This is a genomic window from Massilia sp. Root351 (assembly GCF_001425045.1).
GTDB lineage: Bacteria > Pseudomonadota > Gammaproteobacteria > Burkholderiales > Burkholderiaceae_D > Rugamonas.
In genome coordinates, this window is the sequence record NZ_LMDJ01000001.1 from 1,078,941 (window position 1) to 1,161,386 (window position 82,446).

At 65.9% G+C, this 82,446-nt stretch carries 74 protein-coding genes, 1 tRNA gene and 2 pseudogenes; 37 read left to right on the plus strand and 40 right to left on the minus strand.

Annotated features, from left to right (window positions below):
* Positions 1-88: 88 nt before the first annotated feature.
* Genes murI through ASD15_RS04750 form a run of 3 tightly spaced genes read right to left on the minus strand, consistent with a single transcriptional unit; the run spans position 89 to position 3,121 of the window.
* Positions 89-931, minus strand: coding sequence for a glutamate racemase (gene murI, locus ASD15_RS04740; protein WP_229418069.1), 843 nt, complete (start codon positions 929-931; stop codon positions 89-91).
* Positions 932-949: 18 nt separating this feature from the next.
* Positions 950-2,479 (minus strand): fumarate hydratase, encoded by a 1,530-nt coding sequence (locus ASD15_RS04745; protein ID WP_057153538.1) that lies wholly within the window; start codon positions 2,477-2,479, stop codon positions 950-952.
* Positions 2,480-2,515: 36 nt separating this feature from the next.
* Positions 2,516-3,121, minus strand: coding sequence for a TIGR00645 family protein (locus ASD15_RS04750; RefSeq protein ID WP_057153733.1), 606 nt, complete (start codon positions 3,119-3,121; stop codon positions 2,516-2,518).
* Between the two features lie 226 nt (positions 3,122-3,347).
* Between ASD15_RS04750 and acs the strand changes: the two genes are divergently transcribed.
* Complete coding sequence (acs, locus tag ASD15_RS04755; RefSeq protein ID WP_057153539.1) at positions 3,348-5,339, plus strand: acetate--CoA ligase; 1,992 nt, start codon at positions 3,348-3,350, stop codon at positions 5,337-5,339.
* Between the two features lie 98 nt (positions 5,340-5,437).
* A tRNA-Ser gene (locus tag ASD15_RS04760) sits at positions 5,438-5,528 on the plus strand.
* Positions 5,529-5,898: 370 nt separating this feature from the next.
* Here the strand turns inward: ASD15_RS04760 and udk are convergent.
* Positions 5,899-6,540 (minus strand): uridine kinase, encoded by a 642-nt coding sequence (gene udk / locus ASD15_RS04765; RefSeq protein WP_057153734.1) that lies wholly within the window; start codon positions 6,538-6,540, stop codon positions 5,899-5,901.
* Positions 6,541-6,686: 146 nt separating this feature from the next.
* A complete protein-coding gene (locus ASD15_RS32750) occupies positions 6,687-6,923 on the minus strand; it encodes a hypothetical protein (protein ID WP_162249869.1) in 237 nt (78 codons plus the stop codon).
* A 62-nt stretch (positions 6,924-6,985) separates the two neighbouring features.
* Here ASD15_RS32750 and ASD15_RS04770 point away from each other — a divergent pair, with 62 nt between their 5' ends.
* From ASD15_RS04770 to ASD15_RS04780, 3 genes are all read left to right on the plus strand, one after another.
* Positions 6,986-7,450 carry a YdeI family protein gene (locus tag ASD15_RS04770; protein ID WP_229418056.1) on the plus strand — a complete coding sequence of 155 codons (465 nt, stop codon included), beginning with the start codon at positions 6,986-6,988 and terminating at the stop codon, positions 7,448-7,450.
* Positions 7,451-7,460: 10 nt separating this feature from the next.
* A complete protein-coding gene (locus ASD15_RS04775) occupies positions 7,461-7,922 on the plus strand; it encodes a cupin domain-containing protein (RefSeq protein WP_057153540.1) in 462 nt (153 codons plus the stop codon).
* An 84-nt stretch (positions 7,923-8,006) separates the two neighbouring features.
* On the plus strand, positions 8,007-8,852 hold the full coding sequence (locus ASD15_RS04780) for a ThuA domain-containing protein (protein WP_162249875.1): 846 nt from the start codon (positions 8,007-8,009) through the stop codon (positions 8,850-8,852).
* Between the two features lie 6 nt (positions 8,853-8,858).
* Here the strand turns inward: ASD15_RS04780 and glpK are convergent, their stop codons facing one another.
* The 5 genes from glpK to ASD15_RS04805 are packed head-to-tail and all read right to left on the minus strand — an operon-like array spanning position 8,859 to position 16,657.
* A complete protein-coding gene (gene glpK, locus ASD15_RS04785) occupies positions 8,859-10,346 on the minus strand; it encodes a glycerol kinase GlpK (protein WP_057153542.1) in 1,488 nt (495 codons plus the stop codon).
* Between the two features lie 2 nt (positions 10,347-10,348).
* Positions 10,349-11,944: a glycerol-3-phosphate dehydrogenase gene (gene glpD / locus ASD15_RS04790; protein ID WP_229418057.1), complete on the minus strand. Its 1,596-nt coding sequence runs from the start codon at positions 11,942-11,944 to the stop codon at positions 10,349-10,351.
* A complete protein-coding gene (locus tag ASD15_RS04795) occupies positions 11,941-12,804 on the minus strand; it encodes an alpha/beta fold hydrolase (RefSeq protein WP_057153544.1) in 864 nt (287 codons plus the stop codon). Before ASD15_RS04795 ends, glpD begins: the two co-directional genes overlap by 4 nt.
* A gap of 13 nt (positions 12,805-12,817) precedes the next feature.
* Positions 12,818-14,986: a TonB-dependent receptor gene (locus tag ASD15_RS04800; protein WP_057153545.1), complete on the minus strand. Its 2,169-nt coding sequence runs from the start codon at positions 14,984-14,986 to the stop codon at positions 12,818-12,820.
* A gap of 15 nt (positions 14,987-15,001) precedes the next feature.
* Complete coding sequence (locus ASD15_RS04805; protein WP_057153546.1) at positions 15,002-16,657, minus strand: 3-(methylthio)propionyl-CoA ligase; 1,656 nt, start codon at positions 16,655-16,657, stop codon at positions 15,002-15,004.
* 179 nt (positions 16,658-16,836) lie between these two features.
* Between ASD15_RS04805 and ASD15_RS04810 the strand changes: the two genes are divergently transcribed.
* Together ASD15_RS04810 and ASD15_RS32140 are read left to right on the plus strand one after the other, a co-directional pair.
* Positions 16,837-17,907: an AraC family transcriptional regulator gene (locus tag ASD15_RS04810; RefSeq protein ID WP_082551536.1), complete on the plus strand. Its 1,071-nt coding sequence runs from the start codon at positions 16,837-16,839 to the stop codon at positions 17,905-17,907.
* 105 nt (positions 17,908-18,012) lie between these two features.
* Positions 18,013-18,300, plus strand: coding sequence for a hypothetical protein (locus tag ASD15_RS32140; RefSeq protein ID WP_157200803.1), 288 nt, complete (start codon positions 18,013-18,015; stop codon positions 18,298-18,300).
* 5 nt (positions 18,301-18,305) lie between these two features.
* Here the strand turns inward: ASD15_RS32140 and ASD15_RS04815 are convergent, their stop codons facing one another.
* Positions 18,306-18,668: a hypothetical protein gene (locus ASD15_RS04815; protein ID WP_057153548.1), complete on the minus strand. Its 363-nt coding sequence runs from the start codon at positions 18,666-18,668 to the stop codon at positions 18,306-18,308.
* 61 nt (positions 18,669-18,729) lie between these two features.
* Here ASD15_RS04815 and ASD15_RS04820 point away from each other — a divergent pair, with 61 nt between their 5' ends.
* The gene (locus ASD15_RS04820; protein WP_057153549.1) at positions 18,730-19,419 is read left to right on the plus strand and encodes a YjjG family noncanonical pyrimidine nucleotidase; all 690 of its coding nucleotides are present in this window, start codon (positions 18,730-18,732) and stop codon (positions 19,417-19,419) included.
* Here ASD15_RS04820 and ASD15_RS04825 read toward each other — a convergent pair.
* On the minus strand, positions 19,371-20,006 hold the full coding sequence (locus tag ASD15_RS04825) for an ACP phosphodiesterase (protein ID WP_057153550.1): 636 nt from the start codon (positions 20,004-20,006) through the stop codon (positions 19,371-19,373). The genes ASD15_RS04820 and ASD15_RS04825 overlap by 49 nt on opposite strands.
* Positions 20,007-20,070: 64 nt before the next feature.
* On the opposite strand from ASD15_RS04825, the gene ASD15_RS04830 reads away from it, so the two are divergent.
* Positions 20,071-20,811, plus strand: coding sequence for a metallophosphoesterase (locus tag ASD15_RS04830; RefSeq protein WP_057153551.1), 741 nt, complete (start codon positions 20,071-20,073; stop codon positions 20,809-20,811).
* Positions 20,812-20,851: 40 nt separating this feature from the next.
* On the opposite strand, the gene ASD15_RS04835 is transcribed toward ASD15_RS04830, so the two are convergent.
* The 5 genes from ASD15_RS04835 to ASD15_RS04855 all read right to left on the minus strand — a co-directional run bounded on the left by ASD15_RS04835 (position 20,852) and on the right by ASD15_RS04855 (position 28,853).
* Positions 20,852-21,646, minus strand: a complete 795-nt coding sequence (locus tag ASD15_RS04835; protein WP_082551537.1) for an alpha/beta fold hydrolase — start codon at positions 21,644-21,646, stop codon at positions 20,852-20,854.
* A gap of 101 nt (positions 21,647-21,747) precedes the next feature.
* Complete coding sequence (locus ASD15_RS04840) at positions 21,748-22,719, minus strand: GyrI-like domain-containing protein (protein ID WP_157200804.1); 972 nt, start codon at positions 22,717-22,719, stop codon at positions 21,748-21,750.
* A gap of 71 nt (positions 22,720-22,790) precedes the next feature.
* Positions 22,791-25,754 (minus strand): TonB-dependent receptor, encoded by a 2,964-nt coding sequence (locus tag ASD15_RS04845; protein WP_057153553.1) that lies wholly within the window; start codon positions 25,752-25,754, stop codon positions 22,791-22,793.
* Between the two features lie 137 nt (positions 25,755-25,891).
* Positions 25,892-28,069: an ATP-dependent helicase gene (locus ASD15_RS04850; RefSeq protein ID WP_057153554.1), complete on the minus strand. Its 2,178-nt coding sequence runs from the start codon at positions 28,067-28,069 to the stop codon at positions 25,892-25,894.
* Positions 28,070-28,103: 34 nt separating this feature from the next.
* The gene (locus ASD15_RS04855) at positions 28,104-28,853 is read right to left on the minus strand and encodes a response regulator (RefSeq protein WP_082551538.1); all 750 of its coding nucleotides are present in this window, start codon (positions 28,851-28,853) and stop codon (positions 28,104-28,106) included.
* 131 nt (positions 28,854-28,984) lie between these two features.
* Between ASD15_RS04855 and ASD15_RS04860 the strand changes: the two genes are divergently transcribed.
* On the plus strand, positions 28,985-31,528 hold the full coding sequence (locus ASD15_RS04860) for an ATP-binding protein (RefSeq protein WP_162249876.1): 2,544 nt from the start codon (positions 28,985-28,987) through the stop codon (positions 31,526-31,528).
* Between the two features lie 87 nt (positions 31,529-31,615).
* On the plus strand, positions 31,616-33,142 hold the full coding sequence (locus ASD15_RS04865; protein ID WP_057153556.1) for a winged helix-turn-helix domain-containing protein: 1,527 nt from the start codon (positions 31,616-31,618) through the stop codon (positions 33,140-33,142).
* Between the two features lie 55 nt (positions 33,143-33,197).
* Here ASD15_RS04865 and gluQRS read toward each other — a convergent pair whose 3' ends face one another.
* Positions 33,198-34,109, minus strand: a complete 912-nt coding sequence (gluQRS, locus tag ASD15_RS04870) for a tRNA glutamyl-Q(34) synthetase GluQRS (RefSeq protein ID WP_057153738.1) — start codon at positions 34,107-34,109, stop codon at positions 33,198-33,200.
* Between the two features lie 144 nt (positions 34,110-34,253).
* Between gluQRS and ASD15_RS04875 the strand changes: the two genes are divergently transcribed.
* The gene (locus ASD15_RS04875) at positions 34,254-35,903 is read left to right on the plus strand and encodes a M28 family peptidase (protein WP_057153557.1); all 1,650 of its coding nucleotides are present in this window, start codon (positions 34,254-34,256) and stop codon (positions 35,901-35,903) included.
* Between the two features lie 56 nt (positions 35,904-35,959).
* On the plus strand, positions 35,960-37,108 hold the full coding sequence (locus ASD15_RS04880) for an acyltransferase family protein (RefSeq protein WP_057153558.1): 1,149 nt from the start codon (positions 35,960-35,962) through the stop codon (positions 37,106-37,108).
* A 178-nt stretch (positions 37,109-37,286) separates the two neighbouring features.
* Here the strand turns inward: ASD15_RS04880 and ASD15_RS04885 are convergent, their stop codons facing one another.
* From ASD15_RS04885 to ASD15_RS04905, 5 genes are all read right to left on the minus strand, one after another.
* Positions 37,287-38,270 (minus strand): AraC family transcriptional regulator, encoded by a 984-nt coding sequence (locus ASD15_RS04885; RefSeq protein ID WP_057153559.1) that lies wholly within the window; start codon positions 38,268-38,270, stop codon positions 37,287-37,289.
* 206 nt (positions 38,271-38,476) lie between these two features.
* Positions 38,477-39,118, minus strand: coding sequence for a hydrolase (locus tag ASD15_RS04890; protein WP_057153560.1), 642 nt, complete (start codon positions 39,116-39,118; stop codon positions 38,477-38,479).
* Positions 39,119-39,229: 111 nt separating this feature from the next.
* A complete protein-coding gene (locus tag ASD15_RS04895) occupies positions 39,230-40,384 on the minus strand; it encodes an MFS transporter (RefSeq protein WP_057153739.1) in 1,155 nt (384 codons plus the stop codon).
* A 192-nt stretch (positions 40,385-40,576) separates the two neighbouring features.
* Entirely contained in the window at positions 40,577-42,019 is a 1,443-nt protein-coding gene (locus ASD15_RS04900) for a hypothetical protein (RefSeq protein ID WP_200953908.1), read from the minus strand.
* A gap of 72 nt (positions 42,020-42,091) precedes the next feature.
* Entirely contained in the window at positions 42,092-43,102 is a 1,011-nt protein-coding gene (locus ASD15_RS04905; RefSeq protein WP_057153561.1) for an LLM class flavin-dependent oxidoreductase, read from the minus strand.
* Between the two features lie 129 nt (positions 43,103-43,231).
* Between ASD15_RS04905 and ASD15_RS04910 the strand changes: the two genes are divergently transcribed.
* Together ASD15_RS04910 and ASD15_RS04915 are read left to right on the plus strand one after the other, a co-directional pair.
* Complete coding sequence (locus ASD15_RS04910) at positions 43,232-44,749, plus strand: dipeptidase (RefSeq protein WP_229418058.1); 1,518 nt, start codon at positions 43,232-43,234, stop codon at positions 44,747-44,749.
* 297 nt (positions 44,750-45,046) lie between these two features.
* Positions 45,047-45,925 carry a TraB/GumN family protein gene (locus ASD15_RS04915; RefSeq protein WP_229418059.1) on the plus strand — a complete coding sequence of 293 codons (879 nt, stop codon included), beginning with the start codon at positions 45,047-45,049 and terminating at the stop codon, positions 45,923-45,925.
* Between the two features lie 5 nt (positions 45,926-45,930).
* Here the strand turns inward: ASD15_RS04915 and ASD15_RS04920 are convergent, their stop codons facing one another.
* Entirely contained in the window at positions 45,931-46,404 is a 474-nt protein-coding gene (locus ASD15_RS04920; protein ID WP_057153563.1) for a hypothetical protein, read from the minus strand.
* 151 nt (positions 46,405-46,555) lie between these two features.
* On the opposite strand from ASD15_RS04920, the gene ASD15_RS04925 reads away from it, so the two are divergent.
* On the plus strand, positions 46,556-46,861 hold the full coding sequence (locus tag ASD15_RS04925) for a hypothetical protein (protein WP_057153564.1): 306 nt from the start codon (positions 46,556-46,558) through the stop codon (positions 46,859-46,861).
* Here ASD15_RS04925 and ASD15_RS04930 read toward each other — a convergent pair.
* Entirely contained in the window at positions 46,858-47,253 is a 396-nt protein-coding gene (locus ASD15_RS04930; protein ID WP_057153565.1) for a VanZ family protein, read from the minus strand. The two genes, ASD15_RS04925 and ASD15_RS04930, sit on opposite strands and share 4 nt — an antisense overlap.
* A 367-nt stretch (positions 47,254-47,620) precedes the next feature.
* Positions 47,621-48,385 carry an SDR family NAD(P)-dependent oxidoreductase gene (locus ASD15_RS04935; protein ID WP_057153566.1) on the minus strand — a complete coding sequence of 255 codons (765 nt, stop codon included), beginning with the start codon at positions 48,383-48,385 and terminating at the stop codon, positions 47,621-47,623.
* Between the two features lie 84 nt (positions 48,386-48,469).
* Between ASD15_RS04935 and pyrF the strand changes: the two genes are divergently transcribed.
* On the plus strand, positions 48,470-49,294 hold the full coding sequence (gene pyrF, locus ASD15_RS04940; RefSeq protein WP_057153742.1) for an orotidine-5'-phosphate decarboxylase: 825 nt from the start codon (positions 48,470-48,472) through the stop codon (positions 49,292-49,294).
* A gap of 53 nt (positions 49,295-49,347) precedes the next feature.
* Here pyrF and sbcB read toward each other — a convergent pair whose 3' ends face one another.
* On the minus strand, positions 49,348-50,796 hold the full coding sequence (gene sbcB / locus ASD15_RS04945) for an exodeoxyribonuclease I (RefSeq protein ID WP_057153567.1): 1,449 nt from the start codon (positions 50,794-50,796) through the stop codon (positions 49,348-49,350).
* Positions 50,797-50,897: 101 nt separating this feature from the next.
* Between sbcB and ASD15_RS04950 the strand changes: the two genes are divergently transcribed.
* A complete protein-coding gene (locus tag ASD15_RS04950; RefSeq protein WP_057153568.1) occupies positions 50,898-51,464 on the plus strand; it encodes a DUF5610 domain-containing protein in 567 nt (188 codons plus the stop codon).
* On the opposite strand, the gene ASD15_RS04955 is transcribed toward ASD15_RS04950, so the two are convergent.
* Positions 51,461-52,444 carry a GGDEF domain-containing protein gene (locus ASD15_RS04955; RefSeq protein WP_057153569.1) on the minus strand — a complete coding sequence of 328 codons (984 nt, stop codon included), beginning with the start codon at positions 52,442-52,444 and terminating at the stop codon, positions 51,461-51,463. The two genes, ASD15_RS04950 and ASD15_RS04955, sit on opposite strands and share 4 nt — an antisense overlap.
* A 121-nt stretch (positions 52,445-52,565) precedes the next feature.
* Here ASD15_RS04955 and ASD15_RS04960 point away from each other — a divergent pair, with 121 nt between their 5' ends.
* Complete coding sequence (locus ASD15_RS04960) at positions 52,566-53,354, plus strand: helical backbone metal receptor (RefSeq protein WP_057153570.1); 789 nt, start codon at positions 52,566-52,568, stop codon at positions 53,352-53,354.
* A 50-nt stretch (positions 53,355-53,404) separates the two neighbouring features.
* Here the strand turns inward: ASD15_RS04960 and ASD15_RS04965 are convergent, their stop codons facing one another.
* The 3 genes from ASD15_RS04965 to ASD15_RS04975 form a co-directional block, all read right to left on the minus strand.
* The gene (locus tag ASD15_RS04965) at positions 53,405-53,776 is read right to left on the minus strand and encodes an HPF/RaiA family ribosome-associated protein (protein WP_057153571.1); all 372 of its coding nucleotides are present in this window, start codon (positions 53,774-53,776) and stop codon (positions 53,405-53,407) included.
* A 105-nt stretch (positions 53,777-53,881) separates the two neighbouring features.
* On the minus strand, positions 53,882-55,132 hold the full coding sequence (locus ASD15_RS04970) for an MFS transporter (RefSeq protein ID WP_057153572.1): 1,251 nt from the start codon (positions 55,130-55,132) through the stop codon (positions 53,882-53,884).
* A gap of 75 nt (positions 55,133-55,207) precedes the next feature.
* Positions 55,208-56,230: a CDP-6-deoxy-delta-3,4-glucoseen reductase gene (locus tag ASD15_RS04975; RefSeq protein ID WP_057153573.1), complete on the minus strand. Its 1,023-nt coding sequence runs from the start codon at positions 56,228-56,230 to the stop codon at positions 55,208-55,210.
* 12 nt (positions 56,231-56,242) lie between these two features.
* Between ASD15_RS04975 and ASD15_RS04980 the strand changes: the two genes are divergently transcribed.
* From ASD15_RS04980 to ASD15_RS04990, 3 genes are all read left to right on the plus strand, one after another.
* Positions 56,243-57,169, plus strand: a complete 927-nt coding sequence (locus ASD15_RS04980) for an SDR family oxidoreductase (protein ID WP_057153574.1) — start codon at positions 56,243-56,245, stop codon at positions 57,167-57,169.
* Positions 57,170-57,215: 46 nt separating this feature from the next.
* Positions 57,216-57,476, plus strand: coding sequence for a hypothetical protein (locus ASD15_RS04985; RefSeq protein ID WP_057153575.1), 261 nt, complete (start codon positions 57,216-57,218; stop codon positions 57,474-57,476).
* A 250-nt stretch (positions 57,477-57,726) separates the two neighbouring features.
* Positions 57,727-57,969: a hypothetical protein gene (locus tag ASD15_RS04990; RefSeq protein ID WP_056403290.1), complete on the plus strand. Its 243-nt coding sequence runs from the start codon at positions 57,727-57,729 to the stop codon at positions 57,967-57,969.
* 73 nt (positions 57,970-58,042) lie between these two features.
* Here the strand turns inward: ASD15_RS04990 and ASD15_RS04995 are convergent, their stop codons facing one another.
* The 4 genes from ASD15_RS04995 to ASD15_RS05010 form a co-directional block, all read right to left on the minus strand.
* A complete protein-coding gene (locus ASD15_RS04995; RefSeq protein WP_057153576.1) occupies positions 58,043-58,867 on the minus strand; it encodes a glycine-rich domain-containing protein-like in 825 nt (274 codons plus the stop codon).
* 232 nt (positions 58,868-59,099) lie between these two features.
* On the minus strand, positions 59,100-59,738 hold the full coding sequence (locus tag ASD15_RS05000) for a hypothetical protein (protein WP_057153577.1): 639 nt from the start codon (positions 59,736-59,738) through the stop codon (positions 59,100-59,102).
* A 133-nt stretch (positions 59,739-59,871) separates the two neighbouring features.
* Positions 59,872-61,686, minus strand: coding sequence for a CHASE domain-containing protein (locus tag ASD15_RS05005; RefSeq protein WP_082551541.1), 1,815 nt, complete (start codon positions 61,684-61,686; stop codon positions 59,872-59,874).
* Between the two features lie 155 nt (positions 61,687-61,841).
* Positions 61,842-63,614 carry a glutamine--tRNA ligase/YqeY domain fusion protein gene (locus ASD15_RS05010; protein WP_057153579.1) on the minus strand — a complete coding sequence of 591 codons (1,773 nt, stop codon included), beginning with the start codon at positions 63,612-63,614 and terminating at the stop codon, positions 61,842-61,844.
* A gap of 132 nt (positions 63,615-63,746) precedes the next feature.
* Between ASD15_RS05010 and ASD15_RS05015 the strand changes: the two genes are divergently transcribed.
* Genes ASD15_RS05015 through ASD15_RS05035 form a run of 5 tightly spaced genes read left to right on the plus strand, consistent with a single transcriptional unit; the run spans position 63,747 to position 67,254 of the window.
* The gene (locus ASD15_RS05015; protein ID WP_057153580.1) at positions 63,747-64,040 is read left to right on the plus strand and encodes a DnaJ domain-containing protein; all 294 of its coding nucleotides are present in this window, start codon (positions 63,747-63,749) and stop codon (positions 64,038-64,040) included.
* Positions 64,041-64,058: 18 nt separating this feature from the next.
* Entirely contained in the window at positions 64,059-64,574 is a 516-nt protein-coding gene (locus ASD15_RS05020; RefSeq protein ID WP_057153581.1) for a hypothetical protein, read from the plus strand.
* Positions 64,574-65,362 carry a hypothetical protein gene (locus tag ASD15_RS05025; protein ID WP_057153582.1) on the plus strand — a complete coding sequence of 263 codons (789 nt, stop codon included), beginning with the start codon at positions 64,574-64,576 and terminating at the stop codon, positions 65,360-65,362. The genes ASD15_RS05020 and ASD15_RS05025 overlap by 1 nt, the downstream gene beginning before the upstream one ends.
* Positions 65,362-66,234, plus strand: a complete 873-nt coding sequence (locus tag ASD15_RS05030) for a hypothetical protein (protein WP_057153583.1) — start codon at positions 65,362-65,364, stop codon at positions 66,232-66,234. Before ASD15_RS05025 ends, ASD15_RS05030 begins: the two co-directional genes overlap by 1 nt.
* Positions 66,235-66,237: 3 nt before the next feature.
* Positions 66,238-67,254: a hypothetical protein gene (locus tag ASD15_RS05035; protein WP_157200806.1), complete on the plus strand. Its 1,017-nt coding sequence runs from the start codon at positions 66,238-66,240 to the stop codon at positions 67,252-67,254.
* Here ASD15_RS05035 and ASD15_RS05040 read toward each other — a convergent pair.
* Complete coding sequence (locus ASD15_RS05040; protein ID WP_057153585.1) at positions 67,208-68,113, minus strand: LysR substrate-binding domain-containing protein; 906 nt, start codon at positions 68,111-68,113, stop codon at positions 67,208-67,210. The two genes, ASD15_RS05035 and ASD15_RS05040, sit on opposite strands and share 47 nt — an antisense overlap.
* 71 nt (positions 68,114-68,184) lie before the next feature.
* Between ASD15_RS05040 and ASD15_RS05045 the strand changes: the two genes are divergently transcribed.
* A complete protein-coding gene (locus tag ASD15_RS05045; protein ID WP_082551542.1) occupies positions 68,185-69,432 on the plus strand; it encodes an MFS transporter in 1,248 nt (415 codons plus the stop codon).
* A gap of 59 nt (positions 69,433-69,491) precedes the next feature.
* Here ASD15_RS05045 and ASD15_RS05050 read toward each other — a convergent pair whose 3' ends face one another.
* Entirely contained in the window at positions 69,492-70,202 is a 711-nt protein-coding gene (locus ASD15_RS05050) for a hypothetical protein (protein WP_057153586.1), read from the minus strand.
* Between the two features lie 18 nt (positions 70,203-70,220).
* On the minus strand, positions 70,221-70,892 hold the full coding sequence (locus ASD15_RS05055; protein ID WP_057153587.1) for a hypothetical protein: 672 nt from the start codon (positions 70,890-70,892) through the stop codon (positions 70,221-70,223).
* A 169-nt stretch (positions 70,893-71,061) separates the two neighbouring features.
* On the opposite strand from ASD15_RS05055, the gene ASD15_RS05060 reads away from it, so the two are divergent.
* Entirely contained in the window at positions 71,062-71,388 is a 327-nt protein-coding gene (locus ASD15_RS05060; RefSeq protein WP_057153588.1) for a hypothetical protein, read from the plus strand.
* Between the two features lie 97 nt (positions 71,389-71,485).
* Here ASD15_RS05060 and ASD15_RS05065 read toward each other — a convergent pair whose 3' ends face one another.
* Positions 71,486-72,715, minus strand: coding sequence for a CaiB/BaiF CoA-transferase family protein (locus ASD15_RS05065; RefSeq protein ID WP_057153744.1), 1,230 nt, complete (start codon positions 72,713-72,715; stop codon positions 71,486-71,488).
* Positions 72,716-72,832: 117 nt separating this feature from the next.
* Here ASD15_RS05065 and ugpQ point away from each other — a divergent pair, with 117 nt between their 5' ends.
* The 3 genes from ugpQ to ASD15_RS05080 all read left to right on the plus strand — a co-directional run bounded on the left by ugpQ (position 72,833) and on the right by ASD15_RS05080 (position 75,358).
* On the plus strand, positions 72,833-73,585 hold the full coding sequence (gene ugpQ / locus ASD15_RS05070; RefSeq protein ID WP_057153589.1) for a glycerophosphodiester phosphodiesterase: 753 nt from the start codon (positions 72,833-72,835) through the stop codon (positions 73,583-73,585).
* 99 nt (positions 73,586-73,684) lie between these two features.
* Positions 73,685-74,839 carry a helix-turn-helix transcriptional regulator gene (locus ASD15_RS05075; protein WP_057153590.1) on the plus strand — a complete coding sequence of 385 codons (1,155 nt, stop codon included), beginning with the start codon at positions 73,685-73,687 and terminating at the stop codon, positions 74,837-74,839.
* Between the two features lie 66 nt (positions 74,840-74,905).
* A complete protein-coding gene (locus ASD15_RS05080) occupies positions 74,906-75,358 on the plus strand; it encodes a hypothetical protein (RefSeq protein ID WP_057153591.1) in 453 nt (150 codons plus the stop codon).
* A gap of 5 nt (positions 75,359-75,363) precedes the next feature.
* Here the strand turns inward: ASD15_RS05080 and ASD15_RS05085 are convergent, their stop codons facing one another.
* Positions 75,364-77,058, minus strand: a complete 1,695-nt coding sequence (locus tag ASD15_RS05085; protein WP_057153592.1) for a methyl-accepting chemotaxis protein — start codon at positions 77,056-77,058, stop codon at positions 75,364-75,366.
* Positions 77,059-77,258: 200 nt separating this feature from the next.
* Here ASD15_RS05085 and alaS point away from each other — a divergent pair, with 200 nt between their 5' ends.
* From alaS to ASD15_RS05110, 5 genes and pseudogenes are all read left to right on the plus strand, one after another.
* Positions 77,259-79,868 (plus strand): alanine--tRNA ligase, encoded by a 2,610-nt coding sequence (gene alaS, locus ASD15_RS05090; RefSeq protein ID WP_057153593.1) that lies wholly within the window; start codon positions 77,259-77,261, stop codon positions 79,866-79,868.
* A 201-nt stretch (positions 79,869-80,069) separates the two neighbouring features.
* Complete coding sequence (locus ASD15_RS05095) at positions 80,070-80,297, plus strand: sulfurtransferase TusA family protein (protein ID WP_056403241.1); 228 nt, start codon at positions 80,070-80,072, stop codon at positions 80,295-80,297.
* Between the two features lie 214 nt (positions 80,298-80,511).
* Positions 80,512-80,842, plus strand: a pseudogene (locus ASD15_RS32145) (electron transfer flavoprotein subunit beta/FixA family protein); the annotation flags it as partial.
* 1 nt (position 80,843) lies between these two features.
* A pseudogene (locus ASD15_RS05105) lies at positions 80,844-81,528 on the plus strand (electron transfer flavoprotein subunit beta/FixA family protein); the annotation flags it as partial.
* A gap of 10 nt (positions 81,529-81,538) precedes the next feature.
* Positions 81,539-82,446 (plus strand): electron transfer flavoprotein subunit alpha/FixB family protein (locus tag ASD15_RS05110; RefSeq protein WP_057153594.1); only part of this gene is annotated, 908 nt, incomplete at its 3' end.

Consider the following 82,446-nt stretch of genomic DNA (forward strand, 5'->3'; position numbering starts at 1 on the left):
TGTTTGCGCGTCAGGTGCCGAATTATACTAGGGTATCCGGCATCTTGCAAAGGCTTGCGGCGCCTTTTTTCGAAAAACGCCGAATTGCCTAGATTTTAAGCGATTCCACGTCCACTGTCATTTTCAGCAGCGTGGCGAAGGCCGGCGCCAGCGCTTCCTTCGCGCCCGTGGTATAGCCATGCAACAGCGGAGGATGGCCGGCGCTGCCTGGGCGCTGCAAGCCGCCATTTTCCAGCAGGCGCGCCAGCTGGCGCGCCACGGCTTCGCCGGTGTCGATCAGTGTGACGTCCACGCCGCCCGCCTGCGCCACCGCGCGCGCAATCGCTTCCTGCACGAACGGGTAGTGCGTGCAGCCCAGCACCAGCGTGTCCGCCCCTTGCGCCACCAGCGGCGCGATATAGCGCTCCAGCATGGCGCGCGTGGCGGGCGTATCCAGCTCGCCCTGCTCGATCAGGTCCACCAGGCCCACGCAAGGCTGCAGCAGGAACTGGGCTTGCGTGGCGCCGGCGATCTGTTCGCGCAGCAGCAGGAACTTCTCGCCCGACAGCGTGCGCTGCGTGGCCAGCACGCCGACCTTGCCGTTGCGCGTGGCTGCGGCGCCGGGTTTCAGGCCCGGTTCCACGCCTACCACCGGCAGCTCTGGATAATGCGCGCGGATAGCCTTGATGGCAGCCACGGTGGCCGTATTGCAGGCCACCACCAGCGCCTTCACGCCGCGCCCCACCAGGAAGGCCGCCACCGCCAGCGAACGCTCCACCACCACCGCTTCCGTCTTGTCGCCATAGGGCGCAAAGCCGGAATCGGCGAAGTAGATCAAGTGCTCCTGCGGCAGCAGCGCGCGCACATGGCGCAGCACCGACAATCCGCCCACGCCGGAATCGAAGACGCCGATAGGCGCGTCGGCCGGCGTGGGGAAGGGCAGCGTTGGAATCACGTGCTCAGCGTCCGCTTACTTGGACACGACAGGCACATTCAGCGCCTCGATCTTGGCAGCCCATTCCTTGGGACCTGTGTTATGCACCGAAGTGCCGCCCGCGTCCACGGCCACGGTGACCGGCATGTCCTGCACTTCGAACTCGTAGATGGCTTCCATGCCCATGTCTTCAAAGCCCAGCACCTTGGCCGACTTGATGGCCTTCGACACCAGGTAGGCCGAGCCGCCCACCGCCATCAGGTAAGCCGACTTGTGCTTCTTGATCGACTCGATGGCGGCCGGGCCGCGTTCAGCCTTGCCGATCATGGCGATCAGGCCGGTCTGCTCCAGCATCATGTCGGTGAACTTGTCCATGCGGGTGGCGGTGGTTGGGCCGGCCGGGCCCACCACTTCGTCGCGCACCGGATCGACCGGGCCCACGTAGTAGATGACGCGGTTCTTGAAGTCCACCGGCAACTGCTCGCCCTTGGCCAGCATGTCCTGGATGCGCTTGTGCGCGGCGTCGCGGCCGGTCAGCATCTTGCCGTTCAGGAGCAAGGTCTGGCCTGGGGTCCACGAAGCCACTTCTTCCTTGGTCAGCGTGTCCAGGTTGACGCGCTTGGACTTCTCGGTGTCCGGGGTCCAGCTCACGTCCGGCCAGTCCGACAGCTTCGGTGGCTCGATGTAGGAAGGGCCCGAGCCATCCAGCACGAAATGCGCGTGGCGGGTGGCGGCGCAGTTGGGGATCATCGCCACCGGCTTGGAGGCCGCGTGGGTCGGGTACATATTGATCTTCACGTCCAGCACCGTGGTCAGGCCGCCCAGGCCCTGCGCGCCGATACCCAGCGCGTTGATGCGGTCGCACAGTTCGATGCGCAGTTCTTCGGTCTTGTTGCGAGGGCCGCGCTGCTTCAGCTCATACATGTCGATGTCTTCCATCAGCGACTCTTTCGCCATCAGCATCGCCTTCTCGGCCGAGCCGCCGATGCCGATGCCCAGCATGCCCGGCGGGCACCAGCCGGCGCCCATCAGCGGCACGGTCTTCAGCACCCAGTCGATCAGCGAATCGGACGGGTTGAGCATCACGAACTTGGTCTTGTTCTCGGAGCCGCCGCCCTTGGCAGCCACGCTCACGTCGACGGTATTGCCCTCGACCAGTTCCATGTGCACCACGGCCGGCGTGTTGTCCTTGGTGTTCTTGCGCTCGAAGTGCGGGTCGGCCACGATGGAGGCGCGCAGCTTGTTGTCGGCGAAGTTGTACGCGCGGCGCACGCCTTCATTGACCGCGTCGGTGACGGTGCCGGAGAAGCCCTCGAAGCGCACGCCCATGCCGATCTTCAGGAACACGTTGACGATGCCGGTGTCCTGGCAGATCGGACGCTTGCCTTCGGCGCACATGCGCGAGTTGGTCAGGATCTGCGCGATCGCATCTTTCGCTGCCGGGCTTTGCTCGGCTTCATACGCGCGCGCCAGGTGCTGGATATAGTCGGCCGGGTGGTAGTAGCTGATGTACTGCAGCGCCGCTGCGACGGATTCGATCAGGTCTTCTTGCTTTATGACGGTCATGATGTTCTCGCTGGAGGATGGAAAGCTAGGTGCAAATTAGTGAGGCTTGGCCAGTTGCTGGGTACGGGTCATCAGATTATCGGTGTAGGCGATAGCGATGGTCGACAGCAGGAATACGATATGGATAGCGGTCTGCGCGATCAGCACTTTCTCGGTGTACTTGTCGGCATTGATGAAGGTCTTCAGCAGGTGGATCGACGAAATGCCGACGATGGCCATGGCCAGCTTGGTCTTGAGCACCGAAGCGTTCACGTGCGACAGCCACTCCGGCTGATCGGGATGGCCTTCCAGGTGCATGCGCGAGACGAAGGTTTCATAGCCGCCCACGATCACCATGATCAGCAGGTTGGAGATCATCACCACGTCGATCAGTCCCAGCACCACCAGCATGATGGTGGTTTCATTCAGCTTGGTGGGCACAGCGCCGCCCACGGCCACGGCGTGGAAGATATGCTCCAGCGCCGCCTCGTTGCCAAGTGCCGCGCCGATCAGGTCTTTCAGTTCAACCCAGAAGTGGAATACGTAGACGCACTGTGCCAGGATCAGGCCCAGGTACAGCGGCAGCTGCAGCCAGCGCGACATGAAGATAAAGCCCGCCAGCGGCGGCAGTTTGTTCGGATTCGAGTTGCGCGGTTGTTCCATCATTAATGCGTGCTCCGGTAGGCTGCGATTGAATTGCCGACATTTTACACTTGCTCAACGCTGTCGGCACCGGCACAGGCCGATCTGCCGTAGAATTGCTGAAAAGACCAGATTGCCCATACGCCCAGTTTGGCTATGCATCGGCTATATATGTATCGGCTATGTAAGGCATCCGTAAGCGGCAACGCTTAAGGTGTTTGCAAACAATTACTAATGGAGACCTAGCATGAGCACACAGACCACGGAACAACAAGGCCCACAGGAATCGCGCGTGTTCGCGCCATCGGCGGAATTCGCAGCGCAGGCCAACGTGTCCGGCATGGACGCCTACCAAGCCCTGGTGACTGAGGCGTCGCAAGACTACGAAGGCTTTTGGGCCCGCTTGGCGCGTGAAAACATCGACTGGAAAGTGCCGTTCACCCGCACCCTGAACGAAGACGACGCCCCGTTCTACAAATGGTTCGAAGACGGCAAGCTGAACGTGTCCTACAACTGCCTGGACCGCAACCTTGAAAACGGCAACGCCGGCAAGACCGCCATCATCTTCGAGGCCGACGACGGCGCCGTCACCAACGTCACCTACAAAGAGCTGCACGAAAAAGTGTGCAAGTTCGCCAACGGCCTGAAATCGCGCGGCATCAAAAAGGGCGACCGCGTCATCATCTACATGAGCATGTCGGTTGAAGGCGTGGCCGCCATGCAGGCCTGCGCGCGCATCGGCGCCACCCACTCGGTGGTGTTCGGCGGCTTCTCCGCCAAGTCCCTGCAGGAGCGCATCATCGACGCCGGCGCGGTGGCCGTGATCACCGCCGACGAACAGCAGCGCGGCGGCAAGCGCCTGCCGCTCAAATCCATCGTCGATGAAGCGCTGGCCATGGGCGGCTGCGACACCATCAAGGACGTCATCGTCTACAAGCGCACTGGCGGCGATGTCACGCACGTGGCCGGCCGCGACATCTGGCTGCACGACCTGGTCGACGGCCAGTCTGGCGCATGCGAACCCGAATGGGTGGAAGCGGAGCACCCGCTGTTCATCCTCTACACCTCCGGCTCCACCGGCACGCCGAAAGGCGTGCAGCACTCCAGCGGCGGCTATCTGCTGTGGGCCGCGCTGACGATGAAGTGGACCTTCGACATCAAGCCGACCGACGTCTACTGGTGCACCGCCGACATCGGCTGGGTCACGGGCCACAGCTACATTGCCTACGGCCCGACGGCGGTAGGCGCCACGCAGATCATCTTCGAAGGCATCCCGACGTTCCCGAACGCCGGCCGTTTCTGGGAGACCGTGGCCAAGCACAAGGTCAACATCTTCTACACCGCGCCGACCGCGATCCGTTCGCTGATCAAGGCCGCCGACGTCGACCCCAAAGTGCACCCGAAGAACTACGACCTGAGTTCGCTGCGCCTGCTGGGCACGGTGGGCGAGCCGATCAACCCTGAAGCCTGGGTGTGGTACTACAAAAACGTCGGCAACGAAAAGTGCCCGATCGTCGACACCTTCTGGCAGACCGAAACCGGCGGCCACATGATCACCCCGCTGCCGGGCGCCACGCCGATGGTGCCGGGTTCCTGCACGCTGCCGCTGCCGGGCATCATGACCGCCATTGTGGATGAGGCCGGCCAGGACGTGCCGAACGGACAGGGCGGCATCCTGGTGGTCAAGCGTCCATGGCCATCGATGATCCGCACCATCTGGAACAACCCCGAGCGCTTCAAGAGCAGCTACTTCCCCGAAGAGCTGGGCGGCAAATACTACCTGGCAGGCGACGGCGCCATCCGCAACAAAGACACCGGCTACTTCACCATCACCGGCCGTATCGACGACGTGCTCAACGTATCGGGCCACCGCATGGGCACGATGGAAATCGAATCGGCGCTGGTGGCCAACCCGCTGGTGGCCGAAGCGGCGGTGGTCGGCAAGCCGGACGAAACCACCGGCGAATCGATCTGCGCCTTCGTGGTTCTGAAGCAAGCCCGTCCGACCGGCGAAGAAGCCAAGCGCCTGGCGCTCGAGCTGCGCAACTGGGTCGCCAAAGAGATCGGCCCGATCGCCAAGCCGAAAGAGATCCGCTTCGGCGACAACCTGCCCAAGACGCGCAGCGGCAAGATCATGCGCCGACTGTTGCGGGTACTGGCCAAAGGCGAGGCCATCACGCAAGACGTATCCACGCTGGAAAATCCGGCCATTCTGGAGCAGCTCAAAGAAGCCTCGTAAGAGGGCAGAGCGAGGCTGGGAGAGGCGGCGCAAAAAACATTGGTACTTTCGAGAATCTTTGCTACAATGTGCGCCTCTTGCAGCGATGCGAGAGAACTGGAGAGGTGGATGAGTGGTTGAAGTCGCACGCCTGGAAAGCGTGTATAGGTTCATAGCCTATCGGGGGTTCGAATCCCCCTCTCTCCGCCAGGATAAAAACAAAAAGGCCACCTTTGGGTGGCCTTTTTGTTTTTAGCGTGGCGGAGAGAAGTAAGCCGCCTGCGCGGCTTACGCGGGGGATTCGAAGGGCTTCCCCTGCAGGGGAAGCCCTCTCCGAATCGCCCAACTGCTTCCCGCAGCGCGGGAAGCGCCGCGCGCCGAGGGCGCGCGCTCATATCCCCATACCAATCCAGTGCCCACCCAAAGGCAGCAACCCAACACCCCGCCGCATCCGAAGTCCGCGCCCCGCTAAAGTCCAGCCCGTGTCGCGACACCGGCGCTGCTAACCGTTGCCCCGGAAATACGCATCACTACAGACTTTCAACAAATCCTCTCCTGGCCCCGTGGCGGGGCCGTCCGCTCAGGACCGCTTCGCCTGCCCAATAACGCTCGCCACCTTGGTGGTAATCATATCGACCGCCGGGCCATTAGCGCCGTGCGGAATAATGACATCGGCATGGCGCTTGGTTGGCTCGATAAACTGCTTATGCATCGGGCGTACCGTTTCCAGATACTGGGTGACGACGCTCTCCACCGAGCGGCCGCGTTCGGTAATATCCCTTTGCATACGGCGGATGAAGCGGATATCGGAGGCTGTATCCACATAAATCTTGAGCGACATCATGTCGCACAAGTCCGGGTCATACAGCGCAAACAGGCCCTCGATCACGATGACGGGAGCCGGCTTGACCGGAATGGTCCGGCTGGAGCGGTTATGCAGCGTGAAGTCGTACTCCGGCATCTCGATCGCCTCGCCATTGCGCAACGCCTGTACATGTTGTACCAGCAGTGGCCATTCGAAAGCCTGCGGATGATCGTAATTCTTCTGGCTGCGGACTTCAGGGCTGAGGTGGGTCTGGTCGCAATAGTAATCATCCTGCATGACGACCGAGACCATATCAGCGCCAAACTCAGCTAACACCTTCTGGGACACAGTGGACTTGCCACTGCCGCTACCGCCTGCGACCCCAATGATAAACGGTTGGAAAGAAATCTTGTTCATGCCGAATGATACCGGAACCTTGGCCAGCAACACCAGCGCCCCCAAGCCCCGCCGGGCCCGCGCTGAGCCGGCAAGCGACAATCTGCGCGTTTTGCTTCATGGCAAATAAATGAAGAAGCCGCCTGGTGGGCTACTTCTTCAATCCATCAATGTTTTTCGAACTGCATTTCGCGGCCCTGCCGCTCCAGTATCAAACTGCCGTCCTGCACATCCAGCGTGAAGTTGAAATCCGCCGGCTCAGCCGCAGGCAGCTGGAAGTCGATTGGCGGCGGCGCGGCTGCTGTGTTATTTTTGCGTTTCAGCCAATCCTGAACTTGACGCCATGCCGACCGCTCCTTTGTTCTTTTCCAACGCAAGCACATTTCGCGCATGGCTGGAGACAAACGCCGCCACCGCGCCCGAGCTGCTGGTCGGATTCCACAAGGTGGGCAGCGGGAAGCCGAGCATGTCCTGGTCCGAGTCGGTGGACGAGGCGCTGTGCTTCGGCTGGATAGACGGCGTGCGCAGGCGCATCGACGGCGACACCTATTCAATCCGCTTTACCCCGCGCCGCGCCACCTCGATCTGGAGCGCCGTCAACATCGAGAAAATGAACAAGCTGCGGGCGGAGGGGCGCATGACGCCGGCCGGCGAGCAGGCGTTTGCGCAGCGCTCGGAAGCCAAGTCCGTCATCTATTCGCACGAGCAGGCCGAAACAGCGCAGCTGACTGCCGTCGAGCTGAAGCTGTTCAAGGCCAACAAGGCCGCGCAGGCTTATTTCGACACCACCCCGCCCAGCTACAAGAAGCGCCTGCTACACTGGGTCACCAGCGCCAAGAAGGCCGAGACACGCGCGTCCCGCCTTGGCAAACTGGTCGACGCGTGCCAAGCCGGCGTGCGGCTGGACTGGTCCAGCAAACCCATTCAGTAAAGGACACGTTATGCCAGCATTCACGCCAGCGGAGTTCGTCAAGGAGGAAGATACCGCCGAGGGAGCAGGCGCTCCCAACCAGACGCTGTGGATTTCCGAGGCCGGTGGACTGACGCAGTTCGGGGCCTTCGTGGAAGTGCTGCAGCCCGGAACGCGTTCGTCCATCAAGCACTGGCACAGTGCGGAGGATGAAATGGTGTATGTGCTGGAAGGCCAGGTCACGCTGGTGGAAGGCGACACCGAGAAGCTCCTGAATCCCGGCGACGCGGCCACCTTCCGGGCCGGCGTTGCGGTGGGCCACTGCCTGTGGAACCGCAGCGCTTCGCCGACACGCTGCCTGGTGGCCGGAACCCGCGCCGCGGTAGACAACATCACCTACCCGGACCACGACCGCGTCTGCCACCGCGACCGCTCGCTGCCGGACGACATCTGGCTAGACACGGCAGGCGCACCCGCGTCCAGCCCTTACTAGTCCGAACGCTATTGCTTCCTCATCCAGCGCCTATCGTTGCGCCGGTATGCTGTGGAAGCCCCGACTTGGCCGACAAGGATGAATATGCTGAAACGAATTTCTTGCGCTCTCGCTCTGGCTGCAGCCTTTTCAGCGCAGGCGCAGGCGCAGGCGGTCAAACCCATCAAGGTGCTGATCGTCACTGGCGGCTGCTGCCACAACTATCCGGCGCAACGCGCCATTCTCGAAGCTGGCCTGAAGGCGCGCATCCCGGCCGAGGTCACGCACGCGTTCTACGATCCTAGGCAGGGTGAAAAGGCGACGCGGCCCGCGCTCCCGATTTACGGCAATCCCCGCTACGCCGACGGCTACGATGTCGTGGTCCACAACGAATGCGCCGCGGACGAAGACAGCGCCGCCGTTGTCGATACCGTGCTGGCGCCGCATCGCCTGGGCACACCCGGCGTGAACCTGCATTGCGCCATGCACTCCTTCCGCTCCGGGGAATGGAAGCAGGCCGTGAAGGCGGGCGATGCCAACGCCAAGTGGTTTGAATACACCGGCATCCAGTCCACCGGCCACGGCCCGCAGTCGCCCATCCACCTGGCCGCAAGCGCTGCCGGCCATCCCGTCGCGAAGGGCTTCCAGCCCTTCGTGACGGCTAACGAAGAGCTGTACAACAACCTGACCCAGTTCAACGTTAGGCCCGTCCTCACCGGTACCCAGCCGGAAGCGAAGGCCGAGGCTGAAAGGGCGCTGCAGTTCAACGTGGCCTGGACTCACCGCTACGGACCCAGGCAGGCCAGGGTCTTCAGCACCACGCTGGCGCACAACGAAGCGGGCATGGCGGACCCGCGCTACCTGGACCTGGTGGCGCGCGGCCTGCTGTGGGCCACTGGCCACCTGCGCGAAGACGGCCAGGCCGAAGCGGGCTACCTGCTGACGCAATAGCCGCTGTCAGTCGTAGCTCCAGCCGGCCGCCCGCTGCACGGCCTTTTCCCACATTTCCATCCGCGCGGCGCGCTCGCCGTGGCAAAGGGCAGGCTCGAAACTGCGGCTGGCGCGCCACAAACCTGCCAGATCGCTGACGCTGTCCCACATTCCCACACCGAGCCCCGCGAGCTGCGCCGCGCCCAGCGCCGTGGTTTCGGTGTTCACTGGCCGCACTACCGGCACGCCCAGCGCGTCGGCCATCAATTGCAGCAGCAGGTCGCTGGCCGCGCCGCCGCCGTCAACGCGCAGTTCGCACAATGCGACGCCCGCATCGGCCTCGATGGCGCGCAGCACTTCGGCAGTCTGGCAGGCGATGCCGTCAAGCGCGGCGCGCGCGATATGGGCCTTGGTGGTGCCCCTGTGCAGGCCCACGATAGCGCCCCTGGCGTAAGCGTCCCAGTGCGGCGCGCCCAGCCCCGCGAAGGCTGGCACCAGGCATACGCCGCCGGTGTCGCCCACGGTGGCGGCCAGCCGCTCCACCTCGGCGATATCGTCCACCATGCCCAAGCCGTCGCGCAGCCACTGCAAGGTGGCGCCGGCCATGAATACGCTGCCCTCCATCAAATGCGTCACGCCGCCCGCGCCGGTCCAGCCTATGGTCGAGAGCAGGCGATGGCGCGACGCGGCGGGACGCGTGCCGGTGTTCATCAGCATGAAGCTGCCGGTGCCGATGGTGTTCTTGGCCATGCCGGGCGTGTGGCAGGCCTGCCCAAAGGTGGCGGCCTGCTGGTCGCCTGCGATGCCGGCGATGGGGACGGCGCTGCCGAACACCCCGGGCAGCGTGTGCGCGGCCACGCCGCTGCTGGCCACGACATCCGGCAGCACGCCGGCCGGAATATCGAACAGCGCCAGCAACTGCGGGTCCCACTGCAAGGTGCCGATGTTGAACAGCATGGTGCGCGAAGCGTTGCCGGCGTCGGTGACGTGCGCGCCGCTGAGCTTGAACACCAGCCAGGAATCGATGGTGCCGAACGCCAGTTCGCCGCGCCGCGCGCGCTGGCGGGCGCCGGGGATATGGTCGAGCATCCATTTCAGCTTGGTGGCGGAGAAGTAGGCGTCGAGCACCAGGCCGGTCTTGTCGTGCACCATGTCCTGCAGGCCGGCTTCGCGCAGGCGCGTGCAATCGCCAGCAGTGCGCCGGTCCTGCCAGACGATGGCGTTCATCAGCGGCTCGCCGGTAGCGCGGTCCCACAGTATCGTGGTCTCGCGCTGGTTGGCAATGCCGATGGCGGCCAGCTGGGCGGCGCGGACGCCATGCGCGGCCAGCACCTCGCGGGCGGCCGATAATTGGGAATCCCAGATGGCGCGCGGATCGTGTTCCACCCAGCCGGGCTGGGGAAATAGCTGGGGGAAGGCGTTTTGCGCCATGCCCACCACGCCGCATGCGCCGTCGAATAGCACCGCGCGCGAGCTGGAGGTGCCCTGGTCCAGGGCGAGGATATAGCGCCGCATGGTCAGGCACTTCCCGCGCCGGCGATGTTGCCGCTGCCGCTGTCGTTACCGCTGTTTCGCCGTAGCCATTCGCCCACTGCGGCCGCTGCGAACGGTGGCACATCGAGGCCGAGCTTGGTACGGCGCCAAAGCACGTCGTCGGCTGTGCGCGCCCATTCGGCTTTCACCAGATACGCCAGTTCGCGTTCATACAGCTGCGGCGCAATTTCAGCGCCCATGCCGGCGGAATCGCCGCAACCGTCCAGCATGCGGTGCACGCGCGTGCCATAGGCGCGGGCATAGCGCTGCAGCAGCGCCGGCGGCAGCCACGGATAGCGTACCGCAAGGCCGGCCGCGAAGGCAGGGAAGTGCGCCACGGACTCATTGCTGGCGGCCGCGCCGAGCAAGTCGCCACCCGGCAAGCAGGCCGTGGCGGTCCAGGCCTTGCCGGGTATGGCGATCATTTCACCCAGCTGGTCCAGCGCCTGTTCCGCCAGCGTGCGGTAGGTGGTCACCTTGCCGCCGAATACGGACAGCAGCGGCGCGTTACGCTGGTCCGCAACGATTTCGTAGTCGCGCGTGAGCGCCTGGGCGCTGCCCGCGCCGTTGTCGATCAGTGGCCGCACGCCGGCGTAGCTCCAAACCACGTCGCCGGCCGTAATCCTGCTGCGGAAGTAGGTGTTGCTCAACTCGCACAGATAGTCCACTTCGCTCGTGCTGATCCCTACCCGCGCCGGGTCGCCGTCGTATTCCATGTCGGTCGTGCCGACCAGCGTATAGCCGGACTGGTAGGGGATGGCGAACACGATGCGCCCGTCCGGGTGCTGGAAGATGTAGGCATGGTCATGGTCGAACAGCTTGCGCACCACGATGTGGCTGCCCTTGACCAGCCGCAGCGGGCGCTGCCGCGCGCCGTCCGCCAGCGCGTGCAGCTTCATGGCCCAAGCCCCGCCCGCGTTGACCAGGCTGGCGGCGCGCACGGCGACGCGGCTGCCGTCCTCGCGGCGCAGCTCCGCGTGCCAGCGTCCGCCGTGCGCCGCCACGGACACGCAGCGCGTGCGGGTCAGCACGCGCGCGCCATGCTCCGCCGCCGCGACGGCGTTCAGCACCACCAGGCGCGCGTCGTCCACCGACGCGTCCGAATACACGAAGCCGCGCTCCATGCCGGCGGCGAGCGGCACGCCGGCCTGGTGCTGCCGCAACGCCACCTGGCGCGAAGCGGCGAGCAGCTCGCGACGTGCCAACCTGTCGTACAGGAACAGGCCGCAGCGCAGCATCCACGCCGGGCGCAGTCCTTTCACATGCGGCATCACGAAGCGCAGTTCGCGGATCAGGTGCGGCGCGCTGCGCATCAGCACTTCGCGTTCGCGCAGCGCCTTGCGCACCAGGCCGAACTCGTAATACTGCAGGTAGCGCAGACCGCCGTGTATCAGCTTGGAGGAGGCGGAGGAGGTGTGGGCGCCCAGGTCGTCCTGCTCGCACAGTACGACGGACAGGCCGCGTCCCGCCGCGTCGCGCGCAATGCCGGCGCCGTTGATGCCTCCACCCACCACCAGCACATCGCACTCCATTGCTCCGGTTGGCGATTCGGCTGGCGTTTCGTTTTTCCCCATCGTCATGCCGTCACGCGGCCCAGCCATGCCAGCAGGTTGGCGATCACCTCGGCGCGGTTGGTTTCGTTCAGTACCTCGTGCCGCGCGCCGCCGTACACATGGGTCGACACATCGCGCATGCCGGCCTGGCGCAGGCGCCACACCAGCACGTCGAACCATGCCAGCATGCCGTTCACCGGGTCGCGGTCGCCGGTGAACAGCAGCAGCGGCAGGTCTTTCGGCAGCTGTTCCAGTTGCGCCGCGTCGGCGGTGCGCGCGCCCGTGTCGAAAATCGAGAACAGCGACGCTTCGGTCAGCGGAAAGCCGCACAGCGGGTCCGACATATAGGCGGCCGGAACGTTGGGGTCGCGGCTGAGCCAGTCCACCGGCGTGGCGGCGTTGGGCACCGTGGCGTTGGCCGTTTCCACGGTCCACCCTGAAACGCGCGGATCGAGCAGTTCCAGCGCCGTGGTGCCGGACAATGCGCACGCGTGCAGCAGGTGCGCGTGGTCGAGCAGATAGATCTGCGCGGCCATCGAGCCCATGCTGTGCGCCAGCATCACCAATGGCACGCCGGGATGCGCGGCGCGGATGTGGCGCGACACTGCCGCCATGTCGTCCACCAGGCCCTGGAAGCCGCGCGCGCCGAAGTCGCCCAGTTCGCGCCGCCGCCGTGCCAGCGCGCCATGCCCGCGATGTTCGCTGGCGTAGACCGCGTAGCCGGCCTGCAGCAGCGCTTCGGCCACGTGCTGGTAGCGTGCCGAGTGTTCGGCCATGCCGTGCACGATCTGCACCACGGCCCGGGGTGCCGCGCGCGGCCAGCACAGTACTTCGATGGCCTGGCCGTCATTGGCTTCCAGGGCGATGCGTTCCGCAGGGTGTTTCATTGCATCCTCCATCTCAGTAGCGCACCGTCAAGTCGACGCCGTAGCGGCGCGGGTAGGGCACGGTGGTGAAGCGGGTCTGCGACGTGGCGTCCAGCACGATGCCGGCCGGGTTGCGGTTGTCGCTCAGGTTCTTGCCGTACAGCGCTACTTCCACCTTTTTCGAAGGGCTGAGCAGGGCGATGCGCGCCGACACGTCGCGCGTGACGCCGACCCGCGAGGCGGGCGCGTTGGTGGCGAGGAAGTACTGCTCGCCGATCACGCTGGCGTCGCCATGGAAGTTCAGCTTGTAGCCGCCCAGCGGCAGGCTGTAGTCGATGCCGGCGTTGGCGGTGTAGCGCGGCGCTTCTATCATGCGCTTGCCGGACAGGTCCACGCCGTTCAGCAGCAGCTCGCGGTACTTCCCGTTCAGCAGGCCCACGCTGGCGTTCACACGCAGTTCCCGCGTGGCTTGCAGCGCCGCCTCGAACTCGGCGCCGGTGATGCGCGACCGGCCCGCGTTGACCAGTTGCTGCGTACCGATGCCCACCACGTTGAGGAACTGCTGCTGCTTGAAGTCGTAGCGGAAGGCGGATGCGTTCAGCGTCAGCCTGCGGTCCCACATCTGCGATTTCACGCCGGCCTCGTAGGAGTTCAGGTATTCCGGCTTGGCGGTGTTCAGGTCTGCCGCGTTGGTCAGCGCGCCGCCGTTGAAGGCGCTGCTGCGGTAGCCGCGCGCATAGTGGCCATACGCCATCACGTCGCGCGAGAGCTTGTAGCTGGCGCCCAGGCGCCCGGTCGGCTTGGCGTCGCTGTAGCTGAGCGTGGGCTGCACCGGCACCACGGGCGTGACGTGGAAGCCGCGCATTTCGCCTTCGTCGCGCGTGTAGCGCAAGCCGCCGTAGATGGTGGCGCGTTCGTCCAGCTCGTACGTGCCGTCCACGTAGGCCGCGTTGGAGCGGCGTGCCTGGTTGTATTTCTGGCGCAGGATGGGCAGCACCGGCGGGCCGCCGAAGATGGTGTAGGTGGTGCCGATGTCCACCTTGTCGCGCTGGTGGTACAAGCCCGCGATGACCTGGAACGGGCCGTCGAAGGAGCTGGAGAACCGCAAGTCCTGGCTGAACTCGTGGGTCTTCGAGGTGAAGTCGATGTGCAGCAGCGGGTCCATGGTGCCGTCGGCGTCCACCAGGTTGAGGAAGCGTCCGTTCAGGAAGGATGTGATGGACGTGACGGTGCCGTGTTCCAGCCGCTTGTTGAGCGTCAGGTAGCCGCCGCTGCCGCGCACTTCGATATTGCCCGAGCGGTCGGTAGCCACTTCGCGGTCACCCAGGCGCGCGCCGGTGAAGGGATTGATGCGCGGGTTCTTGCCCAGTGCATTCAAACCGTTGGCCGCCAGTCCCTCGTTGGTGGCGCCCACCGCCTCCGGGTTGTTGCGGACAGCGAACAGGCGCAGCGTGCCGTTCAGGCCACTCTCGTCCTTGTAGCCCAGGCTCAGGCGCACCGCCTTGCGGTCGATGTTGGACAGGTCGTGGCCGGCGGGGTTGACGTTATGGACGTAGCCGTCCGAATGCGCGCCGGTGAAGGCCAGGCGCGCGCTCAGGCGGTTCTCTATCAGCGGCGCTTCCAGCATGCCCTTGGCTTCGCGGTAGCCGTTGCTGCCCACGCCCACCGTCATTTCCGCCTGCTGGCGGAAGGTGGGCTTCTTCGAAATGAAGTTGACCGCGCCGGCGGTGGTGTTCTTGCCGAACAGCGTGCCCTGCGGCCCGCGCAGCACTTCCACGCGCTCGACGTCGAAGATCTGCGCGCCACCCAGGTATTGGGCGCCGACGTAGACTTCGTCGAAGAAGGCGCCGGTGGGCGAGATGGCGTTCAGGTTGAATTCCGAGCTGGAGATGCCGCGCAGCGAGAACTTCGGCTGCGACTCGTCGCCCAGCACCGATACGCGCAGGTTGGCCACCAGGCGCGCGATTTCGGTGCCGGTATCGAGCTTGGCGTTGGCCAGCGCCTGCGCGCTCATGGCGTTTACCGACAGCGGCACCTCTTGCAGCAGCTGCTCGCGCTTCTGCGCGGTGACCACCACCTTGTTGGCGTCGGCGATTTCTTCGGCCGGCGGGGCGGGCGGCGGGGCGGCAGGCTCCTGCTGCGCGTGGACGGTAGCGGCCAGGCCCAGCATGGCGGCCGCGCCGAGTACATTGGTATAGTTCATTGCTTGTCTCCTTCTTTATAGTTGTGGCACTGCTGGCATCAAGTGATTGCGGTACTGCTCCCTGATACGGTTCTTTTGAATTTTTCCCGTCGGCCCCATGGGCAGGCTGTCGACGAAGACCACGTCGTCCGGTATCCACCAGCGCGCCACCTTGCCGTTGAAGTGCGCCAGCAGCGCATAGGGTTCCAGCTCGCAGCCGGCTTTTCGCACCACCACCAGCAAGGGGCGCTCCTCCCACTTCGGATGCGGCACCGCGATGCAGGCGGCCTGCTGCACCGCCGGATGCGCCATGGCGATGTTCTCCAGGTCGATCGAACCTATCCACTCGCCGCCGGACTTGATCAGGTCTTTGCTGCGGTCGGTGATGCGCATATAGCCGTCGGCGCTGATGGTGGACACGTCGCCGGTGGGGAACCAGCCGCCTTCCAGCGCGGAGCCGGGCGGCTGGCCGAAATAGGCGTCCGCCACCCACGGGCCGCGCACCATCAGGTGGCCGGCGGCCTTGCCGTCCCACGGCAGTTCGGCGCCGTCGTCGTCCACGATCTTCATGTCCACGCCGAATGGCACGCGGCCTTGCGCTTGCAGCAGCTGGCGCTGCTCATCGGCCGGCAGGTCCAGGTGGTGAGCCTGCAGCGTGCAGACGGTGGCGATGGGGGACAGCTCGGTCATGCCGAAGGCGTGGATCACCTGTACGCCATACTCTTCGCGCAGGCCGTCCATCAGCGCCGGCGGGCAGGCCGAGCCGCCGATCACGGTGCGCGCAAACGTGGAGAAGCGCAGGCCCTCGGTGCGCACGTGGTTGAGCAGGCCCAGCCAGATGGTGGGTACGCCGGCCGAGAACGTTACGCCTTCCTGCTCGAACAGCTGGTACAGCGAGGCGCCGTCCAGCGCGGGCCCGGGCAGCACCAGTTTGGCCCCCACCAGCACGGCCGAATAGGGCAGGCCCCAGGCATTCACATGGAACATCGGCACCACCGGCATCACGCAGTCGCGCGCCGACAGGTTGAGCATGTCCGGCGCCACCGAGGCGTAGGAGTGCAGCATGGTGGAGCGGTGCGAATAGAGCACGCCCTTCGGATTGCCGGTAGTGCCGGAGGTGTAGCACAGGCCGCAGGCGGCGTCCTCGTCGAACACCGGCCAGGTGTAGCTGCAGTCCTGCTCAGCCAGCAGCTCTTCATAGCAGGCCAGGCGGGGAATGCCCTTGATGCCGATGGCGTCCTTGTCCATCACGATGAAGGCCTTCACCCGCGTGCAGTGCGGCGCAATGGCCTGCACCAGCGGCGCCAGCGAGCGCTCGAAGAACAGGTAGTCGTCGCCGGCGTCGTTGATGATGAAGGCCAGTTGCTCGGGATGCAGGCGCGGATTGATGGTGTGGATGACGGCGCCGGAGCCGGATACGGCGTAGTACAGCTCCAGGTGGCGGTAGCCGTTCCAGGCCAGGGTGCCGACGCGGTCGCCCATGCGCACGTCCAGCGCGGCCAGCGCGCCGGCCAGGCGCTGCGCGCGGGCGTGGCAGTCGCGGTAGGTGTAGCGGTGCAGGCTGCCGTCGTCGCAGCGGGAAACGATTTCGCGCGTGCCGAAGTGGCGCTCGGCGTGGCGCAGGATGGCGGAAATGAGCAGGGGGCGGCGCATCATCTGGCCGGGCAGCGGACTGTGGACGTGCTGGTACATAAAGGTCTCCTGGCGCGTGCGGCGGAAAAAGAGCTGTCCGCGCCGCGCTGTTTCGGTGATAGTATTTTGTAGACACTGTAGGCGAGGGGGCGGCGGACGTATTGCCCCCGGAGGCCAAGTTATTGTTCGGCGAAGACAGCGGCGAAGATCACACGACGAGACCGCGTACACGGAGACAAATGGGAACTGCAATGGAACACGCGCGCACGCGCAGCCAGCCGACCACGGCTGGATCATGGCTGCAAGGCATCCGGGACATGCTGCTCAGCGCGGGCCTGGACCCGGCCGCCATCTTCGCCGACGCAGGCATCCCCGCCGCGCACGTGGGCGATCCGCACCAGCGCATCCAGAGCGACCAGCTCAGCCGCCTGTGGAACGTCATCACGGCGGTGTCGGGCGATGAGGCGATCTCGCTGGCGTCGTCCGATTGCCCGCGCCCGGCCACGCTGGATCTGCTGACCTACACCATGATGACCGCGCCCAACCTGGAGGCGGCGCTGCAGCGTTTCATCCGCTACCTGCGCATCATCAGTGACGCCACCACCTTCACGCTGGAGCCGGACGGCGCGCGCGGCCAATGGCTGCGGCTGGCCATCGAAGGCGGCGAGTTGGCGGTGCCGCGCCAGCGCTGCGAATTCATCCTGATTACCATACTCAATATCTGCCGCTGGATCAGCAGCAAGGCGATCAATCCTGCCGCGATTGAATTCGTGCACGTGGAGCCGGGCAGCACGCAGGCGCACGCGCGCGCGTTCGCCGGGCCGCTCACATTCAACGCCGCCCGCAACGGACTGCTGATTTGCGCCGCGGATCTGGCCGCGCCGCTGCCGGCCGCCAATGCCAGGCTGTCGGAGCTGCACGAGAAGTTCGCCTGCGATTTCCTGGACCGCATGGACAGCGCGCGCCTGACGCCGCGCGTGCGCGACATCATTGTGCGCAACCTGCCGGACGGCGATCCGCCGCGCAGCCTGGCGGCGGCCGCGCTGTGCATCAGCGAGCGCACGCTGCAGCGGCGTTTGCAGGAAGAGGGGATGAGCTACCAGGAGCTGGTGGACGACACGCGGCGCGAACTGGCGCGCGACTATCTGGCGAAAGAGCAGCTGGCACTGGGGCAGGTGGCGTTCATGCTGGGCTTCGCCGACCAGAGCGCATTCTGCCGCGCTTGCCAGCGCTGGTTTGGCTATACGCCGCGGCAATTGCGCAAGCGCCTGTCCGAGTCCGTCCAAACTGCTGAGATAACTCAGCCATAACGCGTTTCCTGACGCAAACGTACAGAAGTTCTCCCCTGTGAATCGATATAGTAGGCAGCAAACGATAACGCTGCTGTATAACGATTACTGGGAGTTGAACAAGCTGTGCGACCGCATATTTACCGTGGTTTTGAAATCAACTGTGTTGTAGCAAAAGCAGAGACCGGCAAGCCCAGCGCCCGATGGCATTGCGCACTGACTATCCGTGCGCTTGATGAGCCGGAACCGCTGCACTATGAAATAGACCTGAATGCCTGGACGCCCGCCGGCGCGCGCAACCTGTGCATCCAGTATGCCAAGCAGCACGTGGACGAGTCCAAGGGGCCGGAGCAATACGCCGGCCAGGCGCCGCCGTGCCCGTCCAGTTCCCCGCTACGCAAGAAGAGCGGCTAGCTTGCTTAGAAACCGAGTCCCCGGCATGCGCCTGGAAGGCAGATCATGCCGTGGCCGATGAGGTTGAGCAGGGCAACCGTAAGCAGCGCCGCCAGCAACGCCCATGCCGAGGTCCTGGCAGCGTGCAGAAGCATCGGGCGCTTGACCTGTTTTACCACCAGCACCGCCAGCATGATGCTGCCAGCCAGCAGGGCCAGCGACATGACCAGCATGCGCAACATGGCGCCGCCGACGGACAGTTCGTAACCGTACGCGGGAACGATCTGGCCCACGAAGAACAGGTCCATCAGCGGGAAGGCGAAGGTGTAGATCAGCGCGCCGAGCAGGCGGTCGCGCGGGGAGAGGGGGAGTTTGGCGGCGCCGGGCATGCGGGGATTCTATCGCATGCCGCGACCAAGCAACGCACGGGAACGTGCTACCATGCAATATATGAAGCATAGACTTTTCCTTTTCGATTTGGACGATACGCTGCTCGACTTCAAGGCCTCCGAGAAGCTTTCCTTCACCCGCACCATGCAGCAGCTTGGGCTGCCCGACGGCATGGACGGCCTGTTCGCGCAATACCAGGCGATCAACGTGGCGCTGTGGCGCAGTTTTGAAGCGGGCGCCGTGACCAAGGATTTCCTGAAGGTGGAGCGTTTCCGCAAGACTTTCGCCGCCAACGGCTTGGAATGCGATCCCGAACTGGCCAGCCGGCTGTATCTGGATTCGTTGCCCGATACGGTGGTGCTGATCGACGGCGCCAGGCAGCTGTGCGAGACGCTGGCCGGCATCGGCGAAGTGGGCATCATCACCAATGGCGTCGAACATATCCAGACGCGGCGCATCGCCAGCTCGGGGCTGCAAGCGCACATCTCTTTCGTATCGACTTCGGAGGCCAGCGGCTATGCCAAGCCGGACGTGCGCTTCTTCGAGTACGCTTCGAAGATGGCGCGTGCCTTCCGCAAGGAGGATGCGGTCATAGTCGGCGACAGGCTGGACGCGGACATACTCGGCGCGAACCGCTATGGCATCGAAAGCTGCTGGTTCAATCCGGAGCGCGCGGCCAACGAGTCGGAAGCGGTACCGACCTACGAAGTCTCCAGCCTGCACGACGTGGTGCCTGCACTGGCGGCCTGAATCAATTCGGCGCGGCGCTGCGCTGCAAAGCGCATCAGTTCGGGAAAGAATTGCTCGAAGCCGCCGGCGATGGCGGCGTAGTGCAGGCGCAGGTCGTCCAGGCCCTCGCGCATCAAATGGCCATTGCGGCTCAGGCGCGTGGAAATGCGCGTGACGGCCATCTCCACGCCCGCCAGCTCCTCGTAGCCCGCCAGCCACTGCTGCTCGATGATGCGCGGCGCGATGGCCTGCAGCTTCTCAGGCAGGATATCCATGTGGGCGCGCAGCGCGCGGTGAAAGCGTTCTATCAGAACGTGGCGCGGCATGTCGCTGTACTGGTCCCAGCGCTGCGTGAGCAGGTGGTCGTAGAACACGTCGAGCACGATGCCGCCGTAGCGCCGGCGCGGGCCGCCGAACAGCCGCACTGCATCCTTCACGACCGGGTGGCCGTCGGTGTAGCTGTCGATGTAGCGGTGCAGCATGATCTCGCGCTCGATCTCGGGCGTGTACACGCCGCTCACATTGGCCTTGGCAAAATCGCCCAGCATGGCGCCTATCATGGCGGCGTCGCTCTGGCGGGCGAGGAAGATGTGCGCGAGGTAGTTCATGCGCCCATTGTAGCCCGGGGCTATACTTTGACGCGTGGACCGACGCGAACCTGGACGAGGCGATATGCGAATAGCGGCAATTTCTGACATACATGGCAATCTATGGGCACTGGAGGCGGTGCTGGAAGACATTGCGCGCCGTGGTGTGGACATGACGGTTAACCTGGGCGATATCGTGTCCGGCCCGCTGCTGCCGCGCGAGACGGCGCAACGGCTGATGGCGTTGCAGTTGCCCACCATCGCCGGCAACCACGAGCGCCAGGTGCTGACGCACGATCCGGCGCGCATGGGCGCGTCCGACCTGTACGCGCACCAGCAGCTGGACGAGGACCAGCGCGCGTGGATAGGCGCGCTGCCGGCAGAGCTGCGGCTGGCGCACGAGGTGCTGCTGGTGCACGGCATACCCGGCAATGACCTGGTGTATTTCATGGAGACGGTGACCGAGCAGGGCCAGCGTCCCGCCACGCATGGCGAGGTGCTGGAGCGCGCGGGCGATGCGCGCGCCTCGCTGATCCTGTGCGGACACACGCATGTGCCGCGCAGCGTGCAGCTGGACGACGGGCGCTTGATCGTGAATCCTGGCAGCGTGGGCTTGCAGGCGTATGACGATGCGCATCCGTATCCGCACAAGGCGGAGAACTACACGCCACATGCGCGCTATGCGCTGGTGGAGAGCACGGCGCAGGGCTGGCGCGTGGAGCAGGTGGCGGTGCCGTATGACTGGCAAGCGGCCAGCGCGCTGGCTGCGCGCAATGGACGGCCGGAGTGGGCTTATGCGCTCAGGACCGGGCGCATGCCGGAGTGATGGCGGCGGCGGATTAGGCGGGCACGCCGTAATCCGCCGTTCAGGCGCTGGCGATTTCCGCGCCGGCCAGGAAGCCGGCCAGCACCGTGTTGACGTCGGCGGCGTGCGTGATGGGCGCCATGTGGCCGCCACGGGTCTGCACGGCGGCGCCGTTGGGCAGTGCGGCGGCCAGGCAGGCTGCCACGCGGCGCGTCGATTGCGGGCTGCGTTCGCCCGACAGCACCAGCGCCGGCATGTCCAGCTCGGCCATGTCGGCCAGCGTGGCCGCTTCGCCCAGCAGGGCCTGGAAGTCCAGCTTGACCTTGGCGATCTGCGCGGCAAAGCGCTGCTGCTGCGCCGCAGGCAACCGGTCGAAGGCGCCTGCGCGGTTCCAGTAGTCGATGAAGGTGCGCGCGGCGTCCTGCGCGCCGGCGGCGCTGTGGATGTCTGCCACCACGTTCTCAATTTCAATGCGCGCCGCGTCGTCTTCGGACAGCAGGTGGAAGGCCACCGGCTCGAACAGCGCCAGCGACAGCACGCGCGCGCGCATCTGGCGCGCCATGCGCAGCGCGGTGGCGCCGCCGTAGGAATGGCCGATCAGGTGGAACGGCTCGTCGGGCGCGAGCTTGCCGGCGATGGCGGCGTTCACCGCATCGACCTCGTGCGCCAGCGAGAAGTCCGCTTCGGCGCCGGACGGGAAGGGCGATTTGCCGTAGCCCAGCAGGTCGACGGCGATACAGCGGAAACTGCCTTCCTGCCCGGCCATCAACTCGGCCCACTGGCCTTTGGAACTCATGGAGCTGTGCAGCAGTACGACGGCCGGGCGCGCGTCCGGCTGGGCATGGATGGTGGTCATGTGACTATCGCAAACGGCAAAACCGGCGATTATAGCGCCTTGCCGGCTCGCCTTGCTAGCTTGATGCCAACCGGACGCGCGGCGGCGTGCCGGCGTCTCTGCTACAGCGCGCGCACCGGAATGCAGATGTCGCAGATCATGTCGCCGGTGGCCGGGTCGAAGCTGCCGGCCGGATCGAAGCGCTCGAAGCTGGGGCGGTCGTCGCACTGCAGGCCGCTCGATGCCAGCCATTCGCGGGTCAGCCACATCCATGCATTGCTGATGGTTTGCGGCTGGCCCCTGAATTTGGCTACCGCGTAGCGTCCGCCCGGCAGCGTGGCCAGGCTGGCCGGGCCGGTCGGCTGGAAGCCTTCCGGCACGGTGACGCAGGCGTCGTAGCGGCATTTGTCGGGCGGCGTGACGCTGGGGTCGTCATGGCCGACGCCGTAGCACAGCTGGCCGTCCAGGCCGTGCGACCGCATCCACGGCGCCATGGTCTGGCGCCAGAACACGCCGATTTGCGGTCCGTAAGGTCCGATCAGGCGCTGGTAGGCCACGCGCACGGCGGGCAGGTCGGTGATTTGCACATCCATTTCGGTTTCTCCGTAAAGGGTTAAGGAGCCGTCATGGTCGCCCGGCGGGCGCGGGCGCGCCTGACCGGGCTTGCTGTGGAGCTGATCAGGATTGCTATGCATGGCCGCCAGCTGGGCCGCCGCCCGCTGCGGGGCGCCGGCCCGCCATTCGGTGGGCGTGCAGCCGAACTGCTGCTTGAAGGCGCGCGCGAACGCTTCGCCCGAGCCGAAGCCGCATGCCAGCGCGACCTCCAGCACCGGTTCGGCGCTGCCGCGCGCCAGGCGTCCGGCCGCCGTTTCCAGGCGCCGCCGGCGCGCGTAGTCGCCCAGGGTCTCGCCCATCCAGGCGGCGAAGATGCGGTGGAAGTGGAAGCGCGAAAAATTGGCCACGTCGGCCAGTTGCGCCAGGTCGAGCGGCGCGTCCAGGTGCCGGTCGATGTAGTCGAGCACGCGGTTCATGCGGCGCGCGTATTCGGCGCGGCTGGCGCGCATGCGTGCGTCGGGAGGCAGGGTGTGGTTCATGGCGGGTGATTATGGCACGGTTGCGGAATGGAATCCGCAACCGTGCCGCCGCGCGGGGAGGGGGCCGCCGCTTAGAATTTGTACTTCAGGTTGAGGTAGAACTGGCGGCCGGACACGTCCAGTTTCTGCGGCTCCTCTTCACTGTAGCGGTACTGCGCGCGCACCTGGTTCAGCAGGTTGGTGGCGTCGAACGTCACCTGCCAGTTCTTGGCGAAGGTGTAGTTGGCCGAGAACGCCAGGGTGGTCACGCCGGCCGCCATGGTGGGGGCGGTCGGCATGGCCACGCCGTTGATGACGGACTGGCCCTGGCTGTTGGCGGTGGGCGAAGGCGCGGTGCTGCTGTTGACGTACTTGCCGCGATAGTTGGCCACCAGGCGGGTGCTGAACACGTCGTTCTCGAAGTAGGCGCCCAGGTTGCCCGCCCATTCGGACGCGCCCACCATCGGCCGGCCGTCGTCGACCTTGGTCTTGGCGCGGCTGACGTTGCTCTGGAAGCCGAAGCCGCCCCAGATCGGCTGCTCGTACGACAGCTCAATGCCGCTGATCTTCGCGCCCTGCTGGCCGGACGAGTTGATGGAGAAGGTTTTGACCTGCGAGTCGCGCGGGTCGACCAGCTGCACGGTGGCGCCGGACGGGTTGCCGCCGGTTTTCACGTAGCCGTCGATTTTCGAGTGGAACACGTTCACCGCCACCAGCGAACGCGGCTTGAAGTACCAGGCCCAGGACAGGTCGACATTGTCCGAGGTGAGCGGCTTCAGGTCAGGGTTCGGGCCGGTGACCACGCAGCCGGTGGCGTCGCAGGTCGGCGTGCCGAAACCGCTGCCCAGCACGTTGTAGTTCTGGCGGCCGATGGTGCGGCTGGCGCCGAAGCGGGCGATCATGTCCTTTTGCAGTTCGTAGCGCAGGTTCACGCTGGGCAGCAGGTTGTTGAAGCTGCGGTCGGTGGCGGTCTTGTAATACAGGATGCCGCTCTTCGGATTGAAGGGCACGCCGTCGTAGTAAGCCTGCGCCTCGCCGGCGGTGGTGATGGCGCCGGGGAAGGCGGCGCAGGTGGTGGCCGGCTTGCCCGGTTCGGTGCGGTCGCAGGCGCCGGCCGGAATCGGGGTCGGGATCTGCGCGTTGATCTGCGTGCGCACCCAGCGCAGGCCCAGGTTGCCGGACCAGCCCTGGCCTTCCAGGTTGCCCATCAGGTAGGCCGAGGTCTGGCGCTCGCGCATGTCGATCTCGGTGGCCACGCGGCGCTCCCACTCGGGCGTGGTGGTCTTGGTGTTGGCCGCCATGTAGGCTTGCAGCGCTTCCGGCGTGAAGCTGAAGCCGGTGTTGTCCCAGTTGCCGCCGCCCAGGTCGTTGCCGAAGTCGCCAGGATAGGGCACGATGCCGCTGCCGGACGGCTCGGCCACCGAAGCGCCCTTGAAGGCGGGGTTCCAGCGTCCGCTCTTGCGCTTGTGGTCGGCAAAGCGCACGCCCGATTCCAGCGACTGCAGCACCCCCTTGTCCATGCGGTATTCGGCGTCCAGCGAGCCGCTGGCTTCCTTGTCCACGGTGCGGATGCCGGAAATGGTGCGGCCGACCAGCTTGTAGCCGCTGCCGTCGGGGTTCAGGCCCACGGTGTTGCTGCCGGCGCCGATGTACTTCGAATCGGGCGCGTCCTTCAGGCCGTTCAGGCTGTAGGAAATGCCGGTGCCGTAGCGCGCGTAGGTCAGGCCCTGGTCGGCCTGGGTGGTGCCCACGCCGCGCGTGATGCTCAGCAGGGACTTGACGGTCAGGTCGTTGTTGACGCGGTATTTGGCGTCCAGGTCCAGGAAGCCGCTGGTGGCCTTGGCGCCTTCGCGGAAGAAGCCTTCCGAGTTGCCCACGTACTGGGGCGTGGTGCCGTCCGGGAACACGATGTCGGCGCTCTTGAGCACGCGCAGCTCGTGGCCGTACATCGTGGTTTCCTTGACGATGACGGGGTTACGGATCTGCGCGTACACGCGCTGGCCGCCGGAACTGGTGTTGGCGCTGCTGGCCGTCACGCCGCCCAGCGGATCGTTTTTACCCAGCAGCATGCTGTACATGGCGCCGGAAGTCAGGCGGCCGTTGTTGTTGGCCTTCATTTCCGAGTAAAAGCCGGTGGCGGTCACGTCCAGGTCGGCGTTCGGCTTGTACTGCAGCGACACCATGCCGCCGGCCCGGTCGCGCACGCCTTCCACGAACTCCGAACTCATCGAGCCGGGCATGCGCACGCCGTTCAGGTCGGCCGCTTTCAGGCCGGTGCCGGCCAGCGAGGCGTCGGTGATGCCCAGCATGGTGCTGGTGTTGATCACATCCCAGCCGCTGCTGGCGCCGTAGGCGAAGCGCGACACCGAGTCGCGCCGGCTGTAGCGCTTTTCCTTGAAGCCCTGCACGATCACGCCCAGCGTGTTGGCTTCGTTCTTCCAGTTGAAGGTGGCGTTCAGGTCGGGCGAAGTCTTGTCCGGCAGCTGGGCGTAGGTCAGGCCGGCGCTGATCACGCCGCCGAAGCTGGTCTTTTGCGCCAGCGGCTTGCGGGTGGTGACGTTGATGGTGCCGGCCAGGCCGCCGTCGACGATGTTGGCTTGCGAGGTCTTGTAGACGATGGCCTGGTTCAGCACCGAGGACGGCATCAGCGACAGGCTGGTGCTGCGGCTGCTGGAACCCTGGTCGGCCACGTACCAGTCGCCGCCGGAGACGGTATGGCCGTTGAACAGGATCAGCGACATGTCCGGGTTGGTGCCGCGCATGGACACTTTTTCCGCTTCGTCGTAGTCGGTGCGCACGGCCACGCCGGCCAGGCGCTGCAGGGAGTCGGCCAGGTTCTTGTCCGGCATCTTGCCCACGTCCTCGGCGGTGATCACTTCCACGTTGGCCGTGGCGTCCTTCTTCACGCCCAGCGACTTGGCCAGCGAGGCCCGGATGCCGGATACCTCGACCTTTTGCATGGCCGGCTCTTCAGCCTGCTGCGCCCAGGCCGGCGCCGCCATGGCGCCCAACGCGATGGAAATGGCTGCGGCCACCGGTGTCTTGTTCAAGTTCATGCCATGCTCTCCCTGTTATTAATTGGTATGCAAGTGGCAGTATTGATGAACGGCGCCGGGCTGAATAATGAGTTCTGTTGTTGGAACTATAACCTTGAGGAATGAGCAGGCGAATCGATGGGGAAGTTAGTGGCCGCTCAGCGCGTCAGCCAGCGGGTGAACGGGGCCTGGTCCGTGCCCGGCTCGAGGTACCACGCCTTGCGCGTCCAGTCGAATTTCGCGCCCAGCGCCTTCACTTGCTGCGCTTCATGGATGGTGGCGCTCAGGTAATGGCGCTCGGTCGGCGTGTGCGATTGATGCTGCGACTGTTGTTGTGCAGCGTCACTATTGCGCGCGATAGCCAGTTCGGCGGCGGCGGCGGTGGGGGCGAGGCGCATGCGGGCCAGGTAGGCGCTGCGCAGCGCCGCGTCCGCCGGGCACAGCAAGGTCAAGCGCGCCTTGGCGCGGGTGGCGGCCACGTAGAACAGGTTTTCCTCTTCGCTGGCGGCGAACATCGGGTTGGGGAATTCGCCCGTTTCCAGGAACGGCAGGATCACGTGCGCGAATTCCTTGCCCTTGGCGTTGGCGGCGCAGTCCAGCGTGACGTAATCTTTTTCGCGCTTGCGGCTGGCGAAGGCTTCGGCCGCGTTCAGCGTTTGCCAGAATTCGGCCAGCGTCTGGCCGGATTGTTCGGCGAAGGCCAGGAAGCCGGCCACGGATTTCGACACCACGCTGGCCTCGTAGGGCCGCACGAAGATGCGCTTGGCGGCCTGCTCCAAATTCATCTGGCCGCAGATGCCGCGCAGTGCCTCGGCCGCGCCGGTGGCCGGGTCGAGCGCGGCGGCGTGGGCGATGGCGGCGGCGATCACGCCGCGCATGGCGCTGCTGCCGCTGCTGCCGTAGTTGCCGCCGTCGCCCTCGATGTACAGCGTGTAGAAGTCGCCCAGCAGCGAGGGTGTGCGCGCCACTTCGCGCTTGGCCATGTCCAGCCGCTGCGGCGCCAGGTTTACTTCGCCGAACACGGCCAGCGCCTCGACGATGGCGGCGCGCACTTCCAGCGACTTGACCGCCTCCAGGTCGCGCAGCGCGATCGCCACCATGCCGCGCAAGAACAGGATTTCGTCGCGCTGCAAATAGCCCGCCATGGCTGGCGTGCGGTAGCCTATCTTCGCCTTCAGCAGCGCGTTTTCCACGGCGATGGACTGGTGCCGGTCGCGCAGCAGGATGGCGCAGCCCTCCAGCGGGTAGCCGTCGCGCTTCCAGGCCCTGATGGCGGCCACCACCTGCTCGCCGCAGGCCTCGGCGTCGGCGTAGTGCGCCTGCCTGATTTCGGTGTGCAACGGCAGGCTCGATTCCACCGGCTTGTTCTTGAACTCCTTCATGGCGTAGGCCAGGTGCGGGCCGTGGCGGTAGGTGTAGGTCAGCGGGTAGTGCTTCAGGCCGGGGTAGTTGCGGGCAAAGCGGTGTTCCAGGAATTCCTGGCTGGCGCCGAGCCTGGAGTAGATCACCTGGTCCTTGTCGCCGGCGCCGACGAAGTAGCAGTCCGGCCGCGCCAGCAGTGCATTGAGGATGCGGAAGGCGGCCTCGTTCAGGTCGTGCAGTTCGTCGCACACCACCACGCGGTAGGCCGGCAGCGCCTGCGCGTTCTCGGACGACTGCGACAGCATGCAGGCCAGGTCGTAGGTGGCGTCGAACGGTCCCCGGAACTCGGCGCCCTCGTCGCCGCCCAGGCGCATGGTTTCGTATTCGCAGGTGGTGAGGTAATCGGTCAGCGGCACTTTGAGCAGGTCGGCCGCTTCCTCCAGTTCCATGTACTCCAGGTCAGCGTCCAGCGCCATGGTGGCCTTCAGCGTGAGCTGGATGTCCAGGAACTGCGACAGTGCGATGTTGTGGGTGCGGATGTCGAGGTAGTCCACCTGGCCGGTGTAGCGCTCGCTCACGCGCTCCAGCGCATGCAGCACGTAGGGCTTGAGCTGGCGCGCCTGCGGCAGGCGCTCGGCGCCGCCGCTGCCGCTCTGGGCCAGCATGCGCGCCGAGAAGTCCTCGAAGGTGGCCACGTCCACGCGCGAGGCGGTGGCGTAGGGGATGCCGATGTCCAGCAGGCGCTGGCGCATCACGTCGCGCGCTTCGGGCGTGAACACCAGCGCCAGGACCTGCTCGGGCGGCAGCTTGCGCGCCAGCGCCTCGCCGATGCGCAGGGCCAGCGTGGTGGTCTTGGCCGCGCCGGCGTTGGCGTCGATCAACACCACCTTGTTCTGGGCCAGCTGGATGGCGGTCTGTTCCGGGGTGCGTATCAGGCCTTGCGGAGTGAAGCGGGGCGTATTGGATTCGGTCATCCTGCCAGTATAGCTTGCGGCGCAGGCGGGCTCGCTAGCGCACCGTCTCGACCTCCGCCGTGAAGCGGTAGCCGGCGCCGCGTTCAGTGAGGATGAAGGCGTCGCCGTCCGGCTCGAGCTTCTTGCGCAGCCGGCCGACCTGCACGTCGATGGCGCGGTCGTACACCTCGTCATTGTGCAGGCGCGACATGTCCAGCAGCTGTTCGCGCGACAGAACGCGCTGCGGGGCGGCCAGGAAGGCGGCCAGCAGGTTGAACTCGTTGTTGGTCAGCGCCACCTCGGCGCCGGCGGGGGAGGTGAGGCGGCGCAGGCGCACGTTCAGCACCCAGCCGGCGAAACGGTAGGCGCGCAGCCGCGCCAGGCCGTCGGCCACCGACTGCTGGGCGCGCGCGCGGCGCAGCAGGGCGCGGATGCGGGCCAGCAGCTCGCGCGGCGAAAAAGGCTTGGTCAGGTAGTCGTCGGCGCCCAGTTCCAGGCCCATGACGCGGTCGGCCTCGTCGCGGCGCCCGGTGAGCATGATGATGGGCAGGTTGGAATGGTCGCGCAGGCGGCGCGCGATGTGCATGCCGTCCTCGCCGGGCAGTTTCAGGTCCAGGATCAGCAGGTCGATCAGCTCATCGGCCATCACGCGGTCCACTTCGCGGCCGTCGGGCAGGGCGGTGGCGCGGATGTCGTTATCGCCCAGATAGTCGACGATCATCTGGCGCACGCCTGCGTCGTCGTCCACCACCAGCACGTGCGTTTCGCCTGCCATCGAAGGTCCGCCCCGTTGGGATAGCGGCATGCCGCCGCCAGAAGATTGTAACAGGATAGTTACCGCTCCCATTGATGTCAATTGACACATTGCGGCCCCGGCGCAGCATACTGTTGCTTTCACCGCAGTGCATAACTGTGGCACGAACTGCGATCCAAACTGTGACACAATTAGCCACCCATTCCGCCCACGCCATGGACCGTCCGACCGCCACCGAGCCAGCCATGCAGTCCGCCGCCAGTCTTGTTGCCGCCGCAGCAGCGGCGGAGCAGGATGTGCCGGCGCGCCTGCTGGCAGGCGAAAAGCGGCTGCTTGAAATGATCGCGCGCGCCGAACCGCTGGACGGCATCCTGGCAGCCTGCTGCCGCCTGTTCGACGAGGTGGCCGAGGACGCGGTGAGCTCGGTGCTGCTGATGGACGAGGGCGGTACCCTGCTGCGTCCCGGCTCGGCGCCCAATATGCCGCCCGACTTCATGGTGGCGCTGGAAGGCTCGGCGCTGATCGGCCCCGGCGAAGGCTCCTGCGGCACCGCGGCCTGGCGCCGCGAGCCGGTGTTCGTATCCGACATCGCCAGCGACCCTTTATGGGACAAGTACCGCCGCCTGCCGCTGGAATACGGCTTGCGGGCCTGCTGGTCCATGCCCATCCTGTCCAGCGCCGGCAAGGTGCTGGGCACCTTCGGCGTGTATGCGCGCCACATTGCGCTGCCCACGGCCGTGCAGCGCAACGTCATGGCGCGCTTTTCGGACCTGGCCAGCATCGCCATTGAGCGCTGCACGTCGATGGCGGCCTTGCGCCGCTCCGAGGAACGCTATGAGCTGGCGGTGAACGCGGCAGGCGACGGCCACACTGACTGGGTGGTGGCCACCGATACCTTCTACGCCTCGCCGCGCTTTCTGGAATTGTGCGGCATGCCGCCGGACACCGTGTTCGCCGGCCGCGCCGATTTCACGGCGCGCTTTCCCTACCATCCGGAAGACCGCCAGCGCGTGATCGACCAGCTGGCCGAACATTTCGCCGGCAGCACCATCCGCCTGCAGCTGGAGCTGCGCATCATCGTGCGCGGCGAGGTGCGCTGGCTCAAGCTGACCGGATTGTGTTCGCGCGACGCGCAGGGCCGGCTGGTGCGCTGGAACGCCGCCACCACCGACGTCACCGACCGGGTGCGCAGCGAGACCGCGCTGCGCGCTTCCGAGCAGCGCTACGCGCTGGCCATGAGCGCGGCAGGCGAGGGGCACTGGGACTGGGACATCCAGAAGGACGAGTTCTACGGCTCGCCGCGCATGCTGGAACTGTACGGCTTCCCGCCCGACACGGTGTTTGCCGGGCGCGCCGATTTCCTGGCGCGGTTTCCCTTCCACCCGGAGGACAAGCCGAAGTGGGAGAAGGCGGCGGCCGAGCATTTCGCCGGCCGCAGCGCGCGCTTCGACCTGGAAATCCGCATGCTGCCGCGCGGCGAATTGCGCTGGATACACCTGACCGGCATGTGCCAGCGCGACGCCTCCGGCACGCCGGTGCGCTGGACCGGCGCCGTCAGCGACGTGACCGGGCGGCGCCGGCTGGAAGAGCAGCTGCGCCTGGCGCAGCGGCTGGAGGCCATGGGCACGCTGGCGGGCGGCATCGCGCACGATTTCAACAACATCCTGGCCTCGATACTCGGCTACGGCGAAATGGCGCTGCGCGACGCGCCCGAGGGCAGCCGCCTGCGGCGCGACGTGGGCCACATCGTGGCGGCCGGCGAGCGCGGGCGGGCGCTGGTGGACCGCATCCTGGCCTTCAGCCGCTGCGGCATGGGCGAGCGGGTGGCGGTGCAGGTGGAGGCGGTGATGCGCGAGGCGCTGGACCAGCTGGCGCCCAAGCTGCCGGACGGGGTGCAAGTGAGCGCCAGCCTGCAGGCCGGCAGCGCCGCCTTGCTGGGCGACTCCACCCAGGTGCACCAGGTGCTGAGCAACCTGATGCTGAACGGCGTCCAGGCGATGGAAGGCGGCGGCCTGCTGCGGGTGGCGCTGGAGACGCGCAGCGTCGGCGAGCATGCGCTGGCCACCATCGGCAGCATTGCGGCGGCGGACTACATCGTGCTCACCGTGAGCGACACCGGCGCCGGCATACCGCCCGCCATCCTGGGACGCATCTTCGATCCCTTTTTCACTACCAAGGAAGTCGGCGTGGGCACCGGGCTGGGACTGTCGATGGTGCACGCCATCGTCACGGAGCTGGGCGGTGCGGTCAGCGTGGCCAGCACCGTAGGCGAGGGCAGCACTTTCACGGTCTTCCTGCCGCGCTGCGGCGACGTGGCGGCCGGCGGCGGCGCCGCGCTGCCGGCCCCGCCGCGCGGCCAGGGCCAGCGCGTGCTGGTGGTGGACGACGAGGAAGCGCTGGCGCGCCTGGCCGGGACCATGCTGGACGACCTGGGCTACCGGCATGCCGCCTACACTTCGCCGGCGCAGGCGCTGGCCGCGTTCTCGGCGGCGCCGCAGCAGTACGACGCGGTGATCACTGACGAACGCATGCCCGGCATGACGGGGTCGGAGCTGATACGGGGGCTGCGCGCCATCCGCGCCGGCATCCCCATTGTGCTGGCCAGCGGCTATGCGGGCGCGGCGCTGGCCCGGCAGGGCGGCGCGGGCGGGGTGCTGCGCAAGCCGTATTCCATGACGGAGCTGGCGCAAGCGCTGGCGCAGATTTTCGGGCCGCATGTCAGTTGACACAATTGGCCGCTTCCGCGTCATGCCTGAGACACGCACAGCTGGCATACTGCAGGTTTGAACACGTACCGCGTCTAAGAGGACCGCATGTTTTACGACGCCACAGAGGCAAGCGAGCCGGTGCTGGCTTTCAATTCGTTCCGTTTTTTTCCGGCGCGCCGCCTGCTTTATGAAGATGACCGCCCGCTGCGCCTGGGCAGCCGCGCCATCGACATCCTGCACGTGCTGCTGGAGCGCGCGGGGGAAACCGTGACCAAGGACCAGCTGATTGCGCGCGCCTGGCCCAATACCGTGGTCGAGGAAGGCAACTTGCGCGTGCACGTTGCCGCGCTGCGCAGGACGCTGGGCGAGCGCCACATCGAAAACGTGGTGGGGCGCGGCTATTGCTTCATCACGCCGGTGGTGCGCAGCGAGGCCGGACAGGTGGCGCACACCGCGCACGCCGCGCAGGCGCTGCCGCTTTCTGGCGAGCAATCAACCATGGCGCAGGCCAAGACGGTCTATCTGCCGCAGAGCGACGGCCTGCCGCCCTGCGCCACGCGCATTTTCGGCCGCGAGCAAACGGTGGCGACGCTGCAGCAGCAATTGTCCGAGCGCCGTTTCGTCACCATCGTCGGCACCGGCGGCATGGGCAAGACCACGGCGGCGCTGGCGGCGGCCGAGCGCATGCAAACCCACTGGCGGCAAGGCACGGTGTTCGTCGACCTGGCTCCGCTGACGCGCGCCGAGCAGGTACCGCAGGCGCTGGCCGCCGCGCTGGTGATGGAACGCCCGGCGGCGATGGACACGGCAGCCATCGTGGCTGCGCTGCGCAGTCACCACTTGCTGCTGATCCTGGACAGCTGCGAGCATGTGCTGGAAGCGGTGTCGCTGCTGGCCGAGCAGATCCTGCACGGCGCGCCCGGCGTGCGCCTGCTGGCCACCAGCCGCGAGCCGCTGCGCGCCGAAGGCGAGTGGGTGCACCGCCTGCCAGCGCTGGAACTGCCGCCCGAGCCGGCGCCGGGCGCCGGCGCGCCGCCGCTGACGATGGCGCAAGCCATGGAGTATGCGGCGGTGCAGCTGTTCGCCGAGCGGGTGCAGGCCAGCGCGGCCGGACTGGCGCTGGGCGACCCGGAGGCGCCGCAGATCGCCGACATCTGCCGCCGCCTGGACGGCATACCGCTGGCCATCGAGCTGGCCGCCGCGCGGGTGGAACTGCTGGGCATACGCGGCCTGGTGGCGCGCCTGGACGACTGCTGCTACCTGCTCAAGGGCGGCCGGCGCACGGCCAAGGTGAGGCACCGCACCCTGGAGGCGACGCTGGACTGGAGCTATGACCTGCTGGGCGAAAGCGAGCGCAAACTGCTGCACCGGCTGTCGGTGTTCCGGCGCCGTTTTTCGCTGGAGGAGGCGCTGTCCATCGGCGCGGATAACCGGGAAGGGCTGGAACAGGCGATGGACGCGCTATCCAGCCTGGTCAGCAAGTCGATGCTGGCCACGGTGTCCGATACCGGCGCGGCGCGCTACCGCATGCTGGAAACCACACGCAGCTACGCGGCGGCCAAGCTGGCTGAAAGCGGCGAGCATGACGTGATCCTGACGCATTACGTAGCGCTTGGCGGCGCGCCGCTCTGAGTTGCCGACGTTGCGCCGCTACTGCGCGCCACCGCGCCGCCTGCGCACGCTCTGTTCAGGCCCTGCGCATCTCCAGCAGGCGCGCCCAGGCCGGCACCGCGCCGCGCCAGAACTGCTCCACGCTGTCCGCCTGCACATCCAGCCCGAGAAAGCGCGCCGCCGGCAGTAGCGCCGACTCCAGCAGTTGCGCCACCGGCGCGCCGTTGTCGAAAGCCTGCGCGCCGGTCTGCTTGGACAGTTTCTCGCCGTCCGCGTTCGCCACCACCGGCACGTGCAGATACCTCGGCTGGGGCAGTCCCAGCAGCGCTTGCAGGTAAATCTGGCGCGGGGTGGAGTCCAGCAGGTCCGCGCCGCGCACGATGTCGGTGACGCCTTGCGCACCGTCGTCCACCACCACCGCCAGCTGATAGGCCCAGAAGCCGTCGGCGCGGCGTACCACAAAGTCGCCCACCTCGGCGGTCAGGTCCTGGCACACCCGGCCGTGCCAGCGGTCTTCGAAGCAGAGCACGCGGTGCGGCGCCTGCGGCGTGCGCAGGCGCACCGCGCGCGCGGTCTTGCCCGCGGCCAGCCCATTGCGGCAGGTGCCCGGATACACCAGCGCCGAGGACGCATGCCCCAGGCGGATTTGAGAGTCCTGGATCTCCTTGCGCGAGCAGGCGCAGGGATACACCGCGCCGGCCGCCTCCAGTTGCGCCAGCGCAGCCTGGTACAGATCCGTGCGCAAGGTCTGCCGCGTCACTTCGCCGTCCCACTGCATGCCGCAGCGCTGCAGCGACGCCAGGATGTGCTGGTCCACACCGGCCACGTTGCGGTCGCGGTCCAGGTCCTCGATGCGCACCAGCCACTGGCCGTGGTGCACTTTGGCGTCCAGATAGCTGGCCATGGCCGCCACCAGCGAACCGAGGTGCAGGGGGCCGGTGGGCGAGGGCGCGAAACGGCCGATGTAGGGAGGGCGGGCTGACGTCATGTGAAAAGTATCCCCGACCGGCGCGGTGCGCGTCAACCTGCGCTTGCTGCAGCGCGCAATGGACATGCGGGAAACTTCGCATACAATGCTCGCGCGGCGATGTGGCCGCTTTCATCGACTCCATATCAGACAAGATCAGACACTATGCAGAAACTGTTCCCATCCGCGCTGGCATGCGCCATTGCCGCCAGCCTGGCGCTGTCCTTCCCGGCGCACGCCGCCGCACCGAAGGCGGTCAAGGCCGCCGGGCAACAGCAGCCCAAGGTGCAGGAAGCGCCGCTGCGCGCCCACCTGGCTTTCCTGTCCAGCGACCTGCTGGAAGGACGAGGCACCGGCCAGCGCGGAGGCGACCTGACGGTGGCATACCTGGAAACCCAGGCGCTAGCTGCCGGCCTCAAGCCGCTGTCCGGCAAGAGCTTCCGCCAGGCGGTGCAGATCGCGGGCGTGAAGTCGCTGCCGGCCGAAAGCTCGCTGCGCCTGGAAGCCAACGGCGCCGCGCTGCCGGCTTCCTTCGGCAAGGACTGGGTATGGGCGCCCGGCGATGCGCAAGCTGCGCACAGCCTGGATGCCGAACTGGTCTTCGTCGGCTACGGCACCAGCGCCTCCGAAGAAGGGTGGAACGATTTCAAGGGCCAGAACCTGAAAGGCAAAGTGCTGGTCATGATGGTGAACGACCCGCAGCCGACCGCCGAACAGCCGAACCGCTTCGGTGGCAAGGCGCTGACCTATTACGGCCGCTGGACTTATAAATTCGAGGAAGCCGCGCGCCAGGGCGCCGCCGGCGTGCTGCTGATCCACACCACGCCGAGCGCATCGTACGGCTGGAGCGTGATCCAGAACAGCTGGGACAACGTGGAACGCTTCCAGCTGGCGCAAGGCGACGTTGGCACCGGCCTGCAAGGCTGGATGACCGACGACACCGCGCGCGCCCTGTTCAGGGCCGCCGGCCAGGACCTGGACGCGCTGCGCGCCGCCGCTGAAAGCAAGGACTTCCAGCCGGTGCCGCTGAAAGCCAGAGTGTCCGGCGAGATGAAGGCCGCCGTGCGCCGCCTGGAGCAGTTCAATGTGGCCGGCGTGGTGCCGGGCACCGATCCCAAGCTGAAGGACGAAGTGGTGATCTACAGTGCGCATTGGGACCACCTGGGCAAGCAGGGCACCGAAGGCGACACAATTTTCAACGGCGCCGTCGACAACGCCTCCGGTACTGCCGCGCTGCTGGCCATGGCCAGGGCAGCGTCGCTCAATCCGGCCAAGCGCAGCCAGATGTTCCTGTGGGTGGCGGCCGAAGAGCAGGGCCTGCTGGGCAGCGAGGCCTACGCCACCGCGCCGCTGTGGCCACTGGCCAAGACGGCCGCCAACCTGAACCTGGACAGCCTGAACTTCATCGGCGTCACGCGCGATATCGGCGCGGCGGGCAGCGAGCGCACCGAGTTGGGCAAGATGGCCGAAGCCACCGCCAAGGCCATGAACATGGTCATCGCCGAAGCCAAGCCGGACCTGTCGGGCGGCTACTTCCGCAGCGACCACTTCAGCTTCGCCAAGGTGGGCGTGCCGGCCTTTTCGATTACCTCGGGCCGGGACTACCTGGGTGACAAGGCGGCTGCGAAAACCAAGACGGAGGCCTACAGCAAGCGCTATCACCAGGTGTCGGATGAATATGATCCGGCCTGGGACCTGGCGGGCATGACGCAGCACGCGCAGTTCGCGCTGAATCTGGGCCGCATGGTGGCCGACGCGCCCAAGATGCCCGAGTGGAAAGCCGGCGACGCCTTCGGCAAGGCCCGCGCCAAGTAACGGTTTGCAAACCCCAGCCGCCTCCGGGCGGTTTTTGTTTTTTAGACGACTGCCCCATGACAGCCACGCGCCTGACTTCCCTTGACGCCTTTCGCGGCTTCACCATCGCCAGCATGCTGCTGGTGAACAATCCCGGCGACTGGAGCCATCTGTACTCGCAGCTGGCGCACGCGCACTGGAACGGCTGGACCTTCACCGACTGGATCTTCCCTTTCTTCCTGTTCATCGGCGGCATCTCGATGGCGTTTTCGCTAGGGCGCGCGGCGGATGCCGGCGCGGACAAGGGCGCCTTGCTGCGCAAGCTGTTCAAGCGCGCGTTGCTGATTTTCCTGATCGGCTTCCTGCTCAACTACATCCCGCGCTTCGACCTGTCCAGTGTGCGCATCCCCGGCGTGCTGCAGCGCATTGCGCTGTGCACCGTGCTGGCGGCGCCGCTGGTGGTGTATTTCAACTGGCGCCAGGTCACCTGGTGGATTGCCGGCCTGCTGGCGTGCTACAGCGCGGTGATGCTGCTGGTGCCGGTGCCGGATGTGAACGGCGTGGTGGGCGCCGGCGTGCTGGAACCTGGCCGTGACTTCGGCGCCTGGCTGGACCGCCAGTTCCTCAGCGGCCATATGTGGGCGCAATCGAAGACGTGGGACCCGGAAGGCCTGTTCACCACCATTCCGGCGCTGTGCAGCCAGTTGATCGGCGTGCTGGCCGGGCGCTGGCTGATGGCGCAGCGCGCGCGGCCCGAACAAACCGTGTGGATGATGCTGGCCGGCCTGGCGCTGCTGCTTGCCGGCGCCATGCTGGACGTGGTGCTAATGCCGATCAACAAGAGCTTGTGGAGCACGTCCTACTGCCTGTTCATCAGCGGCTGGGCGCTGCTGATGTTCTCGGTCTTCTACTGGCTGCTGGACGCCAATCCGTCGCCATGGCTGCGCGCCAAGGCGCAAGGCGGGGCGAAGTTCTTCATCATCTACGGCATGAACGCGCTGTTCATTTTCGCCTTCTCCGGCCTGGTGGCCAAGATGCTGGGCTTCATCAGGTTCGCGCAGGAGGACGGCACGCAGCGCCCGCTCGGCGCCATGCTGTACGCGCCCATCAAGGCGCTGCCCCTGCAGCCGGAGGCCGCCTCGCTGCTGCACGCGCTGTTGTTCAACGCCGCCATGTTTGCGGTGGCCTGGTTCATGTGGCGCCGGCGCTGGTACGTTAAGGTGTAATGCGGGACGAACGGCGAGTGCTACCTGGACTCCAGATACAGGGGCTCGGGCGCCATGTCGATGCCATTCCGCCATACGACCGTTCCGCCTTCGATACAGGCTTTGGCGGACCGTTGCGGGTCACGCAGCGGTCGCTACACCGGGTGGCCGGCACGGTGAAGCAGGCCAGGGCCGACGCTTAGCCTTTGCCCTTGGTTTCCCTTGCAGGCGCGTGGTTGACGAGGTCGGACGGCGTCATGCCGAACCAGCGCTTGCAGGCGCGGTAGAACGCGCTGGGCTCCGAGAAGCCGAGCTGGAAGCTGAGCACCTTCAGTGACAGCTCGCCGGCAGCCAGCGACTGGCGTGCCAGTTCGCGCCGCGTGTCGTCCACCAGCGCGGTGAAGCTGGTGCCTTCCTCCGCCAGCCGCCGCTGCAAGGTGCGTTCGCTCATCATCATGTGCGCGGCCATGTCTTCGCGCTGCGGCGGGCCTTTCGGCAGCATGGCCGCCACCATCGCTTGCACGCGCGCGCCGATGGTCGGCGGCTGTGCCTGCGCCAGGCTGGCCAGCACTCCGCTGCCGCCCCGGTAGCCGGGCAGCGCGGACACCAGGTCGGCGTCGGCAAATTCCATCACGTTGTGGGGACGGTTGAAATGGACCGGGCAGCCGAAAGTCTGCGCGTACATGTCCGCGTTGGCCGGTTCCGGGAAGGCGTACTCCACTTGCACCGGCCTGGCCTCGTCATTGCCGGCCGCGCTGCGCAGGCTGCGCAGCAGCACGCACCAGACGAAGTCATAGCGCTGTTGCGGCACCACGCGCTGCGCGCCGGGCAGCACCAGTCCCACGCGCGTGTGGCCGTGGCAGCGCTCGATGCTGCTTTGCACGGTGGGCGAGACCAGCATGATGTGACCCATCACGCCCAGCCAGCCGAGGCGGTGCGGCGTCGATATCTTCAGGCCGATCAGCGGGTCCCGCGAGTGCTCAACCAGCAGCGACCAGAGATGGCTCAGTTTATCGGACAGCGCGAGCGCGTCGCACGCGAGGCCGTCGCCTTCGTCCAGGCCGGCCTGCTGGAACAGCGCTTCGGCTTGCACGCCCGAATGCGCCAGGCGCGACTTGACGCCGCGCACCAGGTGCAGGGCGGACGAGTAGCCCGTGCCGGGTCCCAAGAGTGCTTCGTTCATGTCCCATGTCTCCATTGCGAACGACCGTGCTTATTTTTGACGGTTCGCGCTGCGTCTTTTTTGTAAATTATTAACGCATGAAATTTACCGGCGCCAGCAGCAAAAAATTAGACGCGGGACTCTATCGCGCAGGACGCGGTTTCGTGCTAAGGGGGGGGCAGGATAGGAAGCAGGGCAGGGGCGGCGGGCGCCGCCCCTTGGGGAGATTACTTACCGCCTTCGTTGGCGTGTTCGCCCAGGATCTGCTTGGCGTAGCGGATGCCGATGCCATAGGCCGAGTGAGCCTTGAAGATGTCCATGCAGCCGTCGTAGGTCTCGCCGCGCGCCCAGTCGCGCTGCAGTTCGCACATCCACTGCAGCGAGTTGGTCGGCGTGGCGCCGGCCTGGATCATGCGCTGGATGGCGCGGTCGTGCGCCTCCATGGTGGTGTCGCCGCAGGCGTCGGTCGGCACGAAGATCTCGTAGCCTTCAGCCAGCATCTGCAGGGTCGGGAAGGTCACGCACACTTCGGTCCACAGGCCGGCGATGATCACGCGCTTGCGGCCGGTGGCCTTGATGGCGTCCTTAAAGTTCTGGTCCTCCCACGAGTTCATCGAGGTGCGGTCGATCGGCTTCTGGTCCGGGAACACGGACTGGATTTCCGGGATCAGGTGGCCGCTGAAGGTTTCCGACGCGATGGTGGTCAGGATGGTCGGCACGCCGAACAGCTTGGCGGTCTTGGCCAGGATTTGCGCGTTGTGCAGGATGGCGGTGCGCTCGTGAGACATGGTGCCGAACAGCATTTGCGGCTGGTGGTCGATCAGGGCCAGCACGCAGTCTTGCGGGTTGAGCAGGGTGTTGTAGGACATGGTTCTCTCCGTGAAAAGTAGGGGTGGCAAAGCACGTTCGCACTTTGCCAGCTTTGCCTGATTTGCACGTCTGCTATAAGGACTGCCCCTGCTCTTGCTTACGGGAGAGCGTTACTCCTTGCCGATAAATTCGCTGGCATATACCAGCGCGGCGATCAGCGGGAACGCGAGCCCGGTCAGCAGCACGCCGTGCCAGCCGTGGTGGGCGTACATCCACGCGCCCAGCGAGGAGCCGATGGCGCCGCCGCAGAAGAAGATCGCCATGTACAAGCCGTTCAGCCGGCTGCGCACGTCTTCGCCCAGCGCGAAGATGGCGCGCTGGCCGGTGACCAGGCTGGCCGACACGCCGGCGTCGAGCACGATGGAGGCGGCCACCAGCAAACCCAGGTCGAACATGCGCCCGCCCTGCAGCAGCAGCGGCGTGCCGAAGGCCAGCAGCGCGGCGGCCAGCGCCATGCCGGTGGTGGCGCGGCTCTTGCCTTGGTCGGCGCGCCGGCCGGCATGCGGCGAGGCGATGGCGCCGGCCACGCCGGCCAGCGCGAAGATGGCGATGCCGGTTTGCGACAGGCCGAAATACGGCGCCGCCAGCACCAGCGGCACCGTGGTCCAGAACAGGCTGAAGGCGCCGAACATGCAGGCCTGGTAGGCGGCGCGGCGGCGCAGCACGGGTGTGCTCTTCAGCAACTGCCACAGCGAGGCCAGCAGTGCGCCGTAAGGCATGGCCGATACCGGCTGGCGCTTGGGCAGCTTACGGTGCAGCAGCAAGGCCAGCAGCGCCGTGCCGATAGCCGACAGCACGAAGATGGCGTGCCAGTTGAGCGCGTCGGTGACCAGGCTGGACACCGGGCGCGCCAGCATGATGCCCATCAGCAGGCCCGACACCACTTTGCCGACTATCTGCCCGCGCATGTGGGGCGGCGCCAGGTGGGCGGCGAACGGCACCACCACCTGGGCCGCTACCGAGCCCAGGCCGATGCACAGCGCGGCGGCCAGGAACAGGCCGGCGTTGCTGGTGCTGGCGGCCACCAGCAGCGCGGCCGAGGTGGCCGCCAGGCAGGTGACGATGAGGCGGCGGTTTTCCTGCAGGTCGCCCAGCGGGACGATGAAAATCATGCCCAGGCAATAGCCGATCTGTGTCAGCGTGACGATCAGCCCCGCAGCGCCGGGCGACAGGCCGGTGGCCAGGCTGATGGGGCCGACCAGCGGCTGCGCGTAATACAAATTGGCGACGATAAGGCCGGTGGCGGTCGCCAGCAGCAGTACCATGCCGGAGGAAATCCCCGGCACGGCGATGGTTGGATTGGTGGTCAACGGAACTCCTGGATGCAGAACTACGAGTGCCAGGCCCTGCTTGGAAAATGGCGGGCTTAGCCGGACAAACATTGTAGTGGGGAATCCAGATCCCTGCTGGCGGCGGCCGGATATAACGGGTATATCCGGCCGGGCATGGCGGCGCCGCTACAGCGTGCGCAGGAAGGCGGTGAGGTCGGCTTTTTCTTTTTCGCTGAGCCTGGTTTCCAGGATCAGGTTGAAAAATTCCACCGTGTCTTCCAAGGTCAGCAGGCGGCCGTCGTGCAGATAGGGCGGGGATTCCTTGATGCCGCGCAGGGGAAAGGTCTTGATGGGCCCGTCTGACGCGGCCATCATGCCGTTGACGATGCGCGGCTTGTAGAAGCGTTCGGTTTTCAGGTTGTGCATCAGGTTGTCGGTGTAGTAGGGCGCGGCGTGGCAGATGGAACATTGGGCCTTGCCGAAGAACAGTGCCTGGCCGCGCAGCTCGCTGTCATTGGCCTTGTTCGGGTCGAGCTTGCCGTTGATGCCCAGCTTGGGCGCGGGCGGGAAGTCCAGCAGCGCCTGGAACTCGGCCATGAAATGCACCTGGCTGCCGCGCTCGAGCGGGTTGATGCCTTTCTTGGTGGCGATCACCGGATCGCCGTCGAAGTAGGCGGCGCGCTGCTCGAACTCGGTGAAGTCCTCTACCGTCTTGAGCGCGCGCTGCGAGCCGAACAGGCGCTGGATGTTCAAGCCGCGCAAGGTTGGCGTGTCGATGCGGTGGCGGAAGATCTGCGGGCGGATGTCGCCCACCAGGTGCGTGGCGCCGTTGCTGTGGCCGTTGGCATGGCAGTCCAGGCAGGCCACGCCGCGGCTGGGACGCTCGGCGCGGCGGTCTTCGGTCTGGTTGAACTGCTGCTGCGGGAAGGGCGTGAGCAGCAGGCGCAGGCCTTCGAGCTGCTTGGGATTGAGCAGGCCATTGAACATGCCGTGAAAGTTGTCGATGGTGAGCAGCTTGCCGCCGGACACGTCGCCCAGGTCGGGCCGCGTGGTGAGGAAGATCGGCGCGGGGAACTCGGGCAGGAAGTGGTCGGGCAAGTCGAAGTCGAGGTCGAAGCGGGTCAGGTCGCGCTGCTCCTGGCGCTTCAGTTCGTCGATCTGGAATTGCGGGAACAGCATGCCGCCTTCGGCGTGATTGGGATGCGGCAGCGGCAGGAAGCCGGCCGGGAACAGGTCGCGCGCGCGGATGTCGTCGGCGCCCAGGTCGGCCAGGCGCTGCCAGCTCATGCCCGCGGGCAGCTTGACGCGCACCCCACCTTGCACAGGCTTGCCCCGGAACATGGTGGCGCCGCTGGGACGGTTGGCCAGGTCATAGCGCTGGGCCAGCAGCTCGCGCTGGCGCTGCATCAGGGCGGCGCGCGCGGCGCGCATGCGCGCCAGCGTTGCGCCGAAGTCTTCGGTGATGTCCACCTTCATGTAGCTGGTGGGACGCTCCGGCGGCGCAGGCGGATGGGACAGGACGGGCTGCGCGGCGAAAGCGGCGGCCGCAATGGCAGCGGCGGCGGCAAGCGTGGCGATGCGGATGGCGAAGGCGGCGACGGCGCTGCCCGTGGCGGTCGGGGTTTTCATTGCACTCTCCTGCTGCGTGGCCGGGCAAGCTGCCCTGTTCCAGTTAAGCAGGCAGGAGAGGTATGGCTATGCTTAAGGCGTGCGCATTTGCGCTGGCTCAAGCCGCTCGCGGAGACCGGCCGTGATCTGGTAGGAATGCAGGCGCTTGCTGTGCTCGAAGATCTGCGAGGTGATCATCAGTTCGTCCGGCTGGGTGCTGTCGATAAAGCCTTGCAGCTGTTTTTTCACCGTCTGCGGCGAGCCGATCGCCGAGCAGGACAGCACCGAATCGAGCATGGCGTTTTCCTGCGGGCCCAGGCTCTGGCGGTAGTTGGCCAGCGGCGGCGGCAACTGCGACGGCCGGCCGGTGCGCAGGTTGACGAAGGCCTGCTGCATCGAGGTGGCCAGCAGTTGCGCTTCTTCGTCGGTGTCGGCCGCGAACACATTGAAGCCCAGCATCACATACGGCTTGTCCAGCTGCGCCGACGGCTTGAAGTTGGCACGGTACAGCGCCACCGCCTGCATCATCTGCGCCGGCGCGAAATGCGAGGCGAACGCATAGGGCAGGCCCAGGTGCGCGGCCAGCTGCGCACCGAACAGGCTGGAGCCGAGTATCCACAGCGGCACCTTGGCGCCTTTGCCGGGCACCGCCAGCACTTGCTGGCGCGGCGCGTCGGACAGGTAGTCCTGCAGCTCCAGCACGTCCTGCGGGAACTCGTCCGCGTCGGATGCCAGGCTGCGGCGCAGGGCGCGCGCGGTGGTCTGGTCCGAACCGGGTGCGCGGCCCAGGCCGAGGTCGATGCGGCCCGGGTGCAGCGCTTCCAGCGTGCCGAACTGCTCGGCGATCACCAGCGGCGAGTGGTTCGGCAGCATGATGCCGCCCGCACCGACCCGGATGGTCTTGGTGCCGGCCGCCACGTGCGCCATCACCACCGACGTGGCGGCACTGGCGATGCCCGGCATGCCGTGGTGTTCCGCCAGCCAGTAGCGCTGGTAGCCCCAGCGTTCACCGTGCTGGGCCAGATCGAGCGTGTTGCGCAGCGAGGCGGCGGCATCGCTGCCAAGCGCGATGGGGGAGAGGTCGAGTATGGAAAATGGCGTCATGGCTGTGATATGGCGGCGGCAAGCCGGGTTTCAATGAAGGCCCTGACGCGCTCATGGCCTTTCCGTTACACTTGTTTGGCTTTTTTGAAATTTTGTCCAGAACACTAACACTAACCCAAGAGACGAGACGTGAAGCTGAAAAAAATTGCATTGATAACCATGCTGGCGCAGGCCGTGCTCTACCCGGGCGCCCAGGCCGCCGCGCTGAGCGAGGCGGCCACCGCCACCGCCCGTTACGCAGTTGAAACCTATCCGCAACAGATGACCGCCGCGCTGGCCGCCATGGTCAGCTACAACACCGTGGCGGATCCGGCTTACACGGCCGACAAGAACCCGCAGCACATCGCCTTCAAGCAGATGCTGAAAGAGGAGGCCGCGCGCCTGGGCCTGGACTACAAAGACCATGGCTACGTCGTGGTAATCGGCCTGGGGGAGAGTGCTGACCGGGTCGGCATCATCACGCACGGCGACGTGCAGCCGGTGAATCCGGCCAAGTGGGCCAAGTCACCCTTCGAGCTGGACAGCACCAGCGAGCCGGGCCGCCTGATCGCGCGCGGCTCGGAAGACGACAAGGGTCCGATTGCCACTGCCATGTATGCGATGAAGGCCATCCAGGACCAGAAGGTGGCATTGAAAAAGCGCCTGGAACTGTACGTGTACATGGCCGAGGAATCGGACTGGGCGCCGCTCGAGGCTTTCCTGAAAGACCACACGCCGCCTCAGATGAACATCACGCTGGACGCCGAGTATCCGGTGGTGACGGCCGAGAAAGGCTGGGGCGCGGTGAAAGTGACCATGCCCGCCCAGCCTGCCCCGGCCGCGGCGGACAGCAAAGGCCCGCTGCTGAGCGAGTTTGCGGGCGGCTTCTTCGGCAGCCAGATTCCGGAAGACGCCAGCGCCGTGATCGCCAACGCGACGCCGGCGCTGGAAAAACGGATACGCGCGCGCGCCGCCGCGCAGAAGGGCATGCGCTACCAGTACGCCTGGCAGGGGCGCGCGCTGAAAATCACCGCGCTCGGGCTGTCGGCGCACTCGTCCAAACCGGAAGACGGCGTCAACGCCATCAGCATGCTGGCCGACGCACTCAAGGTGCAGCCATGGAAAGCCACCGCCGCCGCCGGCATGGTGACCATGCTCAACGACCTGGTCGGCACCGGCATCCACGGCGAGCGCTTCGGCAAGGTGGCCTACCGCGACGACTTCATGGGACCGATGACGGTGGCGCCCACCGTGCTCAAGCAAAAGGATGGCGGCATCGAGCTGAACATCAATATCCGCCGCCCGAAAGGCAAGCCCGGCCCCCAGCTGCAAGCGGAGTTCCAGCAGGCCTTCGACCAGTGGAAGCGCACCCATGCGCCGCAGGCCGCCATCGCCATGCAGATCGGCGAGCCGTGGGTGCAGGCGGATGCGCCGCAGTTGCCGGTGCTGCTGGACGTGTTCTCGCACTACACCGGCATCCAGAACGCCAAGCCGATCTCGATCGGCGGCGGCACCAACTCGCGCCTGTTCCCGAAAGCCGTGGCCTTCGGGCCGGCCATGCCGGGCACGGCCTATACCGGCCACTCCGAGCATGAGTTCATTACCACCAAACAGTTGCTGTTGAACCTGCAGATGTACACCGCTGTGCTGGTCGAACTGGCACGTTGATGCAAGCTTGATATCGGCGCGGCGCACTTTTGTTGGTGCGCCGCGTTTTTTTTGCTCAGTCCGCCCCATTGTGTATTCCCACGCGGAAAAATAAGCCTTACTATCAATCGCAATAAGGCCTACTTTCACGCCGCTTCTTAGCTAAATCTCATCCTTTTCACTCACCATTAGGGATGCCGGATCGTCAACGATCCCGGCAGGGGACTCTGCATGCCACGTATATCATTGTCAGTTTGTGCATTGCTGTTTGCTGTTTGCCAGCTTGTTTGCCAGCCAGCCGTTAGCGCCGAGATGGAAATGAGCGCGCACGCGCAGCCGGCCGGCGCCATTGCCGCTGCCATGGAAGCGGCGGCGCCGCGCCGCGGCGCGCTGTTCAAGGTGCAGCACGACGGCCGCACCAGCTATCTGTTCGGCACGGTACACGCAGGCAAGCAGGCCTTCTTCCCGCTGGAACCGCAAGTGACGCGTGCGCTGGCCGATTCGAATGCGCTGGTGCTGGAACTGGACGTGCGTGCCAGCGAACCGTTCCAGGAGGCCCTGGCCGCGCACGGCCGCTATCCGAAGGGCGATTCCATCCGCAATCACCTGTCGCGTGAAACGCTGGCCCTGCTGCAGCAGGCGCTGGCCCGTGCCGGCATGTCGCTGGACAACCTGGAACAATACCGGCCGTGGCTGCTGGCGAACCTGCTGATCGGCGCCGAGATGGAACGGCACGGCTATATGCGCAGCCAGGGCGTGGAGCAGTTCCTGCTCAAGGAAGCCGCGCAGCACAGCAAGCCGCTGCGCGAACTGGAAAGTGCGGATTATCAATTGGGCCTGTTCGCCTCCATGAATGACGCGCAGCAGGAAACCTATCTGCGTGAGAACCTGGCTGAACTGGCCAGCGGCGTTGCGCTGAAAAAGACCGCCAGCCTGATCGATGCCTGGAGCAAGGCGGATGCGCCAGGCATGAACGAGGCCTTGCAATCCATGATACGCGGCGACAGCGTGTCCGCCGCCTTCATGGACCGTACGCTGCTGGGCAAGCGCAATCCCGAGATGGCGGCCTCGATCGAGAACATCATGAAGGCCGACCAGACGGCGTTCGTCGGTGTCGGCTTGCTGCACCTGCTGGGCGCGCAGGGCGTGCCCGAACTGCTGCGCCAGCGCGGCTACCAAGTGGAACAGATTTACTGATCCACTTACTGCGAGTCGCGCGAGATCATGCCGTTGGCATAGCGCACGCGGTCACCGCTCTTGTAGCTGGGCATGCTTTCTGCCAGCACGGTCTGGGTGGTGCCGTCGTCCATGCGCACGGTAACGCGGTAGATCTTGTCGCTGGGGGAGCCCATGCTGCCGCCGGCCGCCGCCGCACCGGCGGACAGTCCCATTGACGCGGCATCCTGCCGCGTGATCTGGTCTATGGTCTGGACCACGCCGCTGCCTGGAGTGCCGGCCTGCGCCATGCTGGCGGCGCTGCGCGCGTCGGGCGACGCCGTGGCAGGAGCCGCCTGGCCCACAGTGCTGGCGGTACTCCCGGTACCGGCGTCCATGCTGCTGGTGCTGCTGCCCCTGCTGGCTGTGCTGCCGCCATTGTCCATCGAGGTGCTGCGGTCCGAGGCGCAGCCGGCCAGCGCAAGCAGTGCGCAGGCCAGTAAAGTGTTTTTTATCTTCATGATGATCTCCGTTATGCGAGCATCCGCTCGAATAGTTTGGAGTTCCGATGATGCCATTCGTTTCCCCTGAAGCGCGCACCCTTGACGCATATCAAACGATTACCTGAAATGCTTGGCCATAATTGCGTGTCAGAAATCTATAGGGGGGGCTATGTTCCAGCGCAGGACCGACAAGGTAATTGAAGATTTGATCGCAGCTACCTGCGGGCTGCAGCCGGGGATGCGCCAGCGCCATGCGTACGCGCAGGCGCTGCTGGGACTGGTGCGCCTGGCGAAAGCCGAGCAGTTGCTGGAAATGCGGCTGGACGCGGAGCGGGCCAGCGGCAGCCTGGCCTGCGCCAGCCGCAAGCGGCAGACCCGCGCCATTCTGCGCAAGATAGGAATGGATGTGCGGCACCGCCAGCGCGAGCTGGAGTTCGGCCAGCACGGCCCGGAAGGCAAGAGCAGTCCGGGCTAGGCCGCCACCTTGTTGCGGTTCCACAGCAGCCACATGATGCTGGCCGTGACGAGGGCGGCGGCGGTGTCCACCGCCCAGTCCGCAACCGCGCCGTGACGGTAGGGCAGCAAGCTCTGTACCAGCTCATCGAGCGCGCCCATCGCCATGATGGTCAGCACCGATTTGATGGCGCGCCGCGCCGCGCTGCCGGTGCCGCCGGTAAACAGCAAAAAAGTCAGGCCGGCATAGGCGCAGGAATGCAGCACCACGCCGGGCGCGACCGAGCCGATGTCGCTGCGGGCGCCGGGAATGGAGCCGAGCACCAGTATCATCAGGTAGAGGACCAGTGCGGCGCGGTAGCGCAAGTTGGCGTGGGCGGATGTGAGGACGACTTGCTGAAGTAGGGAAAGCATGGTGCAAGGATAACATGCGGCAAAAAAAATGCCCGCTGGTTAAAGCGGGCCGTAAAACCCATATCCGGGTCAAGAGAGCAGAGAATTCGGGTGGTGCGCACTGGGCGCACCGTTCTGTTGCCACGCATATCGGTTGCATGTGCAGCAGATGAAACAAGTTTATACGCCCCATATGACGCCAGCGTGACATTTCTCAAGAGGGCGCAAACAAATTCCGGGCAAAAAAAAGCCCGCTGGTGAAAGCGGGCTTAAAACTATTATCTTGGAGGAGAATAGTGGAGACAGGTGCAATTATGCTGCGGCACAGCATATATGTCTAATTTTCGTTTTGGATATCAGGCATAAGTTTTTTATATAACTGTCCCGCTTATTCCTTGACCGGTACCGTGTAGTTCAAGGCCAGGCGGCCGCCGTCGACGAACAGCGTCTGGCCCGTCATGTAGGTGGCGTCGTCGCTGGCCAGGAAGGCGGCGATGGAAGCGACTTCCTCGGGTTCGCCGCAGCGGCCCATCGGCGTGCGCGACAGGATGGTGTGGCGCGCTTCCGGGCTGCCCAGTACGGCTTTCTTGGCCAGCTCGGTGAGGATGGTGCCGGGGCCGATGCCGTTTACGCGGATGCCGTGCTGGGCCAGGTTCAGCGCCATCACCTTGGTCAGCTGGTTGATACCGCCCTTGGACACCACGTACGGCACCTGGTCCGGTATCGCCAGTTCGGAGTTGACGCTGGACATATTGATGATGCAGCCGCTGTGCTGCCTGACCATCTGGCGCGCCACGGCCTGGCTGCACAGGAACATGGATTTGAGGTTGATGCGCATCACCCGGTCGAAATCGTCCTCGGTCAGGTCGAGGAAGTCGGCCTTGTGGGTCACGCCGGCATTGTTGATCAGGATGTCGATGCGGCCGAACACGGCCATGGTTTCGGCCACCAGCGCATCGACGTCGGCTTTCTGGCTCACGTCGGCAGTGTAGAAACGGGCTTGGTCGCCCAGCGCCTCGGCCGCTTGCGCGCCTTCCGGCTTGATGTCCACCAGCATCACTTTGGCGCCCTCGGCGATCAGCCGCTGGGCGCAGGCGAGACCGATGCCTTGTGTGGCGCCGGTGACAATGGCTACTTTTTGGGATAGTTTCATGGTGTGGTTCCTGGGGTTGATCGATGGGGCGAATTTTACTTCACGCTATAATGCCGGGTTTGCATTTCAATCGGAGGGGTGGTCGTGAATTTCATTAACAAGCTCAATGCCGCATGGACGGCCAACGACTCCCTGCTGTGCGTCGGCCTCGATCCAGACATGGGCAAGCTGCCGGCCCAGTTCCAGCAAGACCCGAACGGCATCTTCAACTTCTGCAAAGAGATCATCGACGCGACGGCCGACCTGGCCTGCTCGTTCAAGCCGCAGATCGCCTATTTCGCCGCGCTGAGCGCCGAGCGCCAGTTGGAAGCCATCTGTGCCTACGCGCGCCAGCACTACCCGCACATCCCGCTGATCCTCGATTCCAAGCGCGGCGACATCGGCGCCACCGCGCGCCAGTATGCGCGCGAAGCCTACGACCGCTACGGTGCGGACGCGGTGACGGTCAGCCCCTACATGGGTTCGGATTCGGTGGAGCCGTACATGGAATGGGCCGACCGCGGCGTCATCGTCCTGTGCCGCACCTCGAACGCGGGCGGTTCGGACCTGCAGTTCTTGAACGTGGACGGCAAACCGCTGTACCAGCACGTGGCGCGCCTGGTGGCGGAGAAGTGGAACGCCAACGGCCAGTGCGCGCTGGTGGTGGGCGCCACCTTCCCAGAGGAGCTGGCGCAGGTGCGCGCCATCATCGGCGACATGCCGCTGCTGGTGCCGGGCGTTGGCGCGCAGGGCGGCGACGTGGCCGCGACCGTGACGGCCGGCCGCACCGCGAACGGCACCGGCATGATGATCAATTCCTCGCGCGCCATCCTGTACGCCGCGCAGCAGCCCGGCGAGGACTTCGCCATGGCCGCGCGCCGCGTGGCGCAGGAAACCCGCGACGCGATCAACGCCCACCGCGCGGGCTGAGCACCGGCGGCTTACGGCGCCAGCCGCCTGGCCCGCCGGCGCCGCCAGCGCCCCTAGTAGCGCTGCGGCGCCACCATCTCCGCGTAGTCGTACAGCGCGCCGAGAATCTGCTCGCCGCGCTCGTCGGCGGTTTCGGACAGCTGGTCGATCTCGCCGAACAACTGCTCCACCGTCCTGGCCCCGGCGGCGCCGTCGAACAGGCGCGCGGCGCGGTGCGCTTCCCAGTGCTCGGCTTCCTGCTCGCTCAAGGTCTGCGGGAAGTTGCGCGCGCGGTAGCGGAACACCAGTTCGCCCAGGCGTGCGTCGTCGAACGGCGGCGTCATCATGGCCAGCTTGGCCGGCGTTTCCTTGCGCATTGCATCGAGCAGGCGGCGGTCGTCCTTGCCGACGAAGCCACCGTACAAATCCTCGTCCACATCGGTTTCCTCGGCCGCGCCGGGACGGTGGTAGACCTGGGCCCACAGCGCACCCAGGTCGGGCCCGGCCGCGGCCGTCTGCGCGTGGCGCCTGGCTTGTTCCACGTCGATGCCCCAGCGCGCCGCCATCGCCGGCGACAGCGTCTTCAGGTTGGACACCAGCATGGGCGACTTGTTCAGGTGCACGCTCTTGATCGGCAGCCGCGTCACGCCTTCCGGCAGTTCGCTGCTGCGCGTAAACATGCGCATGCGCACCGTGTCCGCGTCCAGGCCATACAGCTCGCTCGGGTCGTAAGCGCAGTCCCAGACGATGACTTCGTTCTTGTTGGTGGGATGCGTGCCCAGCGGCCATACCAGCCCGATACAGCCGCGCTCAGCCGGGAACATGCCGGACACATGCAGGAAAGGCTGGCGCAGGTGCGGCAGCAAATGCATGCCGATCTCGTCGGCCACGCGGTCCTTCTTGTGCAGGGCGAAACAGAAGTCCCACAGTTTGGGCTGCTTTTGCTTGATCAGGCGTGCCAGGCCGATGGTGGCGCGCACGTCGGACAGCGCGTCGTGCGCGGACTCGTGCAGCAGGCCGTTGGCTGCCGCCAGGTGCTCCAGGCGGAAGCTGGGCTTGCCGTCTTCGCGCAGCGGCCATTCTATGCCTTCCGGGCGCAGCGCGTACGTCATGCGCACCACGTCCAGCAAGTCCCAGCGGCCGCACTGGTTCTGCCATTCGCGGGCATAGGGATCGATCAGGTTGCGCCAGAACAGGAAGCGCGTCACCTCGTCATCGAAGCGGATGGTGTTGTAGCCCACGCCCACCGTGCCGGGCTGGGAAAACGCCTGCTCGACGGTGGCGGCGAACTTGTGCTCGGGCACACCCCATTCCAGGCATTGCTGCGGGGTAATGCCGGTGATCAGGCAGGACTGCGGATCGGGCAGGAAGTCGGGCGCCGGCTGGCAGTACAGCATGATAGGCTCGCCTATCTCGTTCAGGTCGGCATCGGTGCGGATCGCGGCAAACTGGGCCGGCCGGTCGCGGCGCGGCTGCGCGCCGAAGGTTTCATAGTCATGCCAAAGGAAAGTTTGCTGGCTCATGGATTCGTTCTATCGGTGGGAGGTATGGCTGCAGTTGGGCTACAGTTCGCCGTTTTCTGGCCGATATGATAAAGGGAATGGCGTAAACAAGGAGAGCGATTATGGTAAATCCGACTTCACTGAAGCCCGGCGGGGCGGTTGCCGCGCCGCTGGCCAGGGCAGACGCCACCGATTCCGCGCCGCCGGCCCGGGTGCAGGCGCGGCAGCAGCTCAACACTTCCATCATGGAAGCGTCGATGTCGGTGGCCATCAAGTCCGGCAACGAACCGCTGGCGCTGCTCTACAAATCGGCGCTGACCGGCATCAACGAGGCGCTGGCGCCGGACTTCGGCCCGGACGCAATCCAGAAGGCGGCCGGACAGGACAATACGCCGGAAGGGACGGCGGGCCGCATCGTATCGCTCAGCACGGCGTTCTTCGACGCCTTCAAGGCGCAGAACAAGGGACTGGACGACGAAGCGGTCCTGCAGAAGTTCATGGACACCATCCAGGGCGGCGTCGACCAGGGTTTCAAGGAGGCGCGCGGGATACTGGAAGGGCTGCAGGTGCTGCAGGGCGATATCGCCGGCAATATCGACAAGACCTACGAGCTGGTGAAGCAGGGCTTGCAGCAGTTTGCCGACAGCAAGCGGGCGCCGGCCCCGGCGGACGACGGCGCGAACGCCTAGGAGAACAGCGTTTCCTGCACCGCCACCTGGTTGCGGCCGCCGTCCTTGGCGCGGTACAGCGCGGCGTCGGCGGTGGCGATCAGGCCATGGTCGTCCTGGCCCGGCAGCAGGCTGGCCACGCCCAGCGATGCGGTCAGGTGCGGCAGCGGCAAGCGCATGTCGCGGAACACCACAGCCTGGCGAATGCGCTCGCACAGGCGCTCGGCCACCACCACGGCCACCTTGTCGCTGGTGTCCGGCAGCAGCACCATCATTTCCTCACCGCCATAGCGCACCGCGCAATCGGACGGCCGCAAGGCGCCGCTCAGCACTTGCGCCGCCGCGCGCAGCGCCTGGTCGCCGGCCAGGTGGCCATGGCTGTCGTTGAACAGCTTGAAATGGTCCAGGTCGATCATGATCAGCGACAGCGGTTTGCCGGCGCCGTGCGCGCTGGCCACCATTTCCGGCAGCAGGTCATTCAGCCAGGCCCGGTTGTACAGGCCGGTGAGCCCGTCTATCATCGACATCTGGCGGTAGAACTCGCCCAGTTTCTGGCGCCGGCGCAACTGCGCGTTGGCGGCGCGGATGCGGAAGGACAGCAGGCGCAGCAGGTTGCGCGCCACGCCGTTCGATTCGTCGATCAGCCGCCACACGATTTCGGCCTCCACCACCAGCAGCTCGCTGGTCTCCAGCGCCGTCATGGCCGACAGGTTGGCTTCCTCGTCCAGCACCGACTGCTCACCCACGCTCTCGCCCGGCAGCACCTTGCTGACGGTGCCGTCGGCCATGCCGGTGCGGGTGTCGGCGCTTACGGACAGGGCGCCGCTGAGCACGATATACAGCCGCGCGCGGCTGCTGTCGGTGACCGATTCGCCTTGCTGCAGTTGCACCACGGGGCAGTGCGCCAGCGAGCGCGCCGCCAGCGCGGCGTCGGAATCGCGGAACAACTGCAAGTCGTCGATCCGGTAGCCGGACTCGCTAAAGGTGGTGATCTGCTTCAAGATTAGTTCCGAAAAAAAGAATGAATACTGTGAGGCAATCATAGCGCAAACCGCGCGCGTGGCTACACTGCGCGGCCGCCTTGTGTTTCAATACTGCGACGAACCACAACACGATAAAGCAATGATGTATACCGACGCCCTGGGACAGCCGCATCCCGCCGATCCCGACGCCCGCATCGTTTCGCTGGTGCCCTCCATCACCGAACTGCTGTGCGAGCTGGGACTGGCCGGACAGCTGGTGGGCCGTACCGGATTCTGCATCCACCCGGCGGAAACGGTGCGCGCGATTGCCAAGGTGGGCGGCACCAAGGACGTCAACCTGGGCAAGATCCGCGCGCTGGCGCCGACCCATGTGATAGTCAATATTGACGAAAACGAAAAGCCCACCGCCGACGCGCTGGCCGAATTCGTGCCGCACGTGGTGGTGACCCATCCGCTGGCGCCGCGCGACAACCTGGCGCTGGCGCGCCTGATGGGCGGCATCTTCTGCGCGCAGGCAAAAGCGGAAGCCTGGTGCGCCGCCTTCGAGGCCGAGTATGCGGCGCTGCAGGCCATGCGGCAAGCCGGCCCGGCGCCCGCGCAGACCGTGCTGTACTGCATCTGGCAAGATCCCTGGATGAGTATTTCCAGCGACACCTATATCGCGCGCATGCTGGCAGAGATTGGCTGGCAGGTGCCGCAATTGGACAGCGGGCGCTATCCGCGTTTCGACTGGACGCCGCAGCTGCTGGCGCAGATCGACCAGGTGCTGCTGTCGTCCGAGCCCTACCGTTTCACGGAGGCGCACGTGGACGCGCTGGAACGCCAGATCGGCAAACCGGTGCAATTGGTGGATGGGGAAATGCTGTCCTGGTATGGCAGCCGCGCGTTGCAGGGGCTGGCCTACCTGCGCCGGCTGGCGCAGCGCTAGTGCCTGGTACAGGCGGCTAGCTGCTGGCGGGCCGGCGGCCTATGGTGGATTTATTCGGTGGTTTCTTCGTCGGCTGCTTCCGACACCGCTTTCGACAGCGGCACGTTGCGCTTGTCGTACAGGCGGCCCAGGGCGCTGTCGATGGCGCGCTTCAGCTTGTCGGCCGCGCCGTTGATGGCCTGGTGCAGGGTGGCGGCGTGGTCGCTGACGGCAATCGGCTGATAGCCGGTGATGCGCGCTTCCATAAGGCAACGATTGTCGCCGTCAGCCGATTTCTGGCTGTTGTTGTCGCTCAGGTGGACTTCGACTCGGGTGATGTGTTCGGCAAAGCGGCTGATGGCTGCGGTGACGACGGTTTGGACATGGTCATTCAGGCCAGCATGACGTTCGATGGTCTTATCGGTGTTGACATTGATTTGCATACACTGCTCCCGTTTGTTCATCAAAGCGTACCCGGTTCAGGGGGGACGCGATTCCATCTTACTCCTTTTGTTGCGGCTTGCCAGTTATTGAAGCTTAGCGTTTGCTTAAGCTGCCTTCGACCGCACTGCGCGCTCGGCGTGCGGAAAGCGGTCCATGCGCGACAGCACCGGGAACAGCACGCTCCACAGCCCGGTGACGGCCAGCGTGGCCATGCCGCCGAACACCACCGCGCGCGTCAGGCCGAACCAGCCGGCGGTGACGCCGGATTCGAACTCGCCCAGCTCGTTGGAGGCGCCGATGAACACTGAGTTGACGGCGCTGACGCGGCCGCGGATCTCGTCCGGCGTTTCGTACTGCACCAGCAGGTGCCGCACGTAGACGCTGATCATGTCGCCGGCGCCCATCAGGAGCAGCGCCAGCAGTGCCAGGATGAAACTGGTGGTCGAGCCCAGCAGCACGGTGCAGGCGCCGAACAGCGCCACGCCGCCGAACATCCACAGGCCGACGCGGCGCGTGATGGGGAAGAAGGCCAGCGCCACCGAGCACAGCGCGGCGCCCACGCCGGGCGCGGTGCGCAGCAAGCCCAGGCCGCTCGGCCCCACGTGCAGCACGTCTGCAGCCAGCGCCGGCAGCAGCGCGGTGGCGCCGCCGAACAGCACCGCGAACAGGTCCAGCGACATGGCGCCCAGCACGACCGGGCGCGACATCACGAAGCGCAAGCCCTCCAGCACGCTGTGCCAGCTGGCCGGTTCCTTGCTCACGGCCTGCGGCGCGGTCTTGGTCATGCACATCAGCGCCACCGACACCACCAGCAGCGCGGACGCGGCCAGGAAGACCGTCGTGGCGCCGTAGAAATACAGCAGGCCGCCCAGCGTGGGGCCGAGGATGACGGCGATGTGGAAGGTGGAGGAGCTGAGCGCCACTGCCTTGCTGAAATCCTCCGGCGGCACCATGTTGACCAGCACCGCCTGGGTGGCCGGCATCATGAAGGCGCGCGCGCTGCCGAACAGGGTCAGGATCAGGAACACCGGCCAGACGATGCCCAGGCCGGTCAACGTAAAGCCCAGCAGCAGCAGGCCGCACAGCAGCTGTGCGGCCAGGCAGAAGGCAATGATGTTGCGGCGGTTGTAGCGGTCGGCCACGTGGCCGGCAGGCAGGATCAGCAGCAGGAAGGGGGCGAACTGCGCCAGGCCGATCAGGCCCAGGTCGTACAGGTTGCCGGTCAGGGCATAGACGTGCCAGCCGATGGCCACATGCTGCATCTGCACCGCCAGGGTGCCGAGCACGCGGGCCGACAGGTAAAAAGCGAAATTGCGGTGCTTGAGGACGGCGAAACCGTTGCTGGAAGAGGACATGGGGACAATGACAGGCTGGCTTAGCCCGTCATTGTGCCTGATGTCAGACAACTGCGCTTGCGGCGGGCCGGACCTTTACTTGGCCAGGTCGGCTTCGCTGGTGAAGGCGTCGGCGTAGAACTCGGTGTCCGGCAGGCCGCACTGCGCCACGAAGTCCCGCTTGGCGCTCTCGACCATGATGGGCGCGCCGCAGGAGTACACCTGGTAGCCGGACAGGTCGGGCAGGTCGGCCATCACGGCCTGGTGCACGAAGCCGGTGCGGCCGCTCCAGTTGTCCTGCGCTTCGGCGTTCGACACCACCGGCACGTAGCTGAAATTGGGCAGCTTGGCGGCCCACTCGCGGCACAGCGCGTCCATGTACAAGTCCTGCGGGCGGCGGCCGCCCCAGTACAAGGTCATGGCGCGCGTGGAGCCGGTGTGCACCAGGTGCTCGACGATGGCCTTGATCGGCGCGAAGCCGGTGCCCGAAGCCAGCAGCACCATTGGCTTGTCGCTGTCGTCGCGCACGAAGAAGGTGCCCAGCGGGCCTTCGAAGCGCAGGATGTCGCGTTCCTTCATGGTGGAGAACACCTGGTCGGTAAACAGGCCGCCCGGCATGTGGCGGATGTGCAGCGTGAGCGGGCCGTTGTCCGGCGCGGTGGCGATGCTGTAGCTGCGGCGCTTGCCGTCGCGCAGCAGGAATTCGATGTACTGGCCGGCGCGGTACTGCAGCGTTTCATTGGCCGGCAGCTGCAGCGAAATCACCACCACGTCCGGCGCCGCTTTCTCGATGGCGGACACGCGCGACGGCATTTTCTTGATCGGGAAGTCGCCGCTGCCGGCCACTTCGCGCGCCTCGATCACCAGATCGGCGTGCGGCATGGCGCAGCAGAACAGCGACATGCCGGCCGCTTCCTCTTCCGGCGTCAGCGCGCGGGCCTGGTGCGGCTTATGCGTTACGCTGCCGGAAACGACCTTGCCCTTGCACGAGCTGCAGGCGCCGTTCTTGCAGCCGTACGGCAGCCCGACGCCGGCGCGCATGGCCGCCGCCAGGACGGTTTCGTCCTCGTCGCAGGAGAATTGGTGGCCGCTGGGCTGAACAGTAATCTGGAAAGTCATACAATCCTTCAAATGAATATCTTGGAAACTAATATCTTGCACACTAAAAAACTCTCCCGCCCGCGCTTGCTGGTGCTGGGCTGCGGCGACGTCGGCATGCGGCTGCTGCCGCTGCTGCGCGCGCAATTCCGCGTGTTCGCCGTCACCAGCCAGCCGGAGCGCCGCGCCGAACTGCGCGCCGCCGGCGCCGTGCCGCTGGTGGCGAACCTGGACGATCCGGCCAGTTTGCGCCGCCTGAAGGGGCTGGCGCAGTATGTGGTGCACCTGGCGCCGCCGCCCGCCGAAGGCATGCTGGACCGGCGCACCCGCCATGTGGCCGCCATTTTACCCGACGCCGCGCGCGTGGTTTACATTAGCACCACCGGCGTTTACGGGGATTGCGGCGGCGCGTGGTTCGATGAAAGCCGGCCGGTGGCGCCGCACAATCCGCGCGCCCGGCGCCGCGTCGACGCGGAACAGGTGCTGCGGCGCTGGGCTGTGCGCGGCGGCGGCCGGCTGTCCATTCTGCGCGTGCCCGGCATCTATGCGTCCGACCGGCTGCCGCTCAAGCGGCTGGAGCTGGGCACGCCCGCGCTGCTGCAACAGGACGACGTCTACACCAACCATATCCACGCCGACGACCTGGCCCGCATCATTGCGCGCGCGCTGTTCAAGGGTAGGGCCAACCGGGTCTACCACGCTGTGGACGACAGCGACATGAAAATGGCCGAGTACTTCGATGCGGTGGCGGATGCGTTCAGGCTGCCGCGCCCGCCACGCCTGCCGCGCGCCGAACTGGCTGCGGCGGTCACGCCGGCTTTGCTGTCGTTCATGTCCGAATCGCGCCGCATGCGCAACACGCGCCTGAAAAGTGAGCTGGGCGTTCGTTTGCGCTATGCGCGCGTTGTGGATTGTCTACAACAGCTGCGCACAACTGGCGCAAGTGAAAGGCAAGCGTAAGAAAAAAGGGACATAATAAATAGATAAGTTTTTGGCAGGAGACGCCATGCATGCCATCCCGCAGCCCAGCAAGGAACAAGTTCGCGCTTATATGATGCAGCGTTGCCGGACGCAGTTGCCCCCGCCGGCGCCGGATGAAATCCGCCGGCAGCTGGGCTGGTGTTGGCAATGCGACAATGGCCGGCCTTGCCTTGTTTTCCCCTCTCCGCAGTTCACCTTCGTCCTCCCCGGCAACCTGGCCCAGCTCAGCGCCCTGTTGACCATGGAATGGCTGTTCCTGGCCGCCGGCTACAGCGTTGCACATTAACTATGTCTTTACCGGAAACGCGTTTTAACATTTCCTAGCACATCATGTAGCAGGGAAATCTATCTAATTCTCACTTTTTTCGTGTGAGATTGGCCTTTGGGCAATTAAAACGTGTATCATACGGCTTAGATGCTATAAAACATAGCAAATGCCCTATGTACGCTAGTGTCATTCTTGTACTTTTCCGGTAAATATTTTGTCAATGTGTCGTTTTTTTTCCAAGAAGACGACCCGAACCTGAACGAATCCGATGACGTCTCTTAAAGAAATTACTGCTTCGGCAACTTACAATCCGAACCGAGTCCTCGACGCAATTATTGAAAAATTGCAACTCAAGAACGATGCGGCCCTGTCGCGCGCGCTTGAGGTGGCTCCACCCGTGATCAGCAAGATCCGCCACAATACCCTGCCGATCGGCGCCACCATCCTGATCCGCATGCATGAGATCAGCGACTTCAGCATTCGCGAACTGCGCGAAATGATGGCAGCCTGATAACACGGCATGCAAAAAACAATGGCCCCCGCCTGTTGCCAGGAGGGGGCCATTTTTATTTGCGTTCCGGTTGTTACGCTTCAGGCGTGATGCGCGGGCGGACCGTGTACATTGCCGCGGGCTGCGGTGCCTGCTGCAACTGCTGTTGGGTGGCGCCCGAGTAGGCTAGCGTGGCGCCGGAGTAGGCAGTCTTGCCGGTGGCCGCACCCGAATAGGCGGTTTTCGCCTGCACCGTGGCGCCCGAGTAGGCCACCGTGGCGCCGGAGTAGGCGGTCTTGCCGGCGGTGGCGCCCGAGTAGGCGGTTTTCGCCTGCACCGTGGCGCCGGAATAGGCCACCGTGGCGCCGGAGTAGGCGGTCTTGCCGGTGGTGGCGCCGGAATAGGCAGTTTTCGCCTGTTGCGCGGTGGCGCCCGAATACGCTACCGTGGCGCCCGAGTAAGCGGTCTGGCCGGCGGTGGCGCCGGAGTAGGCCGTTTGCGCCTGCACGGTGGCGCCGGAGTAAGCGGTGTCTGCGCGCACATAATCTTCGCCGAACGTGGCTTCATACAGTTCCTTCATGCGCTCGCCCACCCGGTGGTGCGCTTCCACGTCATCCTCGCCGCGCAGGCCGATGTAGGGGAAATGGTGCAGGAAGTAGCCAAACACGGCCTGGCAATCCACCGCGTATTTCATGGTGTCGAGGATGTGGTAGTGCCAGAACGTGTCCACGTCCATCAGCGGCGCGGTCTGCTCCTGCGGGAAGGTCTTCATCAAGTACAGGAAGCGGCGATATTCGAATTCCACGGCGTTGGCTTTTTGCAGCGACCAGCCCTCCCCGGATTCTTCGTGCATCAGCTTGACTTTGATGGGCTCCAGATCGAGGTCGGCAATGGCTTGGAAGCTTTCAGCAGAAATCATGAGTGACATCCTTTACTGAGTGGCATAGTTAGAGGTACGCGGTTTGTCTGGGCCGTGGCGGCGAGCGCATGGTCGTTCGGAGTTGGGAACGAGTGTTGATATGGGTCAACGAACCAAGTATATGCAAGTCAGTGCTGAATGCAAGTGCTGATTTTCTATCGTGCTCGGCAATTCCTATACAAGGAAGCGGAGGCCGGGCCGGCCCCCGCTTCACTAGCAAACTGCAAGTAAATCAAGTACTTGCGGCCAGGCGCGGCCGCTCGGTGTAGAACCTGGCGCTTGCCGCCGAGGCCACGCCGGAGTAGGCGGTTTGGGCGGCGACACCCGAGAAAGCGGCCTGCGCCGCCACACCGGAAAAGGCCGTTTCAGCGGCCACGCCGGAAAATGCCGCCTGGGCTGCGGCGCCCGAGAACGCCGTCTTTGCGGCCACGCCCGAGAATGCAGCCTGCGCGGCCACGCCCGAGAAGGCCGCCTGCTTGGCCGCGCCGCGTGCGTAGTCTTCGCCAAAAGTGGTTTCGTACAGTTCCTTCATGCGCTCGCCTACCCGGTGGTGCGCTTGCACGTCGTCCTCCCCGCGCAGGCCGATGTAGGGGAAGTGATGCAGGAAGTAGCCGAACACCGTGTCGCAGTCGGCCGCATATTTCATGGTGTCCAGGATGTGGTAGTGCCAGAAGGTATCGACGTCCACCAGCGGCGCGGTCTGTTCATGAGGAAACTTTTTCATCAGGATCAGGAAGCGGCGGTATTCAAACTCGATGGCGTTGGCACGGTCCAGCGTCCAGCCCTCGCCGGATTGCTCGTGCATCAGCTTGACCTTGATCGGTTCCAGGTCCAGGTCCGCAATAGCCTTGAAGTCGTCGTTCGAATTCATGTGGTCGTTCCTTTTCAAAGGTGGAGGGGTGTTGCAGGAACGATTCTGACCACTTGTGCCGGCTTGCTATTGAGAATTCTCAACCTTTTCTCGGGAAATTCCTATTCGCAACAGGAATGTCCTAGACGAATGTTCAGACGGTTCCGAGACGGTGCGGGAAGGCGGCGGCGCCATGGCTGACCGGCACGGTGACCAGCACGGTGGTGCCGGCGTTGGGCGCGCCGGTGATGGTGCAGGTGCCGCCCAGGATGCTGACGCGCTCCTCGATACCGACCAGGCCGAAGGAGCCGAACTTGTTGCGGCTGCGGTCGTGCAGTCCGACGCCATTGTCGCTGATGCTCATGCTGAGCACGCCGTCCTGGCGCCGCAGTTCCACCCGCACCAGGCTGGCGTGCGCGTGCTGCAGGATGTTGCTCAGGGATTCCTGCAGGATGCGGAAGTAGGCGATGGCGCACTTGTCGTCGATGCCCAGGTCGATGTCGGCGTTGTGTTCGATCAGCTCGCACACCAGGCCGCTGCGCTGGCGGAACTGGCCGATCTGCCATTCCACCGCCGCGCTCAGGCCCAGGTCCAGCACGTTCGGCCGCAAGTCATTGATGATCTGGCGCACGCTCTTGATGGTGTTGTCGATCTGCGCCAGCGTGCAGCGCGCGCGCTCGTGCAGGCGCGCGTGGCGGTGGCTGGTGCGGGTGGTCAGCACATCGGCCTCGATGCGCAGCGCCAGCAGATTTTGTCCCAGGTCGTCGTGGATTTCGCGCGCGATGCGCTTGCGCTCCTCTTCCTTGATTTGTTCGGCGTGCGCGGCCAGGCGGCGCAGCTTGTGGTGCGACAGCTGCAGCTTGGCCTGGCTCTCGCGCAGTTCGCGTGTCATGGCCTTGGCCATGCGGATGGCGCGCAGGCGCGACGAGGACAAGGTATGGAACAGCGCGTAGATCAGCATGGTGCCGGCAAAGCCGGTCAGCAGCGCCAGCCAGGGCAGGAATACGTCGACCCGCGAATACAGTGAGCTCATCGGCGCGGTGAATCGGGCCTGCCATTGGCGGCCGTTGAAGTCGATCGGCAGCACGCAGGTGATCAGGCGTTCGGTTGTGGCGCTGGCGCCGTCGGTGTCGGCACTGTCGTACAGCAGCGCGCCGCCGCTGGCCGGGCTGCCTTCGCTCACGTCCTGCAGTGTCAGGCGCGCGTTGCGCACCGGGATTTCGGCCAGCGCCTCGGACACCAGCCGGTGCACGCTGAAGCCTATGCCGACCGAGCCGACATAGGCGGCGCGCCGCTCGGATACGGTGTTGACCGGCATGTCCGGACGGTACACCGGCAGGCGCATGGCCAGCGCCTGGCGGTTGGGCAGGGTATCGAAGCCGATCGGCAGGCCGGAGGCGCTGAGCATGCCGGTGTCGCGCGACAGCGCCAGCGATTCCGCCACCGCTGGCCGTGCCGCGATATCGACGCCGAATTTCGCCTCCAGGCCGGCCATCGGTTCCATCAGCGACAGGATGGCCGCATCGCCCTGGCCGGCGTCGGGTTTCAGCACCAGTTCCGGGTAGCCGTCCACGCCGGGCCGTGCGCTGTCGCGCACGTGCTGCTCGAAGGCGGCGCGCTGGCCGGCCGGCACATGTTGAGCGAAATTAATACTGACGATGGCGGGAAAATTGCGGGGCAGGTCCAGCCCCCGCACGTAGCGGTGGAAATTTTCGCGCGTGATCGCGTCCGCCGACTGGAAGAAGCTGGCCGTGCCGCGCAGCACGTCGGTGTAGGCTTTGATGCCGGTGGCGATGTTGAATTGGCTGCTGCGTGCCTGAGTGCGGAAGCGTTCGCTCGCCTCGGCCTGCAGCGAGTTGGAGGTGAACGCATGCAGCGCCACGCCCACACCGAGCGAGAGCAGCAGTCCTGTCCACCACAATGGCTGGGTCGGGGAGAACAGTTTTTTTCTTGCGATCAAGGCGCGCATTTCCCCAGGCAGCTACATGAAAAAGTTGATTGAATATATAGACGGCCAATTGATTCCGTCAAGTACGTTCTATTGTATTTTCGGCCATCTGTTGCGCCGCCACGCAAAAAAGAACCGCCCGGAGGCGGTTCTCTAAACAGGTATGCAGTTGGTATTTATTTGGCGGACCAACCGTCTTTCAGGGTGACTATGCGGTTGAACACCGGCTTGCCCGGCTGGCTGTCGACCCGGTCGGCGACGAAATAACCGTGCCTTTCAAACTGGAAGCGCTGGTCGGGCGCGGTATCTTTCATGCCCGGCTCCAGGTAGGCGGTCACGGTTTCCAGGGCGTTCGGATTCAGCGCGGCCAGGAAATCCTTGCCGCCGGCGTCAGGCTGCGGGTCGGTGAACAGGCGGTCGTACAGGCGGACTTCGGCCTCCAGCGCGGTGGCCGCCGAGACCCAGTGGATGTTGCCCTTGACCTTGTAGGTGTCGGAACCCGGGGTGCCGGACTTGCTGTCCTCGAAGTACTTCACGCGCACGGCGGTGACCTTGCCGTTCTCGTCCTTGTCGTAGCCGGTGCATTCGGTCACGAAACCGTGGCGCAGGCGCACGCGGCTGCCGGGCTGGTCGCCGATCGGCGGGTAGTAGCGGAAATAGCCCTTGCTCGGCGCTTCCATGAAGTCCTCTTCCTCGATCCACAGCTCGCGCGTGAAGGGGAAGGTGCGCACGCCCATCTCCGGGTGGTGCGGATGGACCGGCGAAGTGCAGGCTTCGCTTTGGCCGTCAGGATAGTTTTCCACGATCAGCTTGAGCGGGCGCAGCACGGCGGTGGCGCGCGGCGCTTTCGGGTCCAGGTCTTCGCGCAGGCAGCCTTCCAGCGTGCTCATGTCGATCCAGCCGTCCGACTTGGTCACGCCGATGCGCTCGCAGAACAGCTGGATCGCTTCCGGCGTGTAGCCGCGGCGGCGCAGGCCGACGATGGTGGGCATGCGCGGATCGTCCCAGCCGGTCACCACTTTTTCGTCCACCAGCTGGCGCAGCTTGCGCTTGGAAGTGATCACGTAGGTCAGGTTCAGGCGCGAGAATTCATACTGCTTCGGCACCGGCAGCTTGAAGAAGCCGCCCGCCGACAGGGTTTCCAGCAGCCAGTCGTAGAACGGGCGGTGGTCCTGGAATTCCAGCGTGCAGACCGAATGGGTGATGTTTTCCAGCGCGTCCGAAATCGGGTGCGTGTAGTCGTACATCGGGTAGATGCACCAGGCGTCGCCGGTGCGCACGTGATGCTCGTGGCGGATGCGGTAGATCGCCGGATCGCGCATATTCATGTTCGGCGAGGACATCGCGTCTTCGCTGATCTTGGCGCGCAGGATGTGCTCGCCATTCGCGTACTTGCCGGCCTTCATGTCGCGGAACATCTGCAGCGATTCGGCGCGCGGGCGGTCGCGGAACGGCGAGTTCTTGCCGGGGGTGTTGAAATTGCCCCGGTTGGCCGCCATGTCGTCGGCGCTCTGGCTGTCCACGTAGGCGTAGCCTTGCTCGATCAGGTATTCGGCCATGGCATACAGCTGGTCGAAGTAGTCCGACGCGTGGTGCAAATGGTGCTCGACGCCGGACGGGCCTTGCCAGTCCCAGCTGAAGCCCAGCCATTGCACGCTGTCCTTGATGGTGTCGACGTATTCCTGTTCTTCTTTTTCCGGATTGGTGTCGTCGAAGCGCAGGTGGCAGCGGCCGTTGTAGTCGCGCGCCAGGCCGAAATTCAGGCAGATCGATTTGGCGTGGCCGACGTGCAGGTAGCCGTTCGGCTCCGGCGGGAAGCGCGTGATGACGCCCGGCAGGCCGTCACGGGCGTGCGCGCCGGAAGCCAGGTCGGCTTCGATGATGGCGCGCAGGAAGTTGGACGGCAATGCCGGTGCGGCAGGGGCGGTATTTTTTTTGTCGTTGCTCATGTAAGCGGCAGGGAAAAGGGGGCTAATTCCGGGCATTTTACCGTACCGAAGCGGCCCGGCGGGACGGCGGATGCTTTTCTATAGGATAATTCGTCTTTGCATCACGGCATACAACCCTACGGAGTTTCCCAAATGGAAAATTTATATAACGTGCTGGGTGTGGCGCCTAACGCCTCTGACGAGGAAATCAAGAAGGTTTACCGGTCGCTGGCCATGCGCTACCACCCGGACCGCAATCCCGCCCCCGGGGCCGAAGTGCGCTTCAAGGCCATCACCAAGGCCTACGAAATCCTGTCGGACCCGGTCAAGCGCGAGGAATACAACCAAAGCGTGAACCACCGCATCATTATCGACCCGGAAGCCGAAGCTTACCAGCTATGGCGTTCCGTGTTCGGCCTGCACGGCGTGAACCTGCCGGCAGCGTAGTCTAGAAAAGAGAACAACATGAGCAGAAGAGTACATCCCGAATTCGCCTACCAGTCGCGTGAGCTGGAAGGCCAGATCGAAGGCATCCTGGGCGACCCGCCCGACCACAAGAACTACAAGATGATGCTGAACGCGCTGATGTCGGAGTACGCCGGCGGCGGTGGCATCGAGGACGTCAACATGATGGCGTTCGCGCTGGTGGACGTGATCAAGTTCGACAACCCGAAAGCGCTGCTGGCCGAAGCGCAGGACTATGAAGAGGGCGACCCGGCGCGCGTGTTCGCGCTGGTGTCGGCCGCCGACGGCGAGCCGGCCAGGATGCTGGCCGCCATCGAACAGAATTTCCCGGACATCGGCCGCCAGGCCATCATCACGGCCTGCCTGCACAAGCACCCGCGCCTGTGGGACGACGACGATACCTCGCTCGAGCAGCTGGCGGCCGGCGACGACGGCGACGATGAAGACGACTACGACGAAGCAGGCGAAGCCACCGACGACTTCGCCCAGATGTTCGACCAGGAAGGAGACCGCTGATGACTGACAACGCATCCAACAGCAACCTGCCCGCGCTGAGCAAGCAGGTGACCGAACTGGTGCTGGCCGGCTCGCTGGGCCACGCCGAGCAAGCCTTTGCCGAAGCGGCCGACCAGTTCGGCGACTACGCGGTGACCGAGGTGCTCAACACCATCCCGCCGCAAGTGACCGCGCTGCACCTGGCCGGCTTCGACGGTGGCAAGATGTCGCTGGCAACCCTGCTGGTGCCGCCCAAGGCCTGGGCCGACAGCCTGGCCTTCTTCGCCGCCACCTTTCCCGACGACCTGATCGAAGACGACCCGGAGCGCCTGGCCGAGCAGCTGTTCGCCCACATCCACGGTGTGGTGTTCTCCACCGAGGACGAAGCGCGCCGCGAAGAGCTGCTGCAGGCGGCCTCGGCCACCGACCATGGCTGCACCGCATTCGCCGTGCTGTTCTCGATGGCGCCCAAGGAAATCCTGGAAGTGGCCGGCGAGATCATCTCGAAAGGTCCCTACGTGAGCGGCCTGACCTCGGCCGACAATGATGTGGTGCCGCTGGCCGTGGCGCTGGCGCAAGCCAGCGAAGACGGCTGGGACCGCGCGCTGTTCGAGCTGTTCCCGGACTTCCGCCACAGCGCCGACCTGGCCGACGCCGAGTTCAGCGATGACCCGGACGACGAGCCGAAGTTCCTGCAGCGCAGCACCAAGGAACTGCTGTACCGCCTGCGCAAGCAAGTGCCGAGCACCCGCAGCGCACCGAAAGCGGCCAGCACGCGCCGTTCCATCGGCACGGGGATCTTCTCCTGATGCTGCCGGCTTTAGTCAAGGAAAGCCTGCCGCGCCTGGTGCGCGCCATCAAGCTGCTGCCGGGCGACGGCCGCCCGGACGCGGCGGTCATCCTGGCCGACGAGTTGACCGGCATCACCGCCATGGTGGCCGAGAAATTCACCAACGACCGCACCGCCGACGGCATCGCGCGCGCGCTGCAGCTGGCGGTGGGCGGCGTGTCGCTGGGGCTGGAGCAGGTGCTGAGCGTGGACAGCGACGCGGCGGCGCTGGATTTCCTGGTCGATAACGGCGCCGAGGCGGCCTTCCAGGCCGGTTTCCGCCTGATCAAGGACCTGGCCGCCATGCCGGAGGACTCGCTGGTGGGCGAATACGACCAGGACCCGGTGTATGCCCAAAGGCGCTTGCGCGACTTGTTTGTCGATATCTGCCTGGCCGACCCGAACCAGAACTGGAACGGGCATGAGCGCTACCAGGTGCTGCTCAAGCAGCGCAAGGAAGTGCAGGCCATCGTACGCCTGGCGGGCTGGCTGCGCCGCCACCACGACAACGGCCCGGTGACGGACACCGACCTGAACGCCGAAGGCGTGATCGCACTGGCCATCATCTTTGCGGTGGAAGGCGGCGGGCGCATCGTGGCGCGCACCGGGCAGAAGGAGTTCGAACGCTTCGTCAAGGCGGTGCGCAAGGCCAAGCCGGACTTCGAGGCGGGCTGGGCCGCACTGGTGGCCAAGGTGCCGGTGCAGCACCACGCGGTGCTGCTGGACCGCATTGCCGTCTACCGCAGCAATTGCACGGTGCTGCAGCATATCCCGGGCCGCACCGCCATGAAGACCCTGTTCGCCGAGCTGGAGAATTACGCCGGCTCCGAACTCGAAGCCGACTACGGCTAGGCCATGAGCTTGCGCCTGCACCGCCGCAGTGCCGGCTGCCGTCCTGCGGTGGCTAGGCGGACGCGGGCGCAGGCAAGCGCGCTGGCCCTGGCGCTGTTGCTTGCCGTGATGCTGGCGCTGGCGCCCGCGGCCGCGTCCGCGCAGGCAGCTCCCGTCCCTGCCGCGCCCGCCCCAGCGGTGCAAACCGTGCGCCACCAGACCCCGCAGAACAACTTCGACGCCAGCCTGTTGCGCATGCTGGCACTGGCGCTCGACAAGGCGCCCGGCGCCTATGCGCTGGAGCAGTGGGGCGGCCGGATGGAGCGCGGCCGCTCGGTGCAGGAAGTCATGCTCGGGCGCAATCTCGACGTGCTGTGGGCGGTGACCACGCGCGAGCGCGAGCGGCAGATGCGGCCGGTGCGCATACCGCTGGACAAGGGCTTGTCCGGCTGGCGCCTCGCCCTGATCATGCAGCAGCACAGCGCCCGTTTCTCCGCCGTGCGCCGGCTGGACGACCTGGCCGACTTCACGGCGGGACAGGGCTACGGCTGGGCAGAGGGCCAGATCTGGCGCGCCAACGGATTGCCGGTGGTGACTGGCAACAGCAGCGAAAGCCTGCACGCCATGCTGGCCGCCGGCCGTTTCGACTATTTCCCGCGCGCGCTGGGCGAAGCGGTGCGCGAGTCCGACCAGTTCGCCGCCCGCGGCATCGTGGCCGCGCCGGGCTTCGTGCTGCACATGCAGTCGGCGGTCTATTTCTTCGTCAACAACAACAACCACGCACTGGCCGCCGCGATCGAGCAGGGCTTGCGCAGCGCGATGCAGGACGGCTCCTTCGACAAGCTGTTCCGCGAGCTGAACGACAGCGCCATCGAGCGCGCCAGGCTGGCGCAGCGGCACGTGATCGAGCTGGCCAATCCCGAACTTCCGCCGGAAACCCCGCTGGCCGACAAAAGCCTGTGGTTTGTGCCGGAGCGCGTCCGCAGCGAGGCCGCTAACGAGGTTCGGCCTCCTCGGCAGCGGCCCGCGCCAGTGCAATGAAGCCCTGCACCAGCGCGCCGTGCGCGTCCTTGCGCTGTGCCAGCGAGAGCACGGTGCTGGCGTCCGGGCCGGCCAGCGGCCGGTAGCAGGCCCCTTCCATGTGGATGCTGTCGAATGAACCCGGCAGCACCGTGATGCCGCAGCCGGCCGCCACCAGTCCGATCATGGTGGAGGCTTCGCCCGCTTCCATCGCGATGTCCGGCGTGAATCCCGCCTCCTTGCACAGCCGGTGAATCTGCGGGTAAATGCCGGTGCCGGCCGTTTTCGGATACATGATGAACGGCTGGCCCTGCAGGTCGCGGATCGCCACCTTCTCCTTGAGCGCCAGCGGCGAGCCCTCCGGCAACACGGCGATCAGCGGGTCGTGCCGCAGCACCGTGAGGCTGACCGCGTCCGGCAGCGCCGTTTCCGGCGGACGCACGAAACCCAGGTCCAGTTCGCGGTTTTCCAGCATGGCAATCTGCGGCAGCGTGGCCAGTTCGCGCAGGGTCAGCAGCACGTCCGGGTAACGCGCCCGGTAGCGGTTGATGACAGTGGCGAACAGCGGCGTGAAGGGCGTGGAGAAGGTGAAGCCGATGCGCAGCTCGCCCGCCTCGCCGCGCTGGGCCCGGCGCGCCGTCAGCTTGGCTTGCTCGGACAGCGCCAGCACGCGGCGCGCGTCATCCAGGAACAATTTTCCGGCCTCCGTCAGCCGCACCCAGCGCTTGGAGCGCTCCAGCAGCTGCGCGCCCACCTCGGCTTCCAGGGCCTGGATCTGCTGGCTCAGCGGTGGCTGGCCGATGTGCAGCCGCTCGGCCGCACGCGTAAAACTCAGCTCTTCGGCGACGGCGATGAAGTAGCGCAGGTGGCGTAATTCCATGATTGTTATCTGTTTTAAGTATTACTAACGTCTTAAATATATATTGGACAGTAATACAGCGCAATCCTAAGATGATGCCATCATTCATCAGCCAGGCCATCATCATGGGCATCGCAGCAGGCTCTCCCACGTTTAAACGCACCAACCGCGCGCTGTTCTTCAGCGGCTTCTCCTGTTTCGCCCTGCTGTACAGCGTGCAGCCGCTGATGCCCCTGCTGGGGCGCGAGTTCGCGCTGACAGCGGCGCAAAGCAGCCTGGCCTTGTCGGTCTCGACCGCCGCGCTGGCGGTGTCGCTTCTGCTGTCGAGCCTGCTGTCCGACCGCATCGGCCGCAAGCCGCTGATGGGCGCGGCGCTCACCATCGCCGCGCTGATGACGGTGTTGTGCGCGGTGGCGCAGAACTATGGCCAGTTCCTGGTCATGCGCGCGCTGCTCGGCTTCGCGCTGGGCGGCATGCCGGCCGTGGCCATGACGTACCTGAGCGAGGAAATCGAACCCGGCTCGCTGGGCCTATCGATGGGCTTGCTCATTGGCGGCAACGCCTTTGGCGGCATGGCCGGGCGCATCCTGGTGTCGGTGATGAGCGACTTCTTTTCCTGGCGCGTGGCGATGGCGGCCATGGGGGTGGCCGGCCTGCTGGCGGCGGCCGAGTTCTACCGCAGCCTGCCGCGCTCGCGCAACTTCCGCCCCGCCGAGGGCGGCCTGGCCGAGCTGGGCAACGGCCTGCGCCGCCAGTTCACCGACGACGGCATGCCTTGGCTGTTCGGCATGGGTTTCCTGCTGATGGGCTGCATGGTCAGCGCCTACAACTTCATCGGCTTCCGCCTGCTGGGCGAGCCGTTCGGCCTGCGCCAGAGCGTGGTCGGGGCGATTTCCCTGTTCTACCTGTTGGGCATGTTCAGCTCGGTGTGGGCCGGCCGCCTGGCCGACAAGCTGGGCCGCCGCCGGGTGCTGTGGTGGCTGCTGCTGGCCATGCTGGGCGGCATGCTGGCCACGCTGAGCGGCCAGCTGGTGCTGATGTTCGCGGGCCTGGCGCTGTTCACCTTCTGCTTTTTCGCCTCGCATTCGGTGACCAGCAGCTGGGTGGGGCGCCGCGCGCAGTCGGCCTCAGCGATGGCCTCGGCGCTGTATCTGTTCTTCTACTACCTCGGCTCGGCCGTGATCGGCTGGCTGGCGGGTGTCGCCTGGGGCCTGGCGGGCTGGGCCGGCGTGATCGGCCTGCTGGGCAGCGCCCTGGCTGGGGCCTTGCTGATCGCCCTGCGCCTGCGCAATTTGGCGCCGGCCGCGCCCGCAGGACCGGCCCAGCTGGCGGCGGCCTGATGGCGGCTTGAAGGCGGCTTGATGGCTGCCGGATGGCGGCCGGGGGCAGGCCGGCGCCGTCAGGGGCAGTTGCTGTAGCGCGGCCCGCTGTTGCCGCCCACGCCCCCACCGCTGCTGGGGTCTGCCATGCTGATGCAATAAGTGCCCAGCGCAGTGCGGATCTGGTAGACACGGGTGCGCGCGCCGGGCGCCGAAATCTCCGACACCTTGGCCGCCTCGTACCACTTCGGCTTGACGGCCTGGTGCGCGGCCTCGAAGGCGGCGTCGATTTTCCCTCTTATCGTATCCTTGGCAGGCGGCAGCGGCGCCAGCTTGCCCTGGCGCAGTTCGTTGTCCACTTTCCCCGCGTTGTACAAGGTCAGCCGCAGCAATTCGGCTGCGGGCATGGGCGGCGCTGCCGGCTGAGCCGACAGGTCGCCGATAACCGGTTCGCTGCCCGCAGCCGGGGCGGACGGCAAGGCCGCCGGCACGGTGTCGGCCGTGACGGTGACCGGCTGCGCCGCCGTGCTTGCCTCGCTGCTGGCGGCAGCGCTGGCTGGCACTGGCCGGAGCGGCACGGCGATGGCGCCCGGCGCCCGGCTGCTTGCCGCATGCGCCGGCACGGTGCCAGGGACATGCCTGGCCTTGGGCGCGGCGGGCAGTATCCACGTGATGGCCTCACGGTCCGCGCTGCGTACCGGACTGACGGCATGCTGGCGCGCGAGCAGGGCGGCCAGCAGCGCCACGTGCAAAAGCGTGGTCAGCAGCAGGGCGGGGCGGGAGCGCGTCATGCGGCGTGCGCCACGCTGCTATTTTTCACGCGGGCATTCCTTGATGCGGTATGGCGACCCGTCCGCCGGATGGTAGACGCAGTAGCGGCCGCCGGCGTTCTTCACTTCATACACGCGGTCGCCACCCATGCTGGTCATGGGCACGGCCAGTTCGCGGATTTGCGGCGCGTGGTACCACTTGCGGGAGGCGATGCTGGCCTTGTCGAAGGTTTGATCCAGCTTCTCCTGGCGCAGGCTGTCCGCGCGCAGCGGGAGGGGCTGGCCGTTGCGCAGTTGCTTGTCGATGCTGCCGGCCTGCTGGCGCGCCATGCGCAGCAGCTCGTCGGCTGCGGGCGCAGCTTCAGCGGCAAGTGCGGCGGCACGCGGGGCGGCAGCCTCGGCCTGGAGCGCTGGCGTCGCGCTACCGGCGGCAGGCGTGGCGGACACGATGGCGGCGGGGGCGGATTCGGCGCCTGCCGCATGGCCGCGCGGTGCGGCAGCGGGCTGCCTGGGCGGCGCCTCGGCCGGCGGCAAGGCGGCGGGCAGGGTGGGCAGCGCAGGCAGTGCGCGCAGCCACACCAACGCTGGCCGGTCCTGGTCCGGCGTACCGGGGACGTGCGCCGCAGGGCGCGCCAGCGCCGCCCAGAGCAGCGCCAGATGCAGCGCCGCCGTCAGCAGCAGGCCGGACTTGTCGCGAGGTAATCTTGTCATTTTTAAAATGTAACGCGGCCAGCGCCGAGCTTACCATAAATGTAACAAGTGCTTACACCTTCGGTGGGGCGGCGGCTTGAGGCCGCTCAAGCGCAGGACGGCAACTTTAGGCTGAGTTCGCTGTCCAAAGCGGACAGGCACCGTGCCTGCTCACCGCAAGGAGGAGACCATGCTGCAAGAGTATGAAATACGGCAACGATTCATTCGGGTGGGACGCGCCATCGGCGAGGCGGCGCAAGCGTGTTCGGCGGAACGCAACCTGCCCGGCGAGCTGCGCGACTGCATCCACAAGCTGGACCGGCAAGCCGACGCCGCCCACCAGGTGCTGGAACCGTACGACGTGACGCGCTTGCGCAAGATGGTTGATGCGCTGGAAGTGCTGGGCGAGCGCGCACAGCGCGTGTGCCGCAATATGCCGGCGCTGACGGCGCAGATGCGCAGCGCGGTCCAGCATGTGCATGACGAGCTGGCCGAGCTCAAGCACGATCTGCGCTGAGCTCGGGCGCGGCGCTGCGGCGCTTCGTGCTGGCGGCGGCCACTGGGCGCGCCCGCTGACCCGCCCAGCGGCCGGCCGGCGAGGGCGCCGCCCCGCGTTACAGCACGCCTTTGCCTTTGAGCGAGCCGATCTCTTCGGCGCTGCGTCCCAGCAGTTCGCGCAGCACCTCGTCGGTGTGCTGGCCCAGCAGCGGCGGGGCGCTGCCGCCGTCGGTGGGCGTGGCGGACAGCCGCATCGGGCTGCGCACCAGCTTCACCTTGCCGGCGGTCGGATGCGGCGCTTCCGTCACCATGCCGCGCGCCTGCACCTGGGGATTCCGGTACACGTCGCCGATGTCGTTGATCGGACCGCAGGGCACGCCCACCGCCTCCAGCTGTTCTATCCACTCGGCGCGCGACCTGGTTTTCACCATCTCGGCCAGGATGGGCACCAGCTCGTCGCGGTTTTGCACGCGCAGCGGGTTGGTGGCGTAGCGTTCGTGAAGCGCCAGCTCGGGGCGCCCGCCCGCTTCGACGAACTTCTGGTACTGGCCGTCGTTGCCGGTGGCGACGATGATGTAGCCGTCGCTGCAGGCGAAGGTCTGGTAGGGCACGATGTTGGGATGCGCGTTGCCCCAGCGCTTGGGCGCCTTGCCGCTGTTCAGGTAGTTGCTGCCCATATTGGCCAGCATGGCCACTTGCACGTCCAGCAGCGCCATGTCGATGTACTGGCCTTCGCCGCTGCGGTCGCGGTGCATCAGCGCGGCCTGGATGGCGATGGTGGCATACATGCCGGTCATCAGGTCCACCAGCGCCACGCCGGCCTTCTGCGGGCCGCCGCCGGGCAGGTCGTCGCGCTCGCCGGTCACCGACATCAGCCCGCCCATGCCCTGGATCAGGAAGTCATAGCCAGCGCGGTGCGCGTAGGGGCCGTCCTGGCCGAAGCCGGTCACCGAGCAGTACACCAGGTCCGGCTTGACCGCCTTTAGCGACTCGTAGTCCAGGCCGTAGCGTTTCAGCTGGCCCACCTTGTAGTTTTCCAGCACCACGTCCGACTGCGCCGCCAGTTCGCGGATCAGCCGCTGGCCTTCGGCGCTGGCGATGTCCACGGTCACCGAGCGCTTGCCGCGGTTGGCGGCCAGGTAGTAGGCCGCTTCGGTGGTGTCGCGGCCGTCCGCGTCGCGCGCGTAGGGCGGGCCCCAGGCGCGGGTGTCGTCGCCGCTGCCGGGACGCTCGATCTTGATCACGTCCGCGCCCAGGTCGGCCAGGTTCTGCGAGCACCAGGGGCCGGCCAGTACGCGGCTCAGGTCCAGTACGCGGATGTGGCCCAGGGCCTTGTTCACGGTCATCACTTCCACCTCGTCGCAGTTAGCAAGAGCGCCAGCTTAACGTCTTGTGGTATGTTTTGAATACAAGAGAAGCGACATGCGTTTTCAACATCAACCAGGGCATGCAAAGAGGAATCCATGTGGCCTTACCCTAAAGTTCTCGCCCACCGGGGCGGCGGCACGCTGGCGCCGGAAAACACCATCGCGGCGCTGCGCTGCGGCCTGGCCTATGGCTACAAGGCGGTGGAGTTCGACGTGATGCTGTCCAAGGACGGCATCGGCGTAGTCATGCACGACCCGGATTTCGGCCGCACCGTGGCCGGGGAGGGCAACGTGGCGCGCACCGCGGCGTCCGACCTGGTGCGCAAGGACGCCGGCGCCTGGTTCGGGCCGCAGTTCGCCGGCGAGACCGTGCCGCTGTTTACCGAATACATCGACTACTGCCGCGCGCAGGGCATCTGGATGAATATCGAGATCAAGCCGGTGCCGGGCTTCGAGCCAGAGACCGGGCGCTGGGTGGCGCAAAAAACCCGCGCCCGCTTCAGCCAGGAGCTGCGTGCCGGCGAGCTGAAGAGCGTGCCGCTGCTGTCCTCCTTCAGCATGGCCGCGCTGGCCGCCGCGCGCCAGGCCGCGCCGGAGGTGCCGCGCGCCTGCCTGTTCGACACCATGCCAGGCGACTGGCGCGAACAGGCCGCCGCACTGGAGGCGGTGGCCATCCATACCAACCACACGCACCTCACGCCCGAACTGGCGCAGGCCGTGAAGGCGGCCGGCTACGGCTTGTTCTGCTATACCGTCAACACGCCCGGGCGCGCCAGCGAGATCCTGGGCTGGGGCGTGGACGGCTTTTGCACCGACCGCGTCGACCTGATCGGCGCGGGCTTTGCCTGAAGCCGGTTTCATATAAAAATCCAATCCCCGTTTGTGAGTATTGGTGAGTTTCCTGCGCACCACAGCCACTAAGCTGATTGCATGTGGCAGGAGGCTGGCATGGGCACTGTGGAAGAAAGTCAGCAAGCCGAGCTGGTATGCCGGCTGTTCGAAGCGGCCGTCGAGCCGCAGCGCTGGCAGGGCGTCAGCGCGCAGATCGCGCAGGCCTTCGATGCCGGCAGCGGCGCCCTGATGGTGCTGCGGCCGCGCGCCGCCGCCACGCTGCTCGACGCCACCGGCAACTTCGCCGGTGCGCCGGCGCTGGCCTACCAGCAGCATTACCGACGGTGCGACGTGTGGACCGAGTCGGCCTGCCTGGCGGCGCACCGCGGCGCGCGCATCGGCGCCGAACTGGTGCCGGAGCGCGCTTTCCAGCGCACCGAGTTTTACGCCGATTTTTGCCGCCCGGCCGGCATCTACCACGCGCTCGGTTGCGTGGTGCAGTTGCCGGATGACGAACTCGGCCTGCTGGCCGTACACCGTGCGCGCGCGCAGCGCGCCTTCACGCAGCAGGACAAGCAGCGCCTGGCCCGGCTGGTGCCCTATTTCGAACGGGCGCTGGCCTTGCGCGCCACGGTGCGCCAGGCCGGCCTGCCGGAACAGTGCAGCATGGCCGCGCTCGACTGCATCGGCGCCGCCGTGTTCCTGCTCGACGCGCAAATGCGTCTGCTGCACGCCAACGCCGCCGCCGCCGCGCTGCTGGGGCGCGACAGCGCCTTGCGCCTGTGCGGTGGCATCTTGCTGCAGGACGGGGCCGCCGGCGCGCAGTCGCTGGCGCGCGCAGTGCAGGCCGCCTTCGATCCGCTGCGCTGCGCCGGCCCGGTGTCGCTGCAGGTGGCGCGGCGCCGCGGCCCGCCGCTGCTGCTGGCCGTGGCGCCCTATCTGCCGCCGGCCGGCCTGCCGTGGCGCCAGCCCTGCGCCATCGTCATGGCCTGCGAGCCGGGCGCGCAGCGCCTGTCGCGGACGGTGCTGGGCCAGCTGTTCGGCCTGACGCCGGCCGAGGCCGGCGTGGCGCAGGCGCTGGCGCACGGCGAAGCGCTGGACGGCATCGCCGGCGCGCTGGAAATCAGCCCCCACACCGTGAAAACCCATTTGCAGCACCTGTTCCGCAAGACCGGCACCCGGCGCCAGGGCGAGCTGGTGGCGGTCCTGCACGGCTCGCCCGCCGGGCTGCTGCGCAACGCCGCCGTGCCGGATGCGCTCTCATCCGTTTAGCCGATGCCGGGCGGCGGGGCGCGGCCTAGACTGGGTTGGCAGTCTGGTCCACAACAGGGGAATAATATGAACAAGATGACGAACCACAAGATGTTGAACCGCATGGCGGGGCTGCTGCTGGCCGCCGCCGCGTGGGGCGCGGGGGCGCAGGCGCTGCCCGGCGGCGAGCGCGTAACGGTGCCTGGTCCGCTGCTCAAAATCGAACTGCCCGCCAAGCCTTACCGGATGGACCGCGACCGCTTCGAGGAACTGCGCGGCGCCTATCAGCTGTCCAACGGCCAGACCTTGTACCTGACCCGCAGCGGCTACACCATGTACGCCGAAATCGACCGGCAGGGCCAACATCCGGTGATCGCCTCCGGCCGCAGCGCCTTCGTGGCCACCGACCTCAAGCTCAAGGTGCGGATCGATTGGAAGGACGACGGTTCGGTGGGCGGGGAAGTGGTGATGGTGGTGCCGCACCGCGACCTGGCCAGCGGCGCGGTGACGGACGTGCTGGTGGCGCTGGCCATGGACTAGCGCCATTAGAAGCGCTCGAAGCTGCCCTGGTCCGGTTCCCAGTCGGCCGCCTGCAGCGGCGCGCCCTGCACTGCGCGCAGGCGCGGGCCGTGCCCTGCCGCCGGCGACTGGCGCGCATGGCGGGCCGGCTTGCGCGCGGCGGGCTTGCCGTGGCCGGTGTTGAAAAAACCCATGGTGCTTTGCAAGTCCTCGGCCTGGGCGCTCATTTCCTCGGCGGTGGCGGCCAGCTGTTCCGAACCGGCGGCGTTTTGCTGGGTGGCCTGGCTGAGCTGGCTGACCGCCGAATTGATCTGTGCCAGCCCGGTCGACTGCTCTTCGGAGGCGGCGGCAATCTCCTGCACCAGCCCCGAAGTGCGCTGGATGTTGGGCACCATCTGGTTCAGCAGCTTGCCGGCCCGCTCGGCCAGGTCCACGCTGCTGCCGGCCACCTCGCCGATTTCCTGCGCCGCGATTTGCGAGCGCTCGGCCAGCTTGCGCACCTCGGCCGCCACCACGGCGAAGCCCTTGCCGTGCTCGCCCGCGCGCGCCGCCTCGATGGCCGCGTTCAGCGCCAGCAGATTGGTCTGGTAGGCGATGTCGTCGATGATGACGATCTTGCGGGCAATCTGGCGCATGGCGTCGACCGTGCCGCCCACCGCGTTGCCGCCTTCCACCGCTTCGGCGGCCGCCTGGCTGGCCATGCCGTCGGTGACGCGGGCGTTTTCCGTGTTCTGCGCCACCGAGGCCGTCATCTGCTCGACCGAGGCGCTGGTTTCCTCCACGCTGGCGGCCTGCTCGGTGGCCGCCTGCGACAGCGATTGCGCGGTGCCGCTGACCTGTTCCGAGGCGCTGGCCAGCGCGTCGGCGCTGCTGTTGACCCGGCCGACCACGTCGGCCAGGCGTTCGACCATGTTTTTCATGCTGTAAAGCAGGCTGCCCTGGTCGCCGGCCCGGGTTTCGATCTGCACCGTCAGGTCGCCCTCGGCCACCCGGTTGACCACGCCGGCCGCGTAGCCGGGGTCGCCGCCCAGCTGCTTTAGCGTGTTGCGCAGGATGAGAATGCCCAGCGCCGCCACCAGCAGCGCCGCCCCTCCGAAGATGATGGCCATATTGCGCTGCGAGGCGGCGATCGCCTGCGCGGTCTCGGCGTTGGCCTGCTCGGCCACCTTGACGTTGAGATTGACCAGCTTGTCCAGCGCGGCCTGCACGGCGGCCACGTGCGGCGCCACGTCGTTGGCGGCCTGGGTGAATTCGTCCGTTGCCAGCTTGATGCCGGCCGGGTCGCCGCCACGGGCCAGCCGGTCGGCCGCGGCGATCACGCGCTCGCCGCCCTTCAGGCGCAAGTCCCAGGCCGCCAGGAATTCCTTGTACAGCACCGCTTCCTCGGCGGTCTGCGGCAGCGGGTCGTAGATCTTGCGGCCGGCCGCCACCTCGGCGAAGCCGGCCCGCATCACGTCGGCCTGGGCGGCGATTTTCGGCATGGTGGCGGGGTTTTCCAGCAGGCGGAACACCGTCAGCGCGCCGATGCGCACTTCCCGGTTGCCCAGCTTCATCTGGTACAGGCCGGCGATGGACGGCATGCGCACGTCGGCCACCTCGGCGAATCCGGCGCGGGCGCTGTTCAGGCCGGCCAGTCCGGCCGCGCCCACCAGCGCCACGGCCAGGATGGCCAGCAGCAGCAGCAAAATCAACTTAGTCCGAAGCAAGAGATTATTCAGCATGACAGCCTTTCGCAGGAGGTGGGGCGTACTGGGTGGATTTCAGTATAAGGAATATCGGGCCATGGGAGCGGGCGCTTTGTTGCCCTTGTCGCAAGACGGCAACGCCCGGCGGCCCGCCCCGGCGCCGCGCTCTGATTTCCCGGCCGCTACATCACGTATAATCAACCCTTTGCACCAGCCAGCAACTTAACCAATACGACATGAAATCATCTGAAATCCGCGAGAAGTTCCTTAAATTCTTCGAGTCCAAGGGTCACACGATCGTCCGTTCCAGCCCGCTGGTGCCAGGCAATGACCCCACCATGCTGCTGACCAACTCCGGCATGGTCCAGTTCAAGGACGTGTTCCTGGGCCTGGACAGCCGCCCGTATTCGCGCGCCACCACCGTGCAGCGCTGCGTGCGCGCCGGCGGCAAGCACAACGACCTGGAAAACGTCGGCTACACCGCGCGCCACCATACGTTCTTCGAAATGCTGGGTAACTTCAGCTTCGGCGACTACTTCAAGCGCGACGCCATCCAGTACGCCTGGGAGCTGCTGACCAAGGTCTACCTGCTGCCGGCCGACAAGCTGACCGTCACCGTCTACATCGAGGACGACGAAGCCTACGACATCTGGGCCAACGAGATCGGCGTGCCGAAAGAGCGCATCATCCGCATCGGCGACAACAAGGGCGCGCGCTACGCCTCGGACAACTTCTGGCAGATGGCCGACGTTGGCCCGTGCGGCCCGTGCACCGAGATCTTCTACGACCACGGCGCCGACATCTGGGGCGGCCCGCCCGGCTCGCCCGACGAAGACGGCGACCGTTTCATCGAAATCTGGAACCTGGTGTTCATGCAGTTCAACCGCGACGAAGCGGGCGTGATGCACAAGCTGCCGAAGCCGTGCGTCGACACCGGCATGGGCATGGAGCGCCTGGCCGCCGTGCTGCAGCACGTGCACAGCAACTATGAAATCGACCTGTTCCAGGCCCTGATCAAGGCCGCCGCGCGCGAAACCGGCGCCACCGACCTGGAAAACAAATCGCTGCGCGTGATCGCCGACCACATCCGCGCCGCGTCCTTCCTGATCGTCGACGGCGTGATCCCGAGCTCGGAAGGCCACGGCTACGTGCTGCGCCGCATCATCCGCCGCGCGCTGCGCCACGGCCACAAGCTGGGCCAGACCAAGCCGTTCTTCTACAAGCTGGTGGCCGACCTGAACGCCGAGATGGGCACCGCCTATCCGGAGCTGAACGAAGCCGCCGCCCGCGTGGCCCAGGTGCTCAAGGCCGAGGAAGAGCGTTTCGGCGAAACGCTGGAACACGGCATGAAGATCCTGGAAGCGCAGCTGGCCAAGGACGGCAAGAAGCTGGACGGCGCCACCGCCTTCACGCTGTATGACACCTACGGCTTCCCGCTGGACCTGACCGCCGACATCTGCCGCGAACGCGAAGTGACGCTGGACGAGGCCGGCTTCCACGCCGCCATGGAGCAGCAGAAGAAGACCGCCAAGGCGGCCGGCAAGTTCAAGATGGCCGCCAACGTGGAATACACCGGCGCGAAGAACAAATTCGTCGGCTACGACCAGCTCAGCTTCGACTCGACAGTGGTGGCCCTGTACGCCAACGGCGCGCCGGTGCAGGAACTGAAGGCGGGCGAGCAGGGCATCGTGGTGCTGGACACCACGCCGTTCTACGCCGAATCGGGCGGCCAGGTGGGCGACCAGGGCGTGATCCTGAGCGCCGGCGCCAAGTTCGAGGTGGAAGACACGCTGAAGATCCAGGCCGACGTGTTCGGCCAGCACGGCGTGCTGGCCAGCGGCGCCCTGAAAGTGGGCGACGCCGTGTCGGCCCTGGTGGATGAAGAGAAGCGCGGCCGCACCATCCGCAACCACTCGGCCACCCACCTGATGCACAAGGCCCTGCGCGAAGTGCTGGGCGCGCACGTGGCGCAGAAGGGCTCGCTGGTCGATCCGGACAAGACCCGTTTCGACTTCAGCCACAACGCGCCGCTGACGGCGGAAGAGATCGCCAAGATCGAAACCATCGTCAACAAGGAAATCCTGGCCAACCACGCCACCCAGGCGCAGCACATGTCGTTTGACGACGCCGTCAAGCATGGCGCCATGGCGCTGTTCGGCGAGAAGTATGGCGACGAAGTGCGGGTGCTGGACATCGGCTCGTCGAAAGAGCTGTGTGGCGGCGTGCACGTACACAGCACCGGCGACATCGGCCTGTTCAAGATCATCGGCGAAGGCGGCGTTGCGGCCGGCATCCGCCGCGTGGAAGCGGTGACGGGCGAGGGCGCGCTGGCACTGGTGCAAGGCATGGCGCGCAAGCTGAACGAAGCGGCCGCCGCGCTGAAGGCCAACCCGGAAGAGCTGACCGCCAAGATTGTTGCGGTGCAGGACCACGTCAAGTCGCTGGAAAAGGAACTGGCCGCGCTGAAGTCGAAGCTGGCTTCCGGCCAGGGCGACGAACTGGCCACCCAGGCTGTGGAAGTCAAGGGCATCAAGGTGCTGGCGGCAACGCTGGAAGGGGCCGACGTGGCCACCCTGCGCGAGACCATGGACAAGCTGAAGGACAAGCTGAAGACCGCCGCCATCGTGCTGGCCAGCGTGGTTGACGGCAAGGTTTCCCTGATCGCCGGCGTGACCGCGGACGCCACCTCCAAGGTCAAGGCCGGTGAACTGGTGAACTTTGTTGCACAGCAAGTGGGCGGAAAAGGCGGCGGACGCCCCGATATGGCGCAGGCCGGCGGCACTGATGCTGCGGCGTTGCCGGGCGCTTTGGCGGGCGTTGCAGCATGGGTGGAACAGCGCGCCTGAGAGTGAAAAGCAAGTAAATTGGCGGCCCGCGCGCGAGTGCGGGCCGTTAACTTAATGACTGCTCTCGTTGTGAACTTGCAACGAGAGAGGAACTATTTTGGTGCACCGCGTCACAACTGCAGAATTGGAGTAGACTGTGCAGGACTGGTCAACCAATTTTGCGGGATTTTGATGAGCGCTACCCTAGTTGATACCGAAATCATGGAATTTCAAAAAGAACTCGACGCGCGGGGCTTGAACTGCCCGCTGCCGATTCTGAAGGCCAAGAAGGCCCTGGCCGAACTGCAGAGCGGCGAAGTGCTGCGCATCATGGCAACCGATCCCGGTTCCGTGCGCGACTTCCAGGCCTTTGCCAAACAGACCGGCAATGCGCTGCTGTCGCACGCGCAATACGGCACGGAATTCGTCTTTCTGATGCAACGCAAGTAAAAGTCCAGTAAGCTGTATTCTTTGAGCGGGGAGCCGGGCTGGCTTCCCCCGTCCGCAGGCTCTCCACGATCATGGGTGCAAGATGAAAATTAGACGTTTTCCACTACCAAAAAAACGCACGATCGTGCTTTAATTCAGCCTGGTGATTGAATTTCTCATATAATCTAGCCCACCTATCAGTTCACACTTTATTAATTTTCCCAAAGGCAGAGCTATGAAAGTCTTGGTACCCGTCAAACGCGTGGTCGACTACAACGTCAAGGTGCGCGTCAAATCCGACGGCACTGGCGTAGATATCGCCAATGTCAAAATGTCGATGAACCCGTTCGATGAGATCGCACTGGAAGAAGCGRCCCGCCTGAAAGAAGCCGGCAAAGTCACCGAAGTGGTGGCCGTGTCCTGCGGCGTGGCCCAGTGCCAGGAAACCCTGCGCACCGGCATGGCCATCGGCGCCGACCGCGGCATCCTGGTGGAGACCGCGACCGAACTGGAACCGCTGGCGGTGGCCAAGCTGCTCAAAGCGCTGGTCGACAAGGAACAGCCGCNCCCGCAACGCGCCCGACGCTGCCGCGCTGGACGGCTCCTTAACCCGTTCGATGAGATCGCACTGGAAGAAGCGRCCCGCCTGAAAGAAGCCGGCAAAGTCACCGAAGTGGTGGCCGTGTCCTGCGGCGTGGCCCAGTGCCAGGAAACCCTGCGCACCGGCATGGCCATCGGCGCCGACCGCGGCATCCTGGTGGAGACCGCGACCGAACTGGAACCGCTGGCGGTGGCCAAGCTGCTCAAAGSGCTGGTCGACAAGGAACAGCCGCAGCTGGTGATCCTGGGCAAACAGGCGATCGACGACGACTCCAACCAGACCGGCCAGATGCTGGCGGCCCTGCTGGGCTGGCCGCAAGCGACCTTCGCCTCGAAAGTGGTGCTGGAAGACGGCAARGCGACCGTGACGCGCGAAGTGGACGGCGGCCTGGAAACCCTGGCGCTGACGCTGCCTGCCATCATCACCACCGACCTGCGCCTGAACGAGCCGCGCTAYGTGACGCTGCCGAACATCATGAAGGCCAAGAAGAAGCCGCTGGACACGGTCAAGCCGGAAGMGCTGGGCGTCGACGTGACCCCGCGCCTGAAGACCCTGAAAGTGGCCGAGCCGGCCAAGCGCTCGGCCGGCATCAAGGTTCCGGACGTCGCCACCCTGGTCGCAAAACTGCGCACCGAAGCTAAAGTAATYTAAAGGATAAATCATGGTCGCATTAGTTATCGCAGAACACGACAACGCCAGCCTGAAGGGCAGCACCCACCACACCATCACCGCAGCCGCCCAGTGCGGCGGCGACGTGCACGTGCTGGTGGCCGGTTCCAACGCCGCCGCCGCCGCTGCGCAAGCGGCGCAGATCGCCGGCGTAGCGAAAGTGCTGCTGGCCGACGCCGCCCACTTCGCCGRCGGCCTGGCCGAGAACGTGGCCGAGCAGGTGCTGGCGGTTGCCGGGGCTTATTCGCACATCCTGGCGCCAGCCACCGCCTACGGCAAGAACATCCTGCCGCGCGTGGCCGCCAAGCTGGAYGTGGCCCAGATCTCGGAAATCACCAAGGTCGATGCGCCCGACACCTTCGAGCGCCCCATCTACGCCGGCAACGCCATCGCCACCGTGCAGTCGTCCGATAAAGTCAAAGTCATCACCGTGCGCACCACCGGTTTCGACTCGGCCGCCTCGACCGGCGGCTCGGCCGCCACCGAGACCATCGCCGCCGTGGGCGACAACGGCAAGTCGGCCTTCGTCGGCCGCGAGCTGGCCAAGTCCGACCGTCCGGAACTGACCGCCGCCAAGATCATCGTTTCCGGTGGCCGCGGCATGGGCTCGGGCGAAGCGTTCAAGATCCTGGAACCGCTGGCCGACAAGCTGGGCGCGGCCATGGGCGCATCGCGCGCCGCGGTGGACGCGGGTTACGTGCCGAACGACTGGCAAGTGGGCCAGACCGGCAAGATCGTGGCGCCGTCGCTGTACATCGCGGTCGGTATCTCCGGCGCCATCCAGCACCTGGCCGGCATGAAGGACTCGAAGACCATCGTCGCCATCAACAAAGATCCTGAAGCGCCGATCTTCTCCGTGGCCGACTACGGCATCGTGGGCGATCTGTTCGACATCGTGCC

Coding starts and splice junctions, on each gene's coding strand:
- ASD15_RS04770 (WP_229418056.1), top strand. CDS start 6,986: ATGTCCTGGTCCGAGTCGGTGGACGAGGCGCTGTGCTTCGGCTGGATA.
- ASD15_RS04980 (WP_057153574.1), top strand. CDS start 56,243: ATGAATATCTTGGAAACTAATATCTTGCACACTAAAAAACTCTCCCGC.
- ASD15_RS04745 (WP_057153538.1), bottom strand. CDS start 2,479: ATGACCGTCATAAAGCAAGAAGACCTGATCGAATCCGTCGCAGCGGCG.
- ASD15_RS05075 (WP_057153590.1), top strand. CDS start 73,685: ATGGGCACTGTGGAAGAAAGTCAGCAAGCCGAGCTGGTATGCCGGCTG.
- ASD15_RS04890 (WP_057153560.1), bottom strand. CDS start 39,118: ATGTCCTACAACACCCTGCTCAACCCGCAAGACTGCGTGCTGGCCCTG.
- ASD15_RS04865 (WP_057153556.1), top strand. CDS start 31,616: ATGTTTTACGACGCCACAGAGGCAAGCGAGCCGGTGCTGGCTTTCAAT.
- ASD15_RS04995 (WP_057153576.1), bottom strand. CDS start 58,867: ATGATTTCTGCTGAAAGCTTCCAAGCCATTGCCGACCTCGATCTGGAG.
- ASD15_RS04960 (WP_057153570.1), top strand. CDS start 52,566: ATGATGTATACCGACGCCCTGGGACAGCCGCATCCCGCCGATCCCGAC.
- ASD15_RS05040 (WP_057153585.1), bottom strand. CDS start 68,113: ATGGAATTACGCCACCTGCGCTACTTCATCGCCGTCGCCGAAGAGCTG.
- ASD15_RS05060 (WP_057153588.1), top strand. CDS start 71,062: ATGCTGCAAGAGTATGAAATACGGCAACGATTCATTCGGGTGGGACGC.
- ASD15_RS04905 (WP_057153561.1), bottom strand. CDS start 43,102: ATGACGCCATTTTCCATACTCGACCTCTCCCCCATCGCGCTTGGCAGC.
- ASD15_RS05050 (WP_057153586.1), bottom strand. CDS start 70,202: ATGACGCGCTCCCGCCCCGCCCTGCTGCTGACCACGCTTTTGCACGTG.
- ASD15_RS04780 (WP_162249875.1), top strand. CDS start 8,007: ATGCTGAAACGAATTTCTTGCGCTCTCGCTCTGGCTGCAGCCTTTTCA.
- ASD15_RS04930 (WP_057153565.1), bottom strand. CDS start 47,253: ATGCTTTCCCTACTTCAGCAAGTCGTCCTCACATCCGCCCACGCCAAC.
- ASD15_RS04795 (WP_057153544.1), bottom strand. CDS start 12,804: ATGAAACACCCTGCGGAACGCATCGCCCTGGAAGCCAATGACGGCCAG.
- ASD15_RS04850 (WP_057153554.1), bottom strand. CDS start 28,069: ATGACCGAATCCAATACGCCCCGCTTCACTCCGCAAGGCCTGATACGC.
- ASD15_RS04810 (WP_082551536.1), top strand. CDS start 16,837: ATGGGAACTGCAATGGAACACGCGCGCACGCGCAGCCAGCCGACCACG.
- ASD15_RS05015 (WP_057153580.1), top strand. CDS start 63,747: ATGGAAAATTTATATAACGTGCTGGGTGTGGCGCCTAACGCCTCTGAC.
- acs (WP_057153539.1), top strand. CDS start 3,348: ATGAGCACACAGACCACGGAACAACAAGGCCCACAGGAATCGCGCGTG.
- ASD15_RS04800 (WP_057153545.1), bottom strand. CDS start 14,986: ATGAACTATACCAATGTACTCGGCGCGGCCGCCATGCTGGGCCTGGCC.
- ASD15_RS04920 (WP_057153563.1), bottom strand. CDS start 46,404: ATGAAGATAAAAAACACTTTACTGGCCTGCGCACTGCTTGCGCTGGCC.
- ASD15_RS04990 (WP_056403290.1), top strand. CDS start 57,727: ATGACGTCTCTTAAAGAAATTACTGCTTCGGCAACTTACAATCCGAAC.
- ASD15_RS04750 (WP_057153733.1), bottom strand. CDS start 3,121: ATGGAACAACCGCGCAACTCGAATCCGAACAAACTGCCGCCGCTGGCG.
- ASD15_RS04855 (WP_082551538.1), bottom strand. CDS start 28,853: ATGCCGCTATCCCAACGGGGCGGACCTTCGATGGCAGGCGAAACGCAC.
- ASD15_RS05000 (WP_057153577.1), bottom strand. CDS start 59,738: ATGAATTCGAACGACGACTTCAAGGCTATTGCGGACCTGGACCTGGAA.
- ASD15_RS04885 (WP_057153559.1), bottom strand. CDS start 38,270: ATGAACGAAGCACTCTTGGGACCCGGCACGGGCTACTCGTCCGCCCTG.
- ASD15_RS04815 (WP_057153548.1), bottom strand. CDS start 18,668: ATGCCCGGCGCCGCCAAACTCCCCCTCTCCCCGCGCGACCGCCTGCTC.
- ASD15_RS05065 (WP_057153744.1), bottom strand. CDS start 72,715: ATGACCGTGAACAAGGCCCTGGGCCACATCCGCGTACTGGACCTGAGC.
- ASD15_RS04835 (WP_082551537.1), bottom strand. CDS start 21,646: ATGACCACCATCCATGCCCAGCCGGACGCGCGCCCGGCCGTCGTACTG.
- ugpQ (WP_057153589.1), top strand. CDS start 72,833: ATGTGGCCTTACCCTAAAGTTCTCGCCCACCGGGGCGGCGGCACGCTG.
- ASD15_RS05085 (WP_057153592.1), bottom strand. CDS start 77,058: ATGCTGAATAATCTCTTGCTTCGGACTAAGTTGATTTTGCTGCTGCTG.
- gluQRS (WP_057153738.1), bottom strand. CDS start 34,109: ATGACGTCAGCCCGCCCTCCCTACATCGGCCGTTTCGCGCCCTCGCCC.
- ASD15_RS04975 (WP_057153573.1), bottom strand. CDS start 56,230: ATGACTTTCCAGATTACTGTTCAGCCCAGCGGCCACCAATTCTCCTGC.
- ASD15_RS05010 (WP_057153579.1), bottom strand. CDS start 63,614: ATGAGCAACGACAAAAAAAATACCGCCCCTGCCGCACCGGCATTGCCG.
- ASD15_RS04825 (WP_057153550.1), bottom strand. CDS start 20,006: ATGAACTACCTCGCGCACATCTTCCTCGCCCGCCAGAGCGACGCCGCC.
- ASD15_RS04950 (WP_057153568.1), top strand. CDS start 50,898: ATGGTAAATCCGACTTCACTGAAGCCCGGCGGGGCGGTTGCCGCGCCG.
- sbcB (WP_057153567.1), bottom strand. CDS start 50,796: ATGAGCCAGCAAACTTTCCTTTGGCATGACTATGAAACCTTCGGCGCG.
- udk (WP_057153734.1), bottom strand. CDS start 6,540: ATGAACAAGATTTCTTTCCAACCGTTTATCATTGGGGTCGCAGGCGGT.
- ASD15_RS04840 (WP_157200804.1), bottom strand. CDS start 22,719: ATGAACCACACCCTGCCTCCCGACGCACGCATGCGCGCCAGCCGCGCC.
- ASD15_RS04935 (WP_057153566.1), bottom strand. CDS start 48,385: ATGAAACTATCCCAAAAAGTAGCCATTGTCACCGGCGCCACACAAGGC.
- ASD15_RS04985 (WP_057153575.1), top strand. CDS start 57,216: ATGCATGCCATCCCGCAGCCCAGCAAGGAACAAGTTCGCGCTTATATG.
- ASD15_RS05095 (WP_056403241.1), top strand. CDS start 80,070: ATGGAATTTCAAAAAGAACTCGACGCGCGGGGCTTGAACTGCCCGCTG.
- ASD15_RS05080 (WP_057153591.1), top strand. CDS start 74,906: ATGAACAAGATGACGAACCACAAGATGTTGAACCGCATGGCGGGGCTG.
- ASD15_RS05045 (WP_082551542.1), top strand. CDS start 68,185: ATGATGCCATCATTCATCAGCCAGGCCATCATCATGGGCATCGCAGCA.
- ASD15_RS04830 (WP_057153551.1), top strand. CDS start 20,071: ATGCGAATAGCGGCAATTTCTGACATACATGGCAATCTATGGGCACTG.
- ASD15_RS04965 (WP_057153571.1), bottom strand. CDS start 53,776: ATGCAAATCAATGTCAACACCGATAAGACCATCGAACGTCATGCTGGC.
- ASD15_RS04775 (WP_057153540.1), top strand. CDS start 7,461: ATGCCAGCATTCACGCCAGCGGAGTTCGTCAAGGAGGAAGATACCGCC.
- ASD15_RS05025 (WP_057153582.1), top strand. CDS start 64,574: ATGACTGACAACGCATCCAACAGCAACCTGCCCGCGCTGAGCAAGCAG.
- ASD15_RS04820 (WP_057153549.1), top strand. CDS start 18,730: ATGAAGCATAGACTTTTCCTTTTCGATTTGGACGATACGCTGCTCGAC.
- ASD15_RS05035 (WP_157200806.1), top strand. CDS start 66,238: ATGAGCTTGCGCCTGCACCGCCGCAGTGCCGGCTGCCGTCCTGCGGTG.
- ASD15_RS04875 (WP_057153557.1), top strand. CDS start 34,254: ATGCAGAAACTGTTCCCATCCGCGCTGGCATGCGCCATTGCCGCCAGC.
- ASD15_RS05020 (WP_057153581.1), top strand. CDS start 64,059: ATGAGCAGAAGAGTACATCCCGAATTCGCCTACCAGTCGCGTGAGCTG.
- ASD15_RS04880 (WP_057153558.1), top strand. CDS start 35,960: ATGACAGCCACGCGCCTGACTTCCCTTGACGCCTTTCGCGGCTTCACC.
- ASD15_RS04970 (WP_057153572.1), bottom strand. CDS start 55,132: ATGTCCTCTTCCAGCAACGGTTTCGCCGTCCTCAAGCACCGCAATTTC.
- ASD15_RS04900 (WP_200953908.1), bottom strand. CDS start 42,019: ATGAAAACCCCGACCGCCACGGGCAGCGCCGTCGCCGCCTTCGCCATC.
- ASD15_RS04925 (WP_057153564.1), top strand. CDS start 46,556: ATGTTCCAGCGCAGGACCGACAAGGTAATTGAAGATTTGATCGCAGCT.
- ASD15_RS04805 (WP_057153546.1), bottom strand. CDS start 16,657: ATGTACCAGCACGTCCACAGTCCGCTGCCCGGCCAGATGATGCGCCGC.
- ASD15_RS05055 (WP_057153587.1), bottom strand. CDS start 70,892: ATGACAAGATTACCTCGCGACAAGTCCGGCCTGCTGCTGACGGCGGCG.
- ASD15_RS04895 (WP_057153739.1), bottom strand. CDS start 40,384: ATGGTACTGCTGCTGGCGACCGCCACCGGCCTTATCGTCGCCAATTTG.
- ASD15_RS04915 (WP_229418059.1), top strand. CDS start 45,047: ATGAGCGCGCACGCGCAGCCGGCCGGCGCCATTGCCGCTGCCATGGAA.
- ASD15_RS05030 (WP_057153583.1), top strand. CDS start 65,362: ATGCTGCCGGCTTTAGTCAAGGAAAGCCTGCCGCGCCTGGTGCGCGCC.
- ASD15_RS04845 (WP_057153553.1), bottom strand. CDS start 25,754: ATGAACTTGAACAAGACACCGGTGGCCGCAGCCATTTCCATCGCGTTG.
- glpK (WP_057153542.1), bottom strand. CDS start 10,346: ATGCGGCGCTATATCCTCGCCCTGGACCAGGGCACCTCCAGCTCGCGC.
- glpD (WP_229418057.1), bottom strand. CDS start 11,944: ATGACGATGGGGAAAAACGAAACGCCAGCCGAATCGCCAACCGGAGCA.
- ASD15_RS05005 (WP_082551541.1), bottom strand. CDS start 61,686: ATGCGCGCCTTGATCGCAAGAAAAAAACTGTTCTCCCCGACCCAGCCA.
- alaS (WP_057153593.1), top strand. CDS start 77,259: ATGAAATCATCTGAAATCCGCGAGAAGTTCCTTAAATTCTTCGAGTCC.